Source organism: Frankia alni ACN14a, from assembly GCF_000058485.1.
GTDB lineage: Bacteria > Actinomycetota > Actinomycetes > Frankiales > Frankiaceae > Frankia > Frankia alni.
Map to the genome: position 1 here is coordinate 6,951,142 of NC_008278.1, position 115,343 is coordinate 7,066,484.

The 115,343-nt window shown below is 73.1% G+C and carries 87 protein-coding genes, 1 tRNA gene and 2 riboswitches (2 of these 90 only partly in view); of the genes, 49 read left to right on the top strand and 39 right to left on the bottom strand.

The features are described from left to right. On the bottom strand, nucleotides 1-209 hold the 5' portion of the coding sequence (locus FRAAL_RS35375; protein ID WP_011607444.1) for a hypothetical protein. Its footprint begins 22 nt before the window's first position; the window shows 209 of its 231 coding nt (coding positions 1-209); its start codon is at nucleotides 207-209; its stop codon lies beyond the left edge, outside the window. Between the two features lie 760 nt (nucleotides 210-969). After that, nucleotides 970-1,200 carry a hypothetical protein gene (locus tag FRAAL_RS27930; protein ID WP_173402713.1) on the bottom strand — a complete coding sequence of 77 codons (231 nt, stop codon included), beginning with the start codon at nucleotides 1,198-1,200 and terminating at the stop codon, nucleotides 970-972. 78 nt (nucleotides 1,201-1,278) lie between these two features. Here FRAAL_RS27930 and FRAAL_RS27935 point away from each other — a divergent pair, with 78 nt between their 5' ends. Beyond that, nucleotides 1,279-1,578: a hypothetical protein gene (locus FRAAL_RS27935; protein WP_011607446.1), complete on the top strand. Its 300-nt coding sequence runs from the start codon at nucleotides 1,279-1,281 to the stop codon at nucleotides 1,576-1,578. Between the two features lie 264 nt (nucleotides 1,579-1,842). Then, nucleotides 1,843-1,986, top strand: a complete 144-nt coding sequence (locus FRAAL_RS33855) for a hypothetical protein (protein WP_173402714.1) — start codon at nucleotides 1,843-1,845, stop codon at nucleotides 1,984-1,986. 159 nt (nucleotides 1,987-2,145) lie between these two features. Here the strand turns inward: FRAAL_RS33855 and FRAAL_RS27940 are convergent, their stop codons facing one another. Next, nucleotides 2,146-2,907: an alpha/beta fold hydrolase gene (locus tag FRAAL_RS27940; protein WP_050997280.1), complete on the bottom strand. Its 762-nt coding sequence runs from the start codon at nucleotides 2,905-2,907 to the stop codon at nucleotides 2,146-2,148. Between the two features lie 333 nt (nucleotides 2,908-3,240). Between FRAAL_RS27940 and FRAAL_RS27945 the strand changes: the two genes are divergently transcribed. From FRAAL_RS27945 to FRAAL_RS27960, 4 genes are all read left to right on the top strand, one after another. Continuing rightward, nucleotides 3,241-3,966 (top strand): GntR family transcriptional regulator, encoded by a 726-nt coding sequence (locus FRAAL_RS27945; protein WP_011607450.1) that lies wholly within the window; start codon nucleotides 3,241-3,243, stop codon nucleotides 3,964-3,966. A 65-nt stretch (nucleotides 3,967-4,031) separates the two neighbouring features. Next, the gene (gene biuH / locus FRAAL_RS27950; RefSeq protein WP_231861388.1) at nucleotides 4,032-4,910 is read left to right on the top strand and encodes a biuret amidohydrolase; all 879 of its coding nucleotides are present in this window, start codon (nucleotides 4,032-4,034) and stop codon (nucleotides 4,908-4,910) included. 15 nt (nucleotides 4,911-4,925) lie between these two features. Beyond that, nucleotides 4,926-7,220, top strand: coding sequence for an allophanate hydrolase (locus FRAAL_RS27955; protein ID WP_011607452.1), 2,295 nt, complete (start codon nucleotides 4,926-4,928; stop codon nucleotides 7,218-7,220). A 35-nt stretch (nucleotides 7,221-7,255) separates the two neighbouring features. Continuing rightward, nucleotides 7,256-7,537, top strand: coding sequence for a metal-sensitive transcriptional regulator (locus tag FRAAL_RS27960; RefSeq protein WP_041939889.1), 282 nt, complete (start codon nucleotides 7,256-7,258; stop codon nucleotides 7,535-7,537). Between the two features lie 144 nt (nucleotides 7,538-7,681). Here the strand turns inward: FRAAL_RS27960 and FRAAL_RS27965 are convergent, their stop codons facing one another. After that, nucleotides 7,682-8,218 (bottom strand): MarR family winged helix-turn-helix transcriptional regulator, encoded by a 537-nt coding sequence (locus tag FRAAL_RS27965; protein ID WP_011607454.1) that lies wholly within the window; start codon nucleotides 8,216-8,218, stop codon nucleotides 7,682-7,684. Nucleotides 8,219-8,434: 216 nt separating this feature from the next. Between FRAAL_RS27965 and FRAAL_RS27970 the strand changes: the two genes are divergently transcribed. Further along, nucleotides 8,435-9,181, top strand: coding sequence for an alpha-ketoglutarate-dependent dioxygenase AlkB (locus FRAAL_RS27970; RefSeq protein WP_011607455.1), 747 nt, complete (start codon nucleotides 8,435-8,437; stop codon nucleotides 9,179-9,181). Between the two features lie 87 nt (nucleotides 9,182-9,268). On the opposite strand, the gene FRAAL_RS27975 is transcribed toward FRAAL_RS27970, so the two are convergent. The 3 genes from FRAAL_RS27975 to FRAAL_RS27985 form a co-directional block, all read right to left on the bottom strand. Then, nucleotides 9,269-12,499 (bottom strand): protein kinase domain-containing protein, encoded by a 3,231-nt coding sequence (locus tag FRAAL_RS27975; protein WP_231861389.1) that lies wholly within the window; start codon nucleotides 12,497-12,499, stop codon nucleotides 9,269-9,271. A gap of 644 nt (nucleotides 12,500-13,143) precedes the next feature. After that, a complete protein-coding gene (locus FRAAL_RS27980; protein ID WP_011607458.1) occupies nucleotides 13,144-13,782 on the bottom strand; it encodes a response regulator in 639 nt (212 codons plus the stop codon). Between the two features lie 136 nt (nucleotides 13,783-13,918). Continuing rightward, nucleotides 13,919-18,205, bottom strand: coding sequence for a hybrid sensor histidine kinase/response regulator (locus FRAAL_RS27985; RefSeq protein ID WP_063822668.1), 4,287 nt, complete (start codon nucleotides 18,203-18,205; stop codon nucleotides 13,919-13,921). Between the two features lie 174 nt (nucleotides 18,206-18,379). On the opposite strand from FRAAL_RS27985, the gene FRAAL_RS27990 reads away from it, so the two are divergent. The 3 genes from FRAAL_RS27990 to FRAAL_RS28000 all read left to right on the top strand — a co-directional run bounded on the left by FRAAL_RS27990 (nucleotide 18,380) and on the right by FRAAL_RS28000 (nucleotide 21,954). Further along, nucleotides 18,380-20,491, top strand: a complete 2,112-nt coding sequence (locus FRAAL_RS27990) for a SpoIIE family protein phosphatase (protein WP_011607460.1) — start codon at nucleotides 18,380-18,382, stop codon at nucleotides 20,489-20,491. Between the two features lie 215 nt (nucleotides 20,492-20,706). Then, on the top strand, nucleotides 20,707-21,582 hold the full coding sequence (locus FRAAL_RS27995) for an ATP-binding protein (protein ID WP_011607461.1): 876 nt from the start codon (nucleotides 20,707-20,709) through the stop codon (nucleotides 21,580-21,582). 66 nt (nucleotides 21,583-21,648) lie between these two features. Continuing rightward, nucleotides 21,649-21,954: a VOC family protein gene (locus tag FRAAL_RS28000; protein ID WP_011607462.1), complete on the top strand. Its 306-nt coding sequence runs from the start codon at nucleotides 21,649-21,651 to the stop codon at nucleotides 21,952-21,954. 84 nt (nucleotides 21,955-22,038) lie between these two features. On the opposite strand, the gene FRAAL_RS28005 is transcribed toward FRAAL_RS28000, so the two are convergent. Then, a complete protein-coding gene (locus FRAAL_RS28005) occupies nucleotides 22,039-22,329 on the bottom strand; it encodes a hypothetical protein (RefSeq protein ID WP_041939891.1) in 291 nt (96 codons plus the stop codon). 290 nt (nucleotides 22,330-22,619) lie between these two features. On the opposite strand from FRAAL_RS28005, the gene FRAAL_RS28010 reads away from it, so the two are divergent. After that, nucleotides 22,620-23,249 carry an NUDIX hydrolase gene (locus FRAAL_RS28010; RefSeq protein ID WP_050997281.1) on the top strand — a complete coding sequence of 210 codons (630 nt, stop codon included), beginning with the start codon at nucleotides 22,620-22,622 and terminating at the stop codon, nucleotides 23,247-23,249. On the opposite strand, the gene FRAAL_RS28015 is transcribed toward FRAAL_RS28010, so the two are convergent. Then, nucleotides 23,156-24,586: a type III PLP-dependent enzyme domain-containing protein gene (locus tag FRAAL_RS28015; protein WP_011607465.1), complete on the bottom strand. Its 1,431-nt coding sequence runs from the start codon at nucleotides 24,584-24,586 to the stop codon at nucleotides 23,156-23,158. The two genes, FRAAL_RS28010 and FRAAL_RS28015, sit on opposite strands and share 94 nt — an antisense overlap. Nucleotides 24,587-25,066: 480 nt before the next feature. Here FRAAL_RS28015 and FRAAL_RS28020 point away from each other — a divergent pair, with 480 nt between their 5' ends. Genes FRAAL_RS28020 through FRAAL_RS28045 form a run of 6 tightly spaced genes read left to right on the top strand, consistent with a single transcriptional unit; the run spans nucleotide 25,067 to nucleotide 35,381 of the window. Beyond that, nucleotides 25,067-26,506 (top strand): diaminobutyrate--2-oxoglutarate transaminase family protein, encoded by a 1,440-nt coding sequence (locus FRAAL_RS28020; protein ID WP_011607466.1) that lies wholly within the window; start codon nucleotides 25,067-25,069, stop codon nucleotides 26,504-26,506. Continuing rightward, nucleotides 26,503-28,071 carry a pyridoxal phosphate-dependent decarboxylase family protein gene (locus tag FRAAL_RS28025; RefSeq protein ID WP_011607467.1) on the top strand — a complete coding sequence of 523 codons (1,569 nt, stop codon included), beginning with the start codon at nucleotides 26,503-26,505 and terminating at the stop codon, nucleotides 28,069-28,071. Before FRAAL_RS28020 ends, FRAAL_RS28025 begins: the two co-directional genes overlap by 4 nt. Further along, nucleotides 28,068-30,059: an IucA/IucC family protein gene (locus tag FRAAL_RS28030; protein ID WP_011607468.1), complete on the top strand. Its 1,992-nt coding sequence runs from the start codon at nucleotides 28,068-28,070 to the stop codon at nucleotides 30,057-30,059. The genes FRAAL_RS28025 and FRAAL_RS28030 overlap by 4 nt, the downstream gene beginning before the upstream one ends. Before the next feature lie 50 nt (nucleotides 30,060-30,109). Further along, nucleotides 30,110-31,690: a lysine N(6)-hydroxylase/L-ornithine N(5)-oxygenase family protein gene (locus tag FRAAL_RS28035; protein WP_011607469.1), complete on the top strand. Its 1,581-nt coding sequence runs from the start codon at nucleotides 30,110-30,112 to the stop codon at nucleotides 31,688-31,690. Beyond that, complete coding sequence (locus tag FRAAL_RS28040; protein ID WP_011607470.1) at nucleotides 31,687-33,792, top strand: IucA/IucC family protein; 2,106 nt, start codon at nucleotides 31,687-31,689, stop codon at nucleotides 33,790-33,792. The genes FRAAL_RS28035 and FRAAL_RS28040 overlap by 4 nt, the downstream gene beginning before the upstream one ends. Continuing rightward, nucleotides 33,789-35,381, top strand: coding sequence for a glutamine synthetase family protein (locus FRAAL_RS28045; RefSeq protein WP_231861390.1), 1,593 nt, complete (start codon nucleotides 33,789-33,791; stop codon nucleotides 35,379-35,381). Before FRAAL_RS28040 ends, FRAAL_RS28045 begins: the two co-directional genes overlap by 4 nt. A gap of 76 nt (nucleotides 35,382-35,457) precedes the next feature. Here the strand turns inward: FRAAL_RS28045 and FRAAL_RS28050 are convergent, their stop codons facing one another. Then, nucleotides 35,458-37,899 carry an MMPL family transporter gene (locus FRAAL_RS28050; RefSeq protein WP_041939892.1) on the bottom strand — a complete coding sequence of 814 codons (2,442 nt, stop codon included), beginning with the start codon at nucleotides 37,897-37,899 and terminating at the stop codon, nucleotides 35,458-35,460. Between the two features lie 108 nt (nucleotides 37,900-38,007). Here FRAAL_RS28050 and FRAAL_RS28055 point away from each other — a divergent pair, with 108 nt between their 5' ends. Beyond that, nucleotides 38,008-38,805 (top strand): TetR/AcrR family transcriptional regulator, encoded by a 798-nt coding sequence (locus FRAAL_RS28055; RefSeq protein ID WP_050997282.1) that lies wholly within the window; start codon nucleotides 38,008-38,010, stop codon nucleotides 38,803-38,805. 66 nt (nucleotides 38,806-38,871) lie between these two features. Here the strand turns inward: FRAAL_RS28055 and FRAAL_RS28060 are convergent, their stop codons facing one another. From FRAAL_RS28060 to FRAAL_RS28100, 9 genes are all read right to left on the bottom strand, one after another. After that, nucleotides 38,872-39,942 carry a glycosyltransferase family protein gene (locus FRAAL_RS28060; protein WP_041939893.1) on the bottom strand — a complete coding sequence of 357 codons (1,071 nt, stop codon included), beginning with the start codon at nucleotides 39,940-39,942 and terminating at the stop codon, nucleotides 38,872-38,874. 643 nt (nucleotides 39,943-40,585) lie between these two features. Continuing rightward, the gene (locus tag FRAAL_RS28065; RefSeq protein ID WP_041939894.1) at nucleotides 40,586-43,423 is read right to left on the bottom strand and encodes a diguanylate cyclase; all 2,838 of its coding nucleotides are present in this window, start codon (nucleotides 43,421-43,423) and stop codon (nucleotides 40,586-40,588) included. 559 nt (nucleotides 43,424-43,982) lie between these two features. Then, a complete protein-coding gene (locus tag FRAAL_RS28070) occupies nucleotides 43,983-44,723 on the bottom strand; it encodes an FkbM family methyltransferase (RefSeq protein ID WP_231861391.1) in 741 nt (246 codons plus the stop codon). Between the two features lie 611 nt (nucleotides 44,724-45,334). Continuing rightward, nucleotides 45,335-48,376, bottom strand: coding sequence for an aminomethyl-transferring glycine dehydrogenase (gene gcvP / locus FRAAL_RS28075; RefSeq protein ID WP_041939896.1), 3,042 nt, complete (start codon nucleotides 48,374-48,376; stop codon nucleotides 45,335-45,337). Nucleotides 48,377-48,434: 58 nt separating this feature from the next. Beyond that, nucleotides 48,435-48,562: riboswitch (glycine riboswitch) on the bottom strand. Beyond that, a riboswitch (glycine riboswitch) is annotated at nucleotides 48,563-48,658 on the bottom strand. A 206-nt stretch (nucleotides 48,659-48,864) separates the two neighbouring features. After that, the gene (locus FRAAL_RS28080) at nucleotides 48,865-49,623 is read right to left on the bottom strand and encodes a PIG-L deacetylase family protein (protein WP_011607480.1); all 759 of its coding nucleotides are present in this window, start codon (nucleotides 49,621-49,623) and stop codon (nucleotides 48,865-48,867) included. 168 nt (nucleotides 49,624-49,791) lie between these two features. Beyond that, a complete protein-coding gene (locus FRAAL_RS28085) occupies nucleotides 49,792-49,974 on the bottom strand; it encodes a hypothetical protein (RefSeq protein WP_041939897.1) in 183 nt (60 codons plus the stop codon). 385 nt (nucleotides 49,975-50,359) lie between these two features. After that, entirely contained in the window at nucleotides 50,360-53,119 is a 2,760-nt protein-coding gene (locus FRAAL_RS28090; protein ID WP_157892245.1) for a transglutaminase-like domain-containing protein, read from the bottom strand. Further along, complete coding sequence (locus FRAAL_RS28095; RefSeq protein ID WP_011607483.1) at nucleotides 53,116-54,798, bottom strand: DUF58 domain-containing protein; 1,683 nt, start codon at nucleotides 54,796-54,798, stop codon at nucleotides 53,116-53,118. The genes FRAAL_RS28090 and FRAAL_RS28095 overlap by 4 nt, the downstream gene beginning before the upstream one ends. Before the next feature lie 530 nt (nucleotides 54,799-55,328). Continuing rightward, the gene (locus FRAAL_RS28100) at nucleotides 55,329-56,333 is read right to left on the bottom strand and encodes an AAA family ATPase (protein ID WP_050997283.1); all 1,005 of its coding nucleotides are present in this window, start codon (nucleotides 56,331-56,333) and stop codon (nucleotides 55,329-55,331) included. 797 nt (nucleotides 56,334-57,130) lie between these two features. Here FRAAL_RS28100 and FRAAL_RS28105 point away from each other — a divergent pair. Further along, nucleotides 57,131-58,735, top strand: a complete 1,605-nt coding sequence (locus FRAAL_RS28105) for a hypothetical protein (RefSeq protein WP_011607486.1) — start codon at nucleotides 57,131-57,133, stop codon at nucleotides 58,733-58,735. Between the two features lie 61 nt (nucleotides 58,736-58,796). Here FRAAL_RS28105 and FRAAL_RS28110 read toward each other — a convergent pair whose 3' ends face one another. Next, a complete protein-coding gene (locus tag FRAAL_RS28110; protein ID WP_011607487.1) occupies nucleotides 58,797-59,564 on the bottom strand; it encodes a HesA/MoeB/ThiF family protein in 768 nt (255 codons plus the stop codon). Between the two features lie 156 nt (nucleotides 59,565-59,720). On the opposite strand from FRAAL_RS28110, the gene FRAAL_RS28115 reads away from it, so the two are divergent. After that, nucleotides 59,721-60,284, top strand: a complete 564-nt coding sequence (locus FRAAL_RS28115) for a TetR/AcrR family transcriptional regulator (protein ID WP_157892246.1) — start codon at nucleotides 59,721-59,723, stop codon at nucleotides 60,282-60,284. A gap of 14 nt (nucleotides 60,285-60,298) precedes the next feature. Here the strand turns inward: FRAAL_RS28115 and FRAAL_RS28120 are convergent, their stop codons facing one another. The 4 genes from FRAAL_RS28120 to FRAAL_RS28135 form a co-directional block, all read right to left on the bottom strand. Continuing rightward, nucleotides 60,299-61,471, bottom strand: a complete 1,173-nt coding sequence (locus tag FRAAL_RS28120; RefSeq protein ID WP_011607489.1) for a zinc-dependent alcohol dehydrogenase — start codon at nucleotides 61,469-61,471, stop codon at nucleotides 60,299-60,301. Between the two features lie 18 nt (nucleotides 61,472-61,489). Further along, a complete protein-coding gene (locus FRAAL_RS28125) occupies nucleotides 61,490-62,494 on the bottom strand; it encodes an SRPBCC family protein (protein ID WP_011607490.1) in 1,005 nt (334 codons plus the stop codon). Between the two features lie 75 nt (nucleotides 62,495-62,569). Next, nucleotides 62,570-62,836: a UBP-type zinc finger domain-containing protein gene (locus FRAAL_RS28130; RefSeq protein WP_011607491.1), complete on the bottom strand. Its 267-nt coding sequence runs from the start codon at nucleotides 62,834-62,836 to the stop codon at nucleotides 62,570-62,572. Between the two features lie 253 nt (nucleotides 62,837-63,089). Further along, the gene (locus tag FRAAL_RS28135; RefSeq protein ID WP_011607493.1) at nucleotides 63,090-63,512 is read right to left on the bottom strand and encodes a TOBE domain-containing protein; all 423 of its coding nucleotides are present in this window, start codon (nucleotides 63,510-63,512) and stop codon (nucleotides 63,090-63,092) included. Between the two features lie 559 nt (nucleotides 63,513-64,071). Here FRAAL_RS28135 and FRAAL_RS28140 point away from each other — a divergent pair. Further along, nucleotides 64,072-64,851, top strand: coding sequence for an SDR family oxidoreductase (locus FRAAL_RS28140; protein ID WP_011607495.1), 780 nt, complete (start codon nucleotides 64,072-64,074; stop codon nucleotides 64,849-64,851). Between the two features lie 60 nt (nucleotides 64,852-64,911). Here the strand turns inward: FRAAL_RS28140 and FRAAL_RS28145 are convergent, their stop codons facing one another. After that, nucleotides 64,912-65,592 (bottom strand): HdeD family acid-resistance protein, encoded by a 681-nt coding sequence (locus FRAAL_RS28145; RefSeq protein WP_011607496.1) that lies wholly within the window; start codon nucleotides 65,590-65,592, stop codon nucleotides 64,912-64,914. A gap of 526 nt (nucleotides 65,593-66,118) precedes the next feature. Here FRAAL_RS28145 and FRAAL_RS28150 point away from each other — a divergent pair. Then, nucleotides 66,119-67,234 carry a ferredoxin reductase gene (locus FRAAL_RS28150; protein WP_231861392.1) on the top strand — a complete coding sequence of 372 codons (1,116 nt, stop codon included), beginning with the start codon at nucleotides 66,119-66,121 and terminating at the stop codon, nucleotides 67,232-67,234. A 29-nt stretch (nucleotides 67,235-67,263) separates the two neighbouring features. Further along, nucleotides 67,264-68,376, top strand: coding sequence for a fatty acid desaturase family protein (locus tag FRAAL_RS28155; RefSeq protein ID WP_041939899.1), 1,113 nt, complete (start codon nucleotides 67,264-67,266; stop codon nucleotides 68,374-68,376). Between the two features lie 72 nt (nucleotides 68,377-68,448). Here FRAAL_RS28155 and FRAAL_RS28160 read toward each other — a convergent pair whose 3' ends face one another. Beyond that, nucleotides 68,449-72,471 carry a HAMP domain-containing protein gene (locus tag FRAAL_RS28160; protein WP_011607500.1) on the bottom strand — a complete coding sequence of 1,341 codons (4,023 nt, stop codon included), beginning with the start codon at nucleotides 72,469-72,471 and terminating at the stop codon, nucleotides 68,449-68,451. Between the two features lie 50 nt (nucleotides 72,472-72,521). Between FRAAL_RS28160 and FRAAL_RS28165 the strand changes: the two genes are divergently transcribed. The 8 genes from FRAAL_RS28165 to FRAAL_RS28200 all read left to right on the top strand — a co-directional run bounded on the left by FRAAL_RS28165 (nucleotide 72,522) and on the right by FRAAL_RS28200 (nucleotide 84,067). Next, nucleotides 72,522-75,104 carry a SpoIIE family protein phosphatase gene (locus tag FRAAL_RS28165; RefSeq protein WP_011607501.1) on the top strand — a complete coding sequence of 861 codons (2,583 nt, stop codon included), beginning with the start codon at nucleotides 72,522-72,524 and terminating at the stop codon, nucleotides 75,102-75,104. Between the two features lie 629 nt (nucleotides 75,105-75,733). Beyond that, nucleotides 75,734-76,549 (top strand): UbiA family prenyltransferase, encoded by an 816-nt coding sequence (locus tag FRAAL_RS28170; protein WP_011607502.1) that lies wholly within the window; start codon nucleotides 75,734-75,736, stop codon nucleotides 76,547-76,549. Nucleotides 76,550-76,744: 195 nt separating this feature from the next. Continuing rightward, the gene (locus FRAAL_RS28175) at nucleotides 76,745-77,539 is read left to right on the top strand and encodes a methyltransferase domain-containing protein (protein ID WP_173402715.1); all 795 of its coding nucleotides are present in this window, start codon (nucleotides 76,745-76,747) and stop codon (nucleotides 77,537-77,539) included. Then, entirely contained in the window at nucleotides 77,536-78,786 is a 1,251-nt protein-coding gene (locus FRAAL_RS28180; protein WP_197537232.1) for an acyl-CoA dehydrogenase family protein, read from the top strand. The genes FRAAL_RS28175 and FRAAL_RS28180 overlap by 4 nt, the downstream gene beginning before the upstream one ends. Continuing rightward, nucleotides 78,783-79,931 carry a type III polyketide synthase gene (locus FRAAL_RS28185; protein WP_231861393.1) on the top strand — a complete coding sequence of 383 codons (1,149 nt, stop codon included), beginning with the start codon at nucleotides 78,783-78,785 and terminating at the stop codon, nucleotides 79,929-79,931. The genes FRAAL_RS28180 and FRAAL_RS28185 overlap by 4 nt, the downstream gene beginning before the upstream one ends. Before the next feature lie 257 nt (nucleotides 79,932-80,188). Further along, nucleotides 80,189-81,274, top strand: a complete 1,086-nt coding sequence (locus FRAAL_RS28190; RefSeq protein ID WP_011607506.1) for a hypothetical protein — start codon at nucleotides 80,189-80,191, stop codon at nucleotides 81,272-81,274. Between the two features lie 41 nt (nucleotides 81,275-81,315). Next, on the top strand, nucleotides 81,316-83,106 hold the full coding sequence (locus tag FRAAL_RS35670; protein ID WP_050997284.1) for an Ig-like domain-containing protein: 1,791 nt from the start codon (nucleotides 81,316-81,318) through the stop codon (nucleotides 83,104-83,106). A 193-nt stretch (nucleotides 83,107-83,299) separates the two neighbouring features. Then, nucleotides 83,300-84,067 (top strand): maleylpyruvate isomerase N-terminal domain-containing protein, encoded by a 768-nt coding sequence (locus tag FRAAL_RS28200; protein ID WP_011607508.1) that lies wholly within the window; start codon nucleotides 83,300-83,302, stop codon nucleotides 84,065-84,067. Between the two features lie 129 nt (nucleotides 84,068-84,196). Here the strand turns inward: FRAAL_RS28200 and FRAAL_RS32230 are convergent, their stop codons facing one another. Further along, nucleotides 84,197-84,364: an SAM-dependent methyltransferase gene (locus FRAAL_RS32230; protein WP_083866951.1), complete on the bottom strand. Its 168-nt coding sequence runs from the start codon at nucleotides 84,362-84,364 to the stop codon at nucleotides 84,197-84,199. 567 nt (nucleotides 84,365-84,931) lie between these two features. Between FRAAL_RS32230 and FRAAL_RS33625 the strand changes: the two genes are divergently transcribed. From FRAAL_RS33625 to FRAAL_RS28220, 4 genes are all read left to right on the top strand, one after another. Further along, nucleotides 84,932-86,371: an efflux RND transporter periplasmic adaptor subunit gene (locus tag FRAAL_RS33625; RefSeq protein ID WP_011607510.1), complete on the top strand. Its 1,440-nt coding sequence runs from the start codon at nucleotides 84,932-84,934 to the stop codon at nucleotides 86,369-86,371. Next, nucleotides 86,368-87,180: an ABC transporter ATP-binding protein gene (locus FRAAL_RS28210; RefSeq protein ID WP_011607511.1), complete on the top strand. Its 813-nt coding sequence runs from the start codon at nucleotides 86,368-86,370 to the stop codon at nucleotides 87,178-87,180. The genes FRAAL_RS33625 and FRAAL_RS28210 overlap by 4 nt, the downstream gene beginning before the upstream one ends. Further along, nucleotides 87,177-88,406 carry an ABC transporter permease gene (locus FRAAL_RS28215; RefSeq protein ID WP_011607512.1) on the top strand — a complete coding sequence of 410 codons (1,230 nt, stop codon included), beginning with the start codon at nucleotides 87,177-87,179 and terminating at the stop codon, nucleotides 88,404-88,406. The genes FRAAL_RS28210 and FRAAL_RS28215 overlap by 4 nt, the downstream gene beginning before the upstream one ends. Before the next feature lie 184 nt (nucleotides 88,407-88,590). Then, on the top strand, nucleotides 88,591-89,631 hold the full coding sequence (locus FRAAL_RS28220; protein ID WP_041939901.1) for a hypothetical protein: 1,041 nt from the start codon (nucleotides 88,591-88,593) through the stop codon (nucleotides 89,629-89,631). Nucleotides 89,632-89,763: 132 nt separating this feature from the next. Here FRAAL_RS28220 and FRAAL_RS36295 read toward each other — a convergent pair whose 3' ends face one another. From FRAAL_RS36295 to FRAAL_RS35400, 3 genes are read right to left on the bottom strand one after another with little or no spacing between them, the layout of a single operon-like run. Next, the gene (locus FRAAL_RS36295) at nucleotides 89,764-90,045 is read right to left on the bottom strand and encodes a hypothetical protein (RefSeq protein ID WP_231861394.1); all 282 of its coding nucleotides are present in this window, start codon (nucleotides 90,043-90,045) and stop codon (nucleotides 89,764-89,766) included. A gap of 21 nt (nucleotides 90,046-90,066) precedes the next feature. Further along, on the bottom strand, nucleotides 90,067-90,348 hold the full coding sequence (locus tag FRAAL_RS35395) for a hypothetical protein (RefSeq protein WP_231861395.1): 282 nt from the start codon (nucleotides 90,346-90,348) through the stop codon (nucleotides 90,067-90,069). Between the two features lie 48 nt (nucleotides 90,349-90,396). Beyond that, nucleotides 90,397-90,927, bottom strand: coding sequence for a hypothetical protein (locus tag FRAAL_RS35400; RefSeq protein WP_231861396.1), 531 nt, complete (start codon nucleotides 90,925-90,927; stop codon nucleotides 90,397-90,399). On the opposite strand from FRAAL_RS35400, the gene FRAAL_RS35405 reads away from it, so the two are divergent. After that, complete coding sequence (locus FRAAL_RS35405; RefSeq protein ID WP_231861397.1) at nucleotides 90,920-92,254, top strand: efflux RND transporter periplasmic adaptor subunit; 1,335 nt, start codon at nucleotides 90,920-90,922, stop codon at nucleotides 92,252-92,254. The genes FRAAL_RS35400 and FRAAL_RS35405 overlap by 8 nt on opposite strands. A 126-nt stretch (nucleotides 92,255-92,380) precedes the next feature. On the opposite strand, the gene FRAAL_RS28245 is transcribed toward FRAAL_RS35405, so the two are convergent. The 3 genes from FRAAL_RS28245 to FRAAL_RS28250 all read right to left on the bottom strand — a co-directional run bounded on the left by FRAAL_RS28245 (nucleotide 92,381) and on the right by FRAAL_RS28250 (nucleotide 95,475). Beyond that, on the bottom strand, nucleotides 92,381-92,923 hold the full coding sequence (locus FRAAL_RS28245) for a hypothetical protein (RefSeq protein WP_231861398.1): 543 nt from the start codon (nucleotides 92,921-92,923) through the stop codon (nucleotides 92,381-92,383). A 181-nt stretch (nucleotides 92,924-93,104) separates the two neighbouring features. Further along, nucleotides 93,105-94,826 (bottom strand): protein kinase domain-containing protein, encoded by a 1,722-nt coding sequence (locus FRAAL_RS32240; protein WP_162137495.1) that lies wholly within the window; start codon nucleotides 94,824-94,826, stop codon nucleotides 93,105-93,107. A 67-nt stretch (nucleotides 94,827-94,893) separates the two neighbouring features. Further along, complete coding sequence (locus FRAAL_RS28250; RefSeq protein WP_157892247.1) at nucleotides 94,894-95,475, bottom strand: hypothetical protein; 582 nt, start codon at nucleotides 95,473-95,475, stop codon at nucleotides 94,894-94,896. 336 nt (nucleotides 95,476-95,811) lie between these two features. Here FRAAL_RS28250 and FRAAL_RS33370 point away from each other — a divergent pair, with 336 nt between their 5' ends. After that, the gene (locus tag FRAAL_RS33370; protein WP_011607518.1) at nucleotides 95,812-96,366 is read left to right on the top strand and encodes a hypothetical protein; all 555 of its coding nucleotides are present in this window, start codon (nucleotides 95,812-95,814) and stop codon (nucleotides 96,364-96,366) included. Nucleotides 96,367-96,733: 367 nt separating this feature from the next. On the opposite strand, the gene FRAAL_RS28255 is transcribed toward FRAAL_RS33370, so the two are convergent. Next, nucleotides 96,734-97,681: an SDR family NAD(P)-dependent oxidoreductase gene (locus FRAAL_RS28255; RefSeq protein ID WP_231861399.1), complete on the bottom strand. Its 948-nt coding sequence runs from the start codon at nucleotides 97,679-97,681 to the stop codon at nucleotides 96,734-96,736. 879 nt (nucleotides 97,682-98,560) lie between these two features. Between FRAAL_RS28255 and FRAAL_RS30800 the strand changes: the two genes are divergently transcribed. The 11 genes from FRAAL_RS30800 (at nucleotide 98,561) to FRAAL_RS28310 (ending at nucleotide 109,949) form a co-directional block, all read left to right on the top strand. Then, nucleotides 98,561-99,772, top strand: a complete 1,212-nt coding sequence (locus FRAAL_RS30800; RefSeq protein WP_050997285.1) for a hypothetical protein — start codon at nucleotides 98,561-98,563, stop codon at nucleotides 99,770-99,772. Between the two features lie 42 nt (nucleotides 99,773-99,814). Beyond that, on the top strand, nucleotides 99,815-101,212 hold the full coding sequence (locus tag FRAAL_RS28265; RefSeq protein ID WP_011607524.1) for a hypothetical protein: 1,398 nt from the start codon (nucleotides 99,815-99,817) through the stop codon (nucleotides 101,210-101,212). A 29-nt stretch (nucleotides 101,213-101,241) separates the two neighbouring features. After that, complete coding sequence (locus tag FRAAL_RS28270) at nucleotides 101,242-102,072, top strand: vWA domain-containing protein (RefSeq protein WP_011607525.1); 831 nt, start codon at nucleotides 101,242-101,244, stop codon at nucleotides 102,070-102,072. Beyond that, on the top strand, nucleotides 102,059-102,865 hold the full coding sequence (locus FRAAL_RS30805; RefSeq protein ID WP_011607526.1) for a hypothetical protein: 807 nt from the start codon (nucleotides 102,059-102,061) through the stop codon (nucleotides 102,863-102,865). Before FRAAL_RS28270 ends, FRAAL_RS30805 begins: the two co-directional genes overlap by 14 nt. Nucleotides 102,866-103,156: 291 nt before the next feature. Continuing rightward, a complete protein-coding gene (gene groL, locus FRAAL_RS28280; protein ID WP_011607527.1) occupies nucleotides 103,157-104,785 on the top strand; it encodes a chaperonin GroEL in 1,629 nt (542 codons plus the stop codon). A gap of 239 nt (nucleotides 104,786-105,024) precedes the next feature. Beyond that, nucleotides 105,025-105,097 (top strand) — tRNA-Thr (locus tag FRAAL_RS28285). A 359-nt stretch (nucleotides 105,098-105,456) separates the two neighbouring features. Further along, nucleotides 105,457-106,221, top strand: coding sequence for an AMIN-like domain-containing (lipo)protein (locus FRAAL_RS28290; RefSeq protein WP_231861400.1), 765 nt, complete (start codon nucleotides 105,457-105,459; stop codon nucleotides 106,219-106,221). A gap of 179 nt (nucleotides 106,222-106,400) precedes the next feature. Next, the gene (locus FRAAL_RS28295) at nucleotides 106,401-107,453 is read left to right on the top strand and encodes an MTB12 C-terminal domain-containing protein (RefSeq protein ID WP_231861401.1); all 1,053 of its coding nucleotides are present in this window, start codon (nucleotides 106,401-106,403) and stop codon (nucleotides 107,451-107,453) included. 115 nt (nucleotides 107,454-107,568) lie between these two features. Beyond that, complete coding sequence (locus tag FRAAL_RS28300; RefSeq protein WP_050997287.1) at nucleotides 107,569-108,828, top strand: sensor domain-containing phosphodiesterase; 1,260 nt, start codon at nucleotides 107,569-107,571, stop codon at nucleotides 108,826-108,828. A 124-nt stretch (nucleotides 108,829-108,952) separates the two neighbouring features. Continuing rightward, nucleotides 108,953-109,318, top strand: a complete 366-nt coding sequence (locus tag FRAAL_RS28305) for a DUF6247 family protein (RefSeq protein ID WP_231861402.1) — start codon at nucleotides 108,953-108,955, stop codon at nucleotides 109,316-109,318. 259 nt (nucleotides 109,319-109,577) lie between these two features. Next, the gene (locus FRAAL_RS28310; protein ID WP_011607533.1) at nucleotides 109,578-109,949 is read left to right on the top strand and encodes a TraR/DksA family transcriptional regulator; all 372 of its coding nucleotides are present in this window, start codon (nucleotides 109,578-109,580) and stop codon (nucleotides 109,947-109,949) included. A 62-nt stretch (nucleotides 109,950-110,011) separates the two neighbouring features. Here the strand turns inward: FRAAL_RS28310 and FRAAL_RS28315 are convergent, their stop codons facing one another. Both FRAAL_RS28315 and FRAAL_RS28320 read right to left on the bottom strand, forming a co-directional pair. Next, complete coding sequence (locus FRAAL_RS28315; protein WP_011607534.1) at nucleotides 110,012-110,710, bottom strand: PP2C family protein-serine/threonine phosphatase; 699 nt, start codon at nucleotides 110,708-110,710, stop codon at nucleotides 110,012-110,014. Nucleotides 110,711-110,865: 155 nt separating this feature from the next. Beyond that, complete coding sequence (locus FRAAL_RS28320) at nucleotides 110,866-111,408, bottom strand: SsgA family sporulation/cell division regulator (protein WP_011607535.1); 543 nt, start codon at nucleotides 111,406-111,408, stop codon at nucleotides 110,866-110,868. Between the two features lie 501 nt (nucleotides 111,409-111,909). Here FRAAL_RS28320 and FRAAL_RS28325 point away from each other — a divergent pair. Continuing rightward, on the top strand, nucleotides 111,910-112,749 hold the full coding sequence (locus FRAAL_RS28325; RefSeq protein WP_011607537.1) for a CYTH domain-containing protein: 840 nt from the start codon (nucleotides 111,910-111,912) through the stop codon (nucleotides 112,747-112,749). Here the strand turns inward: FRAAL_RS28325 and FRAAL_RS28330 are convergent. From FRAAL_RS28330 to FRAAL_RS28340, 3 genes are all read right to left on the bottom strand, one after another. Then, complete coding sequence (locus FRAAL_RS28330) at nucleotides 112,691-113,932, bottom strand: iron-containing redox enzyme family protein (RefSeq protein ID WP_083866952.1); 1,242 nt, start codon at nucleotides 113,930-113,932, stop codon at nucleotides 112,691-112,693. The two genes, FRAAL_RS28325 and FRAAL_RS28330, sit on opposite strands and share 59 nt — an antisense overlap. Further along, on the bottom strand, nucleotides 113,929-114,786 hold the full coding sequence (locus tag FRAAL_RS28335; RefSeq protein WP_011607539.1) for a class I SAM-dependent methyltransferase: 858 nt from the start codon (nucleotides 114,784-114,786) through the stop codon (nucleotides 113,929-113,931). Before FRAAL_RS28335 ends, FRAAL_RS28330 begins: the two co-directional genes overlap by 4 nt. Before the next feature lie 193 nt (nucleotides 114,787-114,979). Next, nucleotides 114,980-115,343: the end of a serine hydrolase domain-containing protein gene (locus FRAAL_RS28340; protein WP_083867061.1), read on the bottom strand. It continues 1,187 nt past the right edge of the window; the window shows 364 of its 1,551 coding nt (coding positions 1,188-1,551); the start codon falls outside the window, past its right edge; it ends in the stop codon at nucleotides 114,980-114,982.

Genomic DNA, 115,343 nt, shown 5'->3' on the forward strand with positions numbered 1-115,343 from the left:
AGCTCCGCCGGCGGTTCCACGCAGCACCGCCCGAAGGACACCGCGGACGCCGCGAGCACCAACGCCACCAGCTCCGCCGGCGGAAGCGACTCGTCGTCCAGCTCCGAGTCGTCCTCGGCCGCCACCGCGGCGAGCAGCAGCTCGTCCTCGTCGGCGCCCTCGACGTCGAGCACGGCCTCCAGCACCGCGGCGGCCTGACCGACCGACACACCTGCACCGTCCACCGAAGGCGTCCGGGCGCTCGTCGCCCCGGGCGCCTTCGGTATGCCCCGGGCGGCAACGACCCGGCGCCCCGCTGGACTCGGCGCCCCGCTGGACCACGCGCCCCGCCGGGCCAAGCACCCCGCCGGGCCGAGCACCCGCCTTCGCGCGACCGGTCCCGCACGACCGGCCCTCGGCGTCAGCCCACTGCCGGGTGGCGCACTGCGGTACGTCCCGCACGCTTGCCGGCACCGGAGCGGTACCCGATGCACCGCACCGCCCCCGGCGACCCGAACGAGACGAGGCCGGGGCTCCGCGTCGCCCTGACCGATGCCGATGCCGACGAGACCGGATGACGGGACCCACGGCGACGTGACCGATGCCGGAGCCGGGGCCGGAGGAGGCCGGGTCCGACGAAGCCGGGATCACGGGAGTCGACGGTCGCGGTCGCGCGGTCGGGCAGGCCCGACGAGTGCCACGTGGACGGGCGTCCCATGCCTGTCCGGCTCGCCTTCCCCCAGTGGTGACCGGCGACCGGCGCTCCGCTCAGATCGGAGCACCGCACACCGATGAACCGGGACGGGAGCGGACGTTCCGTTTCGTACAGCTCCCCGAAATGCGCTGTTAGTGCGATTCAGCACGGCTGCCAGGCATTTCCGTTCGCCTCCGGACGGCAGGTACCGCCGAAGCCGACGACGGCGACGGCCGCCGATCCGGACCGACTCCGGATCGGGTCACGCGCCCGCGCCGCCGTACCAGACACACCGCCTACTGTTTGCGGCGTCGATAGTGCTCCACGATCCAGGCGTCTACCTCTCGCTTGCGCCAAACTCGGGTGCCTTTGGCACCACTACCCGTCGGCGCGTTGATGACCTGCAAGGGTGCCGGAAACCGGGAGTCCTTGCGCGTCCAGTAGTCCACCGCCTGGCGAGTGATCTTGAGTTGGAACGCGATGTCCCCGATGCCGACCAACTGCTCACCGTCGTCCACGCGGAACATCGTAACCACTTTGCTCTTCCCCAAGAACCTCGCTAGGGTCTATTTTGCTGCGTAGCAAATTTACGGAGGAGGAAACTGATGCCCCCCACGCCACGCCGCGCCGATGAGGTCGGGGCGCTGTTAGACCGCGACGAGGACTACGACACCGATCCGATCGGGGATCCGCCGATCACGGTGAGCCGCTACCGGGCGTCGATCCGGGCGGTCCTGGATGTCCGGACGCCGGAGCCCGGGATCGTCGCTTCCGCGTGGTCCCAACGGGAGACGGACGCCTTCCTGGCGGGCAGCCGGGCTACCCTGCGGCTCGTCATCGAGGTGATCGGGCACGCCCTGGCCACGCCGCCACCCGCCCGCGGTGGTTCCAGCGGCGTAGATTGACCGTCGGCGCGCGGCCCGGATCCGGGTGGCCACCATCCCGTCCGGATCCGGGCCCCGCGCCCCCGGCCGGCGGCATTGCCGCAGCCGGCCCGGGCGCGTGAGCGGCCCGGGCATCGGGCCGAACAACGGCTCGCGGCTAACCCGTCAGCGGGACGCAGTCGGCGTCCCGTCGGCAATCGATTCAGCACCGACCTGCGGCCCCGACCGCGATCGCCGGTCCGGGACCGCGGCAACCAACAGGCCGCGCCACACGAGGGGAAGATCATGGGCGCCACTGAGCCGCGCGACGACGACGCGTTCGACGACGAACGGGAGATCGGATGGGGCGACGAGTCATTGTCCGAGGAAGACGACCCGGACATCGAGCGGCTCCTCGCCGATCTGCCGCCGCACCACGTCGAGCGCTGACCGCAGGCGACACCGCTGGTCACCGGCGCGGGCCACGAGGAGGAAAGCGCCGCGTCGGGCCGGCTTTCCCGGCACAATACCTCTACCGGTAGGTAAGCCCGACCGCCGTACCACGGCACCCGCGCCAGATCAGGCGAATTGCGGGTGCCGAGGCACGGTTTACCGCGTTGACCGCGCCCCCGGCACGCGCAATCCGTGGTCGGAGCTGGACTGCCCGCGGGAAGCAGGCGCCGAGCCGGCCTCGGGGCCACGGTGGACGCTCTCGAGCAGGCGGGCGAAGGCGGCCGGCGCCTCCAGGTGGGCTGCGTGTCCGCAACCGGGCACGACCCGGACCGTCAGCCCCAGCTTCTCCCGCAGGAGCAGGGCGGCACGATGGCGCACGGGCGGCGAGTCCGCCCCCACCGTGATGATCGTCGGGCAGATCCGCGCCGGCAGCGGCGGCGGCTCGAAGTCCAGGAACATCGCCAGGTCCCGAGCGACGGCGTCCGGGTCGGCCGGTGCGTCGGCGGAGCTCCACGCGGGCCCGTACAGCGCGCGGGCGAAGGGGACCACGCCGCCCTGGGCGAACGCGGCGGCCATCGGCGCGAGCAGCCCGGGCAGCAGCGACCCCACGGCCGGCTCGTGCAGCACGGCACCCGCCAGGGGCACGCCGGCGGCGAGGATCGCCAGCCCCAGCGTCGCGCCGCCGCTCACCCCGCCGTAGACGGCGCCGTCGAGCAGCGGCCGCAGCGCCACCAGTTCCGCGGCCAGACTCCCGGTGGACGGCCGGTCCGGGGCCTGCACCGGCCGGTCGCCGAGTTCTCGACGCACGTGCCGCCACACCGCCCCTGTCGTCGCCGTGCCGTGCACGAGCACGACGGGTGGCACCACCCCGGTCCCTCCTGCCGTGCCGGGCGTCCCGGCCGCCCTCGTCTCCGACATCACGGCCTCCCCGTTCCACGCATCGTCCCGTCGTCCATCACCGCGTCAGCCTCCGTCCCGTCCGTTGACCGAACCGTCCACGGACGGCCGTTAACGCGTCCGCAATCCCCGTCGCAGGAAAGTAACAACGAGCGCATTGATCGGAAACATTCGAATCCTTACCGTCCAATGCATGTACACGGCTCTGTATACAGCGCAGTATGCAACAGGGGCGTCAGGCCCGTCACGAGCGCCCTCGGCGACCGGCCGGGGACGGATGCCGACCGCCGCCGGGCGGCGGCACGGCCGAGGGGGGTGGCGCACCGTCGACGTCGATGTCGGATGCTCGACTGTATGACTCCCTCGCCGACCCCGAGGTCCACCGCCGCCGGCAACCTTCGCGACCAGGCATATGTCGCACTGCGTCGACGACTGATGTCCGGGGAGTTCTCCTTTCGGGACCGGCTTGCCGAGGAACGCCTCGCCGCCCTGCTCGGAGTCTCGCGCACCCCCATCCGGGAGGCCCTGACCCGGCTGGCCGGCGACGGCCTGGTGGAGAAACGGCAGGACGGCGGCTACTACCCGGCCGAGCCCGACCTCGGCGCCCTGCGCGACCTCTACGAGATCCGGGTCACGCTGGAGCTGCGCGGGCTGCAGCGCGCGGTGGAGTCCGGCACCGCGCACGACCCGGCGGTGTTGGAGCCGTTGCGGGACACCTGGCGCGCCCTGCGCGACGATCAGCCGGCCCCCGATCCGGCTTTCGTCGTCCTGGACGAGGAATTCCACATCACCCTCAGCCGCGCGTCGGGAAACGCGGAACTCGCGCACATGTTGGACGCAATAAATGCTCGGATACGCCCCGTTCGGATGCATGACTTCGTTACCGCCGACCGGGTTGAACTGACGATCAGCCAACATCTCGGGATCGTCGAGAGGGTGCTCGCCGGCGATCTCGAGGGCAGCGTCGCCGCCCTGCGCCAGCACGTCGGCGAGTCCATGGACGTCGTCGAGAAGCGGGCGGCCCGGGCGATCACGCAGATGGTGCTCAACCGCAGCCGCGCCTCGGGGATCAGGAGCTGACCGCGCCGGCGGCGGACGCCCACCAGCACGACCGATCACCGTCGGCTCGCACGAGGAGGACCGTCATGACCGCCGCAACCTCAGCCCCCACCGGTCTGGACCCCGAAGCCCCGGCAGGCGCCGAAGCGCCCGCCGGCGCCGAAGGCCCCGCCGGCACCGAAGGCCCCGCCGTCGTGACTCGGCCCGCCGTCACGGCCGGCCCTCCCCTGCCCAACCCGGTCCGGCTGGCCGCCGCCGGGGACCTGCGGATCGGGCCTGTCGTCGCGAACCCCTATGCCTGGCCCTACGACGGTTCGTTCAGCCCGGCGACGACCGCCGTCATCAACATCGACTGGCAGGTCGACTTCTGCGGCCCGGGCGGCTACGTGGACGCGATGGGCTACGACCTCGGGCTGACCCGCGCCGGCCTCGCCCCCACCGCGGCACTGCTGGCCGCGCTGCGCCCGCTGGGCTTCCTCATCGTGCACACCCGGGAAGGACATCGCCCGGACCTGTCGGACTGCCCGCCGAACAAGCTGTGGCGCTCGAAGCAGATCGGCGCCGGCATCGGGGATCGGGGCCCGCGCGGGCGAATCCTCACGCGCGGCGAGCCCGGCTGGGAGATCGTGCCCGAGGTCGCGCCGCTGCCGGGCGAGATCGTGATCGACAAGCCGGGCAAGGGCTCCTTCTACGCGACCGACCTGGACCTCGTGCTGCGCCGGCACGGCATCACCCACATCATCCTGACCGGCATCACCACCGACGTGTGCGTCCACACGACGATGCGGGACGCCAACGACCGCGGGTACGAGTGCCTGCTGCTGTCCGACTGCACCGGGGCCACGGATCCCAGCAACCACGCGGCCGCGCTGCACATGGTGACGATGCAGGGTGGCGTCTTCGGCTCGGTGGCGACCTCGGACGCCGTGCGTACTGCGGTCACCGCGGCCACCGCCGCGGTCTGAGCCTCGTCCCGCTCCATGGTCATCGACGCTCCCTCCCCCGACCCGACCAGTACGGCCCCCGCACCATCCACCGCCCACCCAGGACGCGCCCACTCCGATCGGACCATCCCCACCCAGGACCTGCACACCTCGGACCTGCGGGCCCCGAACCCGCAGGCCCCGAACCCGTCGGACCCGTACCTGGACGCCCTCCGCCTGGACGCCCCGAATCTGCAGGCCGCGGTGCTGTTGGCGGGGTACCGCAGCGGCCGGCTGCGGGTGTCCGAGGTGATCGCCGCCGTCTACGACCGGATCGAGGCCCGCGGGGACGACGCGGTGTGGATTTCGAGATTCCCCCGGGCCCAGGCACTGGCCCGGGCTGCGACGCTGGACGCGCAGCGGGATGCCCTGTTCGGACCACCCCCGGCCGCCGCCGACAGCGCCCACCCCCTGGGCGGCGAGGGAAGCCCGGTCGGGCCGGACCCTGACCCGATCGGGTCAGGAGACGCCACGCCGGACCTGCCTGCCCTGTTCGGGCTGCCCTTCGCCGTCAAGGACAACATCGACGTCGCCGGGCTCCCGACCACGGCCGGCTGCCCGGGCTTCGCCTACGAGCCGGCCGAGGACGCCCCGGCCGTCGCCGCGCTGCTCGCCGCCGGGGCCGTCTGCGTGGGCAAGACGAACCTCGACCAGTTCGCGACCGGCCTGTCCGGGGTGCGCTCGCCCTACGGCACACCGGTGTCGCCGTTCGACTCCGCCCTGATCGCCGGCGGGTCGAGTTCCGGCTCCGGAGTGGCGGTCGCGGTCGGCCTCGTGACCTTCGCGGTCGGCACCGACACCGCGGGCTCCGGCCGGGTGCCGGCGGCGCTGACCAACGTCGTCGGGCTCAAGCCCTCCCGCGGCCTGGTGAGCACCCGCGGTCTGGTCCCGGCCTGCCGGTCGTTGGACTGCCTGAGCGTCTTCGCCCTCAGCGTGGCGGACGCGCGCCTGGCCCTGTCGGTCATGAACGGCTACGACGCCGCCGACCCCTACTCGCGCAGGCTCCCCCTCATGCCTGCGGCGGACGCCAGGCCGGCCCCGGCGTCCAGGTCAACGTCGGCGTCGGCGTCGGCGTCGGCGTCGTTGGTCCCGCCCGAGCAGGGGGCGGGCGGGACCGACGATCATCCGTCGCGCCCCCCACACGGGCTACGGGTCGGGGTGGCCAGGCCGGAGCAGCTCACCTTCTTCGGCGACCGGGGGGCCCGAGCGGTCTACGAGGACGGGCTACGACTGATCCGCGGAACCGGCGCGCGGACCGGGGAGATCGATCTGGAGCCGTTCCTGGCGGCGGGTGCGCTGCTGTACGGCGGGCCCTGGCTGGCGGAGCGGTTCGCCTCGGTGGGTGAGTTCGTGACCGCCCGGCCGGACGACGTGCATCCGGTCATCCGCACCGTGCTCGAGCCGGGCGCGTCGATCACCGGGGTGGAGGCGTTCCGGGGCCTGACCCGGCTGCGCGCCCTGCGCCGCCAGGCCGACGAGATCTGGCGGGACATCGACGTGCTGGTCCTGCCGACCGTGCCCACGACCTACCCGGTCGAGGCCGTTGCGGCCGACCCGATCGGTCTGAACGCCAGGCTCGGCCGGTACACCACCTTCGTCAATCTGCTTGATCTGGCCGCCATCGCGATTCCGATCGGCTTCGCCGACGGACTCCCGCACGGGCTGACCCTCATCGCCCCCGCGGGCCGGGACGAGTTCCTCGCGGACCTCGCGTCGCGCCTGCACGCCCGGACGGGCCTGCCGGTCGGAGCCACCGGCCACGCCCTGGCCAGGTCGGGCGCCCCGGCACGGTCGGCCACGCCAGCACAGTCGGCCACGCCAGCACAGTCGGCCACGCCAGCACGGTCGGGGCCCGCCGGCCCGCCGGGCACACCTACCGGTTTCCTGGACCTCGCCGTGGTCGGCGCGCACATGAGTGGGCTGCCACTGAACGGCGAGCTGACCCGACTCGGCGCGGTGCTGCTGCGACACGACCGCACCCTGCCCCGGTACCGGCTCTATGCCCTGCCGGGCCCGCAGCCGCACCGTCCCGGCCTGCTGCGGGTGAACACCGGCGGCGCGGCGATCGACGCCGAGGTGTGGCGGCTGCCGCTCGCCGCGGCCGGTGGCTTCCTGCTCGGCGTGCCGTCTCCGCTGGCGATCGGGACCCTCGACCTCGCCGGCGGCCCCACCCTGGGCTTCCTGTGCGAGTCGGCGGCGGTGGACGGCGCGCTGGACATCACCGCCCTCGGCGGCTGGCGGCCGTATCTGGCCCGACCCCGGACGGAGACAACGCCTTCACAGGTACCGTAGGGGGGTACCGGTCATCGTGGGGGAAGGCGTTGCGGATGCACGGCTACACCAACACCAAGGACGAGTACACCGCCCGGTTGCGCCGGATCGAGGGGCAGGTCCGCGGCCTCCAACGCATGATCGCCGAGGACAAGTACTGCATCGACATCCTGACCCAGGTCTCGGCCGCGACCCGGGCCCTGCAGTCGGTCGCCCTCGGGCTGCTGGAGGACCATCTCGCGCACTGCGTGGCCCACGCGGCGGCGGAGGGCGGCCCCGTCGCCGACGAGAAGCTGCGGGAGGCGTCCGCCGCGATCGCTCGGCTCATCCGGTCCTGACGGCCTCCCCGCCTCCCCGTCTTGACTGGCTTGACCGCACGCCGTGCCTCCGCGCCGGGGCTTGCGTGCGGGCCCGCGCCAGGCCCGTGCCTGGCCGGAGCCGAGACCGTTCGAAGCCGTCAGCGCAGGCGGTTCCCCGACCGGTCACCCGGCCGGCTGCCCACGGTCCCCCAGCGCATCCACCAGGTTCGACAGCGCGGGCAGGGCGGTGAGGATCGCCGTCCGGTCGGCCTCGACCAGCCGGGCCAGCGCCGCGCCGAGGCGTCGCTCATGGGCACGCTGCCAGCCGGACAGGGCTGCCGCCCCGGCCGGGGTGAGCCGCAGCAGCGCCGCCCGCCGATCCGCCGGGTCACGCTCACGGTGCAGGTAGCCGGCGTCGGCGAGCTGCTGCACCAGCGTCGAGACGCTGTTCGGGGCGAGCCGCAGACGCCCGGCGAGCTCACCGACGCGGGTGCCGTCCGCCTCGGCCAGGCACTGCAGGAGCTCGACCTGCGCCATCGGCAGGGCCTCCCACGAGTACTCGGTACGGATGCTCGCCCGCAGCACCCGACGCAGCCGGGTGACGACCTCGGTGAGTCGGCGCACGTCCCAGTCGGGGCCGGTCGGGGTCTCGCCGGCCGTCGACGAGGGGCGGACGGCCGAGCCGTCGGCGACGCCGGGCTCGACGGATCCTCCGGTCATCGGGTCCGCGCCGTGGCGACCCCGCCGTGCACGGCGGGGGGGAAACGCCGCTCCATCATGGTTGGCATTGTTCTTGTCCGTTCCACGCCGACGACACCACCGGTATCCGGGGCCTCGATCCCGCAGGTTACGCCCCGCGGTGACGGCGGCGGCACATCGCGACCATGGATCGGCCCACACCGGGACCCGCCGTGGCCACGAGGTAGCGTCGGTGAGGTGACGGACGCCGCCTCACCGGCCCCGGGTGCCGCCCGCGCGGGCGGGCCGGCCGCGCGGGCGGGTACGGGGGCGTCCCTGCCGCCGGGCGTCGGCGCGGTGGATCCGGCGGCACGCGCGGATCGGATCTGGCTGGACGAGCGGTCCTGGGTCGACGTCACCCGCGGGTGGCTGCGCGGCGCGGACGAGCTGTACGAGGCGATGCGCTCGGGCCTGCCCTGGCGGCAGGGTGCCATGTGGCGCTACGAGCGCCAGGTCACCGAGCCGCGGTTGACCGCGTGGGTTCCCCGCGGCGCGCCGGTGCCCTTCCCCGCTCTGGTGGATGCCTACCGGGCGCTGCGACGCACCTACGGGGTGGAGTTCGACGGGTTCGGCATGTCCCTGTACCGGGACGGTTCCGACGGCGTCGGCTTCCACCGCGACCGCGAGATGCGCTGGCTGGACGACACGATCATCGCGATCCTCACCCTCGGTGCGCGGCGGCCGTTCCTGGTGAAGTCGCGCCACCTGCCGCCGGGCCGGCGGCTGCTGAGCGACCCGCAGGCGCCGGGCGGACGCGACCTGTCCCCCGCTGGCGGAGATCTGATCGTGCTGGGCGGGCGCGCTCAGGCCGACTGGCTGCACGCGGTGCCGCGGGTGCACGGGCACGTCGGCACCCGCATCTCCGTGCAGTGGCGCTGGACCTCCCGGGCCGGCCGGCCCGAGCAGGGGCCCGGCTACGGTGCGGCCCGCCACTTCGACCGGTAGCCGCGTCGCGCCGGGCGAGGCCAATGGCAGGGCCGGACCCGTCGCAAGGCCGGGTCAGTCGCAGGGCGGGCTCAGCAGGGCGGGGGGTCAGTCGCAGGGCGGGTCGTAGCGGCGGTGACCGAGCTGGCTGCGCCACTGGTCGCGGCTGATGCGCTCGCCGACCCGGGCGCAGACCTCGTCCTGGGCCGCGAGCAGATCAAGCTGCCAGAGCCGGACGCCGTCCCCGACCGCGGCCGCCAGAGTGCCGGTGGGCCCGGCGAGGCCGAGGGCGCTCACGCCGGTGGTGGCGCCGACCGGCAGGTTGCCCCGGCGCACCGGCTGGAACGGCGAGGACACGTCCCACAGCGTGATCTGACCGGCTGCGCCTGCGACGGCGAGCACCCGGCCGTCCGCGGACAGCGCGAGGGTCCCGGGCGACGCCACCGCGGCGGCCGGAGCCGCTCCGGGGATCGGGGCTGCGCCGGACGCGGGGGTTGCGCCGGACGCGGGGGCTGCGCCGGACGCGGGAGCCGGTCCGGGGGCGATGGACGCCCACCGGCGCAGGCCTCGCGGATCACCCAGCCCGAAGATCTCCGTCTGGGTGCCGCGGGAGGTCGTGGTCGTCGCCGCGAACCAGCGGCCACCCGGGCTGACGACGATCGCCCGGACGTCGGCCGCGGCGGTGCGCTCCGCGCGGCTTCGCGGGTTCCGCGGATCGGTGACGTCCCACACGGCGAGGCGACCCGGGCCGCCCAGCACGAGCGAGCGCCCGTCCGGGGTGAAGGCCACGCTGGTGACGGCCGACGGTTGGGTCAGCACGGCGAGGGCCCGCGGCGAGCGTGGGCGGCTGACGTCCCACAGCCGAACCGTCCGATCCGCCCCCGTCGAGGCGAGTGTCCGGCCGTCCGCGCTGACCGCGACGGCCGTCCCGGCGCCGGGGTGACCGCGCAGGTCCGCCAGCGGCGAGACCTCGGCCGCGGCGGTACGCACCTGGTCCAGCGCGCCGTCGTCCACCAGCCTGGGCGGGATGAGCTGCCACAGCCGGATCACGCCGTCCGCCCCGGTCGTCACCAGGGTCTGCGGTACCGGGGCGGTGGCGGACGCGGACGGGCGCGGCACGATCGTGACGGCACGCAGCGCCGACCCGGCCGACCACGGGGCGCTGTCGGCCGCCTCGGTCACGCCCGGCGCGTCGGCCGTGCCGGTGCCACCGCCGGCGGCGCCGTCCGGGGTGAGCTCCACGGTGTTGAAACCAGGTCGGGTGCCACCCGCCGACCGGTCGCCGGAGCCTGCGGCGAGCTGCGCACGGTCGGCGACGGTCGCCGCGGCGTGCGCGGTCAGGTCGCCGACCCGGCGTATCCGAGCGGGATCGGCGATGTCCCAGACGGACCCGCCGGCATCACCGACCGCGATCAGATAGCGGCCATCCGAGGTGACCCGCAGGTCACGAATGGTTCCGGTCGACGCGACGATCTGCCTGACGCTCGCCTCGACCAGGGCCTGGGCGGCCAGCGCGGTCGGCTCGACCCGATACGCGGCGACGGCCAGCTGCCCGGCGAGGTTCGGTTCCCGGTCGAGCAGGCGGATCGCGGCCCCGGCGGCACCGCGGGACGTCGCCGCGCCGCCGCGGTCGCGCACAGTGACCAGAACCGCGAACGCCGGGATCACCAGCAGCGACGTCGCGGCGCCGAGCGACAGCGCGCGCCGCAGCCACCCGCGATCCGACCGAGCCCGCTGCGGCGCCGCGACCGCCGCCTCCTCCCGGTTTCCCCCCGTCCCGATGATCTCGCCGCCCTCGCCGGTGCCACCGGTGCCGCCGGCATCGCCGCCTCCGGTGACAGCCACGGACTCGCCACTGCGCGTGGTAGCCACGGACTCGCCACTGCGGGCGGTCTCCGTGACGACGTCGTCGCCCTGCCGGGGCGACCCCTCCGCCTCCGCCGGCCGGGCGGCGAGCGGCACTTCCCCCGTGCGGGCCGGGCGGACCGTCGCCGCCTGCCGGGTGGGCGGGGACGGCGCGGGCAGGGCCTGCTGGGGTATCAGGACGGTCGCGGCCACCGCCCGCACCGCGGTCCCGTCCCCAGCCGGCCGTCCGGAACCGACCGGTGGAGACAAGGAGGTCGGGCCGGCCACGGTCGCGGCCGACGGGGAGGTCGGCTCTGGCTCCGCCGCCGCTTCGGGTCGGGCCCCAGGCTCCACACCGGACTCCGGCTGCGCCTCCGACTTCGCACCGGACTCCGCCGCCACTTCGGTCTGCGCCTCCGACTCCACACCGGACTCGGGCAGCGCCCCGGGCTCGACCTCAGACCGCGCGTCCGCCTCCGCTCCGGCCGCTGCCCGCGCGTCCGGCTCCGCCTCGACCTCAGGCCGCGCGACCGGCTCCGCCTCGGGTGCTGCCGGCGGCCGCGGGTGCTCATCGACGGGCGGCGCGGCCACGGGCGGCGCGGCCACGGGCGGAGCGGCCACGGGCGGAGCGGCCACGGGCGGAGCGGCCACGGGCGGAGCGGCGACGGTCACCGTCGTCTCCCGGGCTGTCGCCGGGACGGCCTCGACGGCATCTTCGGGGAGTCCGAGCACGCCGGGTTCGGGGACGGTCAGCGGGTCGTCCTCGGGAGCGCCCACCATGAGGTGCTCGAGCAGATCGACAGCGCGGGGCCGACGCTTGGGGTCCTTGCGCATCGCGGCGGACACCAGGTCGCGCAGGTCGGGATCGAGCATCGACAGGTCGGGCTCGGCATAGACGGCACGCTGGAGCAGAGCACGCGGCGTACCGGCGCCGAACGGCGGTTGGCCGGTCGCGGCGAACAGCAGCACGCCGCCCCAGGTGAAGATGTCGGACGCGGCGGTGACCGCCTGGCCGAGAGCCTGTTCCGGACTGATGAACGCGAGCGTTCCGACGCCGGACGGGGAAGTGCCCGAATTGTCGGCGGAGACGCCGTTCAGCACTCGGGCGAGACCGAAGTCGACCAGGCGCAGGCCTTGCCGAGAAAGCACCACATTGGTCGGTTTCAAATCACCGAAGACAATCCCTTCGCCATGGAGTGCCGACAGCGCCGCGGCAAGCCCCACGGCGAGCCTGGCGGTGTCGGCCGAGTGCAACGGACCGTCGACCTCGACGCTGGCGGCGAGGGTCGGCGCGTCGATGTACTCGACGACCACGTAGGGAGGGCGTGCCAGCGTATCCAGGTCCAGGATCGCGGCAAGGCAGAACGGGGCCAGCCGCCGAAGATGATCAAGATCGATGCGCAACCGGCGACGGAACTCCGTGTCCCGCGCGAACGGCGCCGTGATCAGCTTGATGAGGACGGGACGCGCGAGATTGTTACGGGCAAGAAACACCGGTCCGGTCCCGGCATCGACAAGCTTCCGGTCAACCGTATACGGACCGATAGTCCGGGGATCCAGCCCGGCAAGAGTCTGGGGAGTGCGCCGGGCAATCGCCATATGACGAAACCTCCTACGGCTGCACAAACCGGCTGCGCGGGCACGCCGGCGGATCTGGTCGACAAAAGCATGCTATCGGCGCGGAGCGAGGACGGGGACAACATCCATTCGGTCACGGCGCGGTGTCAGCCGGGCCACAGCGTCAGGGGCGGTGCGCAGCGGACCCGTCCGATGCGGCTGGGCGGCCGATCTGGCACTGGTCTGCAGCGCCCGCATGACGAAGCGTGACCTGTCGGGAGCGGGCTGACGCCTCCGATCGGATCCGTCGCCACCCTCGGTGACGCCGTGATGTGACCGACACAACGGCGCCCGCGCGCCGGATCTCCCCCGGCCGGGTACCCCGCCTACCCCGCCGCGCGCCCGACCCCACCCGGACGAGCCAGCCGGCAGTCCCGCCGGGGGCGACCCCGCGCCCCTCTCCCACGCATCCCCGACCGTCGCCCGGCCGCCGGCCACGCACTTACGGAAGTCGGGCATGGCACGCCGACGGGGCGACCGGGCGACGGGGCGACCGGGCGACGCGGGCGGGCGGGCGGACGTCAGGTGTTGTTCGAGCGGGCGAACGGCTGCAGCCGGGCGACCAGACCACGCACCTCGGCGCCGGCAGCGGCGATCGTCTCCTCGGCGGAGCTCCCGGCTCCGCCCTCCAGCAGGACGTCGAGCGCGATGAGCCGCTCCGCGACCTCCGTCATGAGGTCGAAGTCCCGGACCCGCTGATGAACCAGCTCGGACAGCCGCTCGTTCTTCTCGAACAGCTCCACGAACACACTGACCTTGGCCCGCAGCAGCCACGGGTCGAACGGCTTCGCAATGTAGTCGACCGCGCCGACAGCGTAACCGCGGAACGCGTGGTGCGGCTCCCGGTCGATCGCCGTCAGAAAGATGATCGGGGTGTCCCGGGTGCGCCCGCGCTGCTTGATCCGATGCGCCGTCTCGAATCCGTCCATCCCAGGCATCTGGACGTCCAGAAGGATCACCGCGAAGTCGTCGACGAGAAGGCGTTTGAGCGCCTCCTCACCCGACGACGCCGTGACAAGATCCTGATCCAGCGAGGCGAGAATCGCCTCCAGCGCCATGAGATTGTCGGCCCGGTCGTCAACCAGAAGGATCTTGCTGCGGGGTCGTTCCGCGGCCGGCCCGCCTTCGCCGTCGACGGAACCGCCGCTCCGCTCGGTCACCCGCCCGCCCCCTCCTTCGCGATCGCCTTGCCGGTCCATGGTGGGTGTCGCCACCCCACCACCATCGCTGATCGCTCCCGACGGCATCTCACCGCCCCACCGATAGACACCCGAATGCGCACCATACGCGATCTGATCAATACAGATACGACCGCATCACCCCGAGGAGGTGGTCGAGATCCACCGGCTTGGTGATGTAGTCCGTGGCGCCGGCGGTGATGCTCTTCTCCCGGTCCCCGGGCATGGCCTTCGCGGTCAGCACCAGTATCGGCAGGTCGGCGAAGGCGGGCATGTCCCGGATCATCGAGGTCGTTTCGTTGCCGTCCATCCCGGGGAGCATGACGTCCATCAGCACGAGGTGCACCGGCGCGGTGTCCTGCTGGAGGGTGCGGATCGCATCGTGGCCGTTGTCGGCGTAGAGGACCCGCATTCCGTACATCTCCAGGGCGCTGGTGAGCGCGAACACGTTGCGCACGTCGTCGTCCACGACCAGGACCGTGGTGCCGACCAGCGGGTCGGAGTCGTCGATGTCCCCCGCGGGCAGCCGGGCGCCGGTGTCGGCCGGCTCCGTCAGGAACGGGGTGCCCACCGCGCTGTCGCCCGGCCGCCAGTCCGTGGGGTAGGGCGTCGCGGCCGGTGGCGAGACGCGGTTGTCGACCGGACCGGTCGGAGCCCCGGCCCCGCTCGCCGCGCCGAAGCCGCCGGCTGCGCCCGAGCCGTTGGCAGCCCCCGAACCGTAGGCCCCGCCCGAACCGCTGGCGACGCCCGAACCGTTGGCAGCGCCGGAGCCGTTGGCAGCGCCCGAACCGTTGGCGGCGCCCGAGCTCTGGCCGCTTCCGCCGCCGGCGGTGGGCATCGGTGCGGGGGCGCCGCCGCGGCCGCCGGCGCCGTCGATCCGGTCGGCGACCCCGTTGCGCCAGCCCTGCGCGGCCGGGGAGCCGGCCGGGGCCAGGGCCGCCCTCGTCGAGTCGTTCTGGCCCCAGCCACCGTCGGCCGCGCCGACGATCATCAGGACGTCGTCGGGCTCGCCCGGCGTGACCCCGAAGGCCGGCATCTGCGCGAGCGGGACCGCCGGCAGGTACAGGGTGAAGGTGCTGCCGTGCCCGACCGCGCTGGACACCGCGATCGAGCCGCCGAGCAGGCGAGCGATCTCCTTGCTGATGGACAGGCCGAGCCCGGTGCCGCCGTAGCGGCGTGAGGTGGTGCCGTCCGCCTGCTGGAACGCCTCGAAGATCATGCGCAGCTTCTCGGCGGCGATGCCGATCCCCGTGTCGCTGACCGCGAAGGACAGCACCGTGCCGGCCGAACGCAGGTGCGACGCCAGGTGCGGCAGGTCGGGGCGGGCGAGGGTGACGTCGAGGCGGACGGTGCCGCTGTCGGTGAACTTCACCGAGTTGCTCAGCAGGTTCTTGAGCACCTGCTGCAGGCGCTGCTCGTCGGTGATGAACTCGGCCGGCACGTCGGCGGCGAGGTTGACCTCGAACGCCAGCCCCTTCTCGTCGGCGACGGGGCCGAAGACTCCGGCGACGGCGTCGCACAGGGCCGCGGTGCGCACGCTGGTCGCGTCGACGTCCATCTTGCCGGCCTCGACCTTCGACAGGTCGAGGATGTCGTTGATCAGGCCGAGCAGTTCGGAGCCGGCGGAGTGGATCGTCTCGGCGAAGTCGATCTGCTTGCGGGACAGGTTGCGGTCGGGGTTGTCGGCGAGCAGCTTGGCGAGGATGAGCAGGCTGTTCAGCGGCGTGCGCAGCTCGTGGCTCATGTTCGCCAGGAACTCCGTCTTGTACTGCGAGGACAGCGCGAGCTGCTCGGCCTTCTCCTCCAGGCCGATGCGGGCCAGCTCGATCTCGTGGTTCTTGTCCTCCAGCAGCGCCGCCTTCTCCTCCAGCTCGTTGTTGGTGCGCTGCAGCTCGACCGACTGCGACCGCAGCTCCTGGGTGAGCCGCTGCGACTGGGCGAGCAGCTCCTCCGTCCGCGCGTTCGCCATGATCGTGTTGAGGACGACGCCGATGGTGTCGACGAGCTGGTCGACCAGGGTCAGGTGCAGCTCGGAGAACGGCGTGAACGAGGCCAGCTCGATGACGCCGAGCACCTGGTTCTCGAAGACGACCGGGACGACGACGAGGTCGCACGGCGGCGCCTCGCCGAGGCCGCTGCGGATGTTGAGGTAGCCGGCGGGCACGTGCTCGACCCGGATCCGGTTGCGCTCGAGCGCCGCCTGCCCGATCAGGCCCTCGCCGAACAGGAACGTGCCGTCCGAGCGGCGCCGGGGCACCGAGCCGTAGCCGGCGACGTAGCGAAGCTTGTCACCCTCGATGAAGTCGAGCAGGTAGACGGTGCCCTGCTGGGCGTTGACCGCCGGGGTCATCTCGCTGATGATCATCTGACAGACCGCGTAGAGGTCGCGCTGGCCCTGCATCTTGCTGCCGATGCGGGCCAGGTTCGACTTCAGCCAGTCCTGCTGCGCGTTGAGCTCGGTGGTCTCCCGCAGCCGGGCGATCATCTGGTTGATGTTGTCCTTGAGCTCGGCGACCTCGCCCTCGGCCTCCACCGAGATGGACCGCGTCAGGTCGCCGCGGGTGACGGCCGTGGACACGTCGCCGATCGCGCGCAGCTGGATGGTCAGGGTGGAGGCGAGCTGGTTGACGTTGTCGGTGAGGTCCTTCCAGGTCCCGGCGACCCCGGCGACCGTGGCCTGGCCGCCGAGCTTGCCCTCGACGCCGACCTCCCGGCCCACCCGGGTGATCTCCGCGGCGAACGAGGAGAGCTGGTCGACCATCGTGTTGACGGTGTCCTTGAGCTCGGCGATCTCGCCCTGCGCGGTGACGGTGATCTTCTGCGACAGGTCGCCGCGGGCCACCGCCGTGGTGACCAGGGCGATGTTGCGGACCTGGCTGGTCAGGTTGCCCGCCATCGAGTTCACCGACTCGGTCAGGTCCCGCCACACCCCCGAGACCCCGCGAACGTGCGCCTGCCCGCCCAGCGCCCCCTCGGTGCCGACCTCGCGGGCGACGCGGGTGACCTCGTCGGCGAACGACGACAGCTGGTCGACCATCGTGTTCAGGGTGTCCTTGAGCTCCAGAATCTCGCCCTGGGCGGCGACGGTGATCTTCTGGGACAGGTCGCCGCGGGCGACCGCGGTGGCCACCAGGGCGATGTTGCGAACCTGGCTGGTGAGGTTGCCCGCCATCGAGTTCACCGACTCGGTCAGGTCCCGCCAGACCCCGGACACCCCGCGGACGTGCGCCTGGCCGCCCAGATTGCCCTCGGTGCCGACCTCCCAGGCGACGCGGGTGACCTCGTCGGCGAACGACGAGAGCTGGTCGACCATCGTGTTCAGGGTGTGGGCGAGGCCCGCGACCTCGCCGCGCGCGTCGACGGTGATCTGCCGGGTCAGGTCGCCACGGGCCACCGCCGCCGCCACCTCGGCGATGCTGCGAACCTGGGTGGTGAGGTTGCCGGCCATGACGTTGACCGAGTCGGTGAGGTCCCGCCAGACGCCCGAGACGCCCTTGACCTGCGCCTGGCCGCCCAGCTTGCCCTCGGTGCCGACCTCCTTGGCCATCCGGGTGACCTCGTCGGCGAAGGCGGAGAGCTGGTCGACCATCGTGTTCACGGTCGACTTGAGTTCGTGGATCTCGCCGCGCGCGTCGACGGTGATCTTCTGGCTGAGGTCGCCCTGCGCGACCGCGGTGGTCACCTGGGCGATGTTGCGAACCTGGCTGGTGAGGTTGCCCGCCATCGAGTTCACCGACTCGGTCAGGTCCCGCCAGACCCCGGAGACGCCCTTGACCTTGGCCTGCCCGCCCAGGTTGCCCTCGGTGCCGACCTCGCGGGCCACCCGGGTCACCTCGTCGGCGAACGACGACAGCTGGTCCACCATCGTGTTCACCGTCGTGCCGATCCGCAGGAACTCCCCGCGCACCGGCTGGCCGGCGATCTCCAGCGCCATGTGCTGGGACAGGTCCCCCTCGGCCACCGCGGCGATGACACGCGCGACCTCGTGGGTCGGGCGGGCCAGGTCGTCGATGAGGGAGTTCACCGCCTGGGTCATGTCCGACCAGTCGCCGGGACTGCCCTGGTCCTCCATCCGCAGGGTGAGCCGCCCGTCGCGGCGGATCACCTTGCTGACCCGGGCCAGCTCGCCGGCATGGCGCTCCTGGATGGCGGCCAGCTCGTCGAACTTGCGCACCACGTCGCCGGCGTACCCCTCTCGGGCCGGCAGGCGGGTGGCGAAGTCGCCCTCGCACAACCTGGTCAGACCGTGCAGGAGATCGGCGATCAGCTCATCCGACGAGGTACGCGATGTCCGGGTCTCGTCCCCGTCACGGGTCGCATGAGGGACGATGGTCGCGATAGCGTCACCGCCGGGTGCAACGGGATCACGGCGAACCGGGGCCTGCTGGTCGTCAGTGGAACTCATCGGTCTCCTACCTGAGCTCGGTCGGCACGATCGTCTCGGACGACGGGCCGGGCGGAGGAGCCCGGGCCAGGGGCGGTCTCCTCGGGGCACCGGCGTGGGCGGGCGTCGGTGGACAGGTGACACCAGCCGCCAGTATCCGCCTCACGATGGACAACGCAGGAGAGACTGAGCGACATGAATGGCGCAGGAGGGAGTCCGACGACGACGACCCAGGCCATCACGCTGCCGCCGACGCCCGATTCCCCTCGGTCCGCGCGGCGGTTCCTGCTCGAGACGCTGCGCGGCCGGCTCGACGACGACCTGCTCGACTCCGCGCTCCTGCTGGTCACCGAGCTGGTCACCAACGTCGTGGTTCATGCGGGCACCGCGGCCACCGTCGACGTCCGCCAGGAGGGCGACGGCGTTCGCGTCGGCGTCGCCGACCGGCACCCGGTACGCATCGGCATGGCGCGGGTGAAGAAGGTGGACGTGCCGCGCCCGCCGTCGGCGTTCCCCGAGGAGGCCGACTTCGGCATCGACGGGCTGCGCGAGGACGGCCGCGGCCTCGCCCTCGTCGACGCGCTCGCGACGAGCTGGGGCACCGAGCACCGTCCCGGCGGCAAGACCGTCTGGTTCCGGCTCGGTTCCGCGGACGTCCCGTCGGAGGAGCCCGGCGCCGAGGACGCGGCGGTGATCGTGCCGGCCCAGACGCGCCCGGCGCGGCTCATCGCCCGCGACACCGCGCGCGCCCTGACCGCGGAGGGCGAGGTGAACGAGCTGCTCGCGCAGCTCGTCGACGCCCTGATCGTGACCGCCGGTCAGGTGCGACGACCTGGCCGCGACGGCGGCCGGGTCGAGACCGTGGCCACCCTCGGCGTCGTCGGCGAGGCCGACGAGGCGGTGGCGTTCCCGCTGGACCCGACCCAGTCGAGCCTCGGTGAGCTGCTGCTGTGGCCGGCCCCCGGGGCCGGCCTGGCCGGGCTCGACGTCGACCGCATCCGGCTGGCGACCCGGTGGATGGCGCTGGCGCTGGGCGGCGGCGACATGCGCCGCGCCGAGGAGCGCCGGATCGGGATGCTGTCGTTCCTCGCCGAGGCGTCCGACCTGCTCGCCGGCAGCCTCGACCTCGGCCATTCGCTGGCCCTGCTGGCCCGGCTGCCGGTCCCCCGGCTCGCCCAGTGGTGCGCGGTCTACCTGCATCGGGAGAACGCCGATCCGGCGTTGTGGTCGGCCGCCCACGCCGAGGAGAACATGGCCGGCGCGCTGGGCGCGGCGGCAGCCGACCCCGGCGGCGTGCTGATGGCCGCGGTGCGCTCCGCGAGCGGCGACCGGGTGCACTCGCTGACCGCGTTCGGCGGCCCGGCCATGGTGATGGTGCTCAGGGCCCGCCGTCGGGTGCTCGGGGTGCTCGCCCTCGGCCGCCCGGAGGGCAGCGCGTTCGCCGCCGACGAGATTGATCTGCTCGCCGACCTGGCCCGCCGGGCCGCGTTCGCCATCGACAACGCCCGCCTCTATAGCCGCCAGGTGGAGCTCGCCGGCACGTTGCAGGCCGGGCTGCGCCCACCGGACCTGCCGATGATCGAGGGCCTCGACCTCGGCTCCGCCTACGGCGCCGCGAAGTCGGCCGGTCTGGACGTCGGCGGGGACTTCTTCGACCTGCTGTGGGGGCCGCTGGGCTGGACGATCGCCATCGGCGACGTCTGCGGCAAGGGCGCCGAGGCCGCGACGGTCACCGGGGTGGCCCGCGCCGTCCTGCGGCTGCTCACCGGGCGCGGCACCGATCTCGGCGAGGTCCTGCTCGAGCTGAACCGGACACTGCGCGACGCCGCCTCCTCGAACCCCAACGGTCAGGGCCGGTTCTGCACCCTGGCCGCGGCGTCGATCGCGGGCCCCGCGAGCCTGCTCGGCGCGTCCCCGGCCGGGGACGCGCAGGCCGCCGGGATCCGCCTGCGGCTGTTCCTCGCCGGGCACCCCCAGCCGGTGGTGCTGCATGCCGACGGGCACGCCTCGCTCGTCGGCCGGCCCGGCACCCTGCTCGGCGTGCTCGACGACGACGAGGTCTCCTTCCCCGCGATCGACGTCACCCTCGGCCCCGGCGAGTCGCTGGTCTTCTACACCGACGGGGTGATCGAGGCCCGCGACGGTCGCGACCTGCTCGGCGAGGAGCGGCTGCTGGCGGCGGTCGCCGGGTGCGCGGGGCTGTCGGCGCAGGGCATCGCCGACCGGGTGCTCGCCGCGGCCGAGCGCTTCGCGGGCGGCAACCTGCGCGACGACGTCGCGATCCTGGTCGCGCGGGTACCCGGCTGACCGGCCCCGTCGGTCCCGGGTGGTGGCGACGGCCGTCACGCTCAGTCCGCGCCGCCCGCCGGCCGGCGGGCCATCACCGCAGGTCCGCCGGCTACGGCAAGATCGAATGCCGAGTGGGCATCGCCCCAAGGGGTGCGATCCGGATTCCGAGGCTTCAATCGGCTCTGAGCGGGTACACGATGAGCGATGTCCTCGTTGTTCAGGCTTGGTGGTAGATGAGCGCGTCTTCGGTTCCGATGGACGTGGTTCGGCAGGCGACCTCGCGTTGCCCACCCGCGACCCACATACTCGCCGAGCTTCCGTATCTGCCCTCGGCCGTTCCCCAGGCCCGGCGGGTCCTGCGGGAGGGCATGCGGATGGCGCACCTCCCCGAGGACGTCCGCAGCACCGCCGAGCTGCTCGTCAGCGAGCTCGTGACGAACGCCGTCAAGTACGGCGAGCCGCCGTTGTGGCTGCTCATCGAGATGCGCCCCGGGCTGATCCACGCCTCCGTCTCGGACACCTCGACCGTCCTGCCGCAGCGGCGCACGGCCGCGCCGGACGCCGAGGGCGGCCGCGGCCTGCTCGTCCTCGACGCCCTCGCCGGTAGCTGGGGAACGGTCATGGCGGAGTCGGGCAAGTACCTCTGGTTCGACCTGCCGGTGCCGCACGAACCCGCCACCGCCGGCGACGGCGAGGCCACGGCGACGGCCTCCCGCGACGGCGACCGCACCCCGGCGTCCGCCGCCGCAGCGGACCCGGCGGCTTCCGCCCAGGTCGCCACGAGGCCTCTCCCGGCGGAGGAGCGTCGCGACGGACCCGCCTCGCCGTCCACACCACCGCCGTCAACACCACCGCCCTCCACGCTGGCGCCGTCCACACCACCGCCGGACAGGGCTGCGCCCCCCGCCGCGCCGCGGGCCGCCCTGGTCCCGTCCGGCCTGCGCGCCGACACACCGACGGCGATCCCCACGACCTCGACCGCCTCCGCCACCTCCCAGCGGCGGTCCCGCCCCGGTTCGGGCAGGGTCCGGGCGGCCAGCTCCGGGCCGGGCGCCCCCCGGCCGGACGACGACCAGCCCAACTCCAGGATCATCACCCGGCTGCTCTGAGGCCCCGGGTCAGCCGCACCCGCGAAGCGCCCGGGCTCTGGCCCAAAATGGACCTACAGTACAGCGATGACAGCACCGGAAATCGACCTCGTAGTCATCTACTGCGCGGACCTCGCCGCGTGCCGTGACTTCTACCAGAGACTCGGGCTCACGTTCCGACAAGAATCCCACGGCAATGGGCCGGAGCATTTCTCGACGACCCTGGCCGGCGGAACGGTGGTGGAGCTCTACCCGGCGGCGGCCGCCCGGAGGACCGATCACCTTCGCCTCGGCCTCACCGTCCGGCAGGACGCTACAAGACCCCGGATTCCGCTCGGCCGACACGTAATCCGGGATCCGGAGGGGCGCGCGGTCGATGTTCGCGTAGTGTGAGGAGTTACGATTTCTGTCCAGAACGCCCTGGACGAGAACGGGCCGTACGGCTCTTCGGATCGAGCCTGAACTCCTCGGTCACTGCTACTTTTCTCGAAGCTGCCTGGCCCGCGGCCCGTACTCCTGGAGCACTTGGGCGGCCGTGGGCGGACCCCCGGCAATCATCCGACGCCGCTCGGCAGCCAGGGCGGCACGCTCCGCCCGAAGGCTCTGCGCCACCGTCTCGTCCGACTCCTCAGCCAGCAAACTGGAGATCCTGGCGGTCAGGGCACCCAGGATCCACTCCGCAACCTCAAGATCGATACCTTGGTCGAACGTCCGCGCTGGCAGAGCATCGCCCAGCAGAGAACGCCGCCGCTTTACCGGTTCGGTCATCAGGGTCCTCCCAACGTCTACAAGTAGACGGTAACATCGGTTCGCGCCGTACGGAGGCAGGGCGCAGGCTTTCCCGGGGCACGGAAGCACCTGACGTTTTTTGCTCGGTCGACGCCACCTCCACCGGTCTAAACCGATGCGCCCTCCACTGCGGTCCCTTCGGCGAGATGCCGTCGAAGGGGAAACCGCTACCGTCTCGGCGCAGAGGCAGAACCGACCCCGCATCGCGAGCCGGCCTCTGCGGCCGGCGGCCGGCGGCCGGTCAAGTGTCGCACGAGCAGGGAGGCTTCATGAAGTGGCGGGTTCATCAGGAACGGACCGTCTTCCAGACGCACTGGGTCACCCTCGCCTTCCTCGACGTGGAGCAGCCGGACGGGCAGCGGGCGGAGTATCACGTGGTCCGGCTGCGCAATGTCGCCATCACGGCGCTGCTGGACGAGTCGCGGCGGGTGCTCATGCTGTGGCGGCACCGGTTCGTCACCGACACCTGGGGCTGGGAACTGCCGATGGGTCTGGTGGAGGACGGCGAGGAACCCGTCGACGCCGCCGCCCGGGAGCTGGAGGAGGAGACCGGCTGGCGTCCGGGGCCGCTGCGGCCCCTGATCTACGCGCAGCCCGCGAACGGCATCACCGACGCGCAGCACTTCGTGTTCCGGGCGGACACCGCCACGTTCACCGGACCGCCCACGGAGCTCAACGAGTCGGATCGCGTCGAATGGATACCGCTCGACGAGATCGGCGAGCTCATCCGCCATCGGAAGATCGTCAGCAGCGCAACTCTCGTCGGCGTCATGGCCTTCTCCTCGACGGCGGGTGAACGCCCGGATCAGGCGTCCCGTGGGCCGCGATCCACCGATTCCCCGAGCACCACGCGGGCGGGCCGGGGATGGCCGAGGAAATCCGCCAGGGCGAACTCGTAGCCGTAGGCGCCGGCCATCGGGAAGACGACGACGTCCCCGGGCCGCACCGGGCCGACGGTGATGTCGCGCGCGAGCGTGTCCTCCGGCGTGCACAGCTCGCCCACCACGGTCACCGGCCGCCCGGCCGTGTCAACACCCTTGTCCTCGGCCGCGGTCGATGTGGGCCCGGCGACGACCGCGAAGTTGTGCACGATCTCCCAGGAGGTCGGCAGGGCGAAATGGTGGATGCCACCGCGCAGCACGACGAAGTCGGTCCCGTAGGAGCGTTTGACGTCGATCACCTCGGCGGCGTACCAGCCGCAGTCGGCCACGAGCAGCCGGCCCGGCTCGATGATCATGCGGACGCCGGGTGGGACCGGCAACCGCGCGAGCCCCTCCCCGAACCGGTCCAGGTCGAAGGGGCGTTCGCCGCGCCGGTCCGGCTCGAACGGCACGCCGAGGCCCCCGCCCACGTCGACCACCCGCAGGTCGATCCCGGCGTCGGCGGCCGTGCGTTCGGCGAACTCGAGGCACCAGCGGACGTAGTCCAGGTGGGCGGCGGCATCGAGGTTGCCGGACACCGCGTGGACGTGGAAGCCAGCCACGTCCAGATGGGGCAGACGCCTCGCCAGGTCCAGCACGGCCGGCACCTCCGACTCGGGGACCCCGAACGCGCTCGGACGCCCGCCCATCTGGAGGGAGCCCGCGAGGGCGACCCTGGCAGGATTCACCCGCACCGCCACGGTGACCCGCCGCCCGAACCGCGCCGCGACCGCCTCCAGCCGCCGAAGCTCGCCTGGGCTCTCGACGTTGACGATCGACACGCCGGCCTCGACCAGCGCGGTCAACAGGGTGCTCGACTTCGCCGGGCCGGACGCGACCAGGTAGGGCGATCGGGCGGGGGCAACCCGGCCGTAGGCAGCCAGGGCCAGGCGCGTCTCTCCCACCGACGAGACCTCGAAACCGTCCACCCCGCCGTGCCCGCAGACACGCGGATCAGGCCCGCCACTCGCGCCGGGTCCGACACTCGGATCAGGCCCGCCGCCCGCGCCGGGTCCGTGGGCCCGGATGTCCGCGAGCTGAATGTCCGCAGGCGTGCCGGCAGCGGCTGCGCCCCGCAGCAGCGCGTCGAGGACCGGCGGGAAGCCGTTGGCCTTCACCGCAAAGCAGAGTTCGGCCCAGCCGGGCAGGCAGCCACGCAGCGCGGCGGCGTTGCGCGCGGCGACGGTCGGGTCGTAGAGGTAGGCGCTGAACTCGGCCGCCCCCGCCGGTCGATCGCGCACCGCCGCGAGCACCGCGAGGGGCAGGCGACCCGCGGGCAGCGCGTGCAGCGGAGCCGCCGACGGCGGCAGGTCCATCCGAGCCTCCTCCCCGAGGCCCGGTCATCGCCCGATCGGACCACCGCGCCGCTTCCAGCCTGGCGAATGCGGCGCATTCCGCGCAATAAAATCCCGAATGCGTGCACAACCCCTGCGTCCACCCGCCCCGGCGACGACGGCCCCGGCGGCCCGGGCGCAGGTGTGATCCCGCCCGCATGGGCGGGGCGGAAACGGGCCGTGCGCCGAGAGTGCGGCCATGTCCCAGGACAGCCGCGATCACGCCCAGGCGGAGACTCCACCGTCAGGTGTGCGCTCGGACACTGCCCGAATGGAGGGGACCCAAGCCGGGGAAGGCCCCGGGAGCAGCAATTCCGCGACGATGCCGGGCATCCAGGCGGACCATGGAGGGACCCGCCGATGGTGCCAGACGCGACCGTATCCTTGCGCGGAGCAACAGCTCCTCGCGCAGTTAGGTTAGGCTTCCCTGAACACGGTCCGCTCGAAAGGGAGTCGCCCGCGATGACGATTTCCGCTCGAAACGGCATCAGCGCCAGCATCGACCCGATCCCCCCGGCGTGGGATCCCGCCGCCATCCTGGCGCGGCAGCGCGAGCGGGAGTCGTCCGCGCGGACCTACGCGCGCACCCTCCCGATCGTGCCGGTCCGCGCGAACGGTGCCACGGTCGTCGGCGCGGACGGCCGGAGCTACCTGGACTGCCTGTCCGGCGCCGGCACCCTGGCTCTGGGCCACAACCACCCGGACGTGGTCCAGGCGATCACCGCGGCGCTCTCCCGCGGTGCCCCCCTGCACACCCTGGACCTCGCCACCCCCGAGAAGGACGCGTTCACCGAGGAGCTGCGGGCCTGCCTGCCACCGGGGCTCGGCAGCGACGTCAAGCTGCACTTCTGCGGTCCGAGCGGGGCCGACGCGGTGGAGGCGGCGATCAAGCTCGCCCAGACGGCGACCGGAAACCAGACCATGCTCGCGTTCACCGGCGGCTACCACGGCATGACCGCGGGCGCGCTGGCGGTGACCGGCAACGTCGCCGTCAAGAACCCGTTGCCCGCCACGGCCTCGGTTGTCCGGCTGCCCTTTCCCCATCCGTACCGGTGCCCGTTCGGGGTGGGGTCCACGCCCGGCCGCGCCGCCGGTCCGGACGGTGCGGAACTCTCCATCCGCTACATCGAACGGCTGCTGGATGACCCACTCGGCGGGGTCACCGATCCGGCCGGGCTGATCGTGGAGGTGGTCCAGGGGGAGGGCGGCGTGGTCGCGGCGCCGGACGGCTGGCTGCGGGCCCTCCGGGAGATCACCCGTCGGCGCGGCATCCCGCTCATCCTCGACGAGGTACAGACCGGGGTGGGGCGGACGGGGCGGTTCTGGGCCGCGCAGCACAGCGGGATCACGCCCGACATCCTCGTGATGTCCAAGGCGATCGGCGGTGGCCTGCCGATGGCCGTGATCGCCTACCGGGCCGAGCTGGACGTCTGGACGCCCGGCGCGCACACCGGCACCTTCCGCGGCAACCAGCTCGCGATGGTCGCCGGCCGTGCCACCCTGCGGCGGGTGCGCCAGGACGGGCTCGACGAGCGCGCCGCCCGCCTGGGCTCCCGGCTGCTGGCCGGCCTCGAGGATCTCGCCCGCGACCGTCCACAGGTGGGCAACGTGCGCGGCCGGGGGCTCATGCTCGGCGCCGAACTGGTCGATCCGACCATGGAGGCCGACGCGGTCGGCGCGCATCCGGCCGACCCCCGGCTCGCCGCCCTGGTCCGGGCCGAATGCCTCCGCCGCGGGCTGATCATCGAGCTCGGCGGGCGGCACGGGGCGGTCATCCGGCTCCTGCCACCCCTGATCATCGGCGAGGAGGAGATCGAGCGCGTCCTGGCGATCCTTGCCGACGCCACCGATGCGGCCGTGCGGCGGCTCACCGCCGACGCCGCCGGGCGCCCGACCACGTGAGCGAAGCGCCGCAACCCGGGCGGGGCCTGAACGAGCTCGTCGGGCTGACCCTCGCGGCGCTGGCCGAGGGCCGGCGTCGGCGCGGCGGACCGCTGCCCGCCGGGGGGCCCGTGCGGGTGCGTGCGGCGATCCACGCCGCTCTCGGCGTATCGCCCGATCGCACCAGCCTGCTCACCCGCACCGGTATCGGATCGACAGCCGCGATCACCGGGCTGGTGGAGGCCCTCGCGGCGGGGTCGGTGGACCCGGCGGACCCGTGGTGCGCCGCCCATCTGCACTGCCCCCCGCTGCCCGTGGCGGTCGCGGCCGATCTCGCCGTGAGCGCCCTCAACCCGTCCCTGGATTCCTGGGATCAGGCCCCGGCCGCAACCACGATCGAGACCGAGGTCGTCGCCGCGCTCGCCGCGCTGGCCGGCTTCGACCCGACGCGGGCCACCGGCACGATTACCACCGGTGGCACCGAGTCCAACCTCATGGGCCTGCTTCTCGCCCGGGATGCCGCCCACGCGGACGCCGCGGGGACGGGGCCGAGCGGGCGGCTGCGGGTGTTCCGCTCGGCCGCCGCGCACCTGTCGGTGGACCGTGCCGCCGCCGTGCTGGGTCTCGACGACCCGCCGGTGGCCGTCATCCCCACCGACGGCCAGGACCGGATGCGGCTCGACCTGCTGCGACGGGCGCTCGCTGAGCACCCCGGCCCGGCCGTCGTCGTGGCCACCGCGGGCACCACCGACGCGGGGGCCGTCGACCCGCTGCGGGAGATTGCGGCCGCGGTCGAGGAGCACCGGCGTCGGCCACCCCTGCGGCGGCCCCCGGCGGCACCGGCCGCAACGGGCCATCCCGCCTCGTCCGGCTGGTTACACGTGGACGCGGCGTACGGCGGCGGCGCGCTGTTCTCCGATCGGCTGGCCGCTTGCCTGGACGGGCTCGCGCTCGCCGACTCGGTGTCCCTGGACCTGCACAAGCTGGGCTGGCAACCGGCTCCGGCCGGCGTCTTCCTCACGCCACGCCCGGACGGGTGGCCCAGCGTACGCGTCGCGCATGCGGACTATCTCCGTTCCGAAGACGACGAGGCCGCCGGCTTCCCCAGCCTCCTGGACCGGTCCCTGCGGACCACCCGCCGCGCGGACTCCTTCCCGATCGCGGTGACGCTGCGCGCGCTCGGCCGCGCCGGGCTCGGCGCCCTGGTCGACGCCTGCCACGACCTCGCCCGGCACGCGGAACGGACCGTGCAGGCCGATCCCCGCCTCGAGTCCGCCTTCCCGGTCACGCTGAGCACGATCGTCTTCCGCTACCGGCCGCGAGCCGGCGCCGCCGGATCGGCGGCAGAGTGCACCACCGATCGACTGAACCGACTCAATGCCGATATTCGCCGCACGTTGCTGCTCGACGGGCGCGCGGTGGTCGGTCGGACCCGAACGGGACCCGATCGGGCTGTGCACCTGAAGCTCACCCTCCTGAACCACGACGCCACCCACGCCGACGTGGATGCGCTGCTCCGCCTGGTCGCCGAGATCGGCGACGAACTCGCCGGCGAGGACGGCGGTGGCATCGGGAGCGTCTCGTGACCGCAGACCAGCCCACGGCCGCGGCCATCGCCGACGACCTCGTCACCGAGACCCTCCTGCGCTGCTGGCTTCGGGAGACCGGCGCGCTGCCGGCTGTCGGCGTCCGTGCCATAGACGTGGCGCTGCCGGCGTCGGGCCTGTCCGTCCGGGCGACGGTGACCCACCGCTCGCCGTCCGGGTGGCACCGGTTCGCCCAGCCCGAGCTGGTCTCCCCGACGGGCGCGCCGGTGCCCGTCGACGCCGGTCTGCTCGCCGCGCTCCTCGTCCGGGAGATCACCGCGGAACAGGGGATGCCTGCGGCCCAGGGGGCCGAGGCCCTGGCCCGGATCCTCGATTCGGCCTGCCGGATCGCCGCCCATCTCGACGCCCGCCGGACGCGGGGGCACCCGAGTGCCATCCCTCCGTTCCTGGCCGCGGAGCAGGCGTCGCTCACGGGCCATCCCTTCCACCCGGCCGCGGCGAGCCGACAGGGGGCCTCCGACCGGGCGATGGCTGCCTACTCCCCCGAGCGGGCCGGCTCCTTCGCGCTGCACTGGTTCGCCGCTCATCCCTCGGTGGTGGCGACGTCGGGTGCCCCGGCGGCAGGGCGCGGACCCACGGCGACGTCGGCGGTGGGCCGCCCTCCGGTCACGCGCCTGCTGACCGAGCTGTACGGCGGCGACGGCGCCCTCGGCGCGGCTGCGGGGTACCGCCCGATCGGAGCAGGCCCGTCGGCACCTACCGGCGCCGACCTGGACGGCCAGCCGGACCGGCGCGTCCCGCCCGGCTACGTTCCGGTGCCGGCCCATCCGTGGCAGGCCCGTGAACTCACCGAGCGCGCGGACAGCCCCCTGGCCCGGCTGCTTGCCGACGGCCGCCTCGTGGACCTCGGCAGGTCGGGCCGGCCGTGGTATCCGACGTCATCCCTGCGCACTGTCTGGCGGCCGGACCGCAAGGTGATGCTCAAGCTCTCACTGGGCCTGCGGATCACCAACTCCCGCCGGGTCCTGCACCTCGGGGAGCTCCGACTGGCCGAGATGATCACCAGACTGGTCGACGCGGGCCTCGGCGCCGCTCTCACCGCCCGGCATCCGGACTTCCACCTCATCGGAGAGCCCGACTGGGTGGCGGTGACCCGTCCGGGCCGCCACCCGCCGTCCGGGGGATCCGAGCAGCCGGGCATCCCCCGGACCACCGGAACGCTCGGCGCGACGACGGACGGCAGCGACGGCACGGTGGGGCTGGAGACCGCCATCCGGACGAACCCGTTCGGCCCGACCGATCGGGCGGTGAGCCTGGCGGCGCTGATCGCGCCCCGGCCCGATCGGGCGGCGGACAGCCGCGGACGGTCCCGGGCGGCGATGCTCCCCCGGCTGCTCACCCGGCTGGCCGACCGCCGGGGAGAATCCGTCCAGGAACTCGCCGAGACCTGGTTCGGGCGCTACCTGGCCGTGCTCGCGGCGCCCGTACTCGACCTGTACCTGCGGTTCGGCGTGGGCGTCGAGGCGCACCTGCAGAACACCCTGGTCAGCCTGGACTCCGACGGCTGGCCGGTGGCCGGGTGGTACCGCGACAGCCAGGGCTACTACGTGGCCGCCTCGGCCGCGGCAGCCATGGAACGCCTGCTCCCCGGCTTCGCCACGGATCTCGACGCGATCTTCGACGACGACCTGGTGGCGGAACGCATCATCTACTACCTGTTCGTGAACAACGTCTTCGCCGTGGCCGGAGCCCTGGGCGCGGCCGACGTCGCCGACGAACACCTCCTGCTCGGGCGAGCACGCGATCTGCTGTCCCGGATGGCCTCAGACGCCCGATCGGACCACAGCCCGGTCGGGCCGCCCGCCGTCCGCCGCCGGCTGCTCGACACCCTCCTGACGGCCTCCGCTCTGCCCAGCAAGGGCAACCTGCGCACCTGCGTGGACGGCCGCGACGAGCTGATCGGACCGGTGGCCACCCAGTCGGTCTACGTACAGATTCCGAACCCGCTGTTGGAGGCCGCCCCGTGACGTCCCGCAACCCGCTCGAACCCCGCGACGAGCCGCCGCGGGCCCCGGTCATGGTCTCGGCACCGGGACTCCCCCATCCGGAGACACCGGACTACGACGTCGTCGGGGTCGGGCTGGGGCCGTTCAACCTGTCACTGGCCGCGCTGGCCGACGGCCTCCCCGGCCTGCGGGCCGCCTTCTTCGAGCAGGCGCCGGCGTTCACCTGGCATCCCGGCCTGCTGCTGGAGGGCACGACCCTGCAGGTGCCGTTCCTCGCCGATCTGGTCACCCTCATCGACCCGACCAGCCCGTGGTCGTTCCTGTCCTACCTGCGGGCGCACGACCGGCTCTTCCGCTTCTACCTCTACGAACGCTTCCACATCCCCCGCCGCGAGTACGACGCCTACTGCCGGTGGGTCGCCGACGGCCTGCACTCCACCCACTTCGGCACCCGGGTGGACGCGGTTCGCTGGCATCCCGACGCCGGACTGTTTCGCCTCGTGGTCACGCAGACGGCACCGCCGGCAGCACCGGCGCACGGCGAGCCGCCGGCCGACCACGCGGGCGCCTGGTCCACCCGGGTGGTGACGGCCCGGCATCTGGTCCTCGGTATCGGCACCGAGCCGGCCACGCCTCCCGCCTTCGCGGGAGTCGAGAGTGACCGGGTGTTCCATTCGGCGCACTACCGCCAACGGCGCGCGTCCCTGGCGGAGCTGTCCCACATCACCGTGGTCGGATCGGGCCAGTCCGGCGCCGAGGTGTTCGCCGACCTGGTGCGCAACCAGCGGACGGCGGCGCAGCACCTGACCTGGATCACCCGCACCCCCGCCTTCGCGCCGATGGAGTACTCGAAGCTGGGCCTCGAACAGTTCACCCCCGACTACGTCCGCTACTTCCACGGCCTGGCGCAGGGCCGCAAGGACGCGCTCGTCCCGGCGCAGTGGCAGCTCTACAAGGGGATCGACGCGGACACCATCGCGGAGATCTACGACCTGCTCTACGAACGGACGATCGACGGTGGCGACGAGGCGGTCACCCTGCTGCCGGGGGTGTCGGTGCAGTCCACGTCGTTGGACGGCGAGCGGGGCGAGATCGCGCTCGCGTGCCGCCACCGTGATCAGGACCGGACCTTCGCGCTGACCACCGACGCGGTGGTGCTGGCCACGGGATATGCCGCCCGGCGCCCAGCCCTGCTCGATCCGGTGGCCGGATTGCTGAGGCTCGACGACGGAGGTCGGTTCCAGATCGACGCCCGGTACCGGATCGCCACCGACCCGAGCGTGACCGGGCACCTCTACGTCCAGAACGCCGAGCTGCACACCCATGGGATCGGCGCCCCCGATCTGGGCCTGGGTGCCTGGCGGGCCGCGGTCATCCTCGATGACCTGACCGGGGGGCACGCGTACCGACTGCCGCCGCCGTCGGCGTTCACAACCTTCGGCGCCCCTCCGCAGGCGGGTGGGTACCACCATGCCCCGAGGACCGCGGCGACGGCGGCGACGGCGACGGGCCATGGCGGGCCTGGCGGCGCCGCCGCCCGACCGGCGGCGGAGGGTGGAGGACGTCGGGAACCCGACGGCGCGGTGGAAGGGGCCTCCGATCGGGGGGTACGGCGACGGCAACCCGTGATGCTCGGGGAGGCCGACCGGTGACCCTCCCCCCGCCCACCGCAGGATTCCCGCCGCCGCCGGTCAGGCCGGGTGGGTCTGCCTACCTCTGGCGGCAGGCCGGTCGCGCGCTGCTGACCAAGCTCATCGCGGAACTCGCCTACGAGGATCTGCTCAGGCCGCAGATCGAGGACGACGCCGGTGGCCCGGACCTCGCGGAGCATCCCCCGATCGGTCGGGGGCCCCTGCTGGCCCACCAACTGGTGACGGCCGGCGCCGTCTACCGATTCCGCGCCCGGCGGGGCACGTTCGGGTCATGGTGGATCGATCCCGCGAGCCTCACCCGCACCGCCCCACCGGTCGGCGGGCAAGGGCCCCTCCTATCTCCCCCGAGCGGACCGGAGGACCACCGGCCAGTCGACCCGCACGGTCAGGCGCGGTCCGGCGCGGCTGCCGCCGATGACCCGGTGCGGTTCCTACGGGATGCGCAGCCCCTGCTCGGGTGGCCCGATCCGGTCGTCGCCGACGTGGTGCGCGATCTGCTCGCCACCCAGTCGGCCGATCAGTGCCTCCTGGCCACGGCCTCGCCCGCGGCGTCCCTCGCCGGCCTGTCCTTCGTCGCGCTGGAAGGCCACCAGTCAGGCCACCCCTGCCTCGTCGCCAACAAGGGGCGCCTCGGCTTCGGCGCGGCCGCCAGCCGGTTCACCCCGGAGGCCAGGTCGCCCTTTCGCCTGCGCTGGGTGGCGGCGCATCCCACCATCGGGCGGTGCTGGGACATCGCGTCGACCGGACCCGACCATCCGGACGAGTCCACCATGGACCGGTCGGGCAATGCCGCCCTGGTCCGCGCGGAGCTGGACAGCGCAACCCGCGCCCAGTTCGCCGACGTCCTCGGCCGCGCGCTGGTGGCCGCCGCACCACCGGGGGACGCCCCCGCCCGCGCCAGCCAGCCCCCCTCGCCCACGGCGCCCCCCACGGCGGCCGAGGACTACGTCTGGCTGCCGGTACACCCCTGGCAGTGGGAGAACGTGATCGTCCCGCTGTTCGCCGCCGAGCTCGCCACGGGTCTGCTGGTCCCGTTGGGGGAGGGACCGGACCGGTACCTCCCGCTGCAGGCCGTCCGCACGCTGGCCAACATCGACCGACCCGAGCGACGCAACGTCAAGCTCGCGCTGATGATCCGCAACACCCTGGTCTGGCGCGGCATGTCCGCGGCGGACGCCGCCGCCGGGCCGGCGGTGTCGCGCTGGCTGCTCGACCTGCGCGACGCCGATCCGTTCCTGCGGGAGGTGACGGGAGTGCTGCCCCTGCCCGAGGTGGCCGGCGCCGCCGTCGGACATGGGGTCTACGACGCCATCCCCGGCGCGCCCTACCGGCTGCACGAGTTGCTCGGCGTGATCTGGCGCGATCCGGTGGAGCGGCATCTCGTCGACGGGGAGCAGGCCCGCAGCCTCGCGTCGCTGCTCACGATCGGGTCCGACGGACGGTCCCTGACCGCGGAGCTGGTGGCCCGGTCGGGCCAGTCGGCCCACGACTGGCTCGCCGCGCTCTTCGCCGCGTTGCTACCCCCGCTGCTGCACTACCTGTACCGGTACGGCGTCGCCTTCACCCCGCATGGCGAGAACATCATCTGCATCTTCGACGCCGAGCAGCGACCCCGGCGGATCGCGGTGAAGGACTTCGGCGCCGACATCGAGCTGGTGGACGGCGACTTCCCCGAACGCGCGGGCATGCCCGCGCAGGCGGCCGCGTACTGCCGCCGCTGGCCCGGGCCGTTGCTGGCCCACTCGGTGCTCTCCGCCGTGTTCGCCGGCCACTTCCGCTACTTCTCCGTGCTGGCGGCGGATCATCTGCAGGTCGAGGAGGGCGAGTTCTGGCGGCTGGTCCGGGCGGCGGTCGACGGCTATCACGCGCGGTTCCCCCAGCTACGGGATCGTTTCCGCGAGATAGATCTGCTCACGCCCCGCTTCGACCGGGTCTGCCTGAACCGCGAGCAGCTCGCCGGCGCCGGGTTCCACGACCGGGCGGACCGGGACGGCGGGTTCGACCTGATGCACGGGGAGGTGGCCAACCCGGTGGCGACGATCACCGCCCGCGGGCCCGCGTCCCCGGCCGAGGCTTCGATGGCACAAACGGAGGGTGGATGACGTCACTGCCAGCGCCGATACCACCGGCCCGCTCAGCGGGACCCGCCGAGCGGCAGGATCCGGCCGAAGCGGCTGGTCACCTGCCCACACCTGCACCGCCTCAGCCCCCCGACCCGGCCTCGTCGCCCGATCGGGCCAGTGTCGGCCACGGCGCCGGCGCCGGCGCCGGCCCACGATCGGTGGACGTCGACCCCCAGGCCCTGGCAGATCCGCAGGCGGCGGCCATCGAGGCCCTGCACCCGCTGCTGACCGGCGACCACGCCGTCGAGGAGGTGATCGTCGCCACCGTCGACCTGCAGGGCCGGCTGGTCGGCAGCGCCGTGTCCCCCGACCACTTCACCGGCGAGGTGCTCGCCGACGGGATGGGCGCGTGCACCTACCTGCACGCGGTCGACGTGGACATGCAGACCGACGGCGGGTATCCGCGCACCCCCTGGTACGACGGCTTTGGCGATCTTCGACTCCGCCCCGATCTGACCAGCCTGCGCCGGGCACCGTGGCGCCCGTCCAGCGCGGTCGTCATGGCCGACGCGACCTGGCCCGACGGGGCCCCCGTGGACGTCGCCCCTCGAACGGTGCTACGCCGCCAGCTCGACGGGCTCGCCGCCGTCGGGCTCACCGCCCTCGCCGGGACGGAGTTGGAGTTCCTGGTCTTCCGTGAGTCCTACCGACGGGCGGCGCGGCGTTCCTGGTCGAGGCTCACCCCGGCCAGCCGCTACAACATCGACTACGCGCTGTTCGGCACCGAGGACCTCGACGACCTGACCCGGCGCATCCGGCGGGCCATGGCCGACGCCGGGATCGCGGTCGAGTCGGCTCGGGGTGAGGTCCATCCGGGCCAGTACGAGATCGTGTTCCGCTACGCCGAGGCACTCCAGGCGTGCGACAACCACGCCCTCTACAAGACGACAGCCAAGAAGATCGCCGCCGCGTCGGCGCAGGCGTTGACCTTCATGGCGAAGTACGACCAGGGCGAGGGGAACTCCTGCCACGTTCACCTCTCCCTGCGGGGAGTGGACGGGGACGAGCCGGTGTTCGCCGCCGCGCCCGGCCCCGGCCGATCCGACACCGCGGGGATGTCGCCGCTGATGTGCTCGTTCGTCGCCGGGCAGCTGGCCTGCATGGCCGACTTCACGCTGCTCTTCGCACCCAACGTCAACTCCTACAAGCGGCTCGCCCCCGGTGCGTTCGCGCCCACCGGGGTGAGCTGGGGACGCGACAACCGGACCTGCGCGGTGCGGGTCGTCGGCAGCGGGGCGGGGCTGCGCATCGAGCACCGCGTGCCCGGCGGGGATGCCAACCCCTACCTCGCGGTGGCCGGCATGATCGCCGCCGGCCGGTTCGGGATGGAGCACGGGCTGGCGCTCGAACCCGGCCGGATCGGCAACGCGTTCACCATGCCGGGGCTCCCGCCCCTGCCCGCGACGCTGCGCGACGCCGTCGAGCGGTGGCGGTCGAGCGCGGTGGCCCGCGCCGCCTTCGGCGACCGGGTGGTCGCCCATCTGGCTCATGCGGCCGAGGTCGAGCTGGCCGCGTACGAGGGCACGGTCACCGACTGGGAACGCCGACGCGGCTTCGAGCGCTTCTGACGCTGGCGGGCGGCCCGCCGTCGCCTTTCGCGCAGGACCGCGCTGCCCCTTTCTCCCGGCGACGGGCCCGATCCGGTCAGCCCGCCGACGGCCCCGGCCGCCCGGCCGGGCCCTGTCCGGCGTCGCCGCGCGGTGCCGCCCCGCCCTGGGCCGCGGACCGCTGCGCCGGTGCCAGGCCCGCGGCGGCCGATCCGAGCTCCGCGCGCGGGACGGACGAGGATTCCGGCCGGACCGGGGGGGCCGGCGCGCGGTACTCGTGGAGTCCGAACCGGTCATGCAGGATCCGCAGGGGGCGTGGCGCCCACCAGTTCGCGCTGCCCGCGACCCGCATGAACGCCGGGACCAGCACCCCCCGGATGAGCGTCGCGTCCAGCACGATGGCCAACGCCGTGCCGACCCCGAACATCTGCATGAAGCGGACCGACGAGGTCGCGAAGGCGACGAAGGTGACGGCGAGCAGCGCCGCCGCGGTGGTCACGATGCGGCCCACCCGGGCGAGCCCGGCGGCGACGGCCTCGCCGTTGGAGGCACCGGCATCGTGCGCCTCCTTGATCCGCGACAGCAGGAAGACCTCGTAGTCCATCGACAGCCCGAAGGCGATGCAGAACAGCAGCACCGGCATGGACGTGTCCAGCGGACCGGGGGTGAAGTCGAGCAGTCCCTCGAGGTGCCCGTCACTGAAGATCCAGACGGATGCGCCGAACACCGCGCACATGGCGAGGCCGTTGAGCACGATCGCCTTCACCGGTAGCAGCACGCTGCCGGTGAACAGGAACATCAGGACGAAGGTGGCCAGCGCGATCAGGCCGAGCGCGAGGGGAAGCCGGTGGGCGACCGTGTTCTTGCCGTCGACCAGGACGGCGGGCGCCCCGCCGATCAGGGCACTGGTCCCGGCGGGTGCCGGCACGGCCCGGGCGGCCCGGACGAGATCCTGCGCGCGGCCCGACGCGTAGTCGACCGAGGTCACCACCTGCAACGAGTCCGCGCCGGCGACCGCGAAGCGGCCGCTGGTCGGATCGGGGGGTAGGACACGGCGGCCCTGCACGTACGTTCCCAGCGCACCGTCCACGCGGGCCACGTCGGGCAGCCGCGACAGCGTCGCCGTGTAGGCGGCCAGCGCCGACCGGTCGACCGACCGCGTCCCCTCGGCCCGCACGACGACCTCCATGGCACCGCCGAGGTCGGCCGCGAAGTCCTCACGCAGCGCGTCCCCGACCACCCGGCTGGGCGCGGAGCCGGGCTGGAGCACCCGGTCGTCCGGCGTCCCGAAGTTGACGTGCAGGAACGGCGCCCCGAGCACGAGCAGCACCGCGACCACCGGCAGCCCGGTGAGCACCGGCCGGCGCATCACCGTCGCCGCCACCCGCCGCCAGAACGGGGATTCGCCCGCCTGGCGCACCGCGACCGCGTCCCCGCCGTCCCCGCCGTCCCCGCCGTCCGCGCCGGAGATGCCCGCCGGCCGGGACCGACCCGTCCGGCGTCGGCGGGCCAGTCCGATCAGGCCACCCACCCGCCAGGCATTCACCCGCTCGCCGAGCACCATCAGCAGGGCCGGCAGCGACACGATCGCCGCGACCACCGCCACCAGCGTCACCGCGATCCCCGCGTAGGCCATGGACTTCAGGAAGAACGGCGGGAACAGCAGCATCACGGCCAACGCAACGATCACCGTGGCACCGCTGAACAGGATGGTCCGACCGGCGGAGTGCACGGTCACCGCCACGGCGTCCGCGCGGTCGCGCCCAGCCGCCAGTTCCTCGCGGAACCGGCTGACCATCAGCAGCGAGTAGTCGATACCGAGGCCGAGGCCCATCGCCGTCGCGAGGTTCACGGCGAAGATCGACACATCGGTGAGCCCGCCGATCACGGACAGCGCCGCGAAACCGCCGACGATGCCGAGCAGGCCGATGCCCAGCGGCAGCAACGCGGCGACGACGCCGGCGAACGCCAGCACCAGGAGCACCAGGGTGACGGGAATGGCGATCGACTCGGCCACGGCGAGGTCGCTGGAGACCTGGCTGCCGATGTCCTCGCCCACCGTCGCCGCACCACCCGGCAGCACGGTCACCGTGTCCGACCATTCTCGACGCGACTCGTAGCGATCGACGATGTCCGAGGCCTCGTCATCGTCCCGCACGCTGGCCACGACCAGAGCCGACCGGCCGTCCCGGGAGCGCAGTGCCGACCCCCCGCCGGTCCAGTAGGACACGACGTCGCGGGCGCCCGGCTGGGCGGCGAGATCGGCCGCCACGGACCGGCCGGCGGCGGCGACCGTCGGTTCGTCGACATCCCCCTGCCGGGCGATGACGAGAAGGAGCACGTTCGGACGGCCGTGGAAGCGGGCGTCCATCACATCGGCTGCCCGGGTGGACTCGGAAGCCGGGTCGTCGAAGCCCCCGGTCTGCAGCTTGCCGAAGGCGGTGCTTGCGAGGACGCCGCCGCCGAGCAGGGCGACGACCGTGAGGACCAGCACCAGGCGTGGGCGGCGCGTCACCAGCGCCACAAGGGACGAGAACACGGCTTCCTCCACAGATGGGGCAACCCTGGAGAGAACAGTGTTCGCGCCGGGTGTTCTCGTCAAGGTCAGGAGGGCGAAAAGTTGACAGTGTTCACCCGGAGATCGACCATGGCCGCTGTGAGTAGTCCAGTCCCCCGCCGGGAACGGCTACGGCGGGCCACCCTCGACGAGATCAAGCAGACGGCGCATGCCCAGTTGGCGGAGCTCGGTCCTGCCGCCCTGTCCCTTCGGGGGGTGGCGCGGGCGATGGGCATGGCCCCCTCGGCCCTGTACCGCTACGTGGACAGCCGTGAGGTGCTGCTGGCCGAGCTGACGGCCGACGGCTTCGCCTCGCTGGCCGACGCCCTCGAGGCGGCGTTCACCGCGGGCGATCCGCACGATCATCTCGGTCGGTGGCTCGATGTCGCCCGGGCCCACCGCCGCTGGGCGCTGGACCACACCGTCGAGTACACGCTGCTCTTCGGTACGCGGGTACCCGAAGGCGGGTTCGTCAGCGTCCGGGTGGCCGCCGAGCTGCAGCGGTCGGTGGCCGTGCTGTTCCGCTGCATGACGGAGGCGATCGAGGCGGGGCTGGTCGACACCGGCCACCTCGACGCCGAGCTCACCCCGACGATGCAGGCCAGGCTGCGCGCCTGGGCCGGCGACCACGAGGTGGCGATCGACCCCGGTGGCATGGCGGTCTGCCTGGCGGCCTGGACCCAGCTGCACGGCTTCCTGTCGCTGGAGTCCTTCGGCCATCTCCCCCCGGCCCTCGGAGATCCCGCCGATCTGTTCGACCGCCAGATGGTCGACGTGTTCGCTCAGGCCTGCCGCGCGATCGTTCCGGCGGCCCCGCCGGGCGCGCAGGACCCGACCCGACCGGACCGGACGGTCGGATCTGGACCAGCCCGCAGGGGCGGCCGTTAGAGCACCCGACCGGGCCACCCCCGCCCGGTCGGGGCGGATCGGCGCCCGGTCGGGGGCTGGGAATGGTCAGGCCGAGGTACGCATCCGGCGTTCCAGCGCGTCCAGGGCGACCCGGCGGGCACTCTTGATCTCCGGGAGCCGGGCCTGATAGGCCGGCGCCGTGGCCAGCGGCTGGTAGAAGCCCATACGCGGGACGAAATCCGTCTCGTCGTAGCCCGGGGGCCGATGCAGGGCGTAGGTGCGCCCCGGAAATAGCAGGTCGTAGTTGTCGGCGATCTGCCAGATGGCGACGTGCGGATCGACCCGGCGCCGTTGAAAGTATGCTTCCAGGACGTCGATTGTGAAACTAATCTCATGGAACTGTTTCACGAGACTGTGGTAATGCTGGCCGACCTGATACTTGATCGGCAGCTCGACCTGCAGGCTGTCCGAGTAGTCGAGCAGGTCGAGCGCCAGAACCTTCAGCGAGGTCTCCACGCCATAGCCGCGCGAGAAGGCCAGCGCCGCGAAGACATCCGCGTCGATGACGAACTCCCCGATCAGGGGCTGGATAGTGCGCGTGATGGACGGCACATACCGGGCGAGCTGTTTCGACAACAACGATCGCAGCATCTCCGTGGTGCGCCCGCCGGGCTGACCGTCACCCGTCACCCTCCGCGAACTTCCGTTCACGAAAAGTGGAGCGTTGCCGGCGGTCGTCGCGGCGGCCAGCACCCCGACCGTGTACGGATCGTAGCTTTCCAGATCGGCATCGTGGAAGATCAGCCGATTGCCGAACGCAAGGTAGGCGAGGCTGCGCATGGCGCCGGCCTTCCCGCCGGTGATCGTGGCCTCCCGGCCGGCATGGCGCTGCAGGACGGACTGCCCGCGGACGACCCAGCTCGCGCCCGCGTCCGTCGCGATGCGCACGAGGTCGTGCTCGTCGCCGTCCGAGGACGGATCGACGATGACGCCGATCTCGTCCAACACACTGCGTTCCTGCATCCACCGCTGCCGGTTCTGCGCGATGATCTCGCCGAGAGTCCGGGCCGCCTCCGGGCCGCGGGCCGGGATCAACAGGCTCAGGGTGATGCCCTTGGCAAGCTTGTCCACCTCGATCGTGTCGAGGTCGAGGCTGGTGGGTTCGAGCGTTCGCACGGACGCCCCTCTCTCGTGACCTTTCTTGGGTACGGACAACCCCCGTACCGGTGACGACGTCCTGTGGGGATCTGCTACAGGCGTTGCGAGGTGGGTATCAGGCGGTCCGGGCGGTGATTCCCCCTCGTGCCACTGACCGCATGATTGCCTACCTCCGTTCACAACGCCTCGACCGCCCGGGTCGTTTCCGGTACCTCCACGCGCTCAGGTTCGCCGCGTCCTCTTCGCGGTCTGGCGGAGCATGACCGATCCGACACATGTCAGATGCTGGAGCGTCAAAGTATCGGTGTTGCGGCCCGGTCCGTCACTCCCCCTCTTTCCCCGCGGGTATCAACCACCACTTTCGGGACGGGCCGCGAACACACCGCGCCGCACCGGAACCGCACTACCGCCCCACGAGGCTACGGTGGGTATCCGACCAAGCGCCCGGAGCGGTTACTCCGGGAGCGATCGGGAGAGAACTACCCGCTGCCGGGCCAGCCGATGCCAGGCCGGCATCGGCTGACCGGATGCGCCGACTCGCCGACCCACCGACTCGGCCGAACGGGCCATGCCCAAGGGGCGCGCTCTCTCCTACCTCGTCAGTGGCACTCGGGCACCATCGCGGCCGGGGCGCCGGCGCGGCCGGAACGGCGGCGCGCGGTCAGGCGAACCCCAGCACCGGCAGCGTGGACGCCCACGCGGCCGGGGTGGTCGTAAGCCGGTCGTCCGGATGGGGTAACCCGACCCGTCCGTCGGCCTCCAGGGCCAGAAAGACGTCGACGACCGTTGGGTCGAACTGGGTGGCGCGCCCGGCCCGAAGCTGCTCCCGAGCGGCGGGTCCGCTCAGGGGATCCCGCCCACCGCGCCCGCCGCGCATCGCCGCCCAGGCGGTGCAGACCGCGAGGGCCCGTGACTCCATCCGGATCCGGGACCCGGCGATCCCGCTGGGGTAGCCGCCCCCACCGAACCACTCCCGCTGCTGAGCGATGATCTCTGCCTCCACCCGCAGGTCCGGTACCTGGGCGAGCAGAGTCGCGCCCATCACCGGGTGCAGGCGAATCAGGCGCCACTCCTCGGCGTCGAGGGGGCCCGGACGGGCGAGGACGTGCGGCGGCAGGAGGATCTTTCCGACGTTGTGCAGCCGCCCGGCCAGCCGAGCCCGGTGGCGTGCCACGGCGCCATAGCCGAGCACGGTGAGCACCTCCCCAAGCCAGTGGCCCACCGCCCGGCCATCCGCGCGCGGCGCATGCCAGGCGTCGACCTGTTCGGCGATCCGGCGCAGGCACTCGACGCCGTCGGGCAGACGTCTGGGCACCTCGCGCGGCTCCGCGACCAGCACCGCGGCCACCGCGGTGGCCACCGCGGAGGCGGCCGCGGCCACCGCCGCGGGCTCGGCAAGCACGGTCGGCGTGCCGTCCGGGTTGGCGGCGGTCGCCAAGACCGGTGCTGGGGCGAGCGGTGCGGGCGCAGGCGGGGAGGGCACGAGCGGGGAAGGCACGGACCCGAACGGGTCGACGGCAGGCTGCGGGAACGCGGGCGGGTGGATGCCGAGTGGATCAGCCGCACAGCCGTCGGCCACGGGATGGTCGCCGGCCGGCCAGTCCAGCGGCGAGTGTCGGGATGGCGGGGAGTCGAGCACCGGTCGACCGGCCGTCGGCAGTCGAGGCGGCCGCGTGTGGGACGAGGCCCGCGCGGAGGGTGTCGGCGCCGCTGCCGGCACCCGCCCCGGACCCGGCGCCCCCTCCGGACCGATCGCGACCCGGTCCCGGCCCGCTTCCTTCGCGGCGTACAGGGCCTGGTCCGCGACCGCGACCAGCGCGTAGACGTCGCCCGCGTGGTCGGGTAGGACGGCGCCCCCGACGGAGACCGTCACCGGCACGGACAGCGACGACGGGCCGGGGCCCGGGGCGGGACCCGGGGCGGCTCTGGCCGGGCCCGCCGTGTCCCGGCCGTCCCTGCGCGTCGTCGTCGCGACGCTTCCCACGGTCCGGATGGTGTCGGCCGCCCGGACCGTCGCAGCCTCCGCGCCGACGGGGAGGGGTGACCAGTCGGCGGAGGCGGGCGACCAGTCGGCGGAGGCGGGCGACCAGTCGGCGGCGGCGGCCGGCGCGGGCAGCGCCACCCGCACCGGCTCCCGCCCCACCCCGAGCCGCAGCCGTTCGGCGATGTCCGCCAGCGCGTCGCCCCGGACGTCCAGCGCAAGCAGCGCGAACTCCTCCCCCCCGTAACGGGCCACGACGTCCCCCGGACGGGTCACGTCGAGCAGCCGCCTGGCCACCTCGGCGAGCACCTGGTCGCCGGTCGGATGGCCGAACCGGTCGTTCACGGACTTGAAATGGTCGACGTCGACGAGGAGCAGGCCCATCCCCGACCCGATCTGACGAGCCCGCCGAGCGGCGACCCGCATCTCGGCCTCCAGATACCGACGGGTCCGTAGCCCGGTCAGGCCATCCGTGATCGCGACTCGTCGTTGATCGGCCTCCAGCCGGGCCATCCGGGCGATGATCAGAAGCACGATGCCGGCGCTCACCACCGCGATCACGCCGACATCCCGGACATCGCCGCGACCAGCCTGCACGCCGAGCACTACCGGCCCGACCAGCCCGAGCCCGCACAACCCGGCCACCCTCCACCCGTCGCGGATCGGCACCGTCGGCGGCGACACCGACTGGCCCGATCGGGCCAGCGAGGGATGGCACGCGGCGGCGGTGAGCAGCAGGGCGCTCACCATCCGGGCGGCGTTCGGGCCATCCACCCCCGCACCGCCCGAACCCGTCATGCCCATGCCACCCGCCATGCCCACGACACCCGTCAACCCCATGCCCCCCGCGGTGGCGTCACCGATCCGGGTGAACACGTCGGCGGCGTCCGCGGCCACGCTCACGAGCACCCCACCCGCCAGCAGCAGCAGTGTGGCCGGGCGCTCGCCGTCCCCCGCCGTGAGCAGGACGGTCACACCAACCACCACCAGACTCGCCGCCGTACACGCCACCGGGATGATCCCGGCCGCCGAGGCACCCCCGGCTCGCACCGCCGGTGCCGCCAGATACACCCAGGACAGCAGGCAGGCCGCGGCGAGGACCATCGCGGTGTCCAGCAGGCCGGCCGCGCTTCGCCCGGGACGACGCGCCCGCAGCAGTGTCAGCAGGCCGGCGACCAGCAGCGGATAACGGAGGAACAGAACGACGTCCGCCGCCGCACCGGGTGTGACCGAGGACACGTGCGGGCAGATGAAGAGGACCGCACCGGTGGCCGCGTAGAGAACCTGACCGCCCGCCAGGAGCATCCAGCCACGGCGCGGTTCGGCGGCGAGGCGATGCGGTCCGGCAAGCAGGGCACCGGCGGCAGACAGGCTTACCAGCAGGTACAACGCCATCCGGCAGCCGAGCCCGAGACCCACCGCGGGCGGCAGGACGGAGGCGACGACCGCGGCCAGGCCGGCCCCCGGACAGGCGAGCCAGCCACGGCCCGGCCCGGCGCGCCACGGCGGGGCCGGCATCACCCCTCGGTTCGGGACGCGGGATCCGTTCGGGGGGGTGCCGGCGAAGGCGGCAACGCCGACGCGACCCCAGGCCCGGACCTGGGCCGCCCGGCGGGCGCGGGGACGCGGTGACGCCAGGGGACGGCCCGCGGCAGACCCGTCGTCGGTTGGTCCACCGACGAGCTTGGGCTCGTGGACGATGCGGGACCGGGTGGCGGCGAACAGCCACCCCGGGGGGAGCGGGCCATGAGCAGCCTCTCAGTTGACCGGACGGGTGGTGCGCATACCGGCCGCGTACGCCCGATGCCTCCCGGCGATCCATGACCGGATCCGGCAGCAGCGGCAGCACCAGTCCCGCCCAGACGGTTTCGGTGGGTCGATCGCCGCGACCTTCCGAAACCGTACCGAACCGTCGCTCTTCGTACACACTCGTTTGAGTCCTCGTATGGACTCTTGTCCGATTCTTGTTCTCGGCTCCCACTCACCGGGTGCGGAAGCACGTATGCGGACCGCCCGAGCGGCCCGTCCTCGCCGGCCGGCCGGGCATCGGTGCTGCGCGGTGATCCGTGGACGATCGTCAGGGATGCGCGACGAAGTTGAAGTGGCGACCGGTCTCGAAGGTGTCCCGGAACTTGGGCAGGGTGTACGGACCATCGCCGTCGAGATCGAAGATCCGCAGACCCAGATCGCCGTCGACGAGCTCGTACATCTCATCCGCCGTCGTGCCGTAGTCACGCGCACCGGCGCCGAACTCGAAGACCAGATGCGGCCGGCTGGCGGCGATCAGTTTCCGGGCGCCGCGGAACACTCCGTACTCGGCGCCCTCGACGTCGACCTTGATGAGGGTCGGCTGGTAGTCCGCGGGCAGCGCCTCGTCGAGAACCTCGACCGCCACCTGGATCTGTTCGACGTCCTCGGTGTCCGGCACCCGGTCGCGCAACCCGCTGTAGGCGGGCCGGCTGCGGACGTAGCTGAACGGCAGTACGCCGGGCTTGTCCGACAGCGCCGCCTGGCGCACCTGGACCCCCGGGAAGTCGGTCGTCAGGGCGGCCGCCATGTGCGGCAGGGGCTCGTAGGCGATGTGCTGTCCCCGCGGGGCGTGCTGCAGAATCGTTCGGAGCACGTCTCCGCGGTGCGCGCCCACGTCGATGCAGTTGGAGTTCTCCCGCAACACGAACGACAGCAGGAGAGCCAGGTGACGGTCGTCATTGCGATTGCGCCGGGCCGTCGGCACGACGGTGTCACGCACCAGCTTCAACGCCGGACCGAGGCCCAAATCGACCGCCTTCCGGCGGAGCTGAGCAAGCTGCTTTTCCACCCGAGGATCCATCCGCACAACCTCCCGTTGCCCCATCGGTGATCTGCCGGAGTGGCTTAACCCCACGTTCCACCACAGCATCTGGCCACCCACTATTAGGGGGACGCGATCAACGGTCAATAGCGGTGGTACCACCTCGCCGCCATCACGCGCGGCACGGCCGGCAGAATTCTGCCGCAACGGCAGACTTGCACGACCGGACCCTGACGCCCGGGAAGAGTGGCCGGACCTCCCCGCGCACCGCGATCCGGCGGTCGCCGAGGCCACGCATTGCGTTGGAGCAGACGTAATCCGCACACGTTCTCACGGAAAGAAGCAAGGACATCACCCGCAGAGTTCCATCCCTGCGAGGAGTGGTCCTCCGGCGACGTTCGGATGTCGGCGTCCCCTGCGGTCGCCGTACCTGACCGGGCGGCGTCGCCGGCATTCCGCCGCGCCGGGACCCGACGACACCGGCCGGCCGACCGGACGCTCACCATGCCGGGAAGGTCGGGGTCGCGGCCAGGTCACGATGAGGACACGGCCGCGAAACCCCACGATCGCAGCCCCCGCACCCGAGATCGGGACCTCGCCCGGGGAGGAGCACGTCCTCCGGTCGGGGGCCCGCCCCGTCAGCCGGCGGCGACGAGAACGGGGCCGTCCTCGGACCGCGCGGCGAAGGACTCGACCGGCGGGCAGGTGCAGACCAGGTTGCGATCGCCGTAGGCGCCGTCGATGCGGCGCACCGGCGGCCAGTACTTCGCGGTCCGCAGGGCGGCTACGGGGTAGGCCGCAACGGACCGCGGATAAGGATGCGGCCATTCGTCGGCGGTGACCATCTGGGCGGTGTGCGGGGCGTTGCGCAGTGGGTTGTCCGTGCGCGGCCAGGTTCCGTCACCGACCTTGTCCGCCTCCGCGCGAATCGCAATCATGGCAGCGCAGAAACGGTCGATCTCCGCCAGGTCCTCGCTTTCGGTCGGTTCGACCATCAGGGTGCCGGCCACGGGGAAGGACATGGTTGGCGCGTGGAAACCGTAGTCGATGAGCCGCTTGGCCACGTCGTCCACCGTGACACCGGTCCGCTTCGTCAGCGGCCGCAGGTCGAGAATGCATTCGTGCGCAACCAGTCCGTCCCGTCCGGCGTAGAGCACCGGATAGTGCGGCCGGAGCCGGTGGGCGATGTAGTTGGCATTCAGCACGGCGACCGAGGTGGCCTGTCGCAGCCCGTCCGCCCCCATCATCTGGATGTACGCCCAGGGAATCATCAGAATTCCGGCGGAGCCCCAGGGCGACCCCGAGATGGGCCCCACACCACTCGCCGGCCCTGCCTCGGCCCGCAGCGGGTGGTTCGGCAGGTAGGGCAGCAGCTTCTCGCCGACCGCCACCGGCCCGACCCCCGGGCCGCCGCCGCCGTGCGGGATGCAGAACGTCTTGTGCAGGTTGAGGTGGCTGACGTCGGCACCGAACTGGCCCGGCTTCGCGAGCCCGACGAGCGCGTTGAGATTCGCCCCGTCGACGTAGACCAGCCCGCCGGCCTCGTGAACGATCGCGCACGCCTGCCCGATGCCCTCCTCGTAGACGCCGTGCGTCGACGGATAGGTCACCATCAGCGCGGCGAGAACGTCGGCGTTCGCCCGCGCGCGGCGCGCCAGATCGTCGAGATCGACATTCCCGTCGTCGTCACAGGCGACCACGACGACGCGCATTCCGGCCATGGCGGCGCTCGCCGCGTTCGTCCCGTGCGCGGAGGAGGGAATGAGACAGACGTCGCGGGCCGGTGCCCCGGGCAGCGCATTGTCGCGGTGATAGGCACGGATCGCGAGCAGACCGGCAAGCTCACCCTGGCTGCCGGCATTCGGCTGCACCGACACGCCCGCGTAGCCGGTGATCCGGGCCAGCCAGTCCTCCAGATCGCGGATCATCGTCAGGTATCCGCCGGCCTGGTCGAGGGGCGCGAACGGGTGTATGTCGGCGAACTCCGGCCAGGTGACGGCGGCCATCTCGGTGGTCGCGTTCAGCTTCATCGTGCAGGACCCCAGTGGGATCATGCCCCGGTCCAGGGCCAGGTCGAGGTCGGACAGCCGGCGCAGGTAGCGCAGCATCGCCGTCTCGGAGCGGTGCTCGTGGAAGACCGGGTGCTCGAGGTAGGCGTCGGTGCGCACCAGCTCGCGCGGCAGCGCCGACGCCGCCGCGGGGGTCGCCGGGGTCGCCGGGGTCGCGGGGGCCGGCACCTCGGCCGATGCCGCCGCGGGCACCCCGAACGCCGCCCAGACGGCGCGCAGATCCGCCTCCACGGTCGTCTCGTTGCAGGAGACCCCGACGTGGTCGCCGTCGACGAGCCGCAGGTTGACGCCGTGTGCCAGCGCCTCGGCCACCACCTCGGCGGCCCGGCCCGGCACCGCCGCGACGACGGTGTCGAAGAAGGTGTCGGCGCCGAGGGGTATCCCGCCGGCCCGCAGCCCCTCGGCGAGCCGGACCGCGAGGCCGTGGATGCGCTGGGCGATCCCGGCCAGTCCCTGCGGGCCGTGGTAGACGGCGTACATCGAGGCGAGCACGGCAGGCAGCACCTGGGCGGTGCAGATGTTGCTCGTCGCCTTCTCCCGCCGAATGTGCTGCTCACGGGTCTGCAGGGTGAGTCGGTACGCGGGCGCGCCGTCCGCGTCGACCGACACCCCGACCAGCCGTCCGGGCAGGGACCGCTCCAGACCCTTGCGGACGGCCAGGTAGCCGGCGTGCGGCCCGCCGAACGACAGCGGCAGCCCGAAACGCTGGGTGCTGCCGACGGCGATGTCGGCGCCGAGCTCGCCGGGCGAGCGCAGCAGCGTCAGTGCCAGCGGGTCGGCCGCGACCGTGACGACGATCCCCCGCGCACGTGCCTCGGCGATGACCGACCGCGGATCGCGCAGCGCCCCACCCGGTCCCGGGTAGGACAGCAGTAGCCCGAACGCCGAGTCCAGCACCTGCGCGGGCACCCCGGCGTCCGGGGCCGCGGGGTCGCCCGCCGCCAGGCCCGGGGACAGGTCGGCGACGTGGACGGTCACGCCCAGCGCCTCCGCCCGGGTCGCCACGACCGCGATCGTCTGGGGCAGCGTGTCCGCGTCGATGAGGAACGTCGCGCGGGACCCCTTGGCCGTGCGCAGCGCGATCTGCATCGCCTCGGCGGCCGCGGTCGGCTCGTCGAGCAGGGACGCTCCGGCGACCGCCAGACCCGTCAGATCGGTGATCACCGTCTGGAAGTTCAGCAGCGCCTCCAGCCGACCCTGGGAGATCTCCGGCTGATACGGCGTGTATGCCGTGTACCAGGCGGGGTTCTCCAGGACGTTGCGCTGGATGACGCCGGGCAGCACCGCGGGATGGAAACCCAGGCCGATCATCGACGGCACGGGGTGGTTGTCGCGTCCGAGCGCGCGCAGAGCCGCCAGAACCGCCGTCTCGTCGAGCGCCGCGGGCAACTCGAGGCTGCGGTCGCGGATGACGGCCGGGACCGCGGCGTCGGTCAGCGCCCGCAGCGACGCCACCCCGAGCGCGGCGAGCATGGACCGCTGGGCCGCGGCGTCCGGCCCGATGTGACGGTCGGCGAACCGGGGATGGGCCACGGCCACGGCCGCCGAAGCGGTGACGTCGCTGGTGGCGGCCGCTACGGAGGCGTCCTCGTGATCGGTGCCGTGAAGCATGATGAGCGCTCCGGAGGTCGGGCGACGACGACAACGAGAGTCGACGCCGCGGCGGGCCTCCCCCTCTGTCATTGGCCTGAGAGCTTCACCGGCCGCCGCCGCCATGGGTCCGAGCCGAGGACCCGCGGACGACGGCCGCGGCTTTCACCGTCGGCGGGACATCGGGATGTCCACTTTCCAGAGTTGCCTGACCCGGCGGTTGGGGGCCTGAGAGTTTATGGGGAGAGCTTGCTCCTTCGGCGTCCCGGCAGTCGCGGCCGGGACTCTCCCGCGCGGGTGTGAGCGGCAGCAGTATGCAGTTCGTTGCCCCGCAGACTAGCTGCGATCGCGATCCCTCGCCAACGATGGTCCGATCGGGGGCTGCGCTCGACGACGCACCCGCGCCGCCCCGCTCCGGCGGCAAGCTCACGGCGGCAAGCTCACGGCGGCAAGCTGAGGGCGACGTGCTCAGGGCGACGTGCTCAGGGCGACGTGCTCAGGACGGCGGACTAGACGAAGAGCGTCTCGTAGGGACGCAGCAGCCGGGCCAGCGTAGGCGCCCCGAGGACCGCCGAGTCCGCCGGATCGTCGGACAGCGCAGCGATCTGGGTGGTGTAACAGTCGACCGCGCGCCGCTTGGCCTCCTGCAACGGGCGGGGCAGGGGCACCGTTCGAGCCCTCGCCCATGGCACCCTGGGGTCAGCTGGAACCGCCCAGTGCCAGGTCCAGACGGGGTATTCCAGCAGCCGCGCGCCGGCTCGTCCCGCCGCCAGCACCGCCGCGCGCCCCGTGGCCTCATGGTCCGGATGGCGGTCCCCGGTGTATGTGGTCAGCACCCAGCAGCCGGGGGTGAGCAGCGGTTCCACCTGATCGGCGAGCGCCGCCTCGTGCCCGGCGACCTGTCCGTCCCCTAGCCCGATCCGGTGCACCGGCACCTCCGCGAGCCCCAGCGCGGCCAACGCGGCGTGCTGCTCGGCCACCCGCCGCCGGGCCAGTTCGGCCGGGGCCAGCGTGGGCGACCCGGGATGAGATGCGTCGCCGTCGGTGACCGCGACGACGGTGATCGCAGCGCCGAGGGCGTGCAGGCGGACAAGTAGCCCGCCCACGCCCAGAACCTCATCGTCCGGATGGGGGGCCACGACGACCACTGCTGGCGGCGCGGGGGTGAGATCCAGCTCCGACCAACCCGGCTGCCAGGCCCGCCAGGCCGATTCGGGGGTGCCGTCGTCGGTGAAGGGCCGGCCCGCCTCGGCGGTGTCTTCGTGCATCGCTCATCCATACGCCGAACCACCGGCGCTCCGCACGGACATCGGGCCGGGGACCGGCCGTGATGCTCGTCCCGGGCCCCCCGCGACGCGGGACCGGCTCCCGGCGGACGCCTCGGCCTCCCTCGGCGCCGTGGCCGCCACCGGGTGCTGCCAACGCCCCCAACGCCCTCAGTGCTGCAGCGCCTCGCACTTGGCTGCCTCGGTGTCCGTCAGCGCGCCGTCCTTCTCCCGGCGGAAGACGGCCTCGGCCATCCGGTCCGACGAGGTCTGACTTGCGACCTGCCTGGCCATCTCATCGTTGGAGGTGCCCTCGCCGGCGGGCCTCGTGCGTCCCTTCATCGTCTGAGCCATGGCCTGCCTCCTCCTGTCCCGGCCGCGACCGGCATGGCCCGATCGGCCATGATTGATGCCGCGCACCCGCCCGAGTGGGCCCCCCGCACGCGGCGGTGTACGGCGCCCGAGCGGGCCCGGTCCCCGCACGGCCCGCCCCGCAAGCCGCCCCGTGTCGGACTACCCGCCCGCGACCGGCCGGAACCGCCGTGGACCGGTTCACGCGGCGCGGACCGGAGGCCGGCGAACTCGACGAACGGGTGGACACCCGGTGGGTGGGGGCGGGGCGCCGGCCCGTTCCGGGTGCCGACCCGCGCGGGCTACCAATGACGGGCGATCGGTGCTCGGCACCGGCCCTGGCCCGATCGCCCTGCGGCGAAGGCGCACCTGGACCCGGTGCGGGGGTTCAGCGGCGGCGATCGGCCGTGGAGACCCGGGCATCGGGTCCGCCTGTCCCCGCCGGTCGGTGGGCGGCCCGATGGGGCGTCGGCGCCGTCCGGCGCAGCCTGCGCAGTTCGGTGCGGACCGTTCGGGGCGAGATCCGCCTGCCGAGTCGGCGACGGCGTGGGACGGCGCGACGGACCGCCTGCTCGAGGCCGTCGACCAGGCGCCACGCCTCATCCGCAGCGCGCCGGCCGGGACCCTCGTCCCAGCGGCCGATGGTGCCGTCGTCGAACAGTGCGAGCGTGGCGAGGTCGGCCAGCCCACGCAGCGCGGTCAGTCCGGCGTCGTCGACCAGGCCCGCCGCGAGAGCCACCACCTCGCTGGGGCTGGCCGCCTGCGGCATCGCCCGGTCGGAATCGGCGAACATCTCGATGGCTCGCTGCCAGGCGACGACGATCCGCGCCCTGCTCCCCTTCGCGGCGCGCCGCGCCCGCCGGTGCCGCGCGATCGGCAGCGCCCAGCCGAGCAGGAGACAGCCGAGCACGGCGGTGACGCCGACGGCCGTCACCGACGGGAGGACAAGTCCCACCCAGCCGGGCGAGGGCGATCGCCGGTCGGTGGAACGCGACGGGGCCTGCCCGGGCGGGGTGGCCTCCGCCCGACCGGGCGGTACGGGGACGGTGGTCCGCAGCACCTCCTCCACGAGTGAGGTCTGCGCGGAGGACTCGCCCTGGGTGGACCCGGCCACCGTCGCACCGCGTTCGTCCCCCGCGCGGGGGGTCGGGAAGAACGGCAACCAGCCGGCGCCGTCGAAGTTGACCTCCGCCCAGGCCAGGGCGTCGGCGCCCCGGATCGTGCGGGTCGCCCCGGCGGAGTCGGCGGCCGTGAATCCCACGACGAGGCGGGTGGGCAGGCCCAGCAGCCTCGCCGCGAGGACGAACGTCGTGGCGAACTGTTCGGAGGTGCCGCGTCGGGTCTGGCCGAGGAAGTGGTCGATGTGGGCGAGCGAATGCCCGGCGGGCACGGTGGGATCGAAGCTGAAGCTCGCCATCAGGTACTGGCGCAGCAGGGCGGCCCGCTGGTAGGGCGTCGCGCCGCCGCCGGTGGCGACGGAGGCCAGTTCCCGCAGCACCGGGGGGACCCCTTCGGGCACCGCGAGGTAGGGGGCGTTGGACGGCGTCGCGGAGACGGTGAGGGCGAGCAGCCCGTCGGCGGTCATGGTGGTCGGCGGGGTGGAGACCAGGCGCAGCCGGTTGCCGGGGCGCAGTGGCGTGGTACGCACGAGTGTGCCGTCGTCCGGATCGACCGCGAACCGGCCTGCCGGCCCCTCGGGAGCCGCCGCGGAGCGCAGGCTGCTCGGGGAAGGCGGCGTGCCTGCGGTGATCGAGGCGGGCGATGTCGGCGAGGCGGGCGATGTCGGCGAGGCGGGCGATGTCGGCGAGGCGGGCGATGTCGGCGAGGCGGGCGATGTCGGCGAGGCGGGCGACACCGTGCCGGCGGCGGAGACCATGGCGAACCGGCCGAGCCGAGCCAGGGCGGGTACAAGATCCCCACCGAGGTCGACGACGGTCAGATCCTGGGTGACCGGTGTGGACGGCTGACCACCGCTCTGGCCCGCGGCCCGTCCCGCCCGCCCCCATACGCCCGCCCCGCCGATGATCGCCCGTCCCGCGGGCAGGTAACGGCCGCTCGTGGACCAGGTGGCGCCGTCATAGGAGTCGAGGACGGCGAGCCGGAGCGCGACCGGCCCCGACGGCTGCGGGGACAGCCCCACCCGGAACAGGACCTGGTCGGGATGGGTGGTCCACCCGGCGAGCCGGCTCAGAGGGTTGAGGGCGGCAAGCGGTGCCGGCGCGGTCGTGCGGTGGTCGCGAGGGTCGACGGGCGATCGCCCATCCGGCCCGATCGGACCATGGGCGAGGGCGAGACCGGCGCCTACGACGAGGGCCACGGCGACGATGGACCGCGCCGCGAGGCGGAGCGCCGCCCAGCCTCGCGGGGTTGCCACGGGCAGCAGACCTGGCCCGGATCGGGGGGACACCGAGGCCCCGCCCGGGCCGCCGCCCGGCCCGGCGGGGCCGGGGGCGGCGACCGCGAATTCTCCCGGTGACCGGGACAGGACGCTCCCGCGTACCCGGACGAGGACCGCGGCCGCCGCGGCGAACGCGGCGGCGAGCGGCGCGTCGGATCCCGGCACGGGGGCGGCGTAGGCAACCGCGACCGCCAGGACCAGGGCAGCGGGCAGGGCGGGCAGGAGCCGAGCCCGGGTACGGATGACGAGTTCCGCGCCGATGGCGGCGGCCAGCCAGGTCAGTGCCGCCGGAACGAGCAGGAGGGCCCCGTCGGGCGGCACCGGGACGGCCGCGTCCAGCAGGCGCGCCCATCCGTCCAGGACGCCCGAACGGACCAGGGACAACCGCGCCCAGAACCCACCCGCGCCGGCCGCCACCGTGAAGCTGGCCCAGGCCAGGAACCCCCCGACCCAGGTCACGACCGTCCCGACAAGGGGCACCGGCCGGCGCCGCAGGCCCAGCACCGCTGTTGTGATCACGGGCACGACCGCGGCGACAGGAATGATCACCTGTAGATCGGGGAGACGGAAAATCCGGCGGAAGCCGAAACCGGCCAGGATCGCGAGTCCCGCCACCACCGCCAGGGCCACCAGGCGAGGCCGCACCGGCACCTCCGGACGGGCGGGAAGGTCGACCCCGACCACATGCCCCCCGCTCGCGCCGGCCGCCGAGCGCACGGCCCCGCCGGGCGGTGCACCGAGCTGCGTCATGGCCGGGCCGTCCGGGGGGAGCCCCGTGGCCATCGCCAGTGCCGTTCGCCGGTCGGCCAGTACTCGCCGAGCGCCTCGGCATCGGCAACGTCGATCACCGTCAGCCGGCCGGCGGCCCTGGTGGCGGTTCCGTCCAGGTGCGTACCGCCGGTGGGGACGGTGCTGCCGAGCACGCCGATCCCCACCACCCGGCCGGACGACGCGGTCCGCAGGCGGGCCCGGTCGGAGGAGTCGCGCCGATCGATGGCTCGGGCAGCGGCCGGGCTGCGGGGGCCCACCCGGACCAGGACGACGCGCCCGTACGCGTGAGCCACCGGGGCGAGTGCGGCCAGCGCCTGCCGGTCGAATCCGCCGGTGACGAGCACCAGCGTGCCGAGCCCGCCGCGACGCAGCGTTGCGACGACGTCAAGCGAGGCGTTGTCGTCCAGGTGCACACCCGCCAGCTCGTCCATCAGGGCGTCGGCATCCCGCCGGCGGCGCCGGCCTGCCACGCGCAGCCCGGCGGTCGTCACGAGCCGCACCCCGAACGCCTCCTGCGCGCAGGTCATCACCGCGGCGGCGGCGACGTCCACGGCCTCCTCGAACGTCGCGACACCGACCCGACCGGGCGGGTAGGCCGCGGGCCGGTTGTCGAGGACGACGGTGGCCGCCGGCTCGCTGGGATCGACATGGGTGCGGACCATCAGTTCGCCCGCCCGCGCGCTGGACGGCCAGTGCACGAGGCGGAGATCCTCACCGGGCGTGTATCTCCGCAGGGTGTGGATCTCCAACCCGCCGGCCGTGCCCTGCCCGGTCTGCCCGTCCGGGTCGCGCGAGGGCGCGGAAGCCAGCGGTGCCAGCGGCCGGGTCCGCGGTCGGACGTGCAGGGTGTCGGCCGCCGGCAGCCGCTGCCGGCGCAGGGTGAGGCCGAACGGATCCGATCTGATCACCTCCGCGGGGCCCAGCCGGACCACCCCGCGTCGCCTGGTGTCCATGGCGAGCTCGATCGTCCGGCAGCCCGAGCCGGCGAGTCGGGGCACCGGGACGGACACTGCCGCAGCCGGCGTGTCCGTCCCGGTCGGGGGGTACGTATCCGGCGCACCGGCCGCCGCGGCCCGGCCATCCGTGCCGGCGCCGCGGGACGGCGTGGAGCCTGAGCCGTGCAGGACGTCGGCAGCGCGCGTCGGGCGGTCGTCAGGCCCGCCGCCCGTGCGCGGCGCCCCCCGGTGCGCGGCCGGGAGGGTGTGTACGCGGCCGCCCCCTCCGCGGGCGGTGACGGTCGACGCACGCCGGTCCCACCACGTCTCCACCAGGTCAGAGGCGGCCAGCAGCCGCCCCGCACGAGGGGCGCCCGGCCCTGGCGGGTCCGGACGGGCGACGACGGGGCCGTGCGGCAGGTGCAGGGTGAACGGCGGCGAAGGCCACCGCGACATGTTGCGGACCGTCACGGTGAGGGTGGCGGGCTCGCTCCGGATGACTCGTCTGGGCGACACACGGACGGTCACCGACACTCGTGGACGGCGAACGGCCGTGGCGGCCGCGAGGCCCATCGCCGCGGCCCCCGCCCCGCCGAGGACAGCCAGCTCCGCGTAGCGCAGCACCCGCGCGCCCAGCAGCAGGACCGCGACGGTGACGCACACCCCCCAGCCCAGCGGGGTGGCCCTCAGGCGGGCCCGTCCCGGCGTTTCCGCGCCCCCCACGGGTCCGCGATTCGGCGGGCAGCCCTGCTCCGCCCGAGCCCGCCCCGCCTGTGTCGGGCCCGGCGGAGCGGAGGCTGCCCGCTGTCCGACGTCTGCCCGCTCGCCAACGTCCGGCCGGCCTGCGACGTCCGGCCGGCCTGCGACGTCCGCACCGGCCGAGGCGGTCCGTCGGCCCGCCGGGGCGTTTCCTCGGCCCGAAGCGGCCGGCCGCGGTAGTGGCTCCGGGACAGGCGGGCGATGGCGCTCACCGAGCCCGCGCGCGGTCTGCCCGGGGGGTTCGGGCTGATCCGGCACGGACCGGCCCGTCCGGCGCCGCATGGTCCGGACGAGGGAGGCTGACGACGGAGGCTCCGTGGCACGCGGCACCGAGGCGGGCGGCTCCGTGGCACGCGGCACCGAGATGGGCGGCACCGAGATTTGCGGCACCGAGGCGGGCAACGGGGTGGTCGTCGTGTCCGCGTCGATGACCCGGAGTAGCCCGCGGTCGGTCCGGTCGTCGCCCGGGCGACGGTCGTCGGGGTGCGACACGATCAGATGCCGACGAGGCGACGCGGTGACGGCACCGTCTGCAGGATCTCGTCGACGACGTCCTCGGCGATGACGCGCCGCAGCTCGGCCTCCGGGCTGAGCACCAGACGATGCGCCAGAACAGGGCCGGCCACCGCCTTGACGTCGTCGGGAGTGGCAAATACCCGGGCGTGCGCGGCGGCCCTGACCTGGACGGCGCGCAGCAACGCGATGCTGCCCCGTGGGCTTGCGCCCAGCCGGACGATGTCGGGGATGGTCCGCGTGGCGGCGACCAGGTCCACCAGGTAACGGCGCAGCGCCGGCGCGACGTGGACGGCGAAGGTCTGGGCCGCTCGGGCCACGACGTCCTCCGCCCGCATCACCGGCCTCAGGTCCTCGATCCGCCGTCCCACCTGCCGGCCTTCGAGGATCTCCAGCTCGGCGTCGACCGACGGGTACCCCATCCTCAGCCGCATGAGGAACCGGTCCAGTTGGGCCTCGGGAAGGCTGTACGTCCCGTCCATGTCGATCGGGTTCTGCGTCGCGACGACCATGAACGGGCGGGGCACGGGATAGCCCGTGCCGTCGGCGGTGACCCGCGCCTCCTCCATCACCTCCAGCAGGGCCGACTGCGTCTTCGGCGAGGCCCGGTTGATCTCGTCGCCGATGACGAGGTTGGCGAAGACGGGTCCGGGGCGGAAGCCGAACTCGTTGGCACGCTGGTCGTACACCATCGTCCCGGTGATGTCCGCCGGCAGCAGATCCGGCGTGAACTGGATGCGATGGCAGCCGGCGTTGACCGAGGCCGCGAGGCTTCGGGCCAACGAGGTCTTGCCCAGGCCCGGAACGTCCTCGACGAGCAGGTGCCCCTCGGCGAACAGGCAGATCGTCGCGAGCTCGACGACCTCCCGCTTGCCTCGGATGACCTTCTCGACATTCGCGACGACGTCCTGGAAGGCAGCCGAGAACGCGGCCACGCCGGACTGGTCACCGCGCAGATGGTCGCGGTCGTCGTTCCTGTTCGTCATGCCCTGCCTCCTGGTCCGGTCGGGGCAGGGAACGCTGACCGTCCTCGCCGCGCGGGCTGGCTGCTCATCACCGGGTCGGGCTCCTCCTCGCTGGTGGGGGTGGGCTGGTGCGAGTCGGGAGGCGGACCGTGCCGGACGAGGGGGCGACCGGCCCGGTCCGCCCACGGGCGGTGGGGAGATCCGCCCGGGAACGGTGACTCCGGCGACCGTCGCCGGCACGGAGACGATCCGTTCCGCTGCGGTAGACGACGGGCACCCCCGTTTCGTTGTGCCATAGCCCGAATTAGTTGTTGATCTGATGGCCGGAGGAGCCACACCGACATGCACGCGCCGCACCGGCGTGCCACGTGCTGCGCGAGCCTCTCGAGGCGATGTCACAAAAGGCAGCAATCGCGTCGCAACCTGTCCGGTGGATGCCGCGTCTTACCTATCGAGAGGGATGACCCGCCCGAGTGGTCCATCTCGGGTTAGTCAACATCAGAACATGAATATCAACAGACTCCCGCGCGCCGTTGGGTATGGCGCCTGGGACGCGGTGAGCGCTGTACCCCTCCCACGGCGCTCCCCCGCGGTGTCTGTGTGGGCGGGCGGGGTGGCACGCCCACACAGACACCGACCCGTTACGGGCCGCCTGCACTCCGGCGCCGAGTACCGACGACGCTCGGCGCGGCCGGGCCACCGCAGCCGCGCCGCATCCGCGCGCCGGCCATGATCAGGGAAAGTGAGACCACACCATCTCCGCATTCGGGCGGCGGCTTCGTCGCGTCATCACGGCGGCGGCCGGGGCGGCCCTGTGCGTGGGCGCCGGGCTGGCCGCCGCCGCGCCCGGAACGCCGCCGTTCGCCCTCGACCTCGCCACCGGCGGCACCTGGCTGGCGAGCACGTCGACCGGCATCGTCACGCACCTGCAGAGCACGACCGGGCGGGCCGACGCAGCCGTCACCGTGCCCGGCGCGGTCGGGCATCGGCTCTCCGTCCTGCGCGACGGCCCGGATCTCCTCGTCTGCGACGAGGACGCCGGCCTGCTTCACCTGATCGAGCCGCAACGCCTCGCCCCCGCCCGAACGGCCACGCTGCGTCCCGGCACCACGGTGATCGTGGGAAACAGGGTGATCTACGCCGTCGACGCTGCGAGCGGGCGGGTACGACGCCTGGACGGACGGTTGCTCACCGACGTCGGACCGGTCATCGACCTCGGCGGAACCCTTGGCACCGCCGTCCGGACGCGGGACGAAACGCTGTGGGCGCCCGTTCGCACCAGCGGCTCCGTGGTACCGATCCGCGATGGCGTGGCGTCGGCCCCGATTCGCGTCGCCCGACCGGACCATCAGATCGACATGGTGCTGGCCCAGGATCGCCCGGTGGTCGTCGACGGCACCGCCGGGACGGCTATCCCGCTCACCGGCGCCCGGCCCGGCCGGGCGACGGCACTGCCGGTGACCCTGACCACCGCGTCCGTACCGTCCGATCCGGTGGTGATTACGGCCGACGCGGCAGAGCGGAGCACCGTCCCGATCCTCGACGCGGTCGCCGGACGGCTCCTGCTCGCCGACGTCCACGACGGCACGGTGACCACGCACGAGCTGCCAGCCGTGCCGGGCGCGGAAGAGGCCCGAGCGGGGGGTGGCGACGACGCGGCCGCCGGCGACACCGTGGCCTCGACCGTGCTCCCCGACATCGATCGACCCGCGGGATCGCCGCCGGGCTCGGCGGTGCCTCCAGGGGACCCCCACGGCGGGGACGAGGGACCGGTGGCTCCGCGCCGGCTCGGCCCACCGGTCGAGCACGACGGGATGATCTACATCCCGGACCAGGATGCTCGGATGGTCTGGGTCTTCGACACGCGCACCCGCGAATTCACCCCGCCGGTCGTCGTCCCCGGCTCCACCCCCCGGCCGGCGGCCGCCACGGACGCCGCGCGGATCACCGTGACCGCCGACGGCGAACAGGTGTGGGTGAACGATCCGGCCGGTCCCGACGCCGTGCTCATCGACGGCACGCGGCGGACGACGGTGGCGAAACAGCCATCGGGCCTGCCGGGTCAGACGGGCACGGCGCCGGCCCGCCCGCTGCCGGCCCCGCCGCCCCGACCGCAGGCCACGCCGGTCGAGCCGCGCCCGGCACCCACGAGCGCCGAGCGGGCGGGGACGGGGACGAGGTCGGAGTCGGGGTCGGGGTCGGGGTCGGGGCTGCAACCGGCCGTCACTCCCAACCCCGGAGCCGGAAACGGGGTCGCCCCGCAGCCTCCGCCGCCGACGACATCGCCCGTCCCTCGCCCCCCGCAGCCCACGGACACCCCGAGCCCGCGGCCGGGCATCACCACCCAACCGGAGCAGACACTCGTCGAGCTTCCGGGCGCCGACGCGACGACACAGCCCCACTCCCCCCGCCGACCCACCTGAACGACCGGGCCCGGCCGCCGGCTCACCCACGATCAGGCCTCGGCGTCGGGACGGCCCAGCCCTAACGCCCCGCGGCGCCGGCGGACCGGGAGGCGCGAGGCGTGCGCTGCCGGGAGCCGCAGTCCGCGCATGCGGGATCGCGCGCGACCGACAGCGAGCGGACGTCCAGATCCCACAGATCGGCGACGAGCATCCGGCCGATGGACGGCTCACCGAACCCGGAGACCAGCTTGATGACCTCCATCGCCGCGAGGCACCCCACCGTCGCAGCGACCGCTCCGAAGACGGGGAACCCCAGGGGGTCCCAGTCGGGGTCGCCCTCGGCGAACACGCACCGCAGGCATGCGCTGTCCCCGGCGACGGTGAGCAACTGGATCTCGGTCGCGTTCATCGCCGCGACGACCAGGGGCACCTCGGCGTCCAGGCACATCCGGTTGAGCTGGAAGCGTTCGGGGAAGTTGTGCCGGGCGTCGATCACGACGTCGGCGGCGGCCACCAGCTCGGGCAGCAGCGGATCGAACAGGTCCCGGTCCCAGGTCTCCACCGCGACCTCCGGGTAGTGGACACCCAGCGTGTCCGCGGCGATCAGGACGCGGGGCTCGCCGATCCGGTCGGGGCGCATCAGGGTCTGGCGGTTCAGGTCGGGCTTCTCCAACGCGCCGGGATGGACCAGCACCAGCCGCCCGATGCCGGCGGCGGCGAGATAGGTGGTGGCGGCGCCGCCCACCCCGCCGATCCCGGCCACGAGCACCGTCGCCCCGCCCAGGCGCTCCTGCTCACCCGGGCCGAAACCGGCCATCAGCTGGCGCGTGAAGCGCTGGGTGTCCATGACCTGCCCTCGTCTGCTGTGGCCGACGCTTTCCAGAAGCTGGCGCTTGTCTCCCGCGCTTGCGGCTTCTCACCCCCACCGGGGACGAATCTGCGGTTCGCCGGCCACACTACCAACGACGCCGGTCGCATCCCGGGCCGCGGTTGGGATGACTGGATGCCTGATCTTGCACCGGCCACCCGCGCGGACGCCCGCCGTAACCGGCAGGCGATTCTGGCGACCGCTCGCCGGGTCTTCGCGGAGCAGGGCGTCCAGGCCTCACTCGACGAGATCGCGCAGCGCGCCAACGTCGGGAACGCCACGCTGTACCGGCATTTCGGCTCGCGCTGCCAGCTCGTCGCCGCCGCCCTGTCGGAGCAGATGGAAAAGTACGCGCAGATGGCGGCCGCGGCGGCGGCGGAACCCGATCCGTGGAATGCCCTGCGTGGCTACCTGACGGCGCTGTGCCGGATGCAGGCGGCGGATCGCGGGCTGGCCGACCTGCTGACCAGCGACACCTTTCCCGACGCCGCGAACGCCGGCCTCGTCCACCGCGCCGGCGCGCACGCCCCGGAAAGCTCCGCCCGACTGATCGCCCTGCTGCTCGACGGGCTACAGGCCGCCTCGGCGACACCGGCGGCGCCGCCCCCGTCCGAGTCCGAGCTGCTCACCGTGATGCGCGGCGATGCGCTGGAGGCGGAGCCGCCCGGGGTGCGCGGCGAGGCGGCCGCTGGCGGGTAGCGGCCGCCGTCCCGTCAGGGCGTGAGCACCACCTTCATGCACTCGTCCGCCTTGTCGCGAAACGTCTCGAAGCCGTGGGGCGCGTCGTCGAGCCCGAGCCGATGGGTGATGACGAAACTCGGGTCGATCTCGCCGTTGCGGATCCGGTCGAGCAACGGCCGCAGATACCGCTGCACGTGGCACTGGCCGGACCGCAGGGTCAGCCCGCGGTTCATCAGCGAGCCCATCGGGAACTTGTCGACGAACCCGCCGTACACGCCGATGACCGAGACGATACCGCCGTTGCGGCAGTTGCGCACCGCTTCCCGCAGAGCGAACGGGCGGTCGCTCTCCACCCGGGTGATCTGCTTCGAGCGGTCGTAGGAGTAGGCCGCGTGCGAGGAATGGTGCGCCTCGAGGCCCACGGCGTCGATGCAGGCGTCCGGGCCGCGCCCGCCGGTCAGTTCCAGCAGCGCCTCGCGGACGTCGGTCTCCTCGTAGTTGACGGGCTCGGCCCCCGAACTGTCCCGGGCCATTTCCAGCCGGTAGGGGAAGCGGTCGATGACGATCACCCGCTCGGCGCCGAGCAGGAAGGCGCTCGCGACCGCGAACTGGCCGACCGGCCCGGCCCCCCAGACGGCGATGACGTCCCCGGGCGTGATGTCGCAGAACTCCGCCCCCATGTAGCCGGTGGGCAGGATGTCGGAGAGGAACAGCACGCGCTCGTCCGGCAGATCGTCCTCGATCTTGATCGGTCCGACGTCGGCAAACGGCACCCGGGCGTACTCGGCCTGCCCGCCGGGAAATCCGCCGAGCATGTGCGAGTAGCCGAAGATGCCGGCGGGGGCGTGACCGAGAATCTTCTCCGCCAGCGCCGCGTTGGGGTTCGAGTTCTCGCACAGCGAGTAGTCGCCGGCGAGGCAGGTGTTGCACTGTCCGCACGCGATGGGGAACGGCACGACGACCCGGTCGCCGATGCGGAGGGACTCCACGTCGTGGCCGACGTCGACCACCTCGCCCATGAACTCGTGGCCGAGGACGTCCCCCTTCATCATCGTCGGCACGAACCCGCCGTAGAGATGCAGGTCGGAGCCGCAGATGGCGGTCTTGGTGATCCGGACGATCGCGTCATGGCTGTTCAGGATCTGCGGATCGGGGACCTGTCGGACCTCGACATCGCCCCGTCCGAGCCAGCAGTTTGCACGCATGAGTGCAGTCCCTTCGAGTTATGACCGCCCGAGCGGCTGGGCCGGGTGCTGGCGCAGCAGGCGACTGACCGGCCGGGAGCCGGTCGGGCTCCCTTCGGACCGGACGACCTCGCCGGTCTCCATGAGCTGCTTGAAGCGGCGCAGGTCCTCGGCGAGAAGCTGACCGGGGTCCTCCCCGAGCACCTTCGCGAGCGCGACGCCGGCGGCTCCGGCGGGCGGCTGGTACTCCAGGTCGACCTGGACCTCGGTCCCCCGGCCCCCGGGCGCCGGAGCGAAGCGCACCGTGCCGGCGTTGCGGATGTCCGAGTGGCCGACCGACTGCCAGGCGATCAGCTCGCCGGGCCGGTCCGCGACGATCCGGGCATCCCAATTGATCTTCCTCCCGGCCGGTCCCCGGATCTTCCAGTGGGAGGTTCCGTCGTCGGTCCGCACCGAGTCGAGGTGGTACATGAACGTGGGCAACGACTCGAAGTCGTGCCACCGGCGGTAGAGGTCCTGGGGGGCCCGGCGGATGGTGGTGCTCGACCTCGCGTGCACCAGATGGCCCGGCGCCTGGGCGCGGCTGTGGCGGCGGGCGGCGATGACGTCCAGCACGGTGACGCCCACGACCGAGCCCACGGCCAGCAGCGGGCGGGCCAGCCCGGCGCCGGTCACCCGGCGGCGGGCCGCGACGAGCGCCAGGGCCGACAGGTCGAGGAGGTCGCCCGCGACCCGTCCCCACAGCCACCAGCCCGGCTGCTCGCTGCCGAGCACGCCAACCCCGCTGGCGATCTCGCGGCCGCCGAAGATCTGCGTGATGGTCCTGGAGACGGCCGAGTCCTCGGCTCCGACGGCCCGGGCGACCAGGTCGGGCGCCCCGAGCTCGGTCGCGCCGAGGCCGATGCTGAACCAGCCGAGCGCGCCACCGAGGGCGTCCAGGCGGACGGCCCCTCGCGCGCCGCCGCGTTCCCGCTGATCGCCGGGCTGGCGCGCCTGCGGATCGCGGAACTGCTGTTGCGTGCTCTGCGTGCTCTGCGTGCTCATCGCTGATCCCCCGTTTCGACTTCGACCGGCCGCGCCGGCCGGGCGTGGGCATTCGTGATCGGCTCCTGATCCCGGTCAGACGAAGGTTTCGTCGACGTAGCACCAGCGCCAGTGCTCGCCCGGCTCGAAGGAGCGCACGATCGGATGGGCGGTGGCGTGCGCGTGGGCCCGGGCGTGGCGCAGCGGGGAGGAGTCGCAGCAGCCGACGTGGCCGCAGGTCAGGCACAGCCGCAGGTGCACCCAGACGGAGCCGACCCGCAGGCAGTCCTCACAGCCGCGCGCGGTGTGCGGAACAACGGGTCGGACCAGAGCGAGATGGGGATCCACCCCGGTAGTGGTCATGATCGACCCCCGATGTTTCCTATGGCCTCACCCACGATGCCCTCCCGAGAGTGCGCGGCGTGCGGGTCACGGGAGGGCTGCCCCCGTGGGCCGGAACCAATCGAGGTATGACGCCAGATCCCGGCAGGTCACGGAACCGGCCGTCCCCGCCACCGAGCGGCGCGGGCGGGCGGGCGGGCCCGACCGGGGGTGAGACCGCCGCGACCGTGCGCACGGCCGCGGCGGCGCGGGCGTCGGTAGCGTGTCGGGCCGATCAGGCTGCCGCGAGGGCCACTTCCGTCGACTTGATCAGGGCGGTGACGGCGGAGCCCTCGGCGAGGCCGAGATCGGTCGCCGCAGCCAGGGTGATCGCGGAGGTGAGCTCGCCGCCGTTGTCGAGGGCGATGTGCGCGACGGCCATCGCGCCGCCGGTCTCGAGGCCGGAGATCGTGCCACGAAGCTGGTTGCGGATGCTCAGACCGTCCACGCTGCCCGTGGTCAGGGAAACCTCGGTCGACTTGATCAGCACTTCGACGGTGGAACCCGCCGACAGGCCGAGTTCCCTTATCGCATCCACGGTCACCGCGGCCGTCACATTCTGCCCGCCAGACAATGCGATCAGTACAGTACTCATTACCGCACCTTCGGTGATGTCGGTGACGGTTCCGGTCAGTTGGTTACGTATGGTCAGACTCACGTGGTCCGCCTTTCATTGGGCTGCTCAGGACGTCCCTTCAGTTCTACTCGTTCACCCCGGGCAGGTGCCCGCTCCCGTCGCCGTCCTGATTTCCGCACGTACCGAAAAGAGCCGCGAGTGAACGCCGCGGATGCGTCTCGACTTGCGTCCGGAAAGCGTAGGCAAGTGGCCGCACGGATGTGGCCGATCCCACATTTCGGCGCGGGCGTCGATGTCCCGGGACCGCTCGACAGGTTCCTGCCGTCCCCGGCGCATGTCGCCCGAGGCGGGGGATTGCTGGCCGTCAGCTCCGGCCAGGACGGCGCAAAGCGGCTTGAACCGGGCCAGCCGGATGTTCACCCCAAAACGCTCCGGCCACCACCCGCCCGGCGACCGACCGACCGACCGATAGAGTACGGGCAATGACGGCCCGCCCCGATGGTGGGTGTGCGGTTCGGTTCGACAGCCGCCGGGGCGCCGGGCCGAATGCCGTCCCGCCCCGCGGTTGGCGGCGGCCCGTGATTCGGGGATTCGCCGAGGTCCGTGGCCTACTCGCTCATCCGAAACGAGGACGGACGCAATGGCAGACACACCGACGACAGCGACGGCGATCGTCACCGGAGCGGGACGGGGAATCGGGGCGGCGATCGCCGCCGACCTCGCCCGCCGCGATTACCACGTGGTCGTCAACTACCGGCGCGACGCCGACGCGGCCGCCACCGTGGTCGCGGGCATTCACCGATCCGGAGGCAGCGCGGTCGCGCTGGCGGGTGACGTCACCGATCCGGGCGATGTGGCCTCTATGGTCGCGACCGTGCTCGCCGACCGCGGTCGGATCGACGCGCTGGTGGTCAACGCGAACACCGCCGCCCCGCCCTTCGCGCCGTTGAGCGAGCTGACCTGGGCGGAGTTCGCCGCGAAGATGAACGGCGAGCTCGCCGGGGCCTTCCACATCACCCAGCAGGTGGTGGCGGTCATGCGGGCGCAGGGCGAGGGGCGGGTGGTCTACCTCGGCAGCACCGCCGCCGACTACGTGGGCGCCGGCCGGCTCGCCCACGGCACGGCGAAGGCGGCGTTGGCCACCTTCGCCCGTCACGTCGCCGCCGAAACGGCCCGCGACGGGATCGGCGTCCTGACCGTCGCACCCGGCGCCGTGCGCACCGAGGCCACCGCGGCGGTCCTCGGCGCGGAGCGTGAGAAGGCGCTGGCGGACAACTCGGTGCTGCATCGTGTCCTGGAACCGGCGGACGTCGCCGCCGCCGTCGGGTTGGCTCTCGACCCCGCCCTGCGCCCGGCGACCGGAACGGTCCTGCGCGTCGACGCCGGCTGGTCGGTCCTCGCCGGCGGCCCCACAGCCTGAGGGCCGCCGGCGCGGGCCGGTCAACCGCCCGATTCCTACCGCCGATCGCCTACCGGTCGCCTACCGGTCGCCGCCGGTGTAGCTGTCGCCGCCCGGGTAGCGGTCGGCGGCCGTCGTCGCCCGCTGGGCGCGGCCCCCCTCCAGGCGGCCGCCCTCCGCGACCGCCCGGCCGCCGAAGCCGGCGGTCGTCAGGTCGTCCAGGTGCAGGCAGTCCAGGGGCGCGGGCGACCGGACTCCCCGCAGCCGCAGGGCCATGGCGATCTTGGTCAGGCCAAGCGCGAGGGCGGCGAGCCCGACCCACAGGGCCAGCAGCGACCGCGAGTCCCGCGGGTAGCCCACCGCCCAGAACGCGGCCCCGATCTCCAGCGCGCCGACGACGAGCGGCATCCACCACTGCGCCGGCGCCCGCCCGTCCGCCTCGACCTCGGCGTGCTGCTCGGAGCGCCGGGCCGCGAACGAGTTGATGATGTCGTACACACCCTTGATCAGAAAGAACCAGGCCACCGTCCGAGCCACCACCTTGAAGGTGGGATCCGGCCAGACCAGCGCCACGATCCCGCCCACCACGAACAGCGCGGCGAGCAGCAGGTGAGACCACCGCCAGTCCCGGGCGGTCGCCCTCGCGGCCAGCACCTCGCTGACCGCGCCGAGCAGCAGGACGATCCCCAGCACCACCGCGATCTTCTTCAGGGAATTCATGTCGAACTGCGGGATCGCCAGCGCAAACAGCGCGAAAGCCACCCCGACAGCGAGAAGCGCGTACCACGGAATACCGGATGGCCGCGACTGCGTCCTTCGTTCCGCAGCCCGTTGATCGATCACAGTGCCCACCCCCGTCTTGTCAGGGTCGTCCCGTCTGGCGGGATCCGTCCCCTGGACCACAGGTCAGCACCCTGATTCCCACCGTGGAGCCGACCACGCATGGCCACCGGAAATCGCGCGGGGATGCTCACGGAATGCGGGTGAGCCCGACGGACCGCCGGCGGCGGTACCGGACCATTCGGGTCAGACCCGGCCCGCCCCCGCGAGCCGCATTCAGCTGACCGACCGCGCAGGAATCCTCGGGAAGGCACTGCCAAAGGCCGCCTACGCCAACCACGGGGCACATTGATCGAATCGACGGCCCGAGGCTGCGGTGTAACCTGCCGTCGAGCCGACCCGAAGTCGCTGTGCCCCCGCTCGGAATCACCGGGATTCTCGGAGTCACCGGGATTCTCTTCGGAAAGACGTCTGGTCCGGTATGGCCGCCGGCGAGGTGATTCGATCGATGCTGACCTTCAGGCGGAAGCTGACCAAGCGGCCGATGCCGAGCGTGCGGCCGATGCTGAGCGCGGCGGCAGGTGTCCTGACGAGCCCGCTGACGCCGGACGACTACCGGGCCATGGTGAACCCGCTGTGGTCGCGGCGTCAGCTGTCCGGCCGGGTCGAGGAGGTCGTGCCGGAGACCCCCGACGCCTCGACCGTCGTCCTGCGGCCCGGTCACGGGTGGCGACGGCACCTCGCCGGCCAGCACGTCGGCGTCGGCGTGGACATCGACGGCGTGTGGCACTGGCGGACGTTCTCGCTGTCGTCCCCGCCCGGCCGCCCGGACGGGCTCGTCACCATCACCGTGAAGGCCGCTCCCGGCGGGTTCGTGTCCCACCACGTGGTCCACCGGCTGCGTCCCGGCGGGATCGTCCGGCTCGGCCAGCCGGCGGGCCGGTTCGTGCTGCCGGCGGACCTGCCACCCAGGTTGCTGTTCGTGACCGCCGGCAGCGGCATCACCCCGGTGATGTCGATGCTGCGCGATCTCGCCCTCACCGGAGACCGGCCCGACATCCTCCTCGCGCACGTCGCACCCGACGGGCCGGCGGTCATCTTCGGTGACGAACTGCGCCGGATGGCCGCCCGAACCCCCGGTCTGCACCTGCACGAGCATCACACCCGTCCCCGCCCCGGCCGGCGGGCGAGGCGGCCGACGATGGCCGATCTGGCCGCCGCCTGCGCCGATCTGCCGGATCGGCCGGCGTGGGTCTGCGGGCCGCGGGGACTACTCGACGACGCGGAGGCGTACTGGCGGGCGGCTGGCATCGCCGACCGGCTGCGGACGGAACGGTTCCAGCCGGTGACACGCCCGTCCGCCGAGCCCGGCGGGCGGGTGCGTTTCGTCCGCAGCGGACGGGAGACGCTTGCCGATGCGGGCACGCCCCTGCTGGCGGCGGGTGAGAAGGCGGACGTCTCCATGCCGAGCGGCTGCCGGATGGGGGTCTGCCGCACCTGCCTGGTCCGCCTGGCCGGCGGCCGGGTCCGGGACCTGCGCACCGGCGAGGAGCACGGCGACCCGGGCGACGTCATCCAGACCTGCGTGTCCACCGCCGTCGGCGACGTCGATCTCGACCTGTGACCCGAACCGAACCTGTGAGGAGAACACGGATGCCAGCGCCCACGCACCTGCGCGCCCGAGACATCGAGGAGTTCGGCCGGGAGCTCGACCGGCTGCGGGCCGAGGTCATCGCGAGCCGCGGCGAGGACGACGCCCGCTACATCCGCCGGGTGATCGCCGCCCAGCGCAGGCTCGAGGTCGGCGGCCGGACGGTCATGTTCGCGTCCCTGCTGCCACCGGCATGGCTGACCGGCACGACGATGCTCGCCGTCGCCAAGATCCTCGAGAACATGGAGATCGGGCACAACGTCCTGCACGGCCAGTGGGACTGGATGCGCGACCCGGACATCCATTCCACCACCTGGGAATGGGACTTCGCCTCACCCGCCGAGCAGTGGCGGCACTCCCACAACTACGCCCACCACACCTACACGAACGTGCTCGGCCGGGATCGGGATCTCGGGTACGGCATGCTGCGGGTCTCCCCCGAGCAGCCCTGGCACCCCGTGTACCTGGCCCAGCCCCTCTACAACCTGGGTCTCGCGGCCGTCTTCGAGTACGGCATCGCGATCTACGACGCGGAGATCGACAAGGCGTGGCAGGGCGAGAAGGGCTGGGGGGAGACGGCGGGCCAGCTCGCACGGGCGCTGCGTAAGGCCGCCCGCCAGGGGCTCAAGGACTACGTGGCGTTCCCGCTGCTGGGCGGTCCGGCGTTCCTGCCCGTCCTGCTGGGCAACCTCACCGCGAACGTCACCCGCAACGTCTGGGCGCACACCATCATCGTCTGCGGCCACTTCCCGGCGGGCACCCGGACCTTCACCGAGGACGAGATCGCCGAGGAGAGCCGGGGCGAGTGGTACCTGCGCCAGCTCCTCGGCTCCGCCAACATCAGCGGCCCGGCGCTTCTGCATCTGCTGTCCGGCAACCTCAGCCACCAGATCGAACACCACCTCTTCCCGGACCTGCCCAGCAACCGGTACGCGCAGATCGCCCCGCGGGTGCGCGAGCTGTGTGAACGCTTCGGCCTGCCCTACACCACCGGCTCGCTGCCCCGGCAGACGGCGAGCGTCTGGCGACAGATCACCCGCCTGGCGCTGCCCGGCCCGGTGCGCTCGGCGACGCGCCGCGGCCGGACCGAACCCGTCGTCCCCCGCGCCGCCTGACCTCCGCCCGAACCTCCGCCCGACGGCCGACCCGGCGGCGCACCGGCCGGCCTGGAGCCGCCCCCGGCCCGCCTACCGAGGGTGCCCGCCGGGGGCGAGGCCGGCCCGGATGCAGGCGAGGAGCTCCTCGATGTCCACGGGCTTGGTGACGTAGTCGGTGGCCCCGGCGTCGAGGCACTTCTGCCGGTCGTCCGGCATCGCCTTGGCGGTGACGGCGATGATCGGCAGATCGGCGAACTGGGGCATGGCCCGGATGGCGGTGGTCGTGGCGTAGCCGTCCATCTCGGGCATCATCACGTCCATCAGCACGAGGTCGATGCCCGGGTTTGACCGCAGCGCGTCGATGCCCATCCGGCCGTCGGCGGCGTGGATCACCCGCAGCCCGTAGAGGTCGAGGATGCTGGTGATGGCGAAGACGTTGCGCACGTCGTCGTCGACCACCAGCACGGTGCGCCCGGCGATCCCCGGCGCACCGGCCACCTCCGGCGCCGGGGACGGGCCCGGATCGACGAGAGTCGACGCCGTCGTCGGCGCCGCTGCGGTCGCGGTCACCAGGTGCAGCCCCGGCTTCGCCTCGTCCACGGGGGTCGCGGCGGGGAGCGCGGCCCGCGGGGAGGGGGGAACGGCGGCCGGCTGTTCGGCAGCAGGCTGAGGGCCGTCGGACGAGGTGGTCGCGGCCGGGGCCATGGGCAGTTGGAGGGTGAAGGTGCTGCCCCGTCCGAACTCGCTGCGGGCCTGGATCTCCCCACCCAGCAGGGTCGCCACCTCGCGGCAGATCGACAGCCCGAGGCCGGTGCCGCCGTAACGTCGGCTGGTGGTGCCGTCGCCCTGCTGGAACGCCCCGAAGATGCGTTCGAGGTTCTCCGCCGCGATCCCGATGCCGGTGTCGGACACCGAGAACAGCACGGCCTGTCCCGGGGCGCGCCCGCCGGCGCCGGCGCCGGACACCGCGATGGCCAGGTCGACGCTGCCCTGCTCGGTGAACTTCACCGCGTTCGACAGCAGGTTGCGCAGCACCTGCGCGACCAGGTGGCGATCGGTGCGCAGCCGCGCGGGCAGGTCGGGCGCCATCGCGACGGTGAAACGCAGGCCCTTCTCCGCGGTGATGGGCGAGAAGGTGGCCTGGACGTCGTCGACGATGTCCACCAGGGCGACCTCCTCGACGTGGACGTCCATCTTCCCGGCCTCGACCTTGGACAGGTCGAGGATGTCGTTGATGAGCTGCAGCAGATCCGAACCCGCGGAGTGGATGACGTGGGCGTACTCGACCTGCTTCGGTGACAGGTTGCGGGTCGGGTTCTGCGCCAGCAGCCGGGCCAGGATCAGCAGGCTGTTCAGCGGCGTGCGCAGCTCGTGGGACATGTTCGCCAGGAACTCGGACTTGTACTTCGAGGCGAGCGCGAGCTGGCGGGCCCGCTCCTCCAGCTCCTGTCGGGCCTGCTCGATCTCGAAGTTCTTGACCTCGATGTCGTGGTTCTGCCGGGCCAGCAGGGTGGCCTTCTCCTCCAGCTCGGCGTTGGAGAGCTGAAGGTCCTCCTGCCGGGACTGCAGTTCCTCGGACCGCGCCCGCAGCTCGGAGGCGAGCCGCTGGGACTCGTCCAGCAGGGAGTCGGTGCGGGCGTTCGCGATGATCGTGTTGACGTTGACGCCGATGGTCTCCGTGAGCAGGTTCAGGAAGTCGTGGTGGACCTGGGCGAAGGGGCTGAAGGAGGCGAGCTCGATGACGCCGAGCACCTGGTCCTCGAACAGGATCGGCAGCACGATCAGGGCGACCGGCGCCGACTGCCCGAGGCTCGAGGCGATCTGCAGGTAGTCGGCGGGGGTGTTCGCGACGACGATCGTCCGCTTCGTCCGCGCGGCCTGCCCGACCAGGGACTGCCCGAAGTCGAACCGGCGCGGGACGTCCCACGGGGCCTGGTAGCCGTAGCTCGCGATCAGGTTCAGCGCCGGCCGGTCGACCCCCGACTCGGCGAGCAGGAAGGCGCCGTACTGGGCGTCGACCATCGGCGTCAGCTCGTCGATGACGAGCTGGGCGACGGTCTGCAGGTCGCGGTGGCCCTGCATCAGCCCGCCGATGTGGGCGAGGCTGGTCTTGAGCCAGTCCTGTTCCTGGTTCGCGCGGGTCGTCTCGCGCAGCGAGCGGACCATCGCGTTGATGTTGTCCTTGAGCTCGGCGACCTCGCCCTGGGCGTCGACGTCGATCGACCGGGTCAGGTCGCCGGTGGCGACGGCGCTGGTGACGGCGGCGATCGCCCGGACCTGCCGGGTGAGGTTCCCGGCCAGCTCGTTGACGTTCTCGGTCAGGCGCTTCCAGGTGCCCGACAGGCCCTCGACCTCGGCCTGGCCGCCGAGGATGCCGTCCGTGCCGACCTCGCGGGCCACCCGCGTCACCTCGGCCGCGAACGAGGACAACTGGTCGACCATCGTGTTGATGGTCGTCTTCAGCTCGAGGATCTCCCCGCGGGCGTCGACGTCGATCTTGCGGGTCAGGTCACCCCGGGCGACCGCCGTCGTGACCTGGGCGATGTTGCGGACCTGGCTGGTCAGGTTGTTCGCCATGAAGTTGACGTTGTCGGTGAGGTCCTTCCAGGTGCCGGACACCCCCTTCACGCTCGCCTGGCCGCCGAGGCGGCCGTCGGTGCCGACCTCGCGGGCCACCCGGGTCACCTCGTCGGCGAAGGCGCCGAGCGTGTCCACCATCGTGTTGATCGTGGCGGCCAGCGCGGCGACCTCGCCCTTCGCCTCCACCGTGATCTTCTGTGACAGGTCGCCGCGGGCCACACCCGTGGCGACCTGCGCGATGGACCGGACCTGCGCCGTCAGGTTCGAGGCCATCACGTTGACGTTGTCGGTGAGGTCCTTCCAGGTTCCCGACACGCCGCGGACGTTGGCCTGGCCGCCGAGGTTGCCCTGGGTGCCGACCTCGCGGGCCACCCGGGTCACCTCGTCGGCGAAGCCGGAGAGCTGGTCGACCATCGTGTTGATGGTCTCCTTGAGCTCGAGAATCTCGCCGCGGGCGTCGACCCGGATCTTCTGCGACAGGTCCCCCCGGGCGACCGCCGTGGTCACCTGGGCGATCGAGCGGACCTGGTCGGTGAGGTTGCCGGCCATGACGTTCACCGACTCGGTCAGGTCACGCCAGGTCCCCGAGACGCCCTTGACGTCCGCCTGCCCGCCGAGCCGCCCGTCGGTGCCGACCTCCCGGGCCACCCGGGTCACCTCGTCGGCGAAGCCGGAGAGCTGGTCGACCATCGTGTTGATCGTGCTCTTGAGCTCCAGGATCTCACCCCGGGCATCCACAGTGATCTTCTGCGACAGGTCGCCCTTCGCCACCGCCGTCGCGACCTGCGCGATCGACCGGACCTGGCTGGTCAGGTTGCCGGCCATGACGTTCACCGACTCGGTCAGGTCACGCCAGGTCCCCGAGACGCCCTTGACGTCCGCCTGCCCGCCGAGCCGCCCGTCGGTGCCGACCTCCCGGGCCACCCGGGTCACCTCGTCGGCGAAGCCGGAGAGCTGGTCGACCATCGTGTTGATCGTGCTCTTGAGCTCCAGGATCTCACCCCGGGCATCCACAGTGATCTTCTGCGACAGGTCGCCCTTCGCCACCGCCGTCGCGACCTGCGCGATGTCGCGGACCTGGCCGGTCAGGTTGCCGGCCATGGCGTTGACGTTGTCCGTCAGGTCCTTCCACGAGCCCGAGACGCCGGGCACCTCGGCCTGGCCGCCGAGCTTGCCCTCGGTGCCGACCTCGCGCGCCACCCGCGTCACCTCGGAGGTGAACAGGGCGAGCTGGTCGATCATCCCGTTGAAGACCGTGGCGATCTCGTCCAGCAGATCGTCGCCGACCCTGGGCAGGCGGGTGCCGAAATCACCTCCCCGCACGGCGGTGAGCCCGGCCAGCAGCTGCCGCAGGGCCGGATCGTCCAACCTCGCGCGCGCCGCTTCACGATCCGTGACCTCGGTCACCGTTGCCTCCAGCCTGTCGCCCACGGTGCCCGCCCCCTTCCGGGAGCCGCCGCGGTCGATGTCCAGATCCGTTCGAAGCTTCTGCAGTAGGGTAAGGGTGACAAGACCGGCGTCCCGGCCATACACCCTTGTCCTGGTGAACGGCCAGCGCTCGGGGTGGACAAGGAGACACGGTCGTGGGCTCCGCGCAAGGCAGTGTTGGCCGGTCCGGCCCCGCCGCGGGCATGCTGAACGTCATCGCCGGCCAGCAGCGACAGCTCGCGGAAGCCCGGTCACGCAGTGCATCCGACGCCCTGATCGACGTCGCCACCGGAGTGCTCGTCGAACGGCTGCGGTGCTCGGTGGTCGAGGCCGGCGAGCAGCTTCGCAGCCTCGCCGCCGCGGCCGGAGTGGCCCCGGCCGACCTCGCGGCCGAGGTGCTCGGCCAGGCCCCGGGCGCGTCCCCGCGGCCGGCACTCGACCCCGAGGCCCGCCGCCGCTCCTGGCTGGCGCAGGCCGCCGTCGGTCACGCCGACGACGGCTGCCCGGTCGCGCAGGCCGTCTACGACGAGGTCCTGGCCCCGCTGGGCGCGGTGGCCGTGGCCTTCTGGCTGCTGGAGCCGGACGGCGCGCTCGCCCTGGTCGGCGAGGCCGGTCTGAGCCCGCTCGACGCGAGCCGCTGGCAGCGGATCCCGCCGCAGTTGGACTGCGCCGCCCAGCGCGCCGCCCGCCTCGGCACACCCCAGTGGTGGCCGGCCGGATCCCCGCCGCGGCCAGCGGTCGACCCGACCGGTGCGGGAGGCACGGTCGGCGCGGGAGGCACGGTCGGGCCGGCCGGCACGCTCGGCGCGGGAGGCACGGTCGGCGCGCGAGGCACGCTCGGCGCGCGAGGCACGCTCGGGCCGGCCGGTACGGGGGTCGCGGGGGGCACGGACGGGCCACCCCGGCTGGGTCCCTGGCCGGGGGCGCGGGCGGCGTTGCCGTTCCGGCGGGCCGGCGCCGTCGTGGGCGCCATGGAGATCTGCTGGCCGGCCCCGCAGACGCAGTTCGGCGAGGGGCTGCGGCGCGAACTCGTCGCCCTCGCCGACCTCTGCCTGCGCAGCCTGCGGCCGGCGAGCGGACCCACCAGCATGCCCGGCCACATGCCCGGCCACACGTCCGGCAACGCGCCCGGCACCTCGCCGACGCAGATCGGTGACGGCACGCCGACCCTGGCGGCCGGGGTCGCCTGGCTGCCGGCGCTGCTCGACGCCGTGGGCGGGTCTGTGCTGCTCACCCATGCCGAGCGCGCCGACGACGGCGAGGTGCTCGACTTCCGCATCGACCACGTCGGCGAGGGCTTCCGGGATCCGGGCGGGCGCCCAAGCGCCGAGCTGCGCGGGCGCGGCCTGCTGGAGCTCTACCCCCTCCTCGGCGCCGACGCCGGCCTGTTCGGGCGCGCGGTCGAGGTCCTGCGTACCGGCGAGCCGTACCGCGCCGACGGCACCATCCTGCTCACCCTGGTCGACGACGTGGTCGTCGGCGAGGAGGTCGACGTGCGCATCGCCCGCCTCTTCGACGGCGTCGCCATCGGCTGGACCGTCGGCGAGGCGAGCGAGGGCGGGTATTCGCTGCTACGCGCCGTGGAGCGCCTCGGCCGGTTCGGCGCCTGGCAGGAGGAGATCCGCACCGGCGCGGTCCGCTGGACCCGGCACACCCACGAGCTGTTCGGCCGGGCCGGCCACACCCCACCCATCCCCCTCGACGATCTCCACACGCACGTCCATCCCCAGGACCGGGCGGCCGTCGACCAGCTCCGTGACGCGCTGCTGCGGCTGAAGCGCTCGGTCACCGTCTCCTTCCGGGTCCTGCTTCCCGACGGGACGATGCGCCAGCTTCGCGCGCTCGCCGAGCCCGTGACCGACACCGCCGGGACGCTGGTCGCGGTCCGCGGCGTCTACCAGGACCTGACGAGCCACTACCGCACGCAGGTCGTCCTCGACGCCACCCGCCACCAGCTCGCCGACTCCGAGGCGCGGGCCGCCGGCCAGCACCGCCTCGCGCTGACCCTGCAGCAGTCGCTGCTGCCCGGCTCGGACGAGGCCGTCGAGGCCAGCGGGCTCGCCGTCGCCGTCCGCTACCGCCCCGCCGAACAGGAACACCTCGTCGGCGGCGACTGGTACGACGCCGTCACCCTCCCCGGCGGGGACGTCCTGCTCGTCGTCGGCGACGTCGCGGGCCACAGCATCCGGACCGTCTCCGGCATGGTCACCCTGCGCAACAGCCTTCGCGGCCTGGCCGTCACCGGCGCGGGACCCGCGCAGCTGCTGCACTGGCTCAACCGGGTCACCTACCATCTGACGGACGACATCACCGCGACCGTCGTCTGCGGCCTGTACCGGCCGTCGGACCACACGCTGCGGTGGGCCCGCGCGGGGCATCTGCCCCCGGTCCTCGTCCACGGCGGGTCCGCCAGCACGCTGCCGCAGCCGGACGGCCTGCTGCTCGGCGTCGAGCCCGACGCGGCCTACGAGGAGGCGGTCCACCATCTGGCCCCCGAGGACATCCTCCTGCTGTTCACCGACGGTCTCATCGAACGCCGCGGCACCGGGCTGGACACCTCCCTGGCCGCCCTACTGCGGATCGCCGCCCAGCGCCAGCCCGACGTCGCCCGGCAGGCCGACCATGTCCTCGCACACACCAGGCCCGACACCGACGACGACACCTGCCTCATCGTCATCCAGCGCCGCGACCGCCGTGCCCCCGCGCCCCAACCAGCGTCTGCCCGGCCCACTCGGTAACGCCCGCTCGCGGGGTAACGGGCGCTCGCGGGGTAAAGCCCGCTCGCGGGGTAACAGGCGCTCGCGGGGTAACAGGCGCTCGCGGGGTCAAGGGCTCGCCGGGCAACAGCCGCTCGCGGGGTAACAGCCGCTCGCCGGGTAAAGGCCGGCTCGCCGGGTGACTCCTGACCTGCCCGACAACTCCCGGCCCCCGGAAGACCCGCGACGCCCGGAGAACCGGGTAACCATTCGTGCACGGAAACGTGCCGAGGCTTCGGCACGGTTTTCGGCCGAAAAACCGTGCCGAAGCCTCGGCATGATCTGGCCGCGATCTGGCCGAGATCCGGACCGGCAGGCGGCGGCGGCCGGGGCCCGTGCCGACCGGGTCGGCCGCCGAGTGCCCCAGGGTTCACGAAGCTGGACACACGGTTCAGGCCCGGCGCGCCGGGCGGCGGTGCGGCGTGTGTCGGGCCTTCGATTCTGAGACGGTCGCGCCCATGCCAGGACCGGTCAGCCGCGCGGTCGCAGGAACGCCCAGGCGAGCAACCCTGCGAGCGGTCAGGCAAACGGCCACGGAAGCAGGCCGGCAAGCAGCCACCGGAAGGGCCACGGAAGCAGGCCGGCAGGCAGCCACGGGAGCGGCGCCCCGGTTGGCAGGGGGGCGAATCGTCGCGCTGGTGCGAGCCTGTCATCCGGAGCCGACGGTCGCGGTGACGCTGTTCGCGACGGCGCTCGCGGCCGCCGGCGGTCGCACGAGGGCCGGGGTCGTCGCGGTGGCGACGGCGGTCGGGACCGGTCAGCTGTCGGTCGGCTGGGGCAATGACCTCGTTGACCGTGGCCGGGACGCCGCCGGCGGCCGGACGGACAAGCCGATCGTCGTCGACGGCCTGGCGCCGGGGACGGTCGCCGGGGCCACTGCCGCAGCGCTGGTCGCGTGCGTGCCGTTGTCCTTCCTCTCCGGCGGACGGGCGGGGTCGGCCCATCTCGCCGCGGTCGCGGGTGGGTGGGCGTACAACCTCGGGCTGAAGGCGACGCCGCTGTCCGTCGCCCCCTATGCCGTCTCGTTCGCGCTGCTGCCCGCCTCCGTCGTCCTCGGACTGCCCGGCCACCCCACGCCGCCGTGGTGGCTGCCGCTGGCGGGGGCGCTGCTCGGCTCGGGCGCCCACTTCGCCAACGTCCTGCCGGACCTCGACGCCGACGCCCGCACGGGGGTGCGCGGGCTGCCGCAGCGCCTCGGCCCGGCCGGTGTGCGCGCGTCGGCGGCGTTGCTGCTCGCGGCGGGCTCCGTCGTCGCGGTGCTCGGCCCGGGGGACCCGCGGGGCTGGCAGGTGGGCGCGCTGGCCGCGGTGAGCGGGTTGACCGGGCTCGGCCTGCGCCTCGGCGACCGGCAGGCCTTCCGCGCCGCGATGGCGGTCGCCGCGATCGACGTCGCGCTCGTCGCCGCCGCCGGCACCCGCCCGGCCTGACGCCGACGCCGACACCGGCACCGGCACCGGCACCGGCAGGCCAGCCGACACCGTGCAGGCCAGCCGACACCGTGCAGGTCATTGGATCGGGGCTGGGCGATGATTACCCTGAGCGCTACTCAGAGCACAGACTGCGTCGGACCGGTCGCCATGTCAGCCGCGGACAACGGATTCTCCAGACCAACGGGGAGACATGTGGACAGGTCGACGGGCCGACCGGCATCGATCCCGACCGGCACCGTGGTCGCGGGGCGGCGCAGACCACGGCGGGCCCGCAACGATCCCGCCCAGTACGACGATCTTGCCGCCGAGTGGTGGCCGACGCACGGGCGGTTCGCCGCGTTGCGCTGGCTCGCCGAGGCCCGTGGCCGGCTCATCCCGGACCCGCCCGAGCCCGGCGCCGCGCTGCTCGACCTCGCCTGCGGCGCCGGGCTGCTCTCCCTGGCCCTGACGGGCCGGCTCGCCGGCTGGCGGCACGTCGGCGTCGACCTGTCCTCGCCGGCGTTGCGGCAGGCCGCCGGGCACGGTGTCACGGCGATCCAGGCCGACGTGCTGCGCCTGCCGTTCCGGGACAGGCAGTTCCCCTGCGTCGTCGCCGGCGAGCTGTTCGAGCACCTCGAGGATCTGGACGCGGCCTGCGCGGCGATCGCGCGGGTGCTGGCCCCGGGCGGGACGCTCGTCATCGACACGCTCGCCGACACGCTGTTCTGCCGGGTGGCCCTGGTGGGCGTCGCCGAACGCCTTCCCGGGGGGCCGCCGCCGCGCATCCACGATCCTCGGCTGCTCGTCGCGCCCGACCGGTTGGCCCGCGCGCTGGGCGGCTGCGGCATCGAGATGACGGTCGTGGGCGGCCTTCGCCCCTCGCTCGTCGACTATGCCCGCTGGCTGGCCCGCCGGGCCGACTCGGTGCGGATGCTGCCGACCGGCTCCACCGCCGGCGTCTACCAGGCGGTCGGAACCAGGATCGAGACCGGGAGGGACGACCTGTGAACGCCACGATCCCGGCACCTCGCGGCCCCGCCGTGGACGGCGCGCGGCTCGCCGGGAGCGTCGTCGACGCGCTCGCCGCCCGTGCCGGCGCCGCCGACCGGGACGGGGAGCTGCCCGGCGCCGACCTCGACGACCTGCGCGCCGCCGGGCTTTTCGGCCTGCTGGTTCCCGCCCGGCTCGGCGGGGCCGGCGGCGGCTTCGCCGACTGGGCCGACGCGGCGCGGGTGCTCGCCGCGGGCAGCGGCGCGACCGCCCTGGTGCTGAACATGCACACCTCGGTCGTGGGCGCGTTGGCCGGGACGCCCGACGGGCTCGCCCGCACGATGGGGGCACCGGAGTCGTTCTTCGCCGCGCGCGACCGCATGCTGGCCCGCGCCGCGGCCGGGGAGTTCATCGCCGTCGCGATGAGCGAGCGGGGCGCCGGGTCCCGGCTGTCCGAGCTGAGGACCCGCTACCGGCGCGAGGACGGGGGCTACCGCATCACCGGGGTCAAGTCGTTCTGCTCGGGGGCGTCCCACGCGGACGTCTACTTCGTCGCCGCCCGCGCCGAGGACGCGGCACCGGACGCGGCACCGGACGCCGACGGCGGGGCCGCGCGGATCAGTCATTTTCTCGTCCCGCGTGGGGCCGGGGTGAGCGTCGAGCCGGCCTGGGACACCCTCGGCATGCGGGGCACCGGCAGCCACGATGTGCGCTTCGACGTCCGGGTGCCGGCGGAGGCGCTCGTCGGCGGTCTGGAGGGGCTCAGCTCGCTGGTGGCGCAGGTCATGCCGCAGTGGCTGGTCGCCTCCTACGCCGCCGTCTACGCCGGGGTCGGCCGGGCCGCGTTCGACGCGGGGGTCGCGCACGCCCGCGCCAGGCGCACGGCCGGGATGCCGGGCGGCCTCGCGGCGCTGCCCGCCGTGCGGGCCCGGTTCGGCCATGCCGACGCGGCACTGGCCGCGCTGGACGCGGTGGTCGACGAGTGCGCGCGCCGGGTCGACGCCGACCCGGGCTCGGCGTCGACGAACCGGTGGGTGTGGCGAGCCAAGCTGCTCGCCGGCCGGACGGCGCAGGACGTCGCCGCCTCGGTCGTCGAGGCGTGCGGAACCGCCGTCACCCGCCGCGGGCACCCGCTCGAACGGCTCTACCGCGACGCCCGCTGCGGGTCCCTGCAGCCCGCGACGACCGACGTCTGCGCCGACTGGCTGGGGCTCGCGGCACTCGGCGGCGACCCGGAGGCGGACGCGGACGTGGCCCGGTGGTGAGCGCGCGGACGCCGAGCGCGCGGACGCCGAGCGCGCGGACGCCGAGCGCGCGGACGCCGAGCGCGCGGACGCCCAGCACCAGGACGCCCAGCACCGGGACGTTGAGCGCCGCCGTCATCACGGGCATGGGCGCCGCGTTTCCCGGCTCCCTTGACCAGCAGAGCCTGTGGGACGAGGTCTTCGAACGGCGGTACCGGGGTGACCGGCTGGCCCGCCGGCTGTTCCTCGGCGCCGGGGTGCGGACCCGGCACGGGGTGGTGGATCCGCGGCGGGAGGACGTCAGCGGCTGGTCGACGGCCGCGCGGATGCGTCGCTACGTCGACGAGGCGCCCGCGCTGGGCGGTCGCGCCGTGCGGGGCGCGCTGGCGGACGCCGGGCTGAGCGCCGCCGAGGTCGGGCTGTTCGTCGTCGTCTCCTGCACCGGCTACGCGACGCCGGGCCTGGACATCCAGCTCGCCCGCGAGCTCGGCATGCCGGCCTCGGTGCGCCGCCTGCTGATCGGGCACATGGGCTGCTACGGCGCCATTCCGGGGATGGGCGCGGCGGCGGACTTCGTCCGGGCCCGCCGGCTGCCCGCGCTCGTGCTGTGTGTGGAACTGACCTCCCTGCACATCCAGCCCGAGCAGCCACATCGGGATCTGGAACAGGTCGTCGCGCACGCCCTGTTCGGCGACGCCGCCGCGGCGATCGTGCTCGTCCCCGACGCCGCCCACGGCCTGGAGGTGCTCGACACCACCGCCGCCACCGCCCCGGGCAGCGAGGACCTGATGACCTGGCACGTCACCGACCACGGCTTCCGCATGGGGCTGTCCCGCGAGGTGCCCGACGTCCTCGCGAAGCACGTCGAGGAGGCGACGGCGTCGCTGCTCGACCCGTTCACCGCGGACCGCGGCGACGTCGCGGGCTGGGCCGTGCATCCCGGCGGGCCGCGCATCATCGACGTCGTCGAGGAACGCCTCGGCCTCGCTGCGGCGCAGACCGCCGTGGCCCGCCGGGTGCTAGCGACCCGGGGGAACTGCTCGTCGGGCACCGTCCTGCTCGTCCTCGACCAGATCCGCGGGGGCCTCGCCGCCGGGGCGACCGCCGTCGCGATGGCGTTCGGCCCCGGCCTGACCCTCTGCCTCGCCGCGCTGCGCCGCAGGTAGCGGCAGCCCTCCCCGGAGCGGGTCACAACGAGTCACAGAGACTCATCTGCGCACAAATTTCGTCCAACATGCCGTGTGTACGGACTTTTTCGATGCTAACGTCCGTATCCGCGCAGCCATGACGGCTGCGACCTGGCTCCTGACCTCGGAAAACAGCCGCGGATGCGCGCCTGCTCGCGTGGGCTGCCGCCGACCACCGGCCGCCCCGTGCCGGTCGTCTCGGGGGCGCAGGCCGTCTCGCACCAGGAGAGGATCTGATGGCGGAAATGACCCTGCGTCGTCGCACGATGGGCAGTGCCGTCGTGCTGGGGCTCAGTGCCCTGCTGGCCGTCTCGGTACCGGGAACCGCGCACGCCAACACCGTGGGCGTCACCGTGAAAACACCCGGCGCCACCAGCGGACCCGGTTCGGCCTTTGCCGAGATCTCGACCCACGCCGACTGTTCCAGCGGCCTCGCCGCCGGCGGCGGCGTCAACCAGGCCATCGGCACCGGCTCGGCCTCGAACGGCAACCACGTGATGGGCAGCGAGCCCAGCTCCGACGGCAGCACCGAATACACCGGCACCACGGGCGTCGTCGGCACCGACGTGACGCACTGGCTCGGCATCGGCGGCAGCGGGGGCGCGACCGACGCCGCGTACTCCACCACCCCCTACGCGACCTGCCTGACCAGCAACCTGGTCAACCACACCCAGGTGGTCATGAACAAGGCCAGCGGCCCCACGGCGGCATCGACGGTCAACCTGGTGGTGGCGACCTGCCCGGCGAACACGATCCTGCTCGGCGGTGGCGCGCGCACCACCCCGGCGAGCATCGGCAGCCTCAAGCCGATCGCCAGCTTCCCCACCTTCAACGACGCCGCCCATGACTACGGCCGGAAGGCGGCGGCCGACGGGGCGACCAACCCGAACTCCTGGGCGTCCGTCGGGTGGAACGGCGGCGGGGGCGGCACCAGCAACGTGACCTACGCCTACGCGATCTGCAGCGGCAGCGGCATCAACGTCAGCGGGGCCACCGTGAAGGTCCGCTACAGCGAGGTGAGCGGGCCGACCTCGGCGACCACCGGCCAGACGGCCACCGTCGGCTGCGGCGCCGGGGACGGGAAGCTGATCAGCGGCGGTGCGGCCGTCAGCGGCGGCAGCGTGACGACCACCGACTTCACCGGCCCGGGTTCGGGCGGCGACCACCTCAACGGCAGCTTCCCCAGCACCTCCGGCGGCAGCCCCGTCAGTGACGGCACCACCACCGCGGCGTACTGGACAGCGTTCAGCCACACCGGCGGCGCGAGCTCGCCGAGCACCTACACCGACGTCTGGGCGCTGTGCGCCGACGACGGCATCTGACCCGAAAGGCGACATCGATTCCCTTGAACCGTCGTATCACCATGCCCAGAGGCCGGCTGGCCGCGATCGCCGGCGCGGCCGGTGTCCTGGCCGTCGCCGTCGCGGTACCCCTGCCCGCCGTCGCGGACGCCGCGGGCGGGACGGCCACCTGCGGGGCGACCGGCGTCCTCACCACCTCCCCGCCCACCTGCGCCTACACCACGGCGGGCACGGACACCTTCACCGTGCCCGCCGGCGTGACCAGCGTGCGCATCGACCTGTTCGGCGGCGAGGGCGGCAGCGCGGCCGGGTTCGTGGCCCCCAACCCGCCGAACACCGGCGCCGCCGGTGGCCTCGGCGGCGAGACCAGCGGCACCCTGGCCGTCAGCCCGGGACAGGTTCTCCAGCTCACCGTCGGCGCCGCGGGCGTCCCCGGGACGTCGCGGCACGGCGAGTTCGCCCGGCGCGGCGGCATCGGCCACGGGGCCGGCGGCGGCGGGGCGCACGGCGGCGGCGGGGCGGGCGGCGGCGGCTCGGACGTCCGGGTCGGCGCGTTCGGCGCGGGCGACCGGGTCCTGGTGGCCGGCGCCGGCGGCGGCGCCGGCAACGGCGGGCCGCTGCTGCACGGCGGCAACGGCGGCGGGCTCGCCGGGGAGGACGGCGGCCAGGGCGGCGGGCCGGCGGGCTCCGGGGTCGCCGGCGGCGGCGCCACGCAGACCGCGCCGGGCACGGGCAGCCCGAACTCGGCCAGGGGCGGCCCGGGGATCCCGGGCGGCGACATCGATCCCTGGACCGGCGAGCCCAATCCGGGCAGCGGCGGCCCCGGCGGCAACGGCGCCGGGGGCGGTAACGGCGGGGGCGGGGGCGGGGGCGGCTACTACGGCGGCGGCGGCGGCTCCGGCGGCGGGGACCCGGGCAACTTCTCCGGGGCGGGCGGTGGCGGCGGCAGCGGCTTCGCGGCACCCACGGTGACCGACGCCGCGCTCGTCGGGGGCGTCAACCACGGCGACGGTCGCGCGACGGTGTCGTTCCGCTACGGCGCCTCGGTCGCGGTCGCCGCCAGCACGACCACGCCGCTGTTCGGCCAGACCGTCACCCTCACCGCGTCCGTCACCGGCGCGGACCCGGCCGCCGGCACCCCCGGCGGGACGGTCACCTTCCTGGACGGTTCCACCACTCTGGCAACGGCGTCGCTCGCCGGCGGCCAGGCCGGCGTCAGCGTCAACGGTCTCCAGCCCGGCGCGCACGCGATCACGGCCAGCTACAGCGGCGACCCGGCCTTCGCGCCGGGCACCACGGCCGGATCCACCGACGTCACCGTCGGGTTCAGCCAGCCGTGCGTCACGACGACGCGCACCGGACCCCTGACGGTCGCCGCCGGCCAGGCGCTCTGCGTCGGACCGGGCGGCCGGCAGGTCGGTCCGGTCACCGTCCGCTCCGGCGGGGCCCTCGCGCTCACCGGCGCCGAGGTCACCGGCCCGGTGTCCGCCGAGGGCGCGCTGGCCCTCACCGCCTGCCGGTCGACGATCACCGGCCCGGTGACGGTCCACGCCGCCGGCGGCTACGTCCTGCTCGGCGCCGACGCCGCCGACGTCACGCCCTGCGCGGGCAACACGCTGCGCGGCCCGCTGACCGTGGACGCGAACACCGGCGGCCTCGAGGCCTCCGCGAACACCATTACCGGCCCGGTTCGGATCACGGGCAACAGCGGCAGCGGCCCACTGCCCGACGACGCGGTGCCCGAGTTCCGCGACAACCGTGTCACCGGGCCGCTGAGCTGCACTGGCAACCAGCCGAGTCTGGTGCAGACGGGCAACGTCGTGATCGGCCCGCGATCGGGTCAGTGCGCCTGACACCCACCCCCACACCCCTCGGCCGCCTGACGCGGGTGGCGCCCCGCGTCGGGCGGCCGAGTACGACTCCGCGGCGGCCGGGGTCGGCGCAACCCGTCGTCACCTGGAACGATGGGAACACCTCCGCGGGCGGTCGTCACGGCCGGCTTCACCGGCCCCGCCGCCGAGGCCTCCGTCCGAAGGAGCCGTCCCCTTGACCGACGCCCGCACCGTCATCGCCAGCCTGCGCCGCTCGCACGAGCGGCTGCGCGCCCTCGTCGGGTCGCTCGACGCCCAGGCCGTGCGCGGGCCCTCCTACGACGACGAGTGGACGATCGCCCAGGTGCTGTCCCACCTCGGGTCCGGCGCCGAGATCGGCCGGCTCGTCCTCGACGCCGCCGTCGCCGGGCAGGACGCCCCCGGCCAGGACGCCTTCGTCGCCGTCTGGGACACGTGGAACGCCAGGACCCCGGACGCGCAGGCCGCCGACGTGCTGCCCGCCGATCTGGCCCTGGTCGAGGCGTACGAGGCCCTCGACGACACCCAGCTTGCGGGCCTGCGGGTCGCGCTCGGGCCGATGAGCCTGGATGCCGCCGGGGTCGTCCGGCTCCGGCTGAGCGAGCACGCCGTGCACACCTGGGACGTCGCGGTCATGCTCGACCCCGCCGCCACCGTGGAGGCGACCGCCGTCGACCTGCTCATCGACGGTCTCGGCATGATCGCCGGCTTCGCCGGCAAGCCCACCGACCCCACCCGGATCCACGTCACCACCACCGGCCCGGACCGCGAGATCGCCCTCGATCTCGGCGACGCCGTGCACCTGGGGCCCTGGGACGGAGCGGAGCGGCCCGCCCGGCTGAGCCTGCCGGCGGAGGCGTTCGTCCGGCTGGTCTACGGCCGTCTCGACCCCGCCCACACCCCGCCCCTGGCGGCCGACGGTGTGGACGTCGACCTTCTTCGGGTGGCATTTCCCGGCTTCTGAGCTCTGTCGCCACCCGGATCGCGTAGCCGCGACTGCGGCGCGTATCCCGCGGTGGCGTCAACCGGTGACGGCCTCGACCTCGTCCGCGGTTCCGCGGAACCGCGCCGGCTGTTCCGCCGTCAGCGGCGGTCAGCCCTTGCGTGCGACGGCTCCGTGGACGCCGACCTGCGCGTCGGTCAGGCCCTCGTCGACGTCGCCAGCGGGCTGCCAACGGTGCACGACCCGCAGGCCCGGGCCGACGAGGTCGAGGCCGCCGAAGAACTGGGCGACCTGCGCAGGAGACTGCTCGACGCCCAAGCGTCCGGCTCCGCCACGACACGCTCGTCTCGCCGCGTCAGACCGTCCCGAGTGCGTGGGATGTCGTCAACGTACCGCGCCCGGCCCACAGCGCGCCGGGCCGACCTGGCCATCGGGCATCGGGCATCGGGAACTCGGGCAAGCGGGAACTCGGGAAACGGGCCGAAGGGAACTGGATCGAACCAGTAGGCGATCCGTACCCACATCCCCGGTACTCACAGGTGATTCATAGCTTCAACGTTCGGTGCGGCCGCGACCGAAATCCAATGGTTCGCTAAGTATTTTCACAGGATCCGACCAGTGAACCTTTAGGATCTTCCGGCAAAGTTCGGACCGCCCCAACCGAACTCTCGCGGGCGTTGCCCGCCGGAAACCCAAAAAGACAACGGAATTTCAACCTCTGCATGCCTTCCGGTGGCCACACCCCGGATCGCGGGTCATCCTGGAGGGTTCTTGTCGTCCTTGTCGGCAGACGAAACGGCGCCGCAGCAGAGCATCGAGCCGCCGGAGTCGTCCCATCGTAGAACACGACGGAGTGCCCGCCACCCGTCGTCCGCCGGGCGGCGGGTGCGGATTCCCCGGGGCCGTGCCGGCGTCGTCGTGATTGCCGCCGTCGTCGTCGTCGCCGTCGGCGGCGGCCTGCTCGGTTGGGCCCTGAGCGGGGATGCGGGCACGCCGGCCTCGTCCAGGCTCGTCGCGGCGAGCGTCGGGCAGATCCGCCAGACCGTGAGTGCGACCGGCACCCTCGAACCGACCCGGCAGGCCAACCTCTCGTTCGCCGTGTCCGGCGAGGTCACCGCGGTCAAGGTCGCCGTGGGCGACAAGGTGCAGGTCGGGCAGACCCTCGCCACCATCGACTCGGCGGCGCTCGCCACCACGGCCGCCCAGGCACGGGCGACGGTGGCGAACGACCAGGCGAAGGTCGCCTCCGACCAGGCGTCGGGGGTAACTGGCGCGCAGCTCACGGCCGACGAGGCCACGCTGACCTCGGCGCAGGACGCGGCGGGCGCGGCGCAGCGCAACCTCGCCGCGAGCGCGATGACGTCGCCGATCGCCGGGACGGTCGCCGTGGTCAACCTCACCGTCGGCCAGCAGCTCGCCGGCGGGTCGGGCAGCGGATCCGCCGGCGGGTCCGGCTCGGGCGGTGGCTCCGGCTCCGGCTCGGGCGGTGGCTCGGGTTCGGGCGGCCTGGGCGGGAACGGCGGCGGGTCCGGCTCGGGCGCGTCGTCCTCGCTGACGTCGTCGTCGTCCTCGGCGTCCGGTGCCCAGATCGTCGTGGTCGGCACGGACTCCTACCTGGTCAACGCGACCGTCGACGACACGGCGATCGGCCAGCTCAAGACCGGCGACCAGGCCGTCATCACCCCGACCGGCTCGACCGGCGCCACGACCGTCGCCGCCCGGGCGGGCCGCTCGGGCGGGATCGCCGGCTCGGGCGGAGCAGCCGGCTCGGGCGGGACGGGTGGGACGGGTGGCACGGGTGCGGGTCTGTCGGGCGCCGGCGGGTCGGGGACGATCTACGGCACCGTGGGCACGATCGGCCTCATCGCGACCAGCACCTCCGGGCTCGCCAGCTACCCGGTGACCATCAACGTCACGGGCACCCCGACCGGTCTGCACCCGGGCGCCGGCGCCGACGTCTCGATCATCGTCCGGCAGCTCTCCGACGTCCTGACCGTCCCCAGTCAGGCGCTGCACACCTCGGGGTCGCAGACCGTCGTCTATCGGATGCGCGGCGGCCGTCAGGTCTCCACGGTGGTGACCACCGGCGCCACCTCGGGGGCGCAGACCCAGATCACCTCCGGGCTCGTCGCCGGTGACCAGGTCGTCGTCCCGGTCGTCGGCGGCTCGACCACCCGGGCCCGGACGGGCGGTACCGGCGGTGGGTTCGGCGGTGGCGCGGGCGGCGGGTTCCGAGGCGGTGGTTTCGGCGGCGGCACCGGCTTCGGCGGCGGCACCGGCACCGGCTTCGGCGGCGGCGGCTTCGGTGGGCGGGCCACCGGATGACCCCGACCGACTCCTCATCCACCGACTCCACGTCGCAGGAATCCGGGGCGCAGGAATCCGGGGCGCACGAATTCGGAGCGCACGAATTCGGGGCGAGCGCCGCCGTCATCGAGCTGACGGACGTCCGCAAGACCTACCGGTCGGGGCTGTTCGAGGTGGCGGCCCTGCGCGGGGTCAGCCTGTCCATCCAGGAAGGTGAATATGTGGCGATCACGGGCCCGTCCGGGTCCGGAAAGTCGACGCTGATGCACATCCTCGGCTGCCTCGACGTCCCGACGTCGGGCCTGTATCGGCTGGCCGGCGACGATGTCGGCGGCATGTCGGAGGACCAGCTCGCCGAGGTCCGCAACCGGCGGATCGGGTTCGTGTTCCAACAGTTCAACCTGCTCCCCTCGATGACCGCCTGGCGCAACGTGGAGCTGCCCCTCTGCTATGCCGGGGGGCCGCGCGCCGAACGCCGGCAGCGGGCTGTCGACGCGCTGGCCGACGTGGGGCTCGCCGACCGGGTCGAGCACCGCCCGGCGGAGCTCTCCGGCGGTCAGCAGCAGCGGGTCGCGGTGGCCCGGGCGCTGGTCACCAACCCGTCGTTGATCCTCGCCGACGAGCCGACGGGCAACCTCGACTCGGCGTCCACCGAGGATGTCCTGGGGCTGTTCCGGCGCCTGCACGACCTCGGCCGCACGATCGTCCTGATCACTCACGAGGCCGAGGTCGCCGCCGCGGCGGACCGGGTGCTGCAGGTTCGCGACGGCGTGGTCACGGCCGATTCGGGTCCATCCGCCCGAGTGTCCCGGACGGTGCGCACGTGAGCTGGGCGGAAATCGTGCGGACCGGGCTCGAGGCGGTCCGCTCGCACCGGCTGCGGTCCGGGCTGACGATGCTCGGCATCCTCATCGGCGTCGCCGCGGTCATCCTCACCGTCGGGCTCGGCGAGGGGGCGCAGGACAAGGTACGGGGCCAGATCAACGCGCTCGGCAGCAACCTGCTGATCGTCGCCCCCGGCAGCACGACGACGAACGGGGTACGCGGCGGCTTCGGCAGCGCGTCGACCCTCACCCGGGCCGACGCCGACGCCCTGAGGTCCACGGTCGTGGCCCCCGACATCAGGGCGGTCGCACCGACGACCTCCCGGTCCGCGGCGCTGGCCGCCGGCAGTGCCTCGTGGACGGCCTCGGTCGTCGGCACCACGCCCGACTGGCTGTCGGTGCGCGCCCGCGCGATCGGCACGGGGAGGTTCATCAGCGGCCAGGACGTCGCCGACCACGCCGCCGTGACGGTGCTGGCCGCGACCACCGCCGAGGAGCTGTTCGGCGCGCGCGACCCGGTCGGGCAGGCCGTCACCGTGTCGGGGGTGCCGATGACGGTCATCGGCACCCTGACCGCCGCCGGCTCGTCCGCGAACACCAACGAGGACGACCAGGCCATCGTGCCGATCACGACCGCCGCCGACCGGATCACCGGGGGCGTGAGCCGGAACGCCGTCCAGGACATCTACCTGGAGGCGACCTCCGGCCACACCCTGTCGGCCGCCTACCAGGAGGCCGACTACGAGCTGCTGGCCCGGCATCGGATCACGACGCCCACGGCGGCCGACTTCTCCATCACCAGCCAGCAGTCGATCCTGTCCACCGCGACCTCGGTCGACCGGACCCTGACGGTGCTGCTCGCCGGCGTCGCCGGGATCTCCCTGCTGGTCGGGGGCATCGGCGTCATGAACATCATGCTCGTCTCGGTGACCGAACGGATCCGTGAGATCGGCCTGCGCAAGGCGCTCGGCGCCTCCCCACGGGTGATCCGGCGGCAGTTCCTCGTCGAGGCGTCCGTGCTGGGTCTCGCCGGCGGCCTGCTCGGCACCGCGCTCGGCCTCGCCGGGGCCGCCATCCTGCCGCACCTGATCTCCGATCCGATCTCGATCTCCCCGACCGCCACCGTCGGCTCGATCGTCATCGCGGTCGCGATCGGGGTGGCGTTCGGCGTGTACCCGGCGACCCGGGCGGCCCGGCTCGCGCCGATCGAGGCGCTGCGCAGTGACTGACACCGGCCGGCACCCGCCCGCGTCGCGCCCGACCGTGGGCCCTTCCTCAACAGGCCTTTCCTCTGCGGGCCTTTCGACTGCGGGCCTTTCGACTGCGGGCCTTTCGACTGCGCAGCACCTGTCCGCGCGCCTCGTCCCAGCCCGGGTGGGAAGTCCCGGGCCGTCCGTCAGGAGCGACGACCTCATGACCACTGTCAATCCGATGGCCCCGGTCCGATCGGGCCAGTCCCGCCCGCATCGCCGCGCCCTGGCCGCGGGGCCGATCGTCGGCATCGGGCTCGCAATGATCATCACCGTCAGCGCGTGCGGCAGCGGCGGCAGCGGCGGCCGTTCCGACGGGTCCGACGGAGCGACGGCCGCCGCGGCGAGCACGCCGAGCCGGGCCGCCGGCTCCGCCCAGGGGCAGGGTCAGGCGGGCCGGCCGGGCACCAGCGGCACCATCGCCGCGGTCACCGCGACGAACGTCGAGGTCCAGAACCCCGCCACCGGCCAGGTCACCGTCACCTGGACACCGAGCACCAGATTCGTCAGGACCGCCACCGCCACGGCGTCCGCCGTCGCGGTCGGCGACTGCGTGACGGTGACCGGCGGCAGCCCGGGCAGCACGTTCACCGCCCAGACCGTGACCGTGAGCGCGCCGGTGTCCGGCGGCTGCACGGCGGGCTTCGGCCGCGCCTTCGGTGGGGCCGGCGGGTTCCCGGGCGGTGCCCGGCCGTCCGGCGCGCCCACCGCCCGTCCGAGTGACCGTTCGACGACCCGCCCGAACGGGCAGGGCCGTCCGAACGGGCAGGGTCGCCCGGACAACGGCCGGTTCGCCGTGGTCACCGGGTCGGTGACGAAGGTGGTGGGCACGACCATCACCGTCCAGGGTCCGCAGCGGCTCCGCGTCGGCGCATCGGCCTCGGCGGCGCCCACCGCCACCTCGCCGTCCGGCGCGACCGTCACCTCGACGGTGATCCTGGGCTCGTCGACGACCGTCGAGGAGACGAGCAGCGCCACCTCGGCGGCCCTGGCCGTCGGTGAATGCCTGACCGCCGTCGGCAAGGCCGACGACACCGGCGCGGTGTCCGCCACCTCCATCAGCGTCCGCCCGGCCGCCCAGCAGGGGGGATGCACCGGCGGCTTCGGCGGCCGGGGCTTCGGCGGTCGGGGCTCGGGTAGCCAGGGCTCGGGCGGCCAGGGCTCGGGGCGTCAGGGCTCGGGCGGCGGCACGGCCAATGGGTGAACGATTCGGCCGGGCGCTGGCCCGGACCAGCCGGCGGGGAGCCCGAACCTGGGTCGTGATCGGCGTCGTCGCCGTGATCGTCGTCGCCGCCGGCTCGGCGACGCTCGCGGCGACGGGGTCCTCCGGTCCGGACTACCGCACCGCCACGGCGGTGCGCGCCACCGTCGCGCAGACGCTGGACTCGACCGGCGTCGTCTCGCCGGCGAGCCAGGCGAGCGTGACCTTCCCCGTCTCGGGGACGGTCGCCAGCGTCGCCGTGGCCCCGGGTGACCATGTCGAGGCCGGGCAGACGCTGGCCACTCTCGACGGCGCCGCGCTGTCGGCCGCGGTCGATGCGGCCACGGCCACGCTTGCCTCCGACCAGGCGAAGCTGAGCTCCGACGAGGCAGGCGAAGGCGGCACCGGGTCTGCCACGGCGACGGGCTCCACCGCCTCCTACGCGGGCGGCCCGGCAACGATCCAGCCGATCTCCCTGGTGACCGGCGGCGCCCGGCCCACCGACCGGACGACCTCCACCCCGACCCCGCCCACCTCGACGGCATCCGGCCCGACGGCATCCGGCCCGACCGTGTCCGGCCCCACGGTCTCCGGCCCCACGGCCTCCGGACCGGCAAGGTCAGGCTCCACGGCGGAAGGCCCCACGACGGCGGGGAACGGCGGCGCCGTCGCCGCCGCCCGCGCCGCCATCACCCAGGCGCAGAAGTCCCTGGTCGCCACGCAGCACTCCGCCGACACCGACCTCGCCGTCGCCACGACGGACCTCGGTCAGGAGAAGACGACCTGCGCGGCGTACATCGACGCGACGGCGACGCCCGGCACGGCCACACCGTCCGCGACGGTCGGATCGCCCGCGACGGCGGCCGGTCCGGCTGGCTCCACCCCGGCGGGCAGGGGCCGGTCGGGCGGCGTGGTCCGCAGCGCCCCGTCGGCCCATGCCGACTCGTCCGCACCCGCCGCCCCGCCGCTCCGTACCAACCCGCCGACGTCGAACTCCCCCGCACCGGCCACGTCGGCACCGGCCACTTCGGCACCGACGGCGTCGGCACCGGTCCCCTCGACACCGGTCACCGCAGGACCGGCCACATCGGTACCGGCCACGTCGGGACCGGCCGCGAGCCCGGCACCCATCACCACGGGCGCCTCCGCCTCGAGGAGTGCCGCGCCGGCCTCGTCGGCCTCGTCGACCTCGGGGCTCCGGGTGATCGAGACCGTGCAGCGGTCGGGCGCGCAACCCGCGACCTCGTCCGTCTCGGCGGCCACGGGGACGGCGACGGGCACGGGGACGGCGGTGGCCACGGGGACGGCGGTGGCCACGGGGACGGCGGCGGGCACAGATGCCGCATCCGCCTGCTCGGCGCTGCTGAGCACCGTGCTTACCGACCAGCAGCTCGTGTCGGCCGACCAGGGGGCGGTGACCCAGGACGAGGCGACGCTCGGTGACGCGATCGAGGCCCTCGTCGCCCTCGCGCCCACCTCCGGTTCCTCCGCGGCGACCCCGTCCGCAGGGGGATCGACCGCCACGGGCGCGAACCCCGGCGGGCCGGCCGCGGGGACGGCGACCGCGAGTGGTGCAGGCGGCGCGAGTGGTGCAGGCGGCGTGAGTGGCGGTGGCGAAGGAGCTGCGGGTGGTACCGGGGGCGCAGGCGGCGCTCGGTCGGCTCATTCCGGTGGCACCGGCGGTTCCGGAGGCGCCGGCGGTTCCGGGGGCGCCGGCGGTTCCGGAGGCGCCGGCGGCGGATCCGGAGCGGGGCGCTCCAACGGGGCGGCGTCCTCGGCGCGCGGCGGTGCCCAGGGCGCGCCGGCCTCCCCGGCACAGATCGCTGCCGACCAGGCCGCAGTGGACGCGGCGCAGGCCGCACTGGTCCAGGCGAAGGACGACCTGGTCCAGACCACTCTGGTCAGTCCGCTGGCGGGCACGGTCGGGGCGGTGGGCCTCACCGTCGGCGAGTCCGTCCAGGCCGCCTCGACGGCCTCCGCGGGCTCCGGGATCACCGTGATCGGCGCCGGGACCTCCTACGCGGTCGAGACGTCCGTGGCCGACTCCGACCTGGCGAAGGTGCACGTCGGTCAGGCCGCGTCGGCGATCGTGGACGGCTCGGCCACGGCGCTGACCGGCACGGTCGTCGGCATCGGGCTGCTGCCGACGTCCTCGCTGACGAGCGGCTCGAACGGCGGCGGCTCGGGGGCGTCGAGTTCGGTGAGCTATCCGGTGACGATCTCGCTCAACCGGGCGAGCCAGCGGATCTTCTCCGGTTCGGACGCCGACGTCTCCATCGTGATCGCTCAGGCGGCGAACGCGACCGCGGTGCCCAGTTCGGCCCTGCGATCCCTGGGCCAGATACAGACCGTGACGGTGGTGCGCGGTGGTAAGGCGACGACCACGATCGTCGGCGTCGGGGCGGCCGGAACGACCCTGACGCAGATCACCTCGGGGGTGAAGGTCGGCGATCGGGTGGTGCTCGCCGACCTGTCGACCCCGTTGCCCAGCGCCGGCACCACGACCGGCCGCGGTGGCGGCCTCGGTGGTGCGCTCGGAGGCGGCGGCCTCGGCGGAGGCGGGCTCGGTGCAGGCGGTCTGGGCGGTGGCCGGACCGGGGGCTTCGGTGGCAACCGGGCAGGCTGATCAGACGGCCTGAACGGGCTGGGTCGGCCGGGCCGGTCGCGAGAGTGAACTCGCGGCCGGCCCGGCCGTGGGGTGCCGGTCGCCGTCTGGTTCGGACGGCGGGACCGGCGGATGATCCAGGCGGGGTCAGGCCGCGCCGGGAACGGTAGCGTTCCGTTCCTTGAAGCCGAAGCCGTTGCTGGATGCGCCCTGCTGGAATGCGGCGAAGGCGTTCTCGTCGGCGTCGATGTCGGCCTGCGTCGCGGTGCCGTTCTTCAGCTTGCCGGTCAGGCTGCTGAACTTGTCGCTGATCGACTGCACCGAGTTACACAGCGTCGGATTGGCCAGCGCGAACCGCTTGGCCACCTTGAGCTCGTGGACCGTGAACGCCCCGGCCACCGCGGCCTTGGCGAAGCTCCGTGTCCGCTTCGGCGCACCCTTGGCGAAGGCGCCGTTCTTCGTCGGCTTGTAGATGTAGCGGTGGAAGGCGCCCAGGGCGAGCCCGGAATGCAGCGCGAACCGCGTCTTCGCGAAGACCTTGGTGTTACCCGAGGTGGGGCAGGAACCGGAGTACTCGGAGTCGGTGTCGGTGCCCGCCGAGCTCGACGTACGGACGCCGTTCTTCCCGGAGCCACCCGACGAGCCGCCGCACGCACCGAGCAGCGTTACCGAGAGCAGCAACACGATCACAGCAGCCGCGTACCGCGTGGTCCGAGCGGTCGGCCTAGCGATTGCAGAAAACATCCACCACCAACTTCGTGCGGGCTTTCGCCTCGGTTAACGATCTACAGCGCCGCGGGGACGCTGAGCGAGCCAGTCTTCCGGCAGCAAATATATGGCTTCCGATCGAAGGGCGCCAAGCTGGCGCAGGTCAGGAGCAGACTGGCTTGACATACTGGGTAAGAATCCACCCGGATGTTCCCGCCGACGGGGCGTAGCCGTGCATCCAGATGCCGTTGTTATAGGTCTGGCCGTCGGGGTCGAATTCATCCCGGTGATGGAGCGTCGTCGACTTTGACTCCGAGGTGTTCCGGCCGGGGACGCTGCGGAGGGTGGCATCCACCGCACACACGATCCATCGCCGCGTCGTCTGGGTGGCGGCAGAGGGAGTGGGGGCAAGAAGCGGCGTGGACGAGGCATGCGGTGGGCTCACGGCCGGCTCGGACGCCTGCGGCGCTGTGGGGAACTGCGGTGCTGTTGGGCGCTGCGGTGCCGTTCGGGACTGCCGTGCAATGGTGCCGGGAGCCGAACCGGTCGACCTGGAGGCCGGGACTGCTGTCGCCGATGGAGAAGCCGCGGGCGACCGAAACGCCCGAGCTGCCGGGGACGAGGGCGTCCGCGCCGGAGTTGGCGCGTCGACTGTTGGATGCGACCGAGGCGCCGGCCTGAGGGCATCCATCGAGCTGGCGGCGGGCGAGACGATCGGGTGAACGTCGACCCGCGACGCCCACACCCCGTTCAGTCCGCCCGCAGCCGTGGCGACGGCCCCGACCGAGACGACCACCGCGGCGATGGGAAGAGTGACGACGAGCCGCAGCACCGGTCGCGCCCGACGCCTTCGCCGGGCAATGATCATCCGGGGCTTTCGCGTGGACGACGCGGCCACGACGTGGCCGGGACGGGAGAACCCAAGGCTCCACGCCCGATCACAATCCCGCTCCACACCAGGGCCCGACGGCAGGCCAAGGCTTGGCGCCGGGTCGAAGCCCACCCCACTTGTCTCCGCGGTCCGGGATGCAGGGGTGGTCGGCGTCCGGCGACGGCCAGCGGACCGGCCCCCGCTCGAGGCGGTCAGCGCATCCGTCACAGCTTGGTCGAACGACTGCGCGCTCGGATATCTGGCTTCCGGTTCAGGCGCCGTTGCACGCTCCGCAACGGCATGCAGCCGCCTGGCAGCCGTAACGGCCAGCCGATCACCGCATCCCGCCTGGCATCCAGGCCGGCCGACCACCATCTCGTGGAGCACAAGACCCAGGGCGTGGATGTCGGTGGCCGGGGTCGCCTCGTCACCGCGTCGTTGCTCGGGAGCCATGTACATGGGCGTCCCGACTCCCGGCCCGGCTGCGGTGAGCCGGTCGGCGCCGCGATGCCAGGCCAGGCCGAAGTCGGCCAGCCAGGCGTGCGGGAACGCGGCATCCATCTTGTCGATCAGTACGTTGGCAGGCTTGACGTCGCGGTGGACCACTCCTCGTTCATGGGCAGCCTGCAGCGCTCGGGCCACCTGAACCGCGATGTGCGCGGCCAATGTTGGCGAGAACGGTCCGCGGGACACGATCGCCTCGTCCAGATCACCGTCCAGAAGCGGCATTGCGAGGTAAAGGAAACCGTCCTGCTCGCCGGCCGCGTAGATCGGCAGGATGTGTGGGTGATGGCCATCGCCCAGCGGGCGGACCTCCCGGTAGAACCGTTGGCGGCCAACAGCAAGATCAACCGAGACCCACAGGTCGATCACCTTAAGCGCGATCCGGCGAGAGCCGCCGGGCTGGGTCTCGGAGGCGACGTAGACGGCCCCGTAGCCTCCGCCACCGCGAATCTCTTCGATGCGGTATCCGGCAAACGTGGCCCCGGGTTCGAGGAGCCGCCCTACTCTCATATCCGTCCCGAAGCCGGCCGACGAGGACCTTATGCGCAGAGGGTACCCGGCGCTCACCAGGTTGGGTTCAGGGCCCGGTGTCCCCGGCATCGCCGTAACCGGACATGACATTGAGCGCCCGCACCATGAGAGGGAGCAGCCGCAGGCACTCGGCGCGCAGTGCGGCCACGACCTGCCCGCCCAGGATGCCTCTATCCGCCGCGTCCAGCTCCACGAGGCCTACTGCCGTGGGCAACCCGGCGATGTCACGAAGCAGTCGACGCGCCGGATCCCCGTCGCCACCTTCCGCCGTCAGTTCGCCGAGCTGCTCCACCGCTCGGAGCGCAGGTGTGAGGACCCGCGGATCAGGACGCTCCTCCCACGCGACCGCGGCAAGCCGCAGCAGCCGACGGGCTGCCTGCCGCATCAGCTCCGGTGAAGGCGGGCCGCTGGGCGAACGCTCCCGGGACAGTCGGTCACGAGTTTGCCTGATCCAAGGCTCGATGGTCGCGGCGGTCCAGAGTGGTCCCGCGGCCAGCTCCTCGTCGGGCGGCGGCATCCCCCGGCTCAGGCGCCGCCGCCACACCGTCACCAGCTGCCGGTCCACCCCAAGCACATCCGCTATCTCCGCGATCCCGTAGTACCGCCGCTGCTCCGTCGCACCCACCATCGCCACCCACCATCGCCAGCCCCCGGCACCCGACTGCTGACCTTGCACGTTGTCATCTGAGCCGTCAATCTGCTATTCTCGCCGTGCCCGCCGAGATGACGGGCACGCTATCAGAAAGAGCAGTCATCGACTGGGGTCATCGATGATCAAGCGATCGGCGGCGACACTCGGGATCGGATCCGCGTCCCGCCGATTTCAGGTCGCCATCGTCTCCGGACGCGATTGCGCCGTCGAGTCCCGATCAATTTTTCTCGATCAACAGCAGGAATTGAAGTGGCGCATCCCTCCACTTCCAGCGTTTCTCTCCGCGTTCTCCCACGAGAAGGGAACCACTGAATGACATCTATCCGTCGTCTCGTCGCACGTCTGGCCGCACCCACACTGGCCCTGGCGATCGTTGGTGCTGCGCTGGTGGTGGCACCCGGTACGGCCGAGGCCGCCACCTCGCTTGGGGTCAAGAATTCCTCCTGCTCCGCGCCGGGCGGCCAGGCCAGGTTCACTTTCCACGAGTCGAGGGGTCGCGCGAGCGATAATCACTATTACCGGGTAGTCGACAGCATCAAATATGCGCTGACTGGAACTGCCGCCAAGAAAGACAACAGACTCTCCCTTTACCGGCGGGCGATCCTGACTTATAAAAACGGTAAGCGCGCCTCCACCGATTCAAACGGCGCAGAGCTACTGATCGGTGACTATTCGGATCTCAGTTCTTATCGAGGGCTTCACACCCTGGATATGAGTAAGCTTACGATGCATCAGCTACTGGTGGGCACCTATCCTGCCGCCGCAGCCTCGAAATTTTATAACGTCACATATGACTATGTATTCGTGCTGAGTTTCCACGGAGAAAACTCCGACGGCCGAGGGTGCAATTTTCATTTTAGCGGCTAGCCGGTCTGCGCGCAATGTACCGTGGTGCCGGGAGGTAATGGAATCTGACATCGGAGCCGGCGGACCGTGTGCGTACCCGGCATCCCAGTGCATCGGGCGACATCGCCGCACCAGCCGGCCGGGCGTTCGCCGGGCCGGAGGTGCGCAGGCTCCTGACAGGCGTTGACGTACCGCTGGCCGGGACGGGACGGCGGCCGCTGATGGACGGAACCCTGCCACGATGGCCACCACGCTCCGCGGTTATCCCGAACTGTCCCGAGCCGGGCCGGATCATGGGCAGCGGCACCTGCGGTGAGGATACTTCGGCTGCCCATCGCCCCGGGTCAATTAGGATACAGCCCACGCATCAAAGCGGCTGTGGCGGACGTCAGGGAAGCGTCGTCAGGCCGCCCTCGACCATGAATGTCATTCCGGTGAGATAGCTTCCGTCGGGCCCGGCAAGGAACACCGCGACCCGCGCGCAGTCCCTGGGAACGCCCCAGCGCCGCAGCGGTATCTGCGCCTCGGCCGCCTCTCGCGCGCCAGGGTGATCGGCGAAGACGCCTTCGGCGGCGTCGGTGAGGATGACCGGGTTGAGGACGTTCACCGTTATTCCGTGCTGCCCCCAGCCGTTGGACGCCGTCCGGCTCAGCGCGCGGATCGCTTCCTTGTTGGCGTTGTAGGAGGCCGATTCGGGATTGCACATGATGCCGCGGCGGGACCCGAAGTTCAGGATTCGCCCGCCGCCCGCGGCCTTCATGTACGGGAAGACGGCCTGCATGGCGCGCAGCGTCGCCTTGACGCCCGTCTCGAAGTTCCAGTCCCACTCGGCCTCGTCGACGTCCTCCAGGTTCGTCGGCTCGCTGGAGGCACGCGGCCGGTCGCGGGTGCCGAAGCTCTGCGCGTTGTTGACGAGGATGTCCACGCCGCCGTACTCGGCCACGGTGCGGTCGACCATCTCGCGGATGTTCTGCGCCACGCCGACGTCGCAGGTGATGCCCAGCGCGTCACCGCCCCGGGCGCGAATGCCGTCGACCACCTCGCTGACCGTCCCCGCGGTCCGGGAGGCGACGACGACGCGGGCGCCTTCGAGCGCATACTCCTGCGCGATCGCCCGGCCGATACCCCGGCCCGCGCCGGTCACGATCGCGACCTTGCCGTCTAATACACCCATGACATTCTCCTCAACCCCTCCTCGGCAGTTCGACCCGCCGGCGCCCGCGGCCGCGAGCCGGCCAAGCCTACGGTAGGCGGCCGCGACGATCCTCCTTATACGGTGCATCATCGAGGGCCAAGGGCCGCACGGCAGGCCGACTCGCCTCGCCGAGAGATTCACCAGGGCGTGATCCGGCTCGACGTCCGATCGGGCCGCAGAAAGTTCGTCGCGGCAGTGCACCCACGATCCAGCGCTTCTTACCCGTCATTCCGCCGGGGTCACGCATTCCCGGCATCGAGGCGATCAAAGCGGCGTCGGTCCAGCGGGACGACTGCCCTCGCCCGACGGGCCGCGGCCCGCGTCGGGACCGTCGTCGACGAGGGAACCCCGGTCGACGAGGGAACCCCGGTCGACGAAGGGGTGGACGATCGGCAGCGTCAGGCTGCCTGCCCGCGCTCGCCCGACGGCCCGCGCTCGTCCGCCCCCTCGGCCGCTTGCCCGGTCCACTCGCCGGCGTACGTCCGCACCACCGACCCGGTTTGCCGACCAGCAACTCTGCCGAAGCCCCGGTGAGCGACCCAATCCGCGATCAGGGACCGCCACCGGCTTCCCGCTCCAGCGCACCCGCGACCATGGTTTAGTAGATGCGATAGCATCAAAAGCGGAGCTCGCTGTGCTGTCTCTCGGGGGAGAACATGACCGCATCGTCCGATCTCAACGTCGACCCAACACCTCTTCTCGGCAGCCCATACATGCGGAACCGGGCGCCGAGGGGCTGGGCTGCCGGATGGAGTCAACGGGCATCAGCAGCCCGCGGATCACAGGTGGACGTTCCCGCCGGGCCTCGGCTATAGTAATTCACACGGGGGTCTGATCGTTTCTCAAGTCCGTCTCGACTGTACAGAGGCCAGACAGCAGCCAGGGTAGTGTTCCTGGACCCGGCCATCACGAGGCGGTCTTTTCAAGCTGCTCCGATTCCGGACTCATCCTCCGGTCTACTTCGCGTTCAGCCACCGTTAGTTCGTATCCGTCGTTCCTTCGGAGTTGATGGTGGGTGGAGTGCGTTCCTGGCCGGACGACGGGAAGTTCGAGGCGGCGGTCTCCCGCGGTTCGTTCGAGCACCCGCGCCTCCAGGGGATCACCTTCGATCGGGAGGCGTCCGGCGGGCTTCTGCACGCGCTCGGCGCCTCGGCCGTCGTCTTCTTCGGCCGACGGGGAACGGAGGGCGTGGCGCTGCGCTGCCCGACCCGCGACCTCGGCAGCGGCGCCCCGGCCCGCTACGCGGAGCTGGCCGCTCGGCGTGCGGGCAACCCCGGGCTCGCCGGGCTCGCCGGGCTCGCCGAGGCGGAGTGGATCGATCGCGGCGTCCAGGTTGACGGCGAGTGGTGGCCGGTGATCGTGATGGAACGGGTGGAGGGTCGCACGCTGGCCAACCACGTGGAGCACGCGGTCGAGAACGAGCCCGGGAGGCTCCTCGCGGCCGCGGAGGACTGGCTGGCGTTCGTCTCCGCGCTCGGCGCCGCCGACATCGCGCACGGCGACCTCCAGCAGGACAACATCTTCGTCACGCCGAAAGGACAGCTGAAGGCCGTCGACCTCGACGGGGTCTGGCTTCCGTCCACAGCCCACCTGCCCCCGAGCGAGACGGGGCACCGGCACTACCAGCATCCGCGCCGCGGCCGGACCGACTGGGGCCGGACCACCGACACGTTCTCCGCGCTGGTCATCTATGCGTCGCTTCGCGCGCTGGCCGCCGACCCGGAACTCTGGGAGCGCTATCACAACGGCGAGAACCTGGTGTTCAGCGACAACGATCTGGCACGCCCCGGCAGGACCTCCCTGTGGGACCGGCTGTCCGGCAGTTCGGACCGGGAAGTCCGTCAGCTCCTGCCCCTGCTGCGCGAACTCTGTGACGGGCCGGCCGACCCGGGCTGCGACCTCACGACCCTGCTGGAGAGCCATCGCAAGGCGCTGGCCGAGGGCTCCACGACGCAGGTGGCCCTGACACCGGTCGGCGGGAATGACGGCGCCGAGGACGACGGGGACCGCTGGTGGGAGGAACCCGGCCAAGGTCCGGTGGAAACCGGCGGTGAATGGTTCGAGGCCGAGGAGAGCAGGGGCACGACCATCATTTCCACGCCGCCCGTGGGGCCCGCCGTCGCCCCCACGTCCCATCCGCCGCGCACCCGCCCACGACGTCGGCTCGGTCGCACGGTCCTCGTTCTGGCGGCCCTGGCCGTTCTGATTGTCACCCTGGCTCTGATCTCCTGACGTTCCGGTCTCCTGACGTTCCGGCCCGCTGAGGACGGCTCCATGCAGAATCCCGCTTCGCCGCCAACCCGGCCGCCCGGCCGCTCGCCGACTCTCGCGGACCATGTCCGGGCCTACCGCGTGCACATCGCCGTCGTCGCCACGGCGCTACTGGTCATCGCGGTGACCGGGCTGCTGACCGGCGGATCCTCGGCTTCGCCGGCGCCCCGGGCCTTCGTGACCACAGATCCGTCCCGAGCCGCTCAGGTGGCGGAATCGGAGTCCCGCGCCTACGAACTGGTTGCCCTGGTCGGCAGGACTGCGTCCTCGGCACCGCCGTCGGATGCGCCCAGCCAGGTGGATTTCCCCACCTCCGTCTACCCGTCGAACGTCAAGGCGATTCCGGCGGACAGAAGACCCGCGCAGGATCCCCGTTGTGAGCCGGACCATCCCCTCGGTACCGGCTCCGGGCAGGGTGCCAAACCCCCGTGCTTTGCCGATCAGCAGCGCGGCATCGTGCTCAGACTTTCCGGCCCGCTCCACTTCGACAGCACGTGGCCGGTGGACAAGAAGACGCCCGTCTACAAGGCCGCGCCCACCGGGGCCGGCGCCGTGGTGGAACTGGCGCTGAAGCCCGGCCAGGCCGAGGCGCTGCGCTCGGCCGGGGTTCTCCTTGTCGCTGCCAACGACCTGCGGGACGCCGCCGGTAAGCTGCCGTCCTCCTTTGCCGTGTACGGCGACACTGCCGGGAGCGACAAGGCCTCCCGGCTGCGAGACGCGACCCGGCGGGCGACGGCCGACGACACCCGCAGCGGTCGAGCGCTCGGCTGGGCTGTCCTGTTCGCGGTGGGGGTCGCTCTGATACCGATGACGAACCTGGTCCTGGGGGGCGCTCGTACCGAGGGCGCCCGAAGGTCGGGATCCCTCCCCGCGCAGCCGGAGGGACTCGCGGAACGCGAGGCGTCCCCGCCGTACGACGCCGAAACGGCGTACGACACCGAACCCGCGTACGAGACCGGCTCGCCGTACGAGTCCGAAACGGCTCACACAGCGGCAACGCCGTACGAGGTAGGCCCGGCATACGAGGCAGGCCCGGCATACGAGGCGGAGGCAGCACGCGAGGTGGAGGCGGAGTACGAGGTGGAGGCGGAGTACGGAAGGCCCGCACGGAAGCCGTTCCCCGAGACACCGCCCGAGGGGGCCTCGGACGACGACTACGCGCCCGCGCGACCAGCGGCGCCGCCGTCCCTCGGCTGGCGACTACTGAACGATCCGATGTGCCCGCGCTGTAGCACCGATCACGCGATCACGGCGACCTATGACTGCGGGCACTGCGCACATCGCTGGACTGTCGAATCCGGCGATCCCTGGCCCGACGTGGTGGTGGATCCGTCGGCGCCGACCCTGGCCGCCGGGCCCGTCCCCGCGCTCGGGGAACGCCCGGACCGCCGTTCCCTCTGACGCTTCGTGACACCGCGAGGAGATGGTTCGTGCCCTACTCCCAGTCCATCGACCGCACCACCCCAGGTTGTGTGATCTTCCTTCTGGACCAGTCCGACTCCATGAACCTGCCGGTCGGCGGTCGTCCCGGTGTCTCCAGGGCCGAACTGCTGGCCGACATCGTCAACGACACGATCGCCATGATCATGCGCCGGTGCCGAAAGGTCCACACCGAGCCCACGCCACGGGCCTACTACGACCTGGCGGTGATCGGCTACTACGGGCAGGAGGTGCGCTCGCTGCTGGGTGGACCGCTGGCCGGCCAGTGGCTGGCCTCCATCCCGGAGCTGTTCGGCTCGATCCTCCGGCACGAGGATCGCGACGGCCGGCCCAAGCCGGTCTGGGTCGAGCCGTTCGCGACCGGCCCGACCCCGATGTGCGCGGCCTTCAACCAGGCCGGCCGCCTGGCCAACGGCTGGGCGGCCGGTCACCAGCGCTCGCATCCCCCGATCGTCATCAACATCACCGACGGGATGGCGACCGACGGTGACAGCGAGGCGGTGCGGACGTGGGCCGGTCGGCTACGGTCGCTGCACACTCGGGACGGGAACCTCCTGCTGTTCAACGTGAGCCTGTCCGACGGCATGTCGGTCTCCGTGCGCTTCCCGGCCAGCTCCACCGAGCTGCCGGTGGGTGACGAGTTCGCCCGCCTGTTGTTCGACACCTCCAGCGAAGTGCCGGCGGAGATGCGCAAGCGGGCGGAGTACACCAACGACATCACCCTGGCCGCGGGCGCCCGCGGCTTCGTGGCGAACGCGGCGCCCGACGACCTCGTCCTGGCGCTGCGAGTCGGCACGAGCCTGACCGATGACCGCAGGTGAGTCGGCCGTCCCTCGGCCGGAGGGGCCGCTGCGGACCAGCGCGGGGATCCTGCGCCTGCCGAAGAACGCGATCGACCCGATCGAGGACGGCGCGGCGGCGAGCGAACGGACGGGGCGGTTCGCCGTCGCGGACGGCGCGTCGGCCGGCCGAGACGTGCATCTGTGGGCGCGTGCCCTCGTGCACGCCTATATCCGTCGACCGCCGCCGGTGCAGCCGACCGGCACCGAGCTGCGGGACTGGTTCCACGCCGTGGCACAGCAGTGGTCCGCGACGGCGCCCGAGGCGGTCGGGCCGAGCTGGCTCGACGACGGGCCCGGCGCGGTCACCACCGCCTACGCCACCTTCCTGGGGCTGCAACTGGTCCGGCGCCCCGACGGTCGAACCGGGTGGGACGCGGTCGCCGTGGGCGACTGCTGCCTGGTCCGGCTCGGCGCAGACGCCGAGATCACGACGTTTCCGCTGACCGGGCCGGAGCAGTTCACCGACACTCCGCACCTCGTGCCGGGCAGTCCGGCCATGATCGACGGTGCCCTGCGCACCGGCCTGCGCTACCTGGCCGGCCCGCTGACGGCCGGCGACACCCTGTTCCTCGCCACCGACGCGGTCGCCCGGTGGCTGCTCACCCTGGCCCGGGACGATCCGGCCGGACTGCGGCAGGTCGCCCGCACGCCCCGGGACGAGCTGCGCGCCCACCTGGCGACCCAGCGCGGGTCGGGCGCGGTGGAGAAGGATGACCTGACCCTGCTCACCCTCCGGGTCAGGGCCGCCCCGGCCGGTCCGTCCCCCGCCTGACCCGGCACCTCGCACCGGCGCTCACCGCCGTTCCCTCAGCCGCGGGTCGGCCTTCCCGGCAGGGCCCCACTTCAGGGTGGGATGGCAGCGGACGCGGCTCCGACGTGGTGGTGACCTCGTTTTCGGAGGTTCCGCGGGCTATACAGTGGCTGGCACTCAGCGAGGTCGAGTGCCAATCCTCGGTGCGACGGGTGCCTGCATGAACGCCGAGCACCGCCCGCGGTGCCGGGCACCCCATCGATGACTGGTACCTCTCCGCGCAGGCTTGCCCCCCTGAGAGGACCATCACGCATGGCAAAGATGATCGCCTTCGATGAGGAGGCTCGGCGCGGCCTGGAGCGCGGCATGAACCGGTTGGCCGATGCGGTCAAGGTCACGCTCGGTCCGAAGGGTCGCAACGTCGTTCTGGCGAACAAGTTCGGTCTCCCCACGATCACCAATGACGGTGTGAGCATCGCCAGAGAGATCGAACTGGAAAACTCCTATGAACGGATCGGTGCGGAGCTCGTCAAGGAAGTCGCGAAGAAGACCAACGACGTCGCGGGTGACGGCACCACCACCGCGACGATCCTGGCCCAGGCCCTGGTGCGTGAGGGTCTGCGCAACGTGGCCGCCGGCGCGAACCCCCTGGGCCTGAAGAAGGGCATCGAGGTCGCCGTCGAGCGGGTCTCCGAGGAGCTGTCCAAGCAGGCCAAGGAGGTCGAGACCAAGGAGCAGATCGCCTCGACCGCCTCGATCTCCGCCGGTGACTCCGCGATCGGCGGTCTGATCGCCGAGGCGCTGGACAAGGTCGGCAAGGAAGGCGTCGTCACCGTCGAGGAAAGCAACACCTTCGGCCTCGAGCTCGAGCTCACCGAGGGCATGCGCTTCGACAAGGGCTACATCTCCCCCTACTTCGTCACCGACGCCGACCGTCAGGAAGCCGTCCTCGACGACCCCTACATCCTCATCGTCAACAGCAAGATCGCCGCGGTGAAGGACCTCCTTCCCCTGCTGGAGAAGGTCATGCAGACCAGCAAGCCGCTGGTCATCATCTCCGAGGACGTCGAGGGTGAGGCGTTGGCGACCCTGGTCGTCAACAAGATCCGCGGCACGTTCAAGAGCGTCGCGGTCAAGGCCCCCGGCTTCGGTGACCGCCGCAAGGCGATCCTCGGTGACATCGCGATCCTCACCGGCGGTCAGGTCATCTCCGAGGACGTCGGTCTGAAGCTGGAGAGCACCTCCCTGGACCTCCTCGGCCGCGCCCGGAAGATCGTGGTGACGAAGGACGAGACGACGGTCGTCGAGGGCTCCGGTGACCCCGACCAGATCGCCGGCCGGGTCAGCCAGATCCGCAACGAGATCGACAAGTCCGACTCCGACTACGACCGGGAGAAGCTCCAGGAGCGGCTGGCGAAGCTCGCCGGTGGTGTCGCGGTCATCAAGGTCGGCGCGGCCACCGAGGTCGAGCTGAAGGAGAAGAAGCACCGCATCGAGGACGCGGTGTCCAACGCCAAGGCCGCCGTCGAGGAAGGCATCGTCGCCGGCGGTGGCGTCGCGCTGCTCCAGGCCTCGATCACCGCCTTCGAGAAGCTCGACCTCTCCGGCGACGAGGCCACCGGCGCGAACATCGTCCGCCTCGCGCTCGAGGCACCGATCAAGCAGATCGCGTTCAACAGCGGTCTCGAGGGCGGCGTCGTGGTCGACAAGGTCCGCAACCTGCCCACCGGCCACGGCCTCAACGCCGCCACCGGCGAGTACGTCGACCTCATCGCCACCGGCATCATCGACCCCGCCAAGGTCACCCGCTCCGCCCTGCAGAACGCCGCCTCCATCGCCGGCCTCTTCCTCACCACCGAGGCCGTGGTGGCGAACACCCCGGAATACGCGGAGGCAGACGCCGCCAACGTGGACGCCGCGATGCGCAGCCAGGGTTTCTGAGCCCTCCCCCGGACCGCCCGCAGGCCCCGACACCGTCGGGCCGCGGGCGGTTCGAGCAGAAAAGCGAGTAGGCGTAGTAGGCGTCCAGCTCCGATGCGGGATCGCGCCGCGCGTGCGCAACCAGCTCGCGGTACAGAGCAGCGAACATGGTGCCCGCGGCTCGGTGCGCCCCCGGCACCACGCCTACGTCCAGCGCTTCGACCGGCGGCGACACAGGGTCGGGTATCGTCGAGACACCAGCCGGTGTGGCGCAATTGGTAGCGCACTCGACTTGTAATCGAGCGGTTAGGGGTTCGAGTCCCCTCACCGGCTCTGGTAGGTCGCCGTTCGATCGTGTCGAGCAACCACGGGCGGCGCCACGCCGAACCGCAAGGGCTTGCGGTCAAGGCTCAACAAGCTGGTGCACTTCGCCCTCGTTGACCGCCCCGCGGCGAAGCCCCCGCCGTGGCCGCCCCCGCACTGCGACCGCAACCGACACCGCCCTGGCGGGGCAGCCGGTGTGAGCCGGGTCAGCTCGGCCGCACCACCCGCGCGGGTCGCCCCCGCGGGCAGCCACGTCCGCGGGTCGAGCCCGCGTGATCGCCCTATGATCGGGTTCCTGGTCGGGGCGCGTCGGGTATGACGGACGGGCTGGCTTCGTGCCGTCTGTCCTAGAAAGCGGGGCGTTGCGGATGGGAAGCATCGTCAGGGCGGAGGCGAGGTCCGCGGGGGCTCCGCGGGAGCAGGGCGGGGGCGGCTGCGCTGGTCCGGGCGGGCGGCGGAGGCCGGCTCGTGCCGGCCTGCTTGCGACGGTGCTCGCGGCGGTGCTCGTCGCCTGCTCCGGCTCCGGTTCCGGCAGCGGTGGCGACGGAGCCGCCTCGCCGTCGACCTCCCCGGCTCCCACGGGCTCGGCGAGCGTCACCTCGCCGGCGGCTTCGGGTGGCACGGCCGCGACGCCCGCTCCGACGGCCCGGGAAACGGCGACCGCGGCCGCGTCGGTGGGACCGCGGGTCGACGCGCGGAGCTGGTCGAGCCAGCCGGCGGTGTCCGCGCGCCAGGCGACCCGGCCCGTCCGGCTCGTGTCGCTGCGCAGTGCGCCCAACGTGGAGAACGGCGTCCGCTTCCAGCGGCTCGTGCTGGAGTTCACCGGGGGTGTCCCCGGCTACCGCGCCGGGTTCGTGCCACAGGTGATCCGGCCCGGTTCCGGTGCGCCGCTGCCGCTGGCCGGGCAGGCGGACTTCGAACTGGTCCTGACCTCCACCGCCGCCCACGACGACCAGGGCGCCTCGACGCTGCGCACGGCGCCGGACGGCACGGGCCAGTCCGGGCTGAGCTACGCGCTGGCCGGCGACTTCGAGGGGACGGTGCACATCGGCGTCGGCCTGGGACATGTCGGCGGCTTCCGCGTCGTCGAGCTCACGGCGCCGGACCGCCTCGCCGTCGACTTCCTCTCCTGACAACCCGACCGGTCACGGGCCTCGAGGTCACGGGCCTCGAGGTCACGGGCCACGAGGTCACGGGCCACGACGGTCAGGGGACACGACGATTACAGAGTGCGCAAGTCGGGTTGACCCGACTGTGGCGATAGCGCCACGATTTCGGCATCATGGGCTTTTTTGACCGAGTCTCCTCGGCTGTGCCACCGCGACCGGCGAGCCCCTGGCTCGCCCCGCCGGACCACCAGCTCGCCGGGGTGGTTCCCCTTGCGCTGATCGTCGTCCGCAATGTCGACACCGCGGTGTCCGTCGCGGGCCTTGCCGCGTATCCCGCGGGCGTGGAGATCACCCTGGAGATCCGGCTGCGGCCCGGCACCGAGCCCGGTGTCGATCCGCGGCTGGCGGTGGACTGGAGCCGGGGTGCCGCCCGGATGGTCCGGTTCGGGATCGCCCTTCCCGACGGTTCACGGGCCGTCGCGGCCCGACCCGGGGACACCGTCACGACCCGCCTCGGCGAGTCGGGTGGCCCGTTGCTGACGGCCCTGCCCGATGGGACCGCGGCGGAGGAGCCGGTGGCGCGCAATTTCCCCTTACCCGCGCCGCCGGGCGTGCGGCGCGGGATCCTGCCTGGCTCCGTCGCGGGCTTCGTCGGCTCGCGGGCGGAACAGACGCACCGGCTGCGGTACTGGCTCTGGCCCCTGCCGCCGGACGGTCCGCTGACCTTCGTCGCCGAGTTCCTCGCCCGCGGCCTGCCCGAGTCACGCGTCGTCGTGGACGGCGCCGTGATCCGGGCGGCCGCCGACCGGGCGGTCGACCTGTGGCCGCCGGCCGGACTGCCCGAGGCCGGGCCGGCGCCGGCCGACGTCGCGGCGGCCGCGGCAGCGATCCGGGCGGCGTTCACCACGGCCTTCACGGGTGATCAGGACGCCGAAGCCGCCCTGGCCGCCGTCGACGACGGCGCGTCCCTGCAATCGACGCTGGAAACCGTGCGCGACCGCCATCCGCAGGCGACGTGGAGCGCGCGGGTGCTGATCGGGGAGCCGGTGTTCACCGACCCGGCCCACGCGTCGCTCGCCTTCGAGGTGGTGCTGAGCCACGCGCCCGCCTACGGCACCCTGCTCGGCGAGGCCGTTCTCGTCGACGGGAGATGGAAGGTCGCGCGAAGCACGTACTGCACGGTGATGTCCTGGGCCGGAGTGTCCTGTCCGGATCGCCTGGGACCCGAGCCCCCGGGACCCGAGCCCCTGGGCTAGGCCGCCCACCTGCGGCCGGCCGGGGCGGGCGCAAGGGCGTAGCGTCGAAGGCGAGAGACCCGGGACCCGGGGGTCCGAGGTCCGGAGACCCACCGGCCGCGGCTGGGGGGTGCAGATGGCAGTGCGGATGCCGGTCGACCGCCGGCGTAGATGCGATCTCGCCGAGATTCTGGCGGCCGGCGCCCTGGTGCCGAGCTACCAGCCTCTCGTCGACCTGGAGTCGGGCGAGGTCGTCGGCTATGAGGCGCTCGCCCGGTGGCCGGGCCTCGGACCCGTGGATCCGATCTCCGCGTTCGCCGAGGCCCAGGCCCAGGGGCGCCTGGCGGATCTGGACTGGGCGTGCCGGCTCGCCGCCCTGCGGGGCGCGCTCGACGTGTCGTTGGGAAACGAGCAGACCCTGTTCATCAACCTGACGGCCTCGTCCTGCGTGACCTCGCAGCCGCCGGCGGTCGCCACGCTGGTCGACGAGGCAGTCCACAAGCTGCGCGTCGTGCTCGAACTGACGGAGAACTCGCTGTCGCGCCAGCCGTCCGAGCTGCTGCGCACCATCCGGTGGGCGCGGGACCGGGGCTGGGGGATCGCGCTCGACGACGTCGGCGTGAACCCGGACTCGCTCGCGCTGCTGCCGTTCGTCGCCCCGGACGTCATCAAACTCGATCTGTCGCTCGTGCAACACAGCCCGCAGCCGCAGCAGGCCCGCACGATCACGGCCATCATGGCGCACGCCGAGCGGACCGGGGCCGTCATCCTGGCCGAGGGCGTCGAGACCCCCGCTCATCTGGAGCAGGCTCTCGCGTTCGGGGCTAGGTACGGGCAGGGCTGGCTCTTCGGCCGTCCCGGGCCGCTTCCCGCGGCCGCGTCGGCCGCTCGACTGCCGTTCACGAAACGACCGGCGCAGGCCCCGACGACTCCGTTCGAGCTCGTCCGGGAGTCCAGGGATCTCCGGGTCGGGCGCAAGAAGCTGCTCCTGGCGATCTCGCACGAGATCGAGCGGCAGGCGATGACACTCGGTGATCCGCCGGTGCTGCTCTCCGCGTTCGAGACCGCCGACACGTTCACCCCGGCGACGAGCCAGCGGTACGCGTGCCTCGCGGTCGCCTGCCCCTTCGTCGGCGTCCTGGCGGCCGATCTTCGCCCGGGGAGATGTCCGGGCGTGCGTGACATCTGCCTGACCGCGGCGGACCCGCTGGTCGGGGAATGGGTCGTGACCGCCGTCGGACCGCACTACGCCAGCGCGCTCATCGCTCGCGATCTCGTCGACGCAGGGCCGGACGGCGATCGCCGGTTCGCGTTCGTGATCACCCACGACCGGGAGACGGTGGTGTCCGCCGGCCGCTCCCTGATGGCGCGCATCACCGACGCCGCCCCCACCTGAGTCGGCCGATCCCGTCCTGACGCTCGTCACCCGCGAGCCCGATTCCACCGAGGCGTCACATCGCCCACCGCGGGCCCACGGCCGTTCGTTGCCGAGGCCTCGGGGCGTGGGGATGATGGTCCTCATGGCCGACACCATCCCGATCCATGGAGTCCGCAACCGGATCGCCAAGAACGGACCGGCTATCCGCGCGGCGCTTCATCCGGGTGATCGTGAGAAGTTCGTGGCGGAACTGCGGATCGCGTTGGCCGGGGCCGACGACAGCCTCGACCTCGTGCCCGTGGCCGCGGTGATCGACAAGTGGTGGAGCCGAGCCGTGCTCACGGCGAATCCGGAGATCGAGGCGGGAGCCCTCGCGGACCGCCGCCGGCTGGAGGCCGGAGACCTGACCGTGCTCGGCGGGACCACTTCGCACCCCGCCGGCGATCCGGAGGTTACAGATCCCCAGGCACACGATCCGTTGGGTCACCTTCGCCGAGCAACAGCGTGACACCCTGCCGGCCCAGGGTCGACACGAGCTCGACGCGTTCCTGCATCGACTGGCCGACGATCCGCAGCGGTGCGGGACCTACGACAAGCGCACCGAGCTGTGGCGGGCGGTCTTCGGGTACGGGCTGCTGACGTACAGCATCGAAGACCGCTGGATCACCGTCACCGTCCTGCGGGTGACCTGGGCGGGTTGACTCCCCAGGGTTGCACGGTGGGGCTCTCGGGTTCATCGGCATCCTGGGGCGACGCAGTACGGAGGTGTGACCTTGAGCTCCGAGGCGGACGCGCGAGCCCGGCTGCTGGCCGAGCGGGCCGACGCCACCGCCCGCGTCGCCGCACTGCACCGGGAGCTCGACCGCATCCTCGACGACACCGCCGACCGGGACGCCGACGACGAGCACGACATCGAGGGCGCCTCGATGCCGTTCGAGCGCGAACAGGTGCGTGCCACGCTTCGACAGGCGACCGACCACCTGGCGGAGGTCGACGCCGCGCTCGGCCGGCTGGCCGCCGGAACCTACGGCGTCTGCGAGACCTGCGGGAGGCCCGTCGGCGAGCAGCGTCTGGCCGCCCGCCCCTCGGCCCGCACCTGCGTCCCCTGCGCCAGCCGTCGGCCGCCGTCCCGCGGCTAGGTCGACCGCAGTCAGGGGGTGGGCACGGTCAGGGGGTGGGCACGGTCAGGGGGTGGGCACGGTCAGGGGGTGGGCACGGTCGCGGCGGAGGGCTCGGGCCGCCGGGTCAGGACGGCCACGGTGCGGTCGTCGCGAGCCGCGGCGTGGGTGTGGGCGGTGACCCGCGCGAAGATGCGGTCGATGAGCTGGTCGGGCGGGGTGTCGGAAGGCTCGCCGCCGCCGGCCGCACCGATACGGTCCGTGCCGAACTGCTCGCCGGCGGCGTCGCGGGCCTCGCTGAGGCCGTCGGTGTAGACGACGAGGCGGTCGCCAGGGGCCATCCGCAGGGACCGGGACGTCCAGATCGAGGTGCCCGCGAACAGGTCCGACAGGATCGGGCCGGTCGGTCCCAGCGGCAGGCTGGCCGGGTCGGCGCTTCGAGTCAGGTGCACGGCGGGCGGATGGCCGGCGTTGACGTAGACCACGCGGCCCGTGGCCGGGTCGGCCACCGCGACGAAGGCCGTGGCGAACATCTCCCCGAGGTCGCCCAGCCCGGCGACCTCGTCGACCGTCGCGCTGACGGCGGCGTCGGGCTCCTTCCCGGCCAGCAGACGCCGGCGCAGCATCGCCCGCACCCGGCCCGCGAAGGCCGCCGCCCGCGAGCCGTGCCCGGCCGCGTCGCCGACGCAGATCGCGAGCCGGCCGTCGTCGAGGGCGAACACGTCCACCCAGTCCCCGCTGACGCCGGGCGTGACCGCGTGTAGCCGCCAGTAGGCCCCCATGCCACAGGCGCACGACCCCCCGGTGGGGGACGATGCGGACTCGGCATCGGAAGCCGGGCGGGGTTGCGGCATCGGGACGTCACGCACGGCCGGCCTCCCGGTTCATCCCGCTGGAACATTCGCGGATCCCCCAGGGTGCCCTGCCCGGCCGGTGCCTACCAGGGACCTTCGGCGGGTACCCGGGGGTCTCCCGCCCCGTCCGTCCTGCTGGGCCGGCGTCCGACGCCCCACCCGGACGGCCAGGCGACACCACCTTCGGGCCCGGCCGGGCGGCCCGGCATGAAGCGGAACTCGCCGGCCCAGTCGATCGTCGCGGCCTCCGCGTCGGCCGACACCATGGCGTACGTGCGCCACAGGAACGCCGCCACCTCCCGCGCGGGCAGCTCCAACTCGGCGGTGCCGGACGTACCGCACAGGCACAGCGCGAGCGCGGGCTGCCCGCGCAGCACGATGGGGCGGACCCGTACATCGCCCAGACCGACGGGTCGACGTGCCCCGTCGGCGAGGAGCCGACGGGCGAAGCGCCAGACGACGGGACCCGTCCCGATCACGCCGCCAAGGGTCAGGGTCACGGCGATCGGATCAGCCGGGTCGTAGCCGAAGACGGCGCGGACGGCCCGCGGCGGTCGGCCCTCCCGCATCAGCCGTGCGGTCATCCCGCGGCCCAGACTGCGGCGGCGCACCGATCTACCGAGCATGAGGTCCTCCTCCGGAGTCGGTCAGGATCGTAGGACAGCAGCCCCGCGGGTCGACGCCGCCGGGCGGCCGGTCCCACAGCGACACCACGACGCAGATGCACCATCGCAACGCCGACCGACCGCCCACCGGCCCGTGGGTCACGACCCCTCAGCCGCATGCGCGACGCGTGCTCGACGATGCGCCCGGCCGGCCCGAGTTGCACCCGCCTGGCACCGCCGCAACGGCCGGCCACTGGCACCTCGGGGCCAGTCGGCCGCACTCGACCGGTGCCGCATCACCCCGGCCGCGCCCGGCCCGCGCAGCGGCCGCCGACGGCACCGACCTGGCGTCGGAGACGATCCGTGGCCTGTGTCCCGGTTGGCGAACCTCGGCCGGGCATGCGGTTTGAGTATCCGTTCAGGTGGTATGAGCACTCCTGCCACGGAAGGGTGGACGCCAATCCATCGGGTCCCGGAATCACGAGGCCTGTGCGCCGCGGAACAGGCGGGTGGGAGGGCGATGTGACGGCTGCTGCGGCAGATGGTTCCTCCGTGCTGCGCGCGGCGCAGAAGTTCTGGCAGTTACCCGACGACGACCTGCACGCCCTGGTGAAACTCACCCGCCAGGTGGATCGGGTGGAACTCAAGTTCCTCGTGCCCTCCTCCGCACACCGGCGGGCGATCGAGATGTTCGGGATCTCCGGGACGAGGGCCCGGCGGCAACGGGTCTACTACCTCGACACCCCGGACCGGCTGCTGCATCGGCGTGGTGTGGTCGTCCGCGTGCGTAGTACGAGCGGCAGACCGGACGACTCCGTGGTCAAACTCCGGCCCGTCGTTCCGGCGAAGGTCGCCCCGCGGCTGCGGCGGTCGAAGCAGTTCGTCGTCGAGGTCGACGCGATGCCCGGCGCCTACGTCTGCTCCGCCGCCCTGCGCACCCGGCTCGGCCCCGACGACGTGCGGCGCGCGATGACCCGCCGCGGCTCGCTGCACGACCTGTTCTCGAAGCAGCAGGCACGGCTGCTCGCCGCCCACCTGCCCGAGGCCGGCCACATCGACGAGCTGACCGTCCTCGGGCCGATCGAGGCCTCTCGGCACCGGTTGCGCCCCGAGGGTTTCGACCGCCTGCTCCAGGCCGAACGGTGGACGTTTCCGGACGGCTCCCGCCTGCTCGAGCTGTCGACCCGCGCCACCCCGCAGGCGGCCACGCGGACCGCCGCCCGCCTGTCCGCCGTCCTGCGCCGCCACGGCCTCGACCTGACCGGGCCGCAACAGACCAAGACACGCACCACGCTCGACTTCTTCAGCGCGGCGCCGGGGGCGCACCGCGCAGGGAGGACCGGCCCTCGTCCCACGCGGTGAGGATCGCCTCCGCGCAGCGGCCCTCGACCACCGTGGTCGCCCGGGCGCCGAAGACGACGTCGACGGCCAGGGCCGGGTCCTGGGCGACGAGGGCCGCGGCGAGGTCGCGGGCGGCGACCGTCTGGTGATGGGCGTCGGCGACGACGTGGACCTCGAAGAAGTGACGGGCCCCGGCGGCCAGGCCGAGGCGGCGCAGCGCCGCCGCGTAGGCGCCCATCGGCTCCACCGACGTCATCTCGAACAGCGCCAGGTGGCCGACGAGCGCGCCGCGCAGCCGCCGATGCAGGCCGAACAGCGACGGCACGTTGACGGTCGCGAACGCGGGCCCGGGCAACCGGTTCAGGTAGGCGCCGGGACGGGCGTCGAGGTCCAGGGCGCGCATGGTCACGGCGAACAGGTTCTGGTGCATGTCCCGTTCGACGCCGTGGCCGTACTCGTCGGCCTGGATCTCCACCAGCGCCGCCTTCGGCGCGCCGGTCAGGCGCGGGATCGCCCAGGTGTGCGGGTCCGCCTCGATGAGCTGGAGCAGCGAACGGTGCATCGCGTACTCGCGGAACTCCTCGAGCGTGCCGGTGGTGGCCAGCCGCCGCGACAGGGAACGCCCACCGGCCCGGGCGATCACCTCCCGCAGCGCGGCCGCGACGTCCCCGGCCGCCCCGTCGTCCCCGGCCACTCCCTCGTGCCCGGCCACTCCGTCGTGCCCGGCCGCCCCGTCGTCCCCGGCCGCTCCGTCGTCCCCGGCCGCGGCGGCGTCTGCCTCGGCGCGCAGGCGGGCGAGCAGGTCCATCTCCAGCCGGCGGCGCACGGCGAGCAGCGACGGCTCCCACTCCCAGTCGTCGTCGACCTCGGCGAAGCCGCGGTAGTGCAGGCCGTAGAGGCAGTAGAGGGACAGCGGGCCGTCCTCGCCGTAGAGCACGTCGTCGTCCGCGCCCGGCGCCGGCCCGAGCCCGGCTGCGCCGGGCGCCCGGCGCAGCCGGTCGAGCAGGAACTCGGACAGCGCGCCCCTGGGCTCGGGCAGGCGCGGCTGCGCGAGCTCGGCGGGCGTCAGCACGGCGCCGTACTCCGCCCCCGACGGGGATGACGGGCGCGACCGGGGCGCCAGGGGTGACGGGGGCGTGAGCCGGGCGGCGGTTGCCGTGGAGCCCCCGTCCCGCGCGATGCCGGACCCCCCCGAGCTGGTCATGCACCGCTCCCCGACAGGCGGGAGACGGACCGGTCCGGCAGCTCATGGTGCCCCGAGGCGATCCGCGCCCGGCGGCGGCCGTCGACGGTCGTCGTCCGAGCGACCCCGGCGGTCTCGTCGAGGTCGTGGGCGCTGCCCGCCGCGGTGAGGATCCGGCGGAGCACGGTGGCGGCATGATCGGGCTCACCGGCGACGGCGATCGGCCCGCCGACGCGGACCCAGGTGACACCGGCCAGCAGGTAGCCCTCCGGGCCGAAGAAGGCACGGCCCGACCGGGCCAGCTCGCCGATGCGGCGGCGGACCCAGGGCTGGCGGGAGTACCCCCCGAACGGGATGGGCCGCACCAACCAGTCCGCGACCCGATAGCCGGCGGCGCGGGCGTGCTCGACGAGACCCACCGGATCGGAGATGGAGGCGATCATCAGTAGCACCACGTCCATCTCCTGGGACAGGACGCGCCGCGCGACGTGCGCGCCGTCGTGCCCGCCCCACAGGTGGGAGGCGCCGACCGGCCGCACGATCGCCGGCAGGTACGGCGGGTTGCCGATCGCGCACCGCGCCTGCCGCGCCGGTGCGGAGGCGGCGAAGAAGTCGCCCTGGACGACGGTGTAGTTCCCCAGCTGCGCCCCGGCCACCGCCCGACTCGCGATCCGCGCTGCCTCGGCGTCCAGTTCGTACCCGGTGATGGGCACTCGTGACCCGGAGCGTTGCAGCGCCTCGACGACCGGACGGGCGGTTCCCGGCCCGATCTCCACGATGCCGCCGGCCAGCATCGGCGCAAGCTCGGTCGAGGTCAGCAGGCGCTCCACACAGTGGCCGTAGAAGGTGGACTCGATCGGGTCGAAGAAGGGCATGCCATCGCTCCTCGGCTCCTCGGCTTCTGGGCTCCTCGGCCAGGCATCACGGCGTCGCTGCCACGGACATGGCGGTCGCACAGCGGCCAGCTACCACGGTGAGGGCACATCCGTGCACGCCAGGTAGGAGTATCCGGTGAGGCCCCAGCAAAACCCACTTCCCGCCCGCCGCGGTGGGCAGCAGGACCCCCGCTCAGCCCTGCCCGCCACCCGCGGCCGGAGCCGGGGCTGGAGCCGGGGCTGGAGAGGCGCGCCAGCCGGCCGCGTCGACGCCGCCGGGTACCGGGCCGGCGGGGGCGTAGGGGGCCCGGGTGAAGACGAACGAGGCGAGTTCGAGGTGGCTCAGAGCGCCGTCGGACCGGCGCTGCGGGATGAGGGTCTCGCCGGCGAAGTAGCCGTCGACGCCCAGGAAGGTGCCGCTGCCGCCGGGGCCGGGTCGGAACCGGGATCGCCGGCCGGAGCGGCCCAGCGGCGCGAGCAGCAGTCCGCCGTCCGGCCGCAGCGACAGCGCATACGGCGCCGGCCCCCAGTACCAGACGCCGGTCACGTCGAGCGGC

Bases quoted from the DNA above. Each gene is read 5' to 3' on its own strand.
- FRAAL_RS27930 (WP_173402713.1), bottom strand. From the start codon at position 1,200: ATGTTCCGCGTGGACGACGGTGAGCAGTTGGTCGGCATCGGGGACATC.
- FRAAL_RS27935 (WP_011607446.1), top strand. From the start codon at position 1,279: ATGCCCCCCACGCCACGCCGCGCCGATGAGGTCGGGGCGCTGTTAGAC.
- FRAAL_RS33855 (WP_173402714.1), top strand. From the start codon at position 1,843: ATGGGCGCCACTGAGCCGCGCGACGACGACGCGTTCGACGACGAACGG.
- FRAAL_RS27940 (WP_050997280.1), bottom strand. From the start codon at position 2,907: ATGTCGGAGACGAGGGCGGCCGGGACGCCCGGCACGGCAGGAGGGACC.
- FRAAL_RS27945 (WP_011607450.1), top strand. From the start codon at position 3,241: ATGACTCCCTCGCCGACCCCGAGGTCCACCGCCGCCGGCAACCTTCGC.
- biuH (WP_231861388.1), top strand. From the start codon at position 4,032: ATGACCGCCGCAACCTCAGCCCCCACCGGTCTGGACCCCGAAGCCCCG.
- FRAAL_RS27955 (WP_011607452.1), top strand. From the start codon at position 4,926: ATGGTCATCGACGCTCCCTCCCCCGACCCGACCAGTACGGCCCCCGCA.
- FRAAL_RS27960 (WP_041939889.1), top strand. From the start codon at position 7,256: ATGCACGGCTACACCAACACCAAGGACGAGTACACCGCCCGGTTGCGC.
- FRAAL_RS27965 (WP_011607454.1), bottom strand. From the start codon at position 8,218: ATGACCGGAGGATCCGTCGAGCCCGGCGTCGCCGACGGCTCGGCCGTC.
- FRAAL_RS27985 (WP_063822668.1), bottom strand. From the start codon at position 18,205: ATGAGTTCCACTGACGACCAGCAGGCCCCGGTTCGCCGTGATCCCGTT.
- FRAAL_RS27990 (WP_011607460.1), top strand. From the start codon at position 18,380: ATGAATGGCGCAGGAGGGAGTCCGACGACGACGACCCAGGCCATCACG.
- FRAAL_RS27995 (WP_011607461.1), top strand. From the start codon at position 20,707: ATGAGCGCGTCTTCGGTTCCGATGGACGTGGTTCGGCAGGCGACCTCG.
- FRAAL_RS28000 (WP_011607462.1), top strand. From the start codon at position 21,649: ATGACAGCACCGGAAATCGACCTCGTAGTCATCTACTGCGCGGACCTC.
- FRAAL_RS28005 (WP_041939891.1), bottom strand. From the start codon at position 22,329: ATGACCGAACCGGTAAAGCGGCGGCGTTCTCTGCTGGGCGATGCTCTG.
- FRAAL_RS28010 (WP_050997281.1), top strand. From the start codon at position 22,620: ATGAAGTGGCGGGTTCATCAGGAACGGACCGTCTTCCAGACGCACTGG.
- FRAAL_RS28015 (WP_011607465.1), bottom strand. From the start codon at position 24,586: ATGGACCTGCCGCCGTCGGCGGCTCCGCTGCACGCGCTGCCCGCGGGT.
- FRAAL_RS28020 (WP_011607466.1), top strand. From the start codon at position 25,067: ATGACGATTTCCGCTCGAAACGGCATCAGCGCCAGCATCGACCCGATC.
- FRAAL_RS28035 (WP_011607469.1), top strand. From the start codon at position 30,110: ATGGTCTCGGCACCGGGACTCCCCCATCCGGAGACACCGGACTACGAC.
- FRAAL_RS28045 (WP_231861390.1), top strand. From the start codon at position 33,789: ATGACGTCACTGCCAGCGCCGATACCACCGGCCCGCTCAGCGGGACCC.
- FRAAL_RS28055 (WP_050997282.1), top strand. From the start codon at position 38,008: ATGGCCGCTGTGAGTAGTCCAGTCCCCCGCCGGGAACGGCTACGGCGG.
- FRAAL_RS28065 (WP_041939894.1), bottom strand. From the start codon at position 43,423: ATGCCGGCCCCGCCGTGGCGCGCCGGGCCGGGCCGTGGCTGGCTCGCC.
- gcvP (WP_041939896.1), bottom strand. From the start codon at position 48,376: ATGCTTCACGGCACCGATCACGAGGACGCCTCCGTAGCGGCCGCCACC.
- FRAAL_RS28080 (WP_011607480.1), bottom strand. From the start codon at position 49,623: ATGCACGAAGACACCGCCGAGGCGGGCCGGCCCTTCACCGACGACGGC.
- FRAAL_RS28085 (WP_041939897.1), bottom strand. From the start codon at position 49,974: ATGGCTCAGACGATGAAGGGACGCACGAGGCCCGCCGGCGAGGGCACC.
- FRAAL_RS28090 (WP_157892245.1), bottom strand. From the start codon at position 53,119: ATGACGCAGCTCGGTGCACCGCCCGGCGGGGCCGTGCGCTCGGCGGCC.
- FRAAL_RS28100 (WP_050997283.1), bottom strand. From the start codon at position 56,333: ATGACGAACAGGAACGACGACCGCGACCATCTGCGCGGTGACCAGTCC.
- FRAAL_RS28110 (WP_011607487.1), bottom strand. From the start codon at position 59,564: ATGGACACCCAGCGCTTCACGCGCCAGCTGATGGCCGGTTTCGGCCCG.
- FRAAL_RS28115 (WP_157892246.1), top strand. From the start codon at position 59,721: ATGCCTGATCTTGCACCGGCCACCCGCGCGGACGCCCGCCGTAACCGG.
- FRAAL_RS28120 (WP_011607489.1), bottom strand. From the start codon at position 61,471: ATGCGTGCAAACTGCTGGCTCGGACGGGGCGATGTCGAGGTCCGACAG.
- FRAAL_RS28125 (WP_011607490.1), bottom strand. From the start codon at position 62,494: ATGAGCACGCAGAGCACGCAGAGCACGCAACAGCAGTTCCGCGATCCG.
- FRAAL_RS28130 (WP_011607491.1), bottom strand. From the start codon at position 62,836: ATGACCACTACCGGGGTGGATCCCCATCTCGCTCTGGTCCGACCCGTT.
- FRAAL_RS28140 (WP_011607495.1), top strand. From the start codon at position 64,072: ATGGCAGACACACCGACGACAGCGACGGCGATCGTCACCGGAGCGGGA.
- FRAAL_RS28150 (WP_231861392.1), top strand. From the start codon at position 66,119: ATGCTGACCTTCAGGCGGAAGCTGACCAAGCGGCCGATGCCGAGCGTG.
- FRAAL_RS28155 (WP_041939899.1), top strand. From the start codon at position 67,264: ATGCCAGCGCCCACGCACCTGCGCGCCCGAGACATCGAGGAGTTCGGC.
- FRAAL_RS28190 (WP_011607506.1), top strand. From the start codon at position 80,189: ATGGCGGAAATGACCCTGCGTCGTCGCACGATGGGCAGTGCCGTCGTG.
- FRAAL_RS35670 (WP_050997284.1), top strand. From the start codon at position 81,316: ATGCCCAGAGGCCGGCTGGCCGCGATCGCCGGCGCGGCCGGTGTCCTG.
- FRAAL_RS28210 (WP_011607511.1), top strand. From the start codon at position 86,368: ATGACCCCGACCGACTCCTCATCCACCGACTCCACGTCGCAGGAATCC.
- FRAAL_RS28220 (WP_041939901.1), top strand. From the start codon at position 88,591: ATGACCACTGTCAATCCGATGGCCCCGGTCCGATCGGGCCAGTCCCGC.
- FRAAL_RS32240 (WP_162137495.1), bottom strand. From the start codon at position 94,826: ATGAGAGTAGGGCGGCTCCTCGAACCCGGGGCCACGTTTGCCGGATAC.
- FRAAL_RS28250 (WP_157892247.1), bottom strand. From the start codon at position 95,475: ATGGTGGGTGCGACGGAGCAGCGGCGGTACTACGGGATCGCGGAGATA.
- FRAAL_RS33370 (WP_011607518.1), top strand. From the start codon at position 95,812: ATGACATCTATCCGTCGTCTCGTCGCACGTCTGGCCGCACCCACACTG.
- FRAAL_RS28265 (WP_011607524.1), top strand. From the start codon at position 99,815: ATGCAGAATCCCGCTTCGCCGCCAACCCGGCCGCCCGGCCGCTCGCCG.
- FRAAL_RS30805 (WP_011607526.1), top strand. From the start codon at position 102,059: ATGACCGCAGGTGAGTCGGCCGTCCCTCGGCCGGAGGGGCCGCTGCGG.
- groL (WP_011607527.1), top strand. From the start codon at position 103,157: ATGGCAAAGATGATCGCCTTCGATGAGGAGGCTCGGCGCGGCCTGGAG.
- FRAAL_RS28290 (WP_231861400.1), top strand. From the start codon at position 105,457: ATGGGAAGCATCGTCAGGGCGGAGGCGAGGTCCGCGGGGGCTCCGCGG.
- FRAAL_RS28300 (WP_050997287.1), top strand. From the start codon at position 107,569: ATGGCAGTGCGGATGCCGGTCGACCGCCGGCGTAGATGCGATCTCGCC.
- FRAAL_RS28305 (WP_231861402.1), top strand. From the start codon at position 108,953: ATGGCCGACACCATCCCGATCCATGGAGTCCGCAACCGGATCGCCAAG.
- FRAAL_RS28315 (WP_011607534.1), bottom strand. From the start codon at position 110,710: ATGGGGGCCTACTGGCGGCTACACGCGGTCACGCCCGGCGTCAGCGGG.
- FRAAL_RS28320 (WP_011607535.1), bottom strand. From the start codon at position 111,408: ATGCTCGGTAGATCGGTGCGCCGCCGCAGTCTGGGCCGCGGGATGACC.
- FRAAL_RS28330 (WP_083866952.1), bottom strand. From the start codon at position 113,932: ATGACCAGCTCGGGGGGGTCCGGCATCGCGCGGGACGGGGGCTCCACG.
- FRAAL_RS28335 (WP_011607539.1), bottom strand. From the start codon at position 114,786: ATGCCCTTCTTCGACCCGATCGAGTCCACCTTCTACGGCCACTGTGTG.